Annotated in this window: 78 protein-coding genes (1 of these 78 cut by a window edge); 50 read left to right on the forward strand and 28 right to left on the reverse strand. The window is 72.1% G+C overall.

Going from position 1 to position 89,335, the window contains the following annotated elements; translation table 11 throughout:
- The 7 genes from AB0J10_RS11780 to AB0J10_RS11810 form a co-directional block, all read left to right on the forward strand.
- A protein-coding gene (locus AB0J10_RS11780; RefSeq protein ID WP_363060353.1) for a S8 family peptidase crosses the window boundary here: on the forward strand, nucleotides 1-1,043 show its 3' portion. It extends 532 nt beyond the left edge of the window; the window shows 1,043 of its 1,575 coding nt (coding positions 533-1,575); its start codon lies off the left edge, out of view; it ends in the stop codon at nucleotides 1,041-1,043.
- Between the two features lie 145 nt (nucleotides 1,044-1,188).
- Nucleotides 1,189-2,433: a DUF4190 domain-containing protein gene (locus AB0J10_RS11785; protein ID WP_363060355.1), complete on the forward strand. Its 1,245-nt coding sequence runs from the start codon at nucleotides 1,189-1,191 to the stop codon at nucleotides 2,431-2,433.
- A 330-nt stretch (nucleotides 2,434-2,763) separates the two neighbouring features.
- Nucleotides 2,764-3,516 (forward strand): GntR family transcriptional regulator, encoded by a 753-nt coding sequence (locus tag AB0J10_RS11790; protein ID WP_363060357.1) that lies wholly within the window; start codon nucleotides 2,764-2,766, stop codon nucleotides 3,514-3,516.
- A 687-nt stretch (nucleotides 3,517-4,203) separates the two neighbouring features.
- Nucleotides 4,204-4,386: an SPOR domain-containing protein gene (locus tag AB0J10_RS11795; RefSeq protein WP_363060359.1), complete on the forward strand. Its 183-nt coding sequence runs from the start codon at nucleotides 4,204-4,206 to the stop codon at nucleotides 4,384-4,386.
- A 72-nt stretch (nucleotides 4,387-4,458) separates the two neighbouring features.
- On the forward strand, nucleotides 4,459-4,887 hold the full coding sequence (locus AB0J10_RS11800) for a (deoxy)nucleoside triphosphate pyrophosphohydrolase (RefSeq protein WP_363060361.1): 429 nt from the start codon (nucleotides 4,459-4,461) through the stop codon (nucleotides 4,885-4,887).
- Nucleotides 4,888-5,002: 115 nt separating this feature from the next.
- Nucleotides 5,003-5,434 (forward strand): ATP-binding protein, encoded by a 432-nt coding sequence (locus AB0J10_RS11805; RefSeq protein WP_363060363.1) that lies wholly within the window; start codon nucleotides 5,003-5,005, stop codon nucleotides 5,432-5,434.
- A gap of 147 nt (nucleotides 5,435-5,581) precedes the next feature.
- A complete protein-coding gene (locus AB0J10_RS11810; protein WP_363060365.1) occupies nucleotides 5,582-8,224 on the forward strand; it encodes a SpoIIE family protein phosphatase in 2,643 nt (880 codons plus the stop codon).
- Between the two features lie 155 nt (nucleotides 8,225-8,379).
- Here AB0J10_RS11810 and AB0J10_RS11815 read toward each other — a convergent pair whose 3' ends face one another.
- The 4 genes from AB0J10_RS11815 to AB0J10_RS11830 are packed head-to-tail and all read right to left on the reverse strand — an operon-like array spanning nucleotide 8,380 to nucleotide 12,186.
- Nucleotides 8,380-9,159, reverse strand: coding sequence for a succinate dehydrogenase/fumarate reductase iron-sulfur subunit (locus AB0J10_RS11815; RefSeq protein ID WP_363060367.1), 780 nt, complete (start codon nucleotides 9,157-9,159; stop codon nucleotides 8,380-8,382).
- Entirely contained in the window at nucleotides 9,156-11,111 is a 1,956-nt protein-coding gene (locus tag AB0J10_RS11820; protein WP_363060369.1) for a fumarate reductase/succinate dehydrogenase flavoprotein subunit, read from the reverse strand. The genes AB0J10_RS11815 and AB0J10_RS11820 overlap by 4 nt, the downstream gene beginning before the upstream one ends.
- Before the next feature lie 17 nt (nucleotides 11,112-11,128).
- On the reverse strand, nucleotides 11,129-11,947 hold the full coding sequence (locus AB0J10_RS11825; protein ID WP_363060371.1) for a hypothetical protein: 819 nt from the start codon (nucleotides 11,945-11,947) through the stop codon (nucleotides 11,129-11,131).
- A gap of 8 nt (nucleotides 11,948-11,955) precedes the next feature.
- A complete protein-coding gene (locus AB0J10_RS11830) occupies nucleotides 11,956-12,186 on the reverse strand; it encodes a hypothetical protein (RefSeq protein ID WP_363060373.1) in 231 nt (76 codons plus the stop codon).
- Between the two features lie 303 nt (nucleotides 12,187-12,489).
- Here AB0J10_RS11830 and AB0J10_RS11835 point away from each other — a divergent pair, with 303 nt between their 5' ends.
- The 12 genes from AB0J10_RS11835 (at nucleotide 12,490) to AB0J10_RS11890 (ending at nucleotide 30,462) form a co-directional block, all read left to right on the forward strand.
- Nucleotides 12,490-14,928: an ABC transporter family substrate-binding protein gene (locus tag AB0J10_RS11835; RefSeq protein ID WP_363060375.1), complete on the forward strand. Its 2,439-nt coding sequence runs from the start codon at nucleotides 12,490-12,492 to the stop codon at nucleotides 14,926-14,928.
- A 661-nt stretch (nucleotides 14,929-15,589) separates the two neighbouring features.
- Nucleotides 15,590-17,497 carry a translational GTPase TypA gene (typA, locus tag AB0J10_RS11840; RefSeq protein WP_363060377.1) on the forward strand — a complete coding sequence of 636 codons (1,908 nt, stop codon included), beginning with the start codon at nucleotides 15,590-15,592 and terminating at the stop codon, nucleotides 17,495-17,497.
- A gap of 820 nt (nucleotides 17,498-18,317) precedes the next feature.
- Nucleotides 18,318-19,367: an ABC transporter permease gene (locus tag AB0J10_RS11845; protein WP_363060379.1), complete on the forward strand. Its 1,050-nt coding sequence runs from the start codon at nucleotides 18,318-18,320 to the stop codon at nucleotides 19,365-19,367.
- Between the two features lie 98 nt (nucleotides 19,368-19,465).
- A complete protein-coding gene (locus tag AB0J10_RS11850; RefSeq protein WP_363060381.1) occupies nucleotides 19,466-21,262 on the forward strand; it encodes an ABC transporter substrate-binding protein in 1,797 nt (598 codons plus the stop codon).
- 107 nt (nucleotides 21,263-21,369) lie between these two features.
- On the forward strand, nucleotides 21,370-22,347 hold the full coding sequence (locus tag AB0J10_RS11855) for an ABC transporter permease (RefSeq protein ID WP_363060383.1): 978 nt from the start codon (nucleotides 21,370-21,372) through the stop codon (nucleotides 22,345-22,347).
- Between the two features lie 10 nt (nucleotides 22,348-22,357).
- The gene (locus tag AB0J10_RS11860) at nucleotides 22,358-23,419 is read left to right on the forward strand and encodes an ABC transporter ATP-binding protein (protein WP_363060385.1); all 1,062 of its coding nucleotides are present in this window, start codon (nucleotides 22,358-22,360) and stop codon (nucleotides 23,417-23,419) included.
- 14 nt (nucleotides 23,420-23,433) lie between these two features.
- Nucleotides 23,434-24,552, forward strand: a complete 1,119-nt coding sequence (locus AB0J10_RS11865) for a dipeptide ABC transporter ATP-binding protein (RefSeq protein WP_363060387.1) — start codon at nucleotides 23,434-23,436, stop codon at nucleotides 24,550-24,552.
- A gap of 215 nt (nucleotides 24,553-24,767) precedes the next feature.
- Nucleotides 24,768-26,393: an ABC transporter substrate-binding protein gene (locus tag AB0J10_RS11870; RefSeq protein WP_363060389.1), complete on the forward strand. Its 1,626-nt coding sequence runs from the start codon at nucleotides 24,768-24,770 to the stop codon at nucleotides 26,391-26,393.
- 30 nt (nucleotides 26,394-26,423) lie between these two features.
- Nucleotides 26,424-27,347, forward strand: a complete 924-nt coding sequence (locus AB0J10_RS11875; RefSeq protein ID WP_363060391.1) for an ABC transporter permease — start codon at nucleotides 26,424-26,426, stop codon at nucleotides 27,345-27,347.
- Nucleotides 27,340-28,320 carry an ABC transporter permease gene (locus AB0J10_RS11880; protein WP_363060393.1) on the forward strand — a complete coding sequence of 327 codons (981 nt, stop codon included), beginning with the start codon at nucleotides 27,340-27,342 and terminating at the stop codon, nucleotides 28,318-28,320. The genes AB0J10_RS11875 and AB0J10_RS11880 overlap by 8 nt, the downstream gene beginning before the upstream one ends.
- An 11-nt stretch (nucleotides 28,321-28,331) precedes the next feature.
- Nucleotides 28,332-29,381, forward strand: coding sequence for an ABC transporter ATP-binding protein (locus AB0J10_RS11885; protein WP_363060395.1), 1,050 nt, complete (start codon nucleotides 28,332-28,334; stop codon nucleotides 29,379-29,381).
- Nucleotides 29,374-30,462, forward strand: coding sequence for an oligopeptide/dipeptide ABC transporter ATP-binding protein (locus AB0J10_RS11890; protein WP_363060397.1), 1,089 nt, complete (start codon nucleotides 29,374-29,376; stop codon nucleotides 30,460-30,462). Before AB0J10_RS11885 ends, AB0J10_RS11890 begins: the two co-directional genes overlap by 8 nt.
- A gap of 73 nt (nucleotides 30,463-30,535) precedes the next feature.
- On the opposite strand, the gene AB0J10_RS11895 is transcribed toward AB0J10_RS11890, so the two are convergent.
- On the reverse strand, nucleotides 30,536-31,156 hold the full coding sequence (locus AB0J10_RS11895; protein WP_363060399.1) for a GNAT family N-acetyltransferase: 621 nt from the start codon (nucleotides 31,154-31,156) through the stop codon (nucleotides 30,536-30,538).
- Nucleotides 31,146-33,239, reverse strand: coding sequence for a penicillin acylase family protein (locus tag AB0J10_RS11900; protein WP_363060401.1), 2,094 nt, complete (start codon nucleotides 33,237-33,239; stop codon nucleotides 31,146-31,148). Before AB0J10_RS11900 ends, AB0J10_RS11895 begins: the two co-directional genes overlap by 11 nt.
- A 79-nt stretch (nucleotides 33,240-33,318) precedes the next feature.
- Here AB0J10_RS11900 and AB0J10_RS11905 point away from each other — a divergent pair, with 79 nt between their 5' ends.
- Entirely contained in the window at nucleotides 33,319-34,062 is a 744-nt protein-coding gene (locus tag AB0J10_RS11905; RefSeq protein WP_363060403.1) for a siderophore-interacting protein, read from the forward strand.
- A 387-nt stretch (nucleotides 34,063-34,449) separates the two neighbouring features.
- On the opposite strand, the gene AB0J10_RS11910 is transcribed toward AB0J10_RS11905, so the two are convergent.
- The gene (locus AB0J10_RS11910; RefSeq protein ID WP_363060405.1) at nucleotides 34,450-36,579 is read right to left on the reverse strand and encodes a prolyl oligopeptidase family serine peptidase; all 2,130 of its coding nucleotides are present in this window, start codon (nucleotides 36,577-36,579) and stop codon (nucleotides 34,450-34,452) included.
- A gap of 230 nt (nucleotides 36,580-36,809) precedes the next feature.
- Between AB0J10_RS11910 and AB0J10_RS11915 the strand changes: the two genes are divergently transcribed.
- From AB0J10_RS11915 to AB0J10_RS11930, 4 genes are all read left to right on the forward strand, one after another.
- Nucleotides 36,810-37,004 carry a hypothetical protein gene (locus AB0J10_RS11915; protein ID WP_269728533.1) on the forward strand — a complete coding sequence of 65 codons (195 nt, stop codon included), beginning with the start codon at nucleotides 36,810-36,812 and terminating at the stop codon, nucleotides 37,002-37,004.
- 63 nt (nucleotides 37,005-37,067) lie between these two features.
- Complete coding sequence (gene mshB / locus AB0J10_RS11920) at nucleotides 37,068-38,009, forward strand: N-acetyl-1-D-myo-inositol-2-amino-2-deoxy-alpha-D-glucopyranoside deacetylase (protein ID WP_363060408.1); 942 nt, start codon at nucleotides 37,068-37,070, stop codon at nucleotides 38,007-38,009.
- Entirely contained in the window at nucleotides 38,006-38,407 is a 402-nt protein-coding gene (locus AB0J10_RS11925; RefSeq protein ID WP_363060410.1) for a DUF6113 family protein, read from the forward strand. Before mshB ends, AB0J10_RS11925 begins: the two co-directional genes overlap by 4 nt.
- Before the next feature lie 173 nt (nucleotides 38,408-38,580).
- Complete coding sequence (locus AB0J10_RS11930; RefSeq protein ID WP_363060412.1) at nucleotides 38,581-40,698, forward strand: hypothetical protein; 2,118 nt, start codon at nucleotides 38,581-38,583, stop codon at nucleotides 40,696-40,698.
- A 203-nt stretch (nucleotides 40,699-40,901) separates the two neighbouring features.
- Here AB0J10_RS11930 and AB0J10_RS11935 read toward each other — a convergent pair whose 3' ends face one another.
- Both AB0J10_RS11935 and AB0J10_RS11940 read right to left on the reverse strand, forming a co-directional pair.
- Nucleotides 40,902-41,741: a transglutaminase-like domain-containing protein gene (locus AB0J10_RS11935; protein WP_363060414.1), complete on the reverse strand. Its 840-nt coding sequence runs from the start codon at nucleotides 41,739-41,741 to the stop codon at nucleotides 40,902-40,904.
- A 17-nt stretch (nucleotides 41,742-41,758) separates the two neighbouring features.
- Nucleotides 41,759-42,766 carry a GNAT family N-acetyltransferase gene (locus AB0J10_RS11940; protein WP_363060416.1) on the reverse strand — a complete coding sequence of 336 codons (1,008 nt, stop codon included), beginning with the start codon at nucleotides 42,764-42,766 and terminating at the stop codon, nucleotides 41,759-41,761.
- A gap of 139 nt (nucleotides 42,767-42,905) precedes the next feature.
- On the opposite strand from AB0J10_RS11940, the gene fdxA reads away from it, so the two are divergent.
- Together fdxA and dapC are read left to right on the forward strand one after the other, a co-directional pair.
- Nucleotides 42,906-43,226, forward strand: coding sequence for a ferredoxin (gene fdxA / locus AB0J10_RS11945; protein ID WP_168440532.1), 321 nt, complete (start codon nucleotides 42,906-42,908; stop codon nucleotides 43,224-43,226).
- 162 nt (nucleotides 43,227-43,388) lie between these two features.
- Nucleotides 43,389-44,486, forward strand: coding sequence for a succinyldiaminopimelate transaminase (gene dapC, locus AB0J10_RS11950; RefSeq protein WP_363060418.1), 1,098 nt, complete (start codon nucleotides 43,389-43,391; stop codon nucleotides 44,484-44,486).
- 269 nt (nucleotides 44,487-44,755) lie between these two features.
- On the opposite strand, the gene AB0J10_RS11955 is transcribed toward dapC, so the two are convergent.
- A complete protein-coding gene (locus AB0J10_RS11955; RefSeq protein ID WP_363060420.1) occupies nucleotides 44,756-45,223 on the reverse strand; it encodes an ATP-binding protein in 468 nt (155 codons plus the stop codon).
- Between the two features lie 515 nt (nucleotides 45,224-45,738).
- Nucleotides 45,739-46,680, reverse strand: coding sequence for a hypothetical protein (locus tag AB0J10_RS11960; protein ID WP_363060422.1), 942 nt, complete (start codon nucleotides 46,678-46,680; stop codon nucleotides 45,739-45,741).
- 190 nt (nucleotides 46,681-46,870) lie between these two features.
- On the opposite strand from AB0J10_RS11960, the gene dapE reads away from it, so the two are divergent.
- Both dapE and AB0J10_RS11970 read left to right on the forward strand, forming a co-directional pair.
- Complete coding sequence (dapE, locus tag AB0J10_RS11965) at nucleotides 46,871-47,950, forward strand: succinyl-diaminopimelate desuccinylase (RefSeq protein ID WP_363060424.1); 1,080 nt, start codon at nucleotides 46,871-46,873, stop codon at nucleotides 47,948-47,950.
- 211 nt (nucleotides 47,951-48,161) lie between these two features.
- Complete coding sequence (locus AB0J10_RS11970; RefSeq protein WP_269728522.1) at nucleotides 48,162-48,941, forward strand: TIGR00730 family Rossman fold protein; 780 nt, start codon at nucleotides 48,162-48,164, stop codon at nucleotides 48,939-48,941.
- A gap of 169 nt (nucleotides 48,942-49,110) precedes the next feature.
- Here the strand turns inward: AB0J10_RS11970 and folP are convergent, their stop codons facing one another.
- Nucleotides 49,111-49,983, reverse strand: a complete 873-nt coding sequence (gene folP, locus AB0J10_RS11975; RefSeq protein WP_363060426.1) for a dihydropteroate synthase — start codon at nucleotides 49,981-49,983, stop codon at nucleotides 49,111-49,113.
- A 111-nt stretch (nucleotides 49,984-50,094) separates the two neighbouring features.
- On the opposite strand from folP, the gene AB0J10_RS11980 reads away from it, so the two are divergent.
- Nucleotides 50,095-50,586 carry a hypothetical protein gene (locus AB0J10_RS11980; RefSeq protein WP_363060428.1) on the forward strand — a complete coding sequence of 164 codons (492 nt, stop codon included), beginning with the start codon at nucleotides 50,095-50,097 and terminating at the stop codon, nucleotides 50,584-50,586.
- Entirely contained in the window at nucleotides 50,583-51,176 is a 594-nt protein-coding gene (locus tag AB0J10_RS11985; protein ID WP_363060430.1) for a DNA-3-methyladenine glycosylase I, read from the forward strand. Before AB0J10_RS11980 ends, AB0J10_RS11985 begins: the two co-directional genes overlap by 4 nt.
- A 70-nt stretch (nucleotides 51,177-51,246) precedes the next feature.
- On the opposite strand, the gene AB0J10_RS11990 is transcribed toward AB0J10_RS11985, so the two are convergent.
- Nucleotides 51,247-52,047, reverse strand: coding sequence for an enoyl-CoA hydratase-related protein (locus tag AB0J10_RS11990; protein WP_363060432.1), 801 nt, complete (start codon nucleotides 52,045-52,047; stop codon nucleotides 51,247-51,249).
- Nucleotides 52,048-52,383: 336 nt separating this feature from the next.
- On the opposite strand from AB0J10_RS11990, the gene AB0J10_RS11995 reads away from it, so the two are divergent.
- Nucleotides 52,384-52,551 carry a DUF3117 domain-containing protein gene (locus tag AB0J10_RS11995; protein ID WP_003966491.1) on the forward strand — a complete coding sequence of 56 codons (168 nt, stop codon included), beginning with the start codon at nucleotides 52,384-52,386 and terminating at the stop codon, nucleotides 52,549-52,551.
- A 185-nt stretch (nucleotides 52,552-52,736) separates the two neighbouring features.
- On the opposite strand, the gene AB0J10_RS12000 is transcribed toward AB0J10_RS11995, so the two are convergent.
- Nucleotides 52,737-53,402: an O-methyltransferase gene (locus tag AB0J10_RS12000; RefSeq protein WP_269728518.1), complete on the reverse strand. Its 666-nt coding sequence runs from the start codon at nucleotides 53,400-53,402 to the stop codon at nucleotides 52,737-52,739.
- A 140-nt stretch (nucleotides 53,403-53,542) separates the two neighbouring features.
- On the opposite strand from AB0J10_RS12000, the gene sigE reads away from it, so the two are divergent.
- From sigE to AB0J10_RS12025, 5 genes are all read left to right on the forward strand, one after another.
- Nucleotides 53,543-54,304: an RNA polymerase sigma factor SigE gene (gene sigE / locus AB0J10_RS12005; protein WP_363060435.1), complete on the forward strand. Its 762-nt coding sequence runs from the start codon at nucleotides 53,543-53,545 to the stop codon at nucleotides 54,302-54,304.
- Entirely contained in the window at nucleotides 54,301-55,152 is an 852-nt protein-coding gene (locus AB0J10_RS12010) for a zf-HC2 domain-containing protein (protein ID WP_363060437.1), read from the forward strand. Before sigE ends, AB0J10_RS12010 begins: the two co-directional genes overlap by 4 nt.
- 114 nt (nucleotides 55,153-55,266) lie before the next feature.
- Nucleotides 55,267-57,255 (forward strand): trypsin-like peptidase domain-containing protein, encoded by a 1,989-nt coding sequence (locus AB0J10_RS12015; RefSeq protein ID WP_363060439.1) that lies wholly within the window; start codon nucleotides 55,267-55,269, stop codon nucleotides 57,253-57,255.
- 108 nt (nucleotides 57,256-57,363) lie between these two features.
- Nucleotides 57,364-57,810 carry a sec-independent translocase gene (locus tag AB0J10_RS12020; RefSeq protein WP_363060441.1) on the forward strand — a complete coding sequence of 149 codons (447 nt, stop codon included), beginning with the start codon at nucleotides 57,364-57,366 and terminating at the stop codon, nucleotides 57,808-57,810.
- Between the two features lie 128 nt (nucleotides 57,811-57,938).
- On the forward strand, nucleotides 57,939-58,601 hold the full coding sequence (locus AB0J10_RS12025; protein WP_363060443.1) for a hypothetical protein: 663 nt from the start codon (nucleotides 57,939-57,941) through the stop codon (nucleotides 58,599-58,601).
- Between the two features lie 112 nt (nucleotides 58,602-58,713).
- Here AB0J10_RS12025 and AB0J10_RS12030 read toward each other — a convergent pair whose 3' ends face one another.
- Both AB0J10_RS12030 and AB0J10_RS12035 read right to left on the reverse strand, forming a co-directional pair.
- On the reverse strand, nucleotides 58,714-59,847 hold the full coding sequence (locus tag AB0J10_RS12030) for an Mrp/NBP35 family ATP-binding protein (RefSeq protein WP_363060445.1): 1,134 nt from the start codon (nucleotides 59,845-59,847) through the stop codon (nucleotides 58,714-58,716).
- A gap of 43 nt (nucleotides 59,848-59,890) precedes the next feature.
- Nucleotides 59,891-60,988, reverse strand: a complete 1,098-nt coding sequence (locus AB0J10_RS12035) for a CBS domain-containing protein (protein ID WP_363060447.1) — start codon at nucleotides 60,986-60,988, stop codon at nucleotides 59,891-59,893.
- 229 nt (nucleotides 60,989-61,217) lie between these two features.
- On the opposite strand from AB0J10_RS12035, the gene AB0J10_RS12040 reads away from it, so the two are divergent.
- Entirely contained in the window at nucleotides 61,218-61,997 is a 780-nt protein-coding gene (locus AB0J10_RS12040; protein ID WP_363060449.1) for a hypothetical protein, read from the forward strand.
- Between the two features lie 414 nt (nucleotides 61,998-62,411).
- Here AB0J10_RS12040 and AB0J10_RS12045 read toward each other — a convergent pair whose 3' ends face one another.
- Together AB0J10_RS12045 and AB0J10_RS12050 are read right to left on the reverse strand one after the other, a co-directional pair.
- The gene (locus AB0J10_RS12045) at nucleotides 62,412-62,945 is read right to left on the reverse strand and encodes a hypothetical protein (RefSeq protein WP_363060451.1); all 534 of its coding nucleotides are present in this window, start codon (nucleotides 62,943-62,945) and stop codon (nucleotides 62,412-62,414) included.
- A gap of 13 nt (nucleotides 62,946-62,958) precedes the next feature.
- Complete coding sequence (locus AB0J10_RS12050; protein WP_363060453.1) at nucleotides 62,959-64,074, reverse strand: magnesium and cobalt transport protein CorA; 1,116 nt, start codon at nucleotides 64,072-64,074, stop codon at nucleotides 62,959-62,961.
- A gap of 421 nt (nucleotides 64,075-64,495) precedes the next feature.
- Here AB0J10_RS12050 and AB0J10_RS12055 point away from each other — a divergent pair, with 421 nt between their 5' ends.
- Nucleotides 64,496-65,080 (forward strand): suppressor of fused domain protein, encoded by a 585-nt coding sequence (locus AB0J10_RS12055; protein ID WP_363060455.1) that lies wholly within the window; start codon nucleotides 64,496-64,498, stop codon nucleotides 65,078-65,080.
- A gap of 125 nt (nucleotides 65,081-65,205) precedes the next feature.
- On the opposite strand, the gene AB0J10_RS12060 is transcribed toward AB0J10_RS12055, so the two are convergent.
- Nucleotides 65,206-66,492 carry an MFS transporter gene (locus AB0J10_RS12060; RefSeq protein ID WP_363060457.1) on the reverse strand — a complete coding sequence of 429 codons (1,287 nt, stop codon included), beginning with the start codon at nucleotides 66,490-66,492 and terminating at the stop codon, nucleotides 65,206-65,208.
- Between the two features lie 173 nt (nucleotides 66,493-66,665).
- Here AB0J10_RS12060 and AB0J10_RS12065 point away from each other — a divergent pair, with 173 nt between their 5' ends.
- The 3 genes from AB0J10_RS12065 (at nucleotide 66,666) to AB0J10_RS12075 (ending at nucleotide 69,262) form a co-directional block, all read left to right on the forward strand.
- Entirely contained in the window at nucleotides 66,666-67,304 is a 639-nt protein-coding gene (locus tag AB0J10_RS12065; RefSeq protein WP_363060459.1) for a DUF6758 family protein, read from the forward strand.
- 316 nt (nucleotides 67,305-67,620) lie between these two features.
- The gene (locus AB0J10_RS12070; RefSeq protein ID WP_363060461.1) at nucleotides 67,621-68,493 is read left to right on the forward strand and encodes a PHP domain-containing protein; all 873 of its coding nucleotides are present in this window, start codon (nucleotides 67,621-67,623) and stop codon (nucleotides 68,491-68,493) included.
- A gap of 163 nt (nucleotides 68,494-68,656) precedes the next feature.
- Nucleotides 68,657-69,262: a MarC family protein gene (locus tag AB0J10_RS12075; RefSeq protein WP_363060463.1), complete on the forward strand. Its 606-nt coding sequence runs from the start codon at nucleotides 68,657-68,659 to the stop codon at nucleotides 69,260-69,262.
- Between the two features lie 87 nt (nucleotides 69,263-69,349).
- Here AB0J10_RS12075 and AB0J10_RS12080 read toward each other — a convergent pair whose 3' ends face one another.
- Entirely contained in the window at nucleotides 69,350-69,502 is a 153-nt protein-coding gene (locus AB0J10_RS12080) for a hypothetical protein (protein WP_363060465.1), read from the reverse strand.
- 136 nt (nucleotides 69,503-69,638) lie between these two features.
- On the opposite strand from AB0J10_RS12080, the gene AB0J10_RS12085 reads away from it, so the two are divergent.
- Nucleotides 69,639-70,535 (forward strand): NYN domain-containing protein, encoded by an 897-nt coding sequence (locus AB0J10_RS12085; protein ID WP_362884966.1) that lies wholly within the window; start codon nucleotides 69,639-69,641, stop codon nucleotides 70,533-70,535.
- 147 nt (nucleotides 70,536-70,682) lie between these two features.
- On the opposite strand, the gene AB0J10_RS12090 is transcribed toward AB0J10_RS12085, so the two are convergent.
- On the reverse strand, nucleotides 70,683-71,534 hold the full coding sequence (locus AB0J10_RS12090; protein WP_363060468.1) for an alpha/beta fold hydrolase: 852 nt from the start codon (nucleotides 71,532-71,534) through the stop codon (nucleotides 70,683-70,685).
- A 116-nt stretch (nucleotides 71,535-71,650) separates the two neighbouring features.
- A complete protein-coding gene (locus AB0J10_RS12095; RefSeq protein ID WP_363060470.1) occupies nucleotides 71,651-73,273 on the reverse strand; it encodes a DEAD/DEAH box helicase in 1,623 nt (540 codons plus the stop codon).
- Between the two features lie 459 nt (nucleotides 73,274-73,732).
- Here AB0J10_RS12095 and AB0J10_RS12100 point away from each other — a divergent pair, with 459 nt between their 5' ends.
- A complete protein-coding gene (locus tag AB0J10_RS12100) occupies nucleotides 73,733-74,482 on the forward strand; it encodes a ferritin-like fold-containing protein (RefSeq protein WP_363060472.1) in 750 nt (249 codons plus the stop codon).
- 77 nt (nucleotides 74,483-74,559) lie between these two features.
- Here the strand turns inward: AB0J10_RS12100 and AB0J10_RS12105 are convergent, their stop codons facing one another.
- The 4 genes from AB0J10_RS12105 to AB0J10_RS12120 all read right to left on the reverse strand — a co-directional run bounded on the left by AB0J10_RS12105 (nucleotide 74,560) and on the right by AB0J10_RS12120 (nucleotide 76,434).
- A complete protein-coding gene (locus tag AB0J10_RS12105; RefSeq protein ID WP_363060535.1) occupies nucleotides 74,560-74,829 on the reverse strand; it encodes a hypothetical protein in 270 nt (89 codons plus the stop codon).
- A gap of 187 nt (nucleotides 74,830-75,016) precedes the next feature.
- Entirely contained in the window at nucleotides 75,017-75,244 is a 228-nt protein-coding gene (locus AB0J10_RS12110; protein WP_363060474.1) for a DUF3107 domain-containing protein, read from the reverse strand.
- Nucleotides 75,245-75,371: 127 nt separating this feature from the next.
- Nucleotides 75,372-76,028, reverse strand: coding sequence for a TetR/AcrR family transcriptional regulator (locus tag AB0J10_RS12115; RefSeq protein WP_269728496.1), 657 nt, complete (start codon nucleotides 76,026-76,028; stop codon nucleotides 75,372-75,374).
- A gap of 163 nt (nucleotides 76,029-76,191) precedes the next feature.
- Nucleotides 76,192-76,434, reverse strand: coding sequence for a hypothetical protein (locus AB0J10_RS12120; protein ID WP_269728495.1), 243 nt, complete (start codon nucleotides 76,432-76,434; stop codon nucleotides 76,192-76,194).
- A gap of 139 nt (nucleotides 76,435-76,573) precedes the next feature.
- Between AB0J10_RS12120 and AB0J10_RS12125 the strand changes: the two genes are divergently transcribed.
- From AB0J10_RS12125 to moeZ, 7 genes are all read left to right on the forward strand, one after another.
- The gene (locus tag AB0J10_RS12125) at nucleotides 76,574-77,533 is read left to right on the forward strand and encodes an alpha/beta hydrolase (protein WP_363060477.1); all 960 of its coding nucleotides are present in this window, start codon (nucleotides 76,574-76,576) and stop codon (nucleotides 77,531-77,533) included.
- A gap of 8 nt (nucleotides 77,534-77,541) precedes the next feature.
- On the forward strand, nucleotides 77,542-78,873 hold the full coding sequence (locus tag AB0J10_RS12130) for a DUF3152 domain-containing protein (RefSeq protein WP_363060479.1): 1,332 nt from the start codon (nucleotides 77,542-77,544) through the stop codon (nucleotides 78,871-78,873).
- Between the two features lie 514 nt (nucleotides 78,874-79,387).
- Nucleotides 79,388-81,049 carry a GT4 family glycosyltransferase PelF gene (gene pelF / locus AB0J10_RS12135; RefSeq protein ID WP_363060481.1) on the forward strand — a complete coding sequence of 554 codons (1,662 nt, stop codon included), beginning with the start codon at nucleotides 79,388-79,390 and terminating at the stop codon, nucleotides 81,047-81,049.
- Nucleotides 81,042-82,277, forward strand: coding sequence for a hypothetical protein (locus AB0J10_RS12140; RefSeq protein ID WP_363060483.1), 1,236 nt, complete (start codon nucleotides 81,042-81,044; stop codon nucleotides 82,275-82,277). The genes pelF and AB0J10_RS12140 overlap by 8 nt, the downstream gene beginning before the upstream one ends.
- A 149-nt stretch (nucleotides 82,278-82,426) precedes the next feature.
- Entirely contained in the window at nucleotides 82,427-83,398 is a 972-nt protein-coding gene (locus AB0J10_RS12145; RefSeq protein ID WP_363060485.1) for an NAD-dependent epimerase/dehydratase family protein, read from the forward strand.
- On the forward strand, nucleotides 83,386-84,141 hold the full coding sequence (locus AB0J10_RS12150; RefSeq protein WP_363060487.1) for a spherulation-specific family 4 protein: 756 nt from the start codon (nucleotides 83,386-83,388) through the stop codon (nucleotides 84,139-84,141). Before AB0J10_RS12145 ends, AB0J10_RS12150 begins: the two co-directional genes overlap by 13 nt.
- Before the next feature lie 66 nt (nucleotides 84,142-84,207).
- Nucleotides 84,208-85,386: an adenylyltransferase/sulfurtransferase MoeZ gene (moeZ, locus tag AB0J10_RS12155; protein WP_363060489.1), complete on the forward strand. Its 1,179-nt coding sequence runs from the start codon at nucleotides 84,208-84,210 to the stop codon at nucleotides 85,384-85,386.
- Nucleotides 85,387-85,832: 446 nt separating this feature from the next.
- On the opposite strand, the gene AB0J10_RS12160 is transcribed toward moeZ, so the two are convergent.
- Together AB0J10_RS12160 and AB0J10_RS12165 are read right to left on the reverse strand one after the other, a co-directional pair.
- Nucleotides 85,833-87,245 (reverse strand): alpha/beta hydrolase, encoded by a 1,413-nt coding sequence (locus tag AB0J10_RS12160; RefSeq protein WP_363060538.1) that lies wholly within the window; start codon nucleotides 87,243-87,245, stop codon nucleotides 85,833-85,835.
- Nucleotides 87,246-87,502: 257 nt separating this feature from the next.
- Nucleotides 87,503-89,257: an alpha/beta hydrolase gene (locus tag AB0J10_RS12165; RefSeq protein WP_363060491.1), complete on the reverse strand. Its 1,755-nt coding sequence runs from the start codon at nucleotides 89,255-89,257 to the stop codon at nucleotides 87,503-87,505.
- Nucleotides 89,258-89,335: the final 78 nt, after the last annotated feature.

An 89,335-nucleotide genomic window follows, 5' to 3' on the forward strand; every position in this document is an offset into this window, starting at 1 on the left:
GTGCCTCGTACGGCTACGACGCCATCGACAACGACAACACGGCCCAGGACGGCAACGGCCACGGCACGCACGTCGCCGCCACGGTCGCCGGCGGCTCCTACGGCGTCGCGAAGAAGGCGAAGGTCGTCGGCGTCCGGGTGCTCAACAACTCCGGTTCCGGCACCACCGCCCAGGTCGTCGCGGGCATCGACTGGGTGACGCAGAACGCCGTCAAGCCGGCCGTCGCCAACATGAGCCTCGGTGGGGGCGTCGACACGGCGCTGGACACCGCCGTCCGCAACTCCATAGCGTCCGGCGTCACATACGCCGTCGCGGCGGGCAACAGCGGCGCCAACGCGTCCAACTACTCCCCGGCCCGGGTGGGCGAGGCCATCACCGTCGGCTCGACCACCAGCACCGACGCGCGTTCCAGTTTCTCCAACTACGGGAGCGTGCTGGACGTCTTCGCGCCGGGCTCGTCCATCACCTCGGCGTGGAACACCAGCGACAGCGCGACCAACACCATCTCCGGCACGTCGATGGCCACCCCGCACGTCGCCGGTGCCGCCGCGCTCTACCTGGCGGACAACCGGACCGCCACCCCGGCACAGGTGTCCTCGGCGCTGACCACCGCGGCGACCCCGAACGTGGTCGGCAACCCGGGCTCCGGCTCGCCGAACCGGCTGCTGTACGTCGGCGGCGGCACGACCCCGCCGCCCGGGTCGAAGTTCGAGAACACCGCGGACTACGCGATCAACGACAACGCCACCGTGGAGTCGCCCGTCACCGTCAGCGGCATCCCGGGCAACGCACCCGCCGCGCTCCAGGTGCCGGTCAACATCGTGCACACCTACATCGGTGACCTCCAGGTCCAGCTCATCGCCCCGGACGGTACCGCGTACACGCTGAAGTCGTACGGTACCGGCGGCAGCAGCGACAACATCAACACCACCTACACCGTGGACGCTTCCTCGGAGGTCGCGAACGGGACCTGGAAGCTGCGGGTGAGCGACAACGCCTGGTGGGACACCGGCAAGATCGACTCCTGGGGTCTTCAGTTCTGACGCCCGGACCACCGGACGGTGCCGGTTGCGGCACCTGATCGACCAGTGAGGGGCGGCCGCGCCGAGCGGCCGCCCCTTCCGCGTATTGCTGCTGCCCTCGCCCGGCGCCCCGCCGTATGATCCGCTGACCCGCGCAGATGTTCGCATGATCTTCACAAGGAGCGCCGTACCCGTGGAACCGTCGTCGCAGGGATGGGCGCCTCCGGGCGTGTCCGACCCGGCGCAGCCGCCCGCCCCGCCCTCGCCGCAGCCCGACCCGGCGGCGTACCCGTACCCGATGCCGGCGGGCGTACAGCCGGGAATGCCCTACCCGCCCTACGGGGCGGTGCCGCGGCGGCCGGGTACCAACGGCTTCGCCGTCGGCTCCCTGGTGACGGGCATCGTGTGCTGCCTGCCCCCGCTCGGCCTCGTTCTCGGGCTGGTCGCGCTGGTGCAGATCAGGAAGAGGGGCGACGAGGGCCGGGGCCTGGCGATCGCCGGTACCGCGCTCTCCGTCGTCAGCACGATCCTCATGATCGTCGCGTTCGCCACCGGCACCGCCGGTGCGGCGTGGGACGGCTTCCGCGAGGCGGCCCGCGACGGCGCCGCTGCGGAATCCACGTTCGACATGCGCACCGGGCAGTGCTTCGACACCCCGGGCCGCGGCCTGGAGGACGAGGAGGAGGCGGCGTCCGTCCGGATCGTGGACTGCGACAGACCGCACGAGGGCGAGGTGACCGGCACCTTCCCGCTCGACGGGTTCGACGAGTGGCCCGGGGAGAAGACGGTCGAGACGGAGGCGGAGGGCAGGTGCGAGGACATCAACAGCGCCTACGCACTGGACCGGTGGGCCGTTCCCGGGACGGCGGAGCCCTACTACTACATGCCGACCAGGGACAGCTGGCGCTTCGGCGACCGGAGCGTCACCTGTGCGCTGGCGAGCGGCGGGCCGAAGCTCGTGTCCTCCGTCCGCAGCGACCGGACGACGCTCGACCCGGCGCAACTCGCCTATCTGGAGGGCGAGCTGGCCGTCGACACGGTCTGGTGGGAGGAACCGGAGGACCTCTTCGAGGACGACCCGGAGGCCAACCGTGCCTGGACGGAGCGGATGGAGCGGACGCTCGGAACCGAGGCCCGTGAACTGCGCGCCGGACCCTGGCCCGCGGCGGCCCGCCCGCACGCGCTGGCCCGCGCGAAGGAGTACGACACGGCCCGCCGCCACTTCGGCCGGGCAGCGGTCGCCCAGGACGAGGAGAGCTTCTGGGACGCCATGTCGGAGGCGGGCGACGCCTTCCGCCAGGAGACCGAAATCGCCGTCCGGTCCGCCCTCGGCCTCGCCACCGACCCGCCGGAGGAGGCGGACGACGCGGAGGAGGGGGAACCGCTGCCGAGCGGCGACACGACGGTCTGAGCCGGGCGGCTCGGCGGTCGTGTGAGCCCGGCCGCCGCACCGGCGGCTTCCGGGCGGGTGCCCCTGGCCGCAGCCGGTCGCGCACGGTCCGGTCGAGAGCGAGGTCGTCCCCGGCGTGGAGATCGGACTGCCGGGCGGGGCTCTTCCCGCAGCAGACGCGGGAAGTCGTCGAGGGCGTCGGTCCGCGTCCGCGCGTGGCCGCTAGCCCACCGGGGGCGAGCGCTCGCCCCCGGGCGATTGTTACCGCACGTGGTGCCTTGGCCCATACTTGCGGTGATCAACCGTCGGTTGCCACGCTGTTGCTGTCTGTCAACCTGTTGGGAGTGGCCAGTGACATTCGGTGAGCAGCCCGCCTATCTGCGCGTTGCGAGCGATCTCCGCCAGAAAATCGTCAGTGGCTCGCTGCCGCCGCACACCCGACTCCCCTCGCAGGCCCGGATCCGGGAGGAGTACGGGGTCTCGGACACCGTCGCGCTGGAGGCGCGGAAGGTGCTGATGGCCGAAGGGCTCGTCGAGGGGCGATCCGGCTCGGGGACGTATGTGCGGGAGCGGCCGGTGCCGCGGCGCATCGCCCGGTCGAGCTACCGGCCGTCGTCCGGCGCCAACCCCTTCCGCCAGGAGCAGGCGGCGGAGGGCGCCCGCGGCACCTGGGAGTCGAGTAGCGAGCAGGAGCCGGCGGGGGCCGCGGTCGCGGGCAGGCTGGGCGTCGCGCTCGGAGACCGCGTGATGCGCACGCGGTACGTCTTCCGGGACGCCGGCGAGCCGACGATGCTGTCCACCTCCTGGGAGCCGCTCTCGATCACGGGCCGCACGCCGGTGATGCTGCCCGAGGAGGGGCCGCTCGGCGGCTGCGGCGTCGTCGAGCGGATGGGTGCCATCGACGTCGTGGTGGACAACGTGGTCGAGGAGGTCGGCGCCCGGCCGGGGCTGGCGGAGGAACTGCTGACCCTCGGCGGGGTCCCCGGTCATGTGGTCATGGTCATCCAGCGCACTTACTACGCGTCGGGCCGCGCCGTCGAGACGGCGGACGTGGTGGTCCCGGCGGACCGCTTCCGCATCGCGTACCACCTCCCGGTGCGCTGACCCGCGTACTCCGACCCACACGGGCGCGCGCGTCGTCTGCGTGCCGGTCCGTGCGGCTCGGAGTCGGCGGCGCCCTTCCTCGCCATCGGAGTCCGTGACGCCCCGCCGGTTCGGGCGGCGGTCGTCCTCCAAACGCCCGGTGCACAGGGCGCGTTCACGGGTTGTGTGGCGCCGCGAGAGCCGGCCCGGCGCTCTCCAGGACCGGCTGCACGGTCGTGCGCGGGCCTCGGGGGGCATCCCCGGCCGCGATACCCTCGGGCGGCGTGCGCGGCTACGGCCGGGCCGGATCCGGAGCTGCCGCAAGGGAGTTGCGCCAGGCGTCCCCCGCTGCCGGGTTCACAACGGCGCGCGGCCCGTCGAATCGCCGACGCGCGGCTCGGCGTCCGCTGAACGCGCCGGCGCGCGCTGGGGGCGAAGCCGCCCGGCCGCACCCGCTCCTGTTCCGGGCCGCCGCCGGGCCGCCTCGGCGCCCGTTCCCGGCGCGGCCGTGGCCCGGCGCAGACGGGAGACGGGGGGCGCACTCGGCCAGGTGCGCCCCTTGGGAAGAAGCGGATGCTGGCCGGATCCGTCTCTCTTCGTGAAAACACGGATCCGCTGAGTGAAGGTCAGGCGTAGGCTCGGGCATATGCAGACTGCGGTTTCCTGGGGATCGTTGGAGAAGTGCAGGCCGGCGGCGGGAGAGGCGCGATGACCGACGGCGGCGCGATGCTGCCCTGGCTGGTGATCCGCCAGGACGACAACGGCAATCGCTATCGCGTGGGAAGGTACGCCACACAGGACGAGGCGCAGCAGATCGCGGACAGTCTCGGTGATCGCGGCCACAAGCAGCTCTACTGGGTGGAGCACATGGGGCAGACGACCCCTTCCTGAGCGGGTCCGGGCGCCGCCGTGCCGGCGCCCCGCGGGCCGGAGCGTCCCGCCGCGCGGGTTACGCTCCCGCGCATGACGGATCCCGTGAACGCCCGCGTCGTGGTGGCCGGCGCCCTCTACGACCGGGGGCGTCTGCTCGCCGCGCGCCGCAGCGCACCGCCCGAGTTCGCCGGACGGTGGGAGCTGCCCGGCGGCAAGCTCGAACCCGGGGAGTCCCCCGAGGAGGCTCTCGTGCGCGAGCTGCGCGAGGAGCTGGGGGTGGAGGCCGAGCCGGTCGAGCGGGTGCCCGGCGAGTGGCCGCTGGGTCCCGGCTATGTGCTCCAGGTCTGGACGGCGCGGCTGATCTCGGGTCAGCCGCGCCCGCTGGAGGACCACGACGAGCTGCGCTGGCTCGCCGTCGATGAATTGGACGCCGTGGACTGGTTGCCCCAGGACCGTCCCGCCGTCGAGGAGGCCGTGCGCCGTTTGCCCCGTGACCACCCGGGGAGAGGGCGCGGCTGATTTCCTGCGCCGTTCGCGTCACCGCACGCCCCTCTCGGGGATATGTTGCACCGAATATCGGGTATGTCCTGATTGCCGCCCCAAAGAGGACGGGATTCCGTGGCAGGTCCGGGAAGTGGTCGGCGTGATCGACACCGAAGGCGCATGCGCCGAGTGGACCTTCCCTGCCGCGCCGGACGCCGTCCGTTCCGCCCGCCACGCCGTCCGCGACGCCCTGCGGACCTGGGGTCTCGAGCCCGCCGTGGTCGATGTGACGGTGCTCCTGGTCAGTGAGCTCGTGACCAATTCCCTTCGGTACACCTCCGGGCCCATCGGGGTCCGTCTGGTCCGGCCGGCAGCCGTCGACGGGACGCCGCCACCGCGACCTCCCTCGCTGCTCGTGGAAGTCTCCGACCCCCTTCCGGATCCGCCCCTGGAGCGTCCCGCCGGGCCCGATGACGAGGGTGGACGCGGGCTGCAGCTGGTGGCCTGTGCGGCCTGCCGCTGGGGGACGCGACGAGGCAGAACGGGCAAGACCGTGTGGTTCGAGCTGCCCCTGCCTGGTTAGGAGTGTGGGGGGACGACGATCACTGCGTGCTCGGCTCAAAACGAACGAGACCGTGCTGTGATCGTGAACGCCGTGCCGCCAGGTGCCGTAGTGCTGAATACTGCGGGCATGGCCGGTCCGGTGCGGTGAGCTGGAGGGGACGGTCGCGTGAGCGAGATACCTGAGACGGCGAGCGGCGTGGTGTGGCAGAGCAGTCCGCCCGGCTCCATCTACGACTACATCAAGGTCGCGTCGTTCTCCATCGGGCCGGACGGGCTGGTCGACCAGTGGAGTCGGCGTGCCGCCGAGCAGTTCGGCATCTCCGCCGAGGACGTCAGGGGCAAGGATCCGATCGACGTCTTCATCCCCTCCGAGCTCCGCCCGCGGGGCCACCGCAGGATCGCCGAGATCCTGGACGGCAAGGAGTGGACGGGACTCGTCCCGTTCCGCCTGCCGGGCGAGGGCGGTGCGCACGGGCTGGCCGAGGTCTACGTGATGCCGAGCGAGACGGAGAACGGCGAGCGTGCCGCGCTCTGTATCGTCGTCGACGTACGCGCCCTGCGGCGGATCGAGACGGACCTCGCGGCTTCGCAGGCGATTTTCGGTCAATCTCCTTTTGGCTTCCTTCTGTTCGGTACCGACCTCACCGTGCTGCGGGCCAACGAGCGCTTCGCGACGGTCTTCGGCGGCGCCGCCGAGGACCACCGCGGCCGGACCGTGCACGACTACCTCTCCCGTCCCGAGGCGGAGCGGATGACCGCCGCCCTCCGGCGGGTGTTGGAGACCGGGGAGTCCGTCACCGACCTCCAGATCGTCGGCAGCGCCCCCGGCAGCTCCGACCGGCGGCACTGGGCAGTCAACCTGTACCGCGTGCACAGCGGTTCCGGACGGCCCGTCGGAGTCGCGGGGCTCGGCATCGACGTGACACGCCGTCACATCGCGGCCCGGGAGGCCGCCAGCGCCCGCCGCAACCTCGCCCTGCTCAACGAGGCCAGCGCACGGATCGGCAACTCCCTCGACCTGGAGACCACCGCGCGTGAGCTGCTCGACGTCGCCGTCCCCGGCTTCTGCGACCTCGCCTCCGTGGACCTCTGCCAGGGACTGCTCACGGGTGACGAGGCCCCGCCCGGACGCTGGGGCCCCGCCCGGCCCGAGAGCTACGGCGGCAGCGCCGAACTGCGTCGCGTCGCGTTCGCCAGCACCGTCTCGGAGACCCTGCTCGGGGGCGTCTCGGTGGCGGGCACACCGGCCAGCCCCCAGGTCGGCGCCGTCCACCACTACCCCTTCAGCTCGGCCTGCGCCGACGCCCTGCGCACGGCCAGGGTCCGCGCCATTCCCGGTGAGGACGGCAGCCTCGTCCAGTCCACGCTGGCCGTGCCGATGGTCGCCCACGACACGGTCGTCGGCCTCGTCCAGTTCTCCCGGGCCAAGGGCAGCGAGCCGTTCGGTGAACGAGACCGGGCCCTCGCCGTCGAGCTCGCCGCCCGAGCCGCGGTCTGCATCGACAACGCCCGCCTGTACCGGCGCGAGCACGAGCGCGCCCTGATCCTCCAGCGCAGCCTCCTGCCGCCGGGCGACCCGGAGGCCGCGGGGCTCGACATCGCCTGCCGCTACCTCCCCGGCAACACCGCCACGGAGGTCGGCGGGGACTGGTTCGACGTCATCGAGCTCCCCGGCCACCGGACCGCCCTCGTCGTCGGCGACGTCATGGGACGCGGCCTGCGCGCCGCCGTCGCCATGGGTGAACTCCGCACCGCGGTGCGGACGTTGGCGCTGCTGGACCTGGAACCCGCGGAGGTGCTCTCCGCGCTCGACGAGATCGCCCGCGGACTCGGCACGCCGAGCGGCGCCCAGCAGGCCTCCCGGGTCGCCCACAAGTCCCGCGGGCCCGAGCTCTCCGAGGTCTACCTGGCGACGTGCGTCTACGCCGTCTACGACCCCGTGACGCGGCGCTGCACCTTCGCCAACGCGGGCCATCTGCCACCCGTCCTCGTCGAGCCGGGCGAGGAGGCGCTGATGCTCGACGTACCGCCCGGGATGCCGCTCGGCGTGGGCGGCGAACCCTTCGAGGAGGTCCAGGTCGAGCTTCCGGAGGGCGCGCTGCTCGCGCTGTACACGGACGGGCTCGTCGAGTCGCGGGACCACCCGCTGGACGAGGGGCTCAGTGCCTTCCGCCGCGCACTGACCGAGCCGGCCCGCTCCGTGCCGGAGCCCCGCTCCCCCGACGGTGCGGCGGGTGGGGCGAACGGCGGGACGCCCGCCGACCCCGACCGCGGGTCCCGCTCCCGTTCGCTGGAGGACGTCTGCGACCACGTGCTCGCCACGCTCGACACGAGGCACGGCGAGGACGACATCGCGCTGCTGATGGCCCGTATCCAGGGCCTGGCGACCGAGGCCGTGGGGGACTGGCGGCTGCCGCGCGAACCGCGGTCGGTGGGCCGCGCCCGCGAGCTGGCCCGGGCCCAGCTCAGCGCCTGGGACCTCGATCCGCTCGTCGACACGGTCGAACTGCTCGTCAGCGAACTCGTCACCAACGCCCTGCGCTACGGCGAGGGCGAGATCCGGCTGCGGCTGCTGCGTGATCGCACCCTCGTCTGCGAGGTGTGGGACGCCGGCCTCGTACAGCCGCGGCGGCGGCGGGCCCGGGACACCGACGAGGGCGGCCGGGGGCTGCAGTTGGTCGGTCTGCTGAGCGCGGCCTGGGGCTCCCGCCGTACTCCCCGGGGCAAGACCGTGTGGTTCGAACTGGCCCTGCCCGACGGGGGCTCGGCGGCCGAGCCGAGCGTGGAGCAACTGCTGAGCATGTTCTGACGCCGGGGGCGGACGGCCCGGCGGTACGGACCGTCCGCCCCCGGACACGTCCCCCCCGGACACGTCCCCCCGGGGCACGTCCCCGCCGGGCACGTCCGCCCCTCGGACACGTCCGTGCCCGGACGTGGACGCCCGGGCACGGAGGGGGGACGGCGCTACGTGGTGTGCTCGTCCCGGCGGCGGATCCTGCTGCCCAGCCACACCAGCGGGTCGTACTTCCGGTCGACCGCGCGCTCCTTGAGCGGGATCAGTGCGTTGTCCGTGATGTGGATGCCCTCGGGGCACACCTCGGTGCAGCACTTGGTGATGTTGCAGTATCCCAGGCCGTGGTCCTCCTGCGCCGTGCGCTTGCGGTCGAGGCCCGACTCGGCGGCCGCGTCCAGCGGGTGCATGTCGAGCTCGGCCACGCGCATCAGGAAACGCGGCCCGGCGAAGGCCGCCTTGTTCTCCTCGTGGTCACGCACCACATGACAGGTGTCCTGGCACAGGAAGCACTCGATGCACTTGCGGAACTCCTGCGAGCGGTCCACATCGATCTGCTGCATCCGGTACTCGCCCGCCGCGACGCCCTGCGGCGGCACGAAGGAGGGAACCTCACGGGCCTTGGCGTAGTTGAACGACACGTCCGTGACCAGGTCGCGCACCACCGGGAAGGCTCGCAGCGGAGTCACCGTGATGGTCTCGGCACGGTTGAAGACCGACATGCGGGTCATGCACAGCAGCCGGGGACGGCCGTTGATCTCCGCGCTGCACGAACCGCACTTGCCCGCCTTGCAGTTCCATCGCACCGCGAGATCCGGTGCCTGGGTGGCCTGCAGTCGGTGGACGATGTCGAGGACGACCTCTCCGTCGTGGACCTCGACCGTGAAGTCCTCGAGCCCCCCGCCGTCCTGGTCGCCCCGCCAGACCCTGAACCGAGCGTCGTACGTGCTCATTCGTACAGCTCCTCTTCGGCGAGGTACTTGACCAGCTCTTCCTTCTCGAAGAGGGCGAGCAGGTCGTGGCGGATGGGCTCGGTGGTCTGCCGTGCGAGGTCGATCTGACCGCGCACGGCGGGGTCGGCGGCCGGAGCGCCGGGCTCCAACGGCCCGAAGGACAGCGAGCGGTCGGCGAGCCGGCACAGCAGATTGATCCGGCGCCACTCCCGCTCCATCGCCGGGTAGTCCTCGCGGGTGTGGCCGCCGCGGCTCTCGGTGCGCTCCAGGGCGGACCGGGCGATGCACTCGCTGACCAGCAGCATGTTGCGCAGGTCCAGGGCGAGGTGCCAGCCCGGATTGAACTGGCGGTGGCCCTCCACGCCCGCCCGCCTGGCACGGACCCGCAGATCGGCGAGCCGCTTCAGCGCCTGCCCCATCTCGGACTCCCGCCGGATGATGCCGACCAGGTCGTTCATCGTCTGCTGGAGCTCCTGGTGGAGCGTGTACGGGTTCTCCGGAGGGGCGTCCGGCTCGGGGCCCTCGGCACTGAAGGGCCGCAGCGCCTCCGTCGCGGCCGCGTCGATCTGCTCCTCGTCGACCGGGGGCCGCTGCCCGGCGAGGCCGGCCGCGTACTCCGCGGCGTGCAGTCCGGCGCGCCGTCCGAAGACCAGCAGGTCCGAGAGGGAGTTGCCGCCGAGCCGGTTGGAGCCGTGCATGCCGCCGGCGACCTCGCCCGCCGCGTACAGGCCGGGCACGCCGACCGCCGAAGCGGTGTCCGAGTCGACCGCGATCCCGCCCATCACGTAGTGGCAGGTCGGTCCGACCTCCATCGCCTCCGCGGTGATGTCCACGTCCGCCAGCTCCTTGAACTGGTGGTACATGGACGGCAGCCGGCGTTTGATCACCTCGGCCGGCATCCGGGTGGAGACGTCCAGGAACACCCCGCCGTGCGGTGAGCCGCGGCCCGCCTTCACCTCGGCGTTGATCGCCCGGGCGACTTCGTCGCGGGGGAGCAGTTCGGGCGGGCGCCGGTTGTTGTCCGGGTCCTCGTACCAGCGGTCGCCCTCCTCCTCCGTCTCCGCGTACTTCTCCTTGAAGACGTCCGGGACGTAGTCGAACATGAACCGCTCGCCCTCGGAGTTGCGCAGCACCCCTCCGTCGCCGCGCACCGACTCGGTGACGAGGATGCCCTTCACCGAGGGCGGCCAGACCATTCCGGTCGGATGGAACTGCACGAACTCCATGTTCAGCAGCGGCGCGCCGGCGAGCAGCGCCAGCGCGTGGCCGTCGCCGGTGTACTCCCAGGAGTTGGAGGTCACCTTGAAGGACTTGCCGATGCCGCCGGTGGCCAGCACGACCGCCGGGGCCTCCAGCACGAAGAAGCGTCCGGATTCGCGCTCGTAGCAGAACGCGCCCGAGACCCTGTCGCCGTCCTTGAGCACCCGGGTCACCGTGCACTCCTGGAAGACCTTGAGGCGGGCCTCGTAGTCGCCGAACTCCTTCTCGTCCTCCTGCTGGAGCGCGACGATCTTCTGCTGGAGGGTCCGGATCAGCTCCAGCCCGGTCCGGTCGCCGACGTGCGCCAGCCGCGGGTACTCGTGACCGCCGAAGTTGCGCTGGGAGATCTTCCCGTCCTTGGTGCGGTCGAAGAGCGCGCCCCAGGTCTCCAGCTCCCAGACCCGGTCGGGAGCCTCCTGGGCGTGCAGCTCCGCCATCCGCCACTGGTTGAGGAACTTGCCGCCGCGCATGGTGTCGCGGAAGTGGACCTGCCAGTTGTCATGGGAGTTCACATTGCCCATGGAGGCGGCGATCCCGCCCTCCGCCATCACGGTGTGGGCCTTGCCGAACAGGGACTTGCAGATGACGGCCGTACGAGCGCCCGCCTCGCGCGCCTCGATGGCGGCCCGCAGTCCCGCACCACCCGCGCCCACGACGACAACATCCCACTGCTGCCGTTCGAGCTCAGTCATCGGTGAGCACCTTTCCCCTAGAAGAAGCGCGGATCGGCGAAGGCGCCGGTGGCGAGCAGGTAGACGTAGAAGTCGGCGAGGGCGACACTGATCAACGACGCCCAGGCGAGCAGCATGTGACGCTCAGTCAGCCTGCCGACGTACCCCCACAACCGGTAGCGCACCGGGTGCTTGGAGAAGTGACGCAGCCGGCCGCCGATGATGTGCCGGCAGGAGTGGCAGGACAGGGTGTACGCCCAGATCAGCACGATGTTGACGAGGAACACCAGGGTGCCGAGGCCCATGTGGCCCCAGGCGTAGGTCTCGTCGCGGAAGGCGAGCACCGTGTCGTAGGTGAGGATGCCCGCCACCGGAAGCGCCGCGTAGAAGAAGTAGCGGTGCATGTTCTGCAGGATCAGCGGGAATCGGGTCTCGCCGGTGTACTTCGCGTGCGGCTCGGCGACCGCGCAGGCCGGGGGCGAGGCCCAGAAGCCCCGGTAGTAGGCCTTGCGGTAGTAGTAGCAGGTCAGCCGGAAGCCCAGCGGGAAGATCAGGATCAGCAGGGCGGGGGACAGGCCCCACCAGCTGCCGAAGATCTCCCAGTTGGGGCCGCCCTTCATGGGCACGCAGTTCTCGGCGAGACAGGGCGAGTAGAACGGCGAGACGTACGGCGCGGCGTAGTAGTCGCTGTTCGAGAAGGCCCGCCAGGTCGAGTAGACGATGAAGGCGAGCAGGCCGCCGGCGGTCGCGGCGGGCGCGAGCCACCAGCGGTCGGTCCTGAGGTGGCGGGTGGCGATGGCGGCGCGCGAGGCTCCGCGTACGCCTGTGTCGGTATGAGGTTCGGTGCCAGTGGCCAACGAAGCTCCTAGGGCGCGTGCCGGTCGCGCACGCCCAGGCCTTCGTCGTCCGAGTCCGTCCACAGCGAACTGTCGTACGGGGTGTCGGGAATGGTGACCAGGTCTTTCGGGCGGTCGGCCGGCTGGGTCCGGGATGCGTCCCCGCGCTTGGGCGCGAGGCTCCGCTCCAGCCGTTCGACCGTGCGGGTCAGGTCGTCGAGACGGCGTTTGACGTCCGTCAACTCGTCCTGCAGGGACATGAACTGCCCTCACTTCCGCGGTCGCGGGTGGCATGCGGTGTCTGGGGCTCTCCCCCAGAGGGCTGTGTGTGCGCCTGCGAGTGTCGCGCGTCACATCCCTGCTTGTGAAGGCGTGTGCACCGATTCGCGGCGCGCGCCACCCGTTAGGGGCTCCCCGTACGGCCGCATGGGTGGGGTTTTCGGGCCGCTTCGCCGTGTCGGCGGCACGCTCCGTCCTCCGCCCCCTTCAGTGTAGGTGCAATAGGTGTGATCATCTCCAAAATCCACTAAAAGCCCTGCAAACCGGACGAAGAGGTACATGTCATGTCCAAGGTCGACGCCCCGCGCGGGAGGACATGCTCCCGTACACCCTGCTTCCGAGCCTCCGGCTCCCGCTCCGGCCGCACCCGCACGCATCGCACGGTGGCGTTGCTCACCAGCGGGGTCCTGGTCCTGCCGGTGCTGGCCGGCTGCACGTCCGGGGAGGGCGGTCCGGAGGCCGCGGTGGTCCCCGCGGACATCGGCCACGCGGGGCGCAACCAGGTCGAGCAGGGCGGCACACTGCGGTGGGCCGTCGACTCCGTACCCACCACGCTCAACGCGTTCCAGGCCGACGCGGACGGCGCCACCGCCCGGGTCGCCGGTGCCGTGCTCCCCTCCCTCTTCACGCCGGACCAGCGGGGGCGTCCGCAGCTCAACCCCGACTACCTGGAGTCGGCAGAACTCGTGGACCGCGAGCCCAAACAGGTCGTCCTCTACAAGCTCAACCAGGAAGCCGTCTGGACCGACGGGCGGGAGATCGGCGCCCCGGACTTCGTCGCCCAGTGGCGGGCGCTGAACGGCAAGGACTCGGCGTACTGGACGGCACGCAACGCCGGTTACGAGCGGATCGAGAAGATCGAGCGCGGCAAGAGCGACCTGGAGGTCAGGGTCACCTTCGCCCGGCCGTACGCCGACTGGCGATCACTGTTCTCCCCGCTCTACCCGAAGGAGACGATGGGCAGCCCCGCGTCCTTCAACGACGGGGCCCGCGCGGAGCTGCCGGTGACCGCGGGGCCCTTCGCCCTGCAGAAGGTCGACAGCGACGACGGCACCGTCACGCTCGTCCGCAACCCGCGCTGGTGGGGGGACCCGGCCAAGCTCGACTCGCTGGTGCTGCGGGCGGTGCCGCGCGACCGGCGTGCCGCGGCGCTCGCCACCGGTGCCGTCGATCTGGCCGAGATCGACCGGGGCGTCGCGGACCGTATCGCCGTGGCACGCAAGGACCAGGGGGGCGGCAGCGGCGGCAGCGGGCCGGGCGCGGCAGCGGAGGTCGGGGAGTCCGCCGACTCCGAGCAGGAACGTTCCGCCGGGCGGGGCGGCGAGCACGGGAGCGCACTGCTCGCAGGTGAGCGCGGGGACGCCGGACCGATGAGGTTCACCAGCGAGCAGACGGCGCTGCGCGGATTCGTGGTCCGCAAGTCCCTGGAGCCCGCGTACACCCAGCTCGCGCTCAACGGCGAGTCGGGGCCGCTGGCGGACGAGCGGGTACGGCGCGCCGTGGCCCGGGCCTTGGACCGCCGGGAGCTCGCCGAGACGGTGCTGAAGCCCCTCGGTCTGCCCGCGAAGCCCGTCGGCAGCCACCTCGCGCTCGCGGGGCAGCCGGGGTACGCCGACAGCAGCGGCGCCCTCGGTGGCCAGGACACCGCGGAGGCCCAGGCGCTGCTCGCCGACGCGGGCTGGACCCGGGAGGGCGCCCGGGCGGCGGAGTCCGGTACGAAGGCGGGACCCGAGAAGAGCCCGGAGGCCGGGAGCCCGGTCGTGGAGAGTCCGGCGGCCGGGAGCAGCCCGGCGGCGCAGAGCCCGTCCGCACAGAGCCCGTCCGCACAGAGCCCGACGGCGCAGGGGGCGTCTGCTGGTGGTCCCGCCGCGGGCGGCTCGCCCTCCGCCGGCGGCCCGGCGTCGCCCGGGGCCGCGCCGAGCCCGGTGGCCGGAGGCGGTGCCCGCGCCGGGACCGTCGATGGGAGCGCCGCCGTCGCGGTCGCCCCCGCGGCCGGCGGGGACGACAAGCCGGCCGGCCGTCCCCTGGCGGCACCCGCCGGCAGTGACGGCGACAAGGCCATGCCCGAGGCGCACAAGCGGGAGGGCGGGGTTGCGGGCGCCTACGCGCCGGTCGGCACCAGGGCTCCGGGCCGGAACCCGGTCGCGGGACCGCTCGGGAAGGACGGCAAGCCACTCAGCCTCCGCTTCGTGCTGCCCTCGGGCCCGGGCTCGGAGCCGCTGCGCGCGGTCGGGGACCGCATCCGCAGGATGCTCGACGGGGTCGGGATCCGGACCGAGGTGAAGAAGGTCGCCGAGGACAGCTTCTTCAAGGACCACATCGCCTCCGGGCACTACGACCTCGCCCTCTGGTCCTGGCCGGCCACGGCCTACCCGGCGACGGACGCCCGCCCGATCTACGCCAAGCCCGAGCCCGCGACGGACGGGTCGCTGCTGGTGGAGCAGAACTACACCCGGGTCGGGACGGACCGTATCGACCAGCTCTTCGACGAGGCCGTCTCCGAGCTGGACGAGAGGAAGTCCCGGGACCTGATGAAGCAGGTCGACGCCCGCATCTGGGCCGCGGCGGCGTCCATCCCCCTCTACCAGCGCCCGGAGCTGGTGGCCGCCAAGCACGACCTCGCCAACGCCGGCGCCTTCGGCTTCTCGGCACCGCGCTACCAGGACATCGGCTTCGTGAAGGCGAAGCCGGCGCACGGGGCGGGGGCGGACACGGCGGAGTAGCGCCTTCCGGCGCCGTCCGCCGGAGCCCGTCCGCGGCCGCCCCGGCGGAGGGCGCCGATCATGGGGCGGGTGCCAGGGGCCGGGCGGGTCGGTCGGACCCCAGGGGCTTCGGGCGCCTCGCTCCGGACCGCTCGGGGGCGGGGCCCTGGCGGGCTCCCGGGCCCGCTCGCCCGTGCCCGGAGGCCGGAGCTCCTCGCGCCGCCGGCCGTCGCACAGGCTCGCCCGTCCGGTACGTGCGTCCCGGGACCCCCGGGCCCGTACCGAGGACCCAGGACCCCGGTCGCGGCAGGGCGCCCGACCGCATTGCCCGTGCCGTGCCTTCGTCCGCCGCCTCTGAGCCGTGCCGCGCCCGGTGGCCCCGGGACCCCTGTGCCGTGCCGGCCCCGACTCGGTCGATCGCCCCGTTCCTGCCGCTACGGAGCCGCCTCACAGCGCGTTCCGGAGCGGAATCTTCCACTCCGGTGATCCGGACCTCAGAAGCAGCTCAATTCCCTTGCCCGTCGGAGCTCCCGGCGGGCAAGGTCGTACCGGGTCGGGTCGGGCCGGGAAGCCCCTCGCGCGGCGGCCCCGTACCATGGACACAGCCGTGGCGCGTCCGCCCGGCGGGCGTAAGAGGAAACAGACGCCGCATCCCACGATCCGAGAGAAGCGCAAGCCACCCATGCCCACGCGCCACGACATCCGCAACGTCGCCATCGTCGCCCACGTCGACCACGGCAAGACGACCATCGTCGACGCCATGCTGAAGCAGGCCGGAGCCTTCGCCGCGCACCAGCTCGACTCCGTCGACGACCGGGTCATGGACTCGAACGACCTGGAGCGTGAGAAGGGCATCACGATCCTCGCCAAGAACACGGCGGTGAAGTACCACCCCAAGGACGGCGGGGCCCCGATCACCATCAACATCATCGACACCCCCGGCCACGCCGACTTCGGCGGCGAGGTCGAGCGCGGTCTGTCGATGGTCGACGGCGTGGTGCTGCTGGTGGACGCCTCCGAGGGCCCGCTCCCGCAGACGCGCTTCGTGCTCCGCAAGGCGCTCCAGCGCCGGATGCCCGTCATCCTGTGCATCAACAAGACCGACCGTCCGGACTCCCGGATCGACGAGGTCGTCAACGAGACCTACGACCTCTTCCTCGACCTGGACGCCGACGAGGACCAGATCGAGTTCCCGATCGTCTACGCCTGCGGCCGTGACGGCATCGCGTCGCTGACCAAGCCGGAGGACGGCACCGTCCCGGCCGACAGCGAGAACCTGGAGCCGTTCTTCTCCACCATCCTGGAGCACATCCCCGCCCCCACCTACGACGAGGACGCCCCGCTCCAGGCCCACGTCACCAACCTCGACGCCGACAACTTCCTCGGCCGCATCGCGCTGCTCCGCGTCGAGCAGGGCGAGCTCCGCAAGGGCCAGACCGTGGCGTGGATCAAGCGCGACGGCTCGATCTCCAACGTGCGGATCTCCGAGCTGATGATGACCGAGGCGCTCACCCGCAAGCCCGCCGAGGTCGCGGGCCCCGGTGACATCTGCGCCGTCGCCGGCATCCCCGACATCATGATCGGCGAGACCCTGGCCGACCCGGAGAACCCGGTGGCGCTGCCGCTGATCACGGTCGACGAGCCGGCGATCTCCATGACCATCGGCACCAACACCTCCCCCCTCGTGGGCCGCGGTGCCACCGGCAAGGGCGCGGACAACAAGGGCGGCGTCAAGGACCGCAAGGTCACCGCCCGCCAGGTGAAGGACCGCCTCGACCGCGAGCTCATCGGCAACGTCTCGCTCCGCGTCCTCGACACCGAGCGCCCCGACGCCTGGGAGGTCCAGGGCCGTGGCGAGCTGGCCCTGGCGATCCTCGTCGAGACCATGCGTCGGGAGGGCTTCGAGCTGACGATCGGCAAGCCCCAGGTGGTCACCAAGGAGGTCGACGGCAAGCTGCACGAGCCGGTCGAGCGCATGACCATCGACGTGCCCGAGGAGCACATGGGCGCCGTCACCCAGCTCATGGGCGTCCGCAAGGGGCGTATGGACAACATGTCGAACCACGGCTCCGGCTGGGTCCGCATGGAGTTCGTGGTGCCGTCCCGCGGTCTGATCGGCTTCCGTACCGAGTTCCTGACGAACACTCGCGGTACGGGCATCGCCCACTCGATCCACGAGGGCCACGAGCCGTGGTTCGGCAACCTGCAGACCCGCAACAACGGCTCGCTGGTCGCCGACCGGTCGGGTGCCGTCACCGCGTTCGCGATGACGAACCTCCAGGAGCGCGGCGTGCTGTTCGTCGAGCCGGGCACGGAGGTCTACGAAGGCATGATCGTCGGTGAGAACTCCCGCTCGGACGACATGGACGTGAACATCACCAAGGAGAAGAAGCTCACGAACATGCGCTCCTCCACGGCCGATGTGGCGGAGTCCATCGTCCCGCCGCGCAAGCTCTCGCTGGAGCAGTCGCTGGAGTTCTGCCGTGACGACGAGTGCGTCGAGGTGACCCCGGAGGCCGTGCGCATCCGCAAGGTGAACCTGGACGCCCGCGAGCGCGCCCGCGCCGCCTCCAGGGCCAAGCACGGCTGAACCGTTCGGTTCCGGACATCGGGACCAGACTGACCGCGACGGCCCGGGAGACCCCGATCGAGGGGACTCCCGGGCCGTTTCCGTGCGCGCCCTCGTCTGGGAGACTGCGTGCGGCCGGCCCGTCCGCCGGGACCGTCAACAGATTTTCCTGCGCCACTTGTCCGACTATCGGACGTAGCTCACCGGAAACCTGTATTAACAGTCCGTTTCGCGCGTGTCTGTCTGCGATCCCTTTGTCCGAATTTTGGGCCTCCGGGTCGGGGTGATGTTGCCAAAACGAGATGCTTTAAGTGTGGTTTACAGCCCGAACTTACCTAATAGTTGGCTTCACTGAGCTCGGGTCAACGGGTCACGCGCTGTGGGGAGCGCCGACTCACGAGCACACGGGGCACGGATCTCGCCGTCAGGGGTGTCGGCGTTGTCATGTGCCCACCCTTGCAGTGAATACGTGGACTCATGAGGAGGAACCCATGCGCGGTGCCACGAGCACCAGTGGGCTCGGGTCGTCGAAGATGGCTCGGACGACCGGTTTGCAGCGCACGTCATCCGGTCCGGTCGCCGGCAGCGGCCGGCGAATCTGAGATCCGGTCAACCGCTCGGCTCGCGTTCCTTGGGGTTCCGCCCCCAACTGACGCTCTTTCCAGTCGCCCCGCGCCCACGGGAGAACCCGTTCGCCGGCGTGGTGTCACTGCCGTGCCCGTCTTCAGGTGACGGGCAGGCTCGGCAAGACCGTCACGCAGCACGCCGGAACGGGCCTCAGGCCCGGTCGTCTACGCGCGCAGGACCGCGGGTCACCCGACACCCGTGAATGGACACCATCATGACCAGTCCAATTGAGATCGAGGGCGAGACCGCCTCTGTCACCTTGGACAAGGAGACCGCTGCTGGGAACGACAGCGCGGACAAGGGCGAGGACAAGAAGGAACTCACCGGCCGGTCGCCCGGCCGGCTGATGTGGGCGCGTTTCAAGCGCGACCGCACGGGCGTGATCTCCGCCTGTGTGGTGCTCTTCTTCTTCGTCGTCGCCGCGCTGGCCCCGGTGATCTCTGCCGTGTACGGCAAGAACCCTTACACGCTGTACGCGCAGGAGCCGGACTACCCGTTCCTGCTCGACGACTTCGCCATGCCCAACGGTCCGTTCGGCGGCATGTCGGGCGAGTTCTGGTTCGGTGTCGAGCCCAACCTGGGCCGTGACGTGTTCACCATGCTGCTCTACGGCATGCGCACGTCGCTGTTCATGGCGCTGATCCTGACGTTCCTCAGTGTGGTGACCGGCGTGGTCATCGGACTGGTCGGCGGCTACTTCGGCGGCAAGGTGGACTACTGGCTGGGCCGGGTGACGGACTTCTTCCTGTCCTTCCCCAACCAGTTGTTCTTCATCGCCTTCATGCCCGTGGTGACGGCGCTGTTCGTCTCCCCGACGGACGAGACGCCGACCTATCTGCGGGCGGTCGCGATCATCCTGGTGATGTGGTTCCTCGGCTGGATGGGTATGGCCCGTCTGGTGCGCAGCTCTGTACTCTCCCTGCGAGAGCGGGAGTTCGTCGAGGCGGCGAAGGTCTCCGGAGCCCCTCGGTCGCGGATCGTCTTCAAGGAGATCCTGCCGAACATCGTCACTCCCATCCTGGTGCAGGGCACGTACATGCTGCCCAGCTCAATCCTCTCCATCGCCTTCCTCTCGTACGTGGGTGTCGGCTTCGTCGAGCCCACTCCCGACTGGGGCCGCATGTTCGCCATCGGCGCCAGGCTCTACGAGCAGGACCCGGCCTTCATGTTCTTCCCCGGTGTCGCGATGGTGATCTTCGTCCTGGCCTTCAACCTCCTTGGTGACTCGGTCCGGGACGCGTTCGACCCCAAGACCGGACGGTGACGTCCACGTGCGAGGGCAGCTGCCGCCCTCGCGCCGGGCAACCGGACGGCCAGGCAGCTCTTCTGGATAACAACCGACAGGTAGGTGCAACGAGCATCATGAATGCCATTCGATCGCGCTCCGCACGCGCCATAGTCGTCGCGATGGCGGCCGGCTCGCTGGCGCTGACCGCATGCTCCGGCAACAGCGGCAAGAACGCCAAGGACGAGTCGAAGTCCCAGGCTGACGCCTCGGCCCAGTCGAAGCCGGTTGCCTACGGTGACGCTGCCGCCTCCAACGGCCCGGCTGCCGAGGTCCCGGGTGCCAAGCCCGGCGGCATCATCAACGTCTACGCCCAGTCGGACATGACCCACATGGACCCGGGTCAGATCTACGTCAGCGACGCCGGCCAGTTCTCCAACCTGATCCACCGTGGTCTGACGAACTACCAGGAGGACGACCAGGGCAACCTGACCGTCGTCGGTGACATCGCCACCGACTCCGGCAAGTCCTCCAACGGCGGCAAGACCTGGACCTTCACCCTGAAGGACGGCATCAAGGACGAGGACGGCAACGCCATCACGTCCGCCGACGTCCGCCACTCGATCGAGCGCCTGTACGCGAAGCACATCTTCGACGGCCCGTCGTTCGTCCAGTCGTGGCTCTCCGGCAACGACTACCGCAAGGCGCTGCCGGACGGCCCGTACAAGGGCAAGCACCTGCCCGACACGGTCCTCGCGACCCCGGACGCCAAGACGGTCGTCTTCAACTTCGGCCAGCCGCGCCCGGACCTGCCGCAGGCCCTGGCCATGGCCGGTTACTCCATCGTTCCGCAGAAGGCGGACACGAAGGAGAAGTACGACAAGGCCCCCAAGGCCCTCGGCCCGTACAAGATCGCCGAGTACAAGGCCGGCAAGTCCCTCAAGCTGGTGAAGAACACCAACTGGGACCCGAAGACGGACGCCGTGCGCCACCAGTACGTGGACGGCTACAACTTCACCACCACCATCGACCCGGTCAACCAGACCAAGCGTCTGATCGCCGACCAGGGCGACGCCAAGAACGCCATCCAGTTCTCGGACCAGGTCGACACGGACCAGATGCAGGCCGTGATCACCAACGCGAAGGTGAACGCCCGCACGATCAAGGGCTACCAGCCCTACGTCTGGCAGCTGACCTTCAACCTCGACCGCATGAAGGACAAGAAGGTCCGTGACGCCATCGCGCACGCGATGCCGAGTGCGGCCATGGTCCAGGCCGACGGCGGCAAGTACGGCGGTGAGGTCGCCGGTGGCCTGTTCGCCCCGACCCTGCCGGGCTTCGACAAGAGCTACGACCCGTTCGGCAAGCTGAAGAAGCCCAACGGTGACGTCGAGAAGGCCAAGGAGCTGCTGAAGGAGGCGGGTGTCAAGGAGGGCACGAAGCTCACCTACGCCTACTCCAACACCCCGCGTGGCCAGAAGCAGCAGGTCATCGTCAAGGACGCGCTGGCCAAGATCGGCTTCGACGTGCAGGCCAAGGAGATCGACCGGGCCGCGTACTACGAGACCATCGGCAAGATCAAGAACCCGTACGACCTGTACATGACCGGCTGGGGTCAGGACTGGTCCTCCCCGTCCACGGTCGTCACCCCGGTCTACGACGGCGGTCTGATCTCCGACGGTGCCTCGAACTACTCCCACATCAACGACCCCAAGGTCAACGCCCTCATCCAGGAGGCGCTGAAGCTTGAGCCGCAGGCTGCGGCCAAGAAGTGGGAAGAGGCCCACCACCGCATCGTGGAGGAGATCAACCCGGCCGTCCCGGTCTACTACTCCAAGATGGTCCAGCTGTTCGGTTCGAACATCGGCGGCGCCAAGTACAGCACCGAGTCGAGCTACATCGACATCAACGACCTGTACCTGAAGCAGCCGTAACACCGGCTCACGGCTGACCCGTGGGGGTGCGCGCCAGGCGGAGCGCACCCCCACGGGACATCAACCCCTCACCGCCCCGCCGCTTCCGAAGAGAGCAGCTTCCCGCCATGCTTCAGTTCCTCATCCGCAGGCTGACCGGCGCCGTCGTGATCATGTTCCTGATCGGCGCGTTCACGTTCTTCCTGTTCTACACGATCCCCCAGGACTTCGCCGCGCTCTCCTGCGGCAAGAACTGCTCCCCGGAGAACCTCGCGGTCATCCGCGAGAACCTCGGCCTCGACAAGCCGATCTGGACGCAGTTCTGGGACTTCATGGTCGGAATCGTTGCCGGCCGGGACTTCCCCGTCGGCCGCTGCGACGCTCCCTGCCTCGGAGTCTCCTTCCACACCGGTGACTTCGTGTGGGACTCCATCCTCGACCGCTTCCCGCTGACGCTCTCCCTGACCGTCGGTGGCCTGGTCATCTTCCTGGTCCTGGGCCTCGGCTCGGGTCTGCTCGCCGCCTGGAAGCGCGGCACCTCGCTCGACAAGGCCGTCAGCGGTGCCTCCATGGTGCTCAGCTCGTTCCAGATCTACTTCCTGGGGCCGATCGTTCTTGGCATCTTCGTCTACAGCACCGGCTGGCTGGAGAGCCCCAAGTACGTTCCGTTCACGGACAGTCCCGCTGCCTGGGCCCTGGGCCTGCTGATCCCCTGGGCCGTCATGGCCACGATCTTCACCGCGCAGTACACGCGTATGGCGCGCTCCACCATGATCGAGCAGCTCCAGGAGGAGCACGTCCGCACCGCCCGGGCCAAGGGCATGCGCCAGCGGTACGTCTTCTTCCGCTACGCCTGGCGCGGTTCGCTCACCCCCATCGTCACCATCCTCGGCATGGACCTCAGCGGCCTCCTCGCGGGCGCCGTGGTCACCGAGTTCACCTTCGACCTGGCGGGCATCGGCCGTCTCGCGGTGGACTCGTCGCTGACCAAGGACCTGCCGCTGACGATGGGCGTGATGCTGTTCGGAGCCTTCTTCATCCTGCTCCTGAACATCCTCGTGGACCTCGCCTACGCCTACATCGACCCGCGCGTGCGCCTCGCCTAGGAGAACGACCGTGACCACAATGACCAAGACCGAAGACACACCGGCCCCGACCGGGCCGGAGGCCTTCCTCTCGGTCCGCGACCTGCGGGTGCGGTTCTCCACCGAGGACGGCGTCGTCAAGGCGGTGGACGGGCTCTCGTTCGACGTCGAGCGGGGCAAGACCCTCGGCATCGTGGGCGAGTCGGGCTCCGGCAAGTCCGTGACGAACCTGACCGTCCTCGGACTGCACAACCGCAAGACCACCGCCATCGACGGCGAGATCGTCCTGGACGGCCAGGAGCTGACCGGAGCGTCCGAGAAGGAGCTGGAGAAGCTCCGCGGCAACAAGGTCGCGATGATCTTCCAGGACCCGCTCACCGCGCTGTCGCCGTACTACACCGTGGGGCGGCAGCTCTCCGAGCCGTTCATGAAGCACCGAGGCGCCTCCAAGAAGGAGGCGAAGGCCAGGGCCATCGAGATGCTCGACAAGGTCGGCATCCCCCAGCCCGCGCTGCGCTTCAACGACTACCCGCACCAGTTCTCCGGCGGTATGCGCCAGCGCGCCATGATCGCCATGGCGCTGATGTGCGACCCGGACCTGCTGATCGCGGACGAGCCCACCACGGCACTCGACGTGACCGTGCAGGCCCAGATCCTCGACCTGCTCAAGGACCTCCAGCAGGAGTTCGGGTCGGCGATCATCTTCATCACCCACGACCTGGGCGTCATCGCCAACATGGCCGACGATCTGCTCGTGATGTACGCGGGACGGGCGGTGGAGCGCGGCAGCGTCCGCGAGGTGCTCCGGGCGCCCCAGCACCCGTACACCTGGGGTCTGCTCAGCTCGATGCCGCGTCTGGGCGGGGACACCGGCGAGTCGCTGGTGCCGATCCCGGGTTCGCCTCCGTCGCTGCTCAACCCGCCGTCCGGCTGCCCCTTCCACCCGCGCTGCGCCTTCACCGACAAGGTCAGTGGCGCGTCGTGCTCGGGCGAGCGGCCGTTGCTGGGTGCGGGGCGCGCGGCCGCGTGCCACCTCACGGGGGAGCAGAAGCAGACCATCTTCATCGATCAGATCAAGCCCCGGCTGGGCTAGGGAGACGCAGAGACATGAGCGAGAACGTCACTCTGCCGAAGCAGCAGGGACCTACCGACAAGCCCGCGGGCGAGCCGCTGCTCACCGTCGAGGGCCTGACGAAGCACTTCCCCATCTACGGCGGCTTCCCCTTCAGGCGCCAGGTGGGTGCGGTCAAGGCGGTGGACGGGGTCGACCTGACCGTGCACGCCGGTGAGTCCCTCGGTCTCGTCGGCGAGTCCGGCTGTGGCAAGTCCACGACCGGCCGGCTGATCACCCGGCTGATGGAGCCGACCGGCGGAAAGATCACTTACGCCGGCCGGGACATCACCCGCGCGAACCGCAAGCAGCTCGCGCCGGTCCGGTCCGAGATCCAGATGATCTTCCAGGACCCGTACTCGTCGCTGAATCCGCGGCAGACCGTCGGCACCATCATCAAGAGCCCGATGGAGGTCAACGGCATCAACCCGCCCGGCGGCCGTGAGAACCGGGTGCGGGAGCTGCTGGAGACCGTGGGTCTCAACCCCGAGCACTACAACCGCTTCCCGCACGAGTTCTCCGGCGGTCAGCGGCAGCGCATCGGTGTGGCCAGGGCCCTGGCCCTGGAGCCGAAGCTGATCGTCGCCGACGAGCCGGTCTCCGCGCTGGACGTGTCGATCCAGGCGCAGGTCGTCAACCTGCTGCAGAAGGTCCAGGACGAGCTGGGTATCGCCTTCCTCTTCATCGCCCACGACCTGGCGGTCGTGCGGCACTTCTCGCAGCGCGTGGCCGTGATGTACCTGGGCAAGGTGATGGAGGTCGCGGACCGCGACTCGCTGTACAACCGGCCCCGTCACCCGTACACGCACGCCCTGCTCTCGGCGGTGCCCGAGGCGGACGTGGACACGACCGACAAGGAGCGGATCCGTCTCGCCGGCGACGTGCCCTCTCCGGTGAACCCGCCGTCCGGCTGCCGCTTCCGCACCCGCTGCTGGAAGGCGCAGGACAAGTGCGCGACCGAGGAGCCGCCGCTGGTGCAGATCTCCGGGAACCGCGAGGGCCACCTGACGGCCTGCCATTTCCCGGAGGACCCCTCGACCGGGACCCGCACCGAGGACGTCGTCATGGACCCGGCGCTCGCGGCGCTGGAGTCGGAGCACGGCTCCGACGACTGACGGCCCGGCGCCGCGTACGGCCGGATCGGTAAACGCCCCGGTCGCCCTCAGGGCGACCGGGGCGTTCGTTCTCAGCGGCCACCGGACGACCCGCGCCCGCGCCTCGCTCGCCCATTCGGCCCAACCGGATTCCTCCCGGGTGTCGTACAAGTGCACCGGTCCCGCCTCGGGCGATAGTGGCCCCACAGAGGTCCCGGTCGCCGAGGAGGCACTCCATGCGCGGAGCCGCTCACGTCACCCGGGCCGCCTGCGCGGTCGCCGTCGCCCTCGCGGCCGGTGCCTGCGGGGGCGGCGGAGCCCCCGCGGGCGGCCCGGACGGGATCGTGACGTCGTCCTGGGGAGACCCCCAGAACCCCCTGGAACCGGCGAACACCAACGAGGTCCAGGGCGGCAAGGTCCTCGACATGATCTTCCGGGGACTGAAGCGCTACGACCCGAAGACGGGCGAGGCCGAGGACATGCTCGCCGAGCGGATCGACACGACCGACTCCGTCCACTTCACCGTCACGGTCAGGAGCGGCTGGACCTTCTCCAACGGCGAGCCCGTGACCGCGAAGTCCTTCGTCGACGCCTGGAACTACGGCGCGCATCTGGGGAACAACCAGCGCAACGCCTACTTCTTCGGTTACATCGAGGGCTACGACCAGGTCCATCCCACCTCCGGACAGCCCACCGCGCAGACCATGTCCGGGCTGAAGGTCACGGGCGAGCGGACCTTCACCGTCAAGCTCACCCAGAAGTTCTCCACCTGGCCCGAGACCCTCGGCTACGCCGCCTTCGCGCCACTGCCGAGCAGCTTCTTCTCCGACCATGACGCCTGGCTGGCCCGACCCGTCGGCAACGGTCCGTACGCCGTCGACAGCTACACCAGGGGTTCCCAGATGTCCCTGCGCCGCTGGGACGGCTACCCGGGTGACGACAAGGCGCGCAACGGCGGCGTCGACCTGAAGGTCTACACCGACAGCAACACCGCCTACACCGACCTGACGGCGGGACACCTCGACCTGGTCGACGACGTGCCGGCGTCCCAGCTCAGGAACGTCGAAGCCGACCTCGGCGACCGCTACATCAACACCCCCGCCGGCATCATCCAGACCATCGCCTTCCCGTACTACGACCCGGACTGGAACAAGCCCGGGCAGGAGAAGGTCCGCAGGGGCCTGTCCATGGCGATCAACCGGCAGCAGATCACCGACACGATCTTCCAGCGGACCCGCACCCCCGCCAAGGACTGGACCTCCCCGGTCCTCGGCCCCGACGGCGGCTACGACGCGTCGTTGTGCGGCGGCTCGTGCACCTACGACCCCGCCCGGGCGCGGACGCTGATCGCCGAGGGCGGCGGCATCCCCGGCGGCCAGGTGAAGATCACGTACAACGCCGACAGCGGCTCCCACAAGGAGTGGGTCGACGCCGTCTGCAACTCCATCAACAACGCGCTCCGCAACGACCGGGCCTGCGTCGGCAACCCCGTCGGTACCTTCGCCGACTACCGCGACCAGATCACGCGGTCGAAGATGAGCGGCCCCTTCCGGGCGGGCTGGCAGATGGACTACCCGCTGATCCAGAACTTCCTCCAGCCGCTCTACTACACCAACGCCTCCTCCAACGACGGCAAATGGAGCAACGAGGAGTTCGACCGGCTGGTCGACCAGGCCAACGCGGAGACCGACCCCGCCAGGGCGATCGAGACCTTCAAGCAGGCGGAGGGCGTGGTACGGGACCAGATGGCGGCCATCCCGCTCTGGTACCAGAACGGCAGCGCCGGCTACTCCGAGCGGATCTCCAACGTCTCCCTGAACCAGTTCAGCGTTCCCGTCTACGAAGAGATCACCGTCGGCTGACGCACCCGCCCCGGACCCGAGGAGCGCCTCATGGGACGTTATGTGATCCGGCGTCTGCTCCAGATGATCCCGGTGTTCGTCGGAGCCACGCTGCTGATCTTCCTGATGGTCAATGTGATGGGCGACCCGATCGCCGGCCTCTGCGGCGAGCGGGAGTGCGACCCGGCCACCGCGGCCCAGCTGCGCAGGGAGTTCGGTCTCGACAAGCCCGTCTGGCAGCAATACCTGACCTACATGGGCAACGTCTTCACCGGGGACTTCGGCACCGCCTTCAACGGGCAGCCGGTCACCGAGCTGATGGCCGACGCCTTCCCGGTCACCATCCGGCTCACCCTGGTGGCGATCGTCTTCGAGATCGTCATCGGCATCGGTCTCGGCGTGCTCACCGGACTGCGCCGCGGCCGCCCCGTCGACACCGGCATCCTGCTGGTCACCCTGGTCGTGATCGCCGTTCCGACCTTCGTCACGGGACTGCTGCTGCAGCTCCTGCTCGGTGTGAAGTGGGGCTGGATCCGGCCTTCCGTGTCCTCCGAGGCCCCGCTCGACGAGCTGATCGTGCCCGGACTCGTCCTCGCCGCCGTCTCGCTCGCCTACGTCACCCGGCTGACCCGGACCTCCATCGCCGAGAACCGCCGCGCCGACTACGTCCGCACGGCCGTCGCCAAGGGCCTGCCCCGCCGCCGCGTCATGACCCACCATCTGCTGCGCAACTCGCTGATCCCGGTGGTCACCTTCATCGGTGCCGACATCGGCGCCCTGATGGGAGGAGCCATCGTCACCGAACGGATCTTCAACATCCACGGTGTCGGCTACCAGCTCTACCAGGGCATCCTCCGCCAGAACACCCAGACCGTCGTCGGTTTCGTCACGGTGCTGGTGCTGGTGTTCCTGCTGGTGAACCTGCTCGTCGACCTGCTGTACGCCGTACTCGACCCGAGGATCCGCTATGCCTGAGGCCCAGTACGACGGCGGACGGGCCATCGCGCCGACCGGTGGCGGCGGAGCCATGGACCTGGCCACCGCCGAGGGCGAGACCCTGGAGAACGCGCCCGCCGGCCCTCCCGGACCCGGCCCCGCCGGCAGACCGCGCAGCCTCCGGTCCGACGCCTGGCACGATCTGCGCCGCAACCCCGTGTTCGTCGTCGCGGCGCTCGTCATCCTCTTCCTGGTCGTCATCTCGATCTGGCCGCAGCTGATCGCCCCCGGCAACCCCCTCGACTGCGACCTCGCCAAGGCCCAGCAGGGCTCCCAGCCCGGCCATCCCTTCGGCTTCGACGGCCAGGGCTGCGACGTCTACACCCGCACCGTCCACGGCGCCCGCACCTCGGTGACCGTCGGCGTCTGCGCCACGCTGGGTGTGGCGCTCCTCGGGTCCGTCCTCGGCGGGCTGGCCGGCTTCTTCGGCCGGGCCCCGGACGCGCTGCTGTCCCGGCTGACCGACGTCTTCTTCGCCATCCCCGTCGTCCTCGGCGGACTGGTGCTGCTGTCCGTGGTCACCAGCAACACCGTCTGGCCGGTGATCGGGTTCATGGTGCTGCTGGGCTGGCCGCAGATCTCCCGCATCGCCCGTGGTTCGGTGATCACCGTCAAGCAGAACGACTACGTGCAGGCAGCCCGGGCCCTCGGCGCCTCGTCCGCACGGCTGCTGCTGAAGCACGTCCTGCCCAACGCCGTGGCGCCGGTGATCGTCGTCGCCACCATCGCGCTCGGGACGTACATCTCGCTGGAGGCGACCCTGTCCTACCTCGGGGTCGGGCTGCGGCCGCCCACGGTCTCCTGGGGCATCGACATCTCCGCCGCGTCGCCCTACATCCGCAACGCCCCGCACATGCTGCTCTGGCCGGCCGGCGCGCTCGCCGTGACCGTGCTCGCGTTCATCATGCTCGGCGACGCGGTGCGCGACGCCCTCGACCCCAAGCTGCGCTGAGGAGCACCGCCATGAGCCCCGACCCTCCGCCCGACGGCCCCGGCACGCGGGAGCGGGCGCCCGCCATCCCGCCGGCAGGACCCGGCACGCTGCTCGAAGTGCGGGACCTGCACGTGGAGTTCCGCACCCGGGACGGGATCGCCAAGGCCGTCGACGGCGTCTCCTGGTCCGTCGCCGCGGGCGAGACCCTCGCCGTGCTCGGCGAGTCCGGGTCCGGGAAGTCCGTCACCGCACAGGCCGTCATGGGCATCCTCGACACCCCTCCCGGCCGGATCACCGGCGGGGAGGTCCTCTTCCGGGGAAGGGACCTGCTGAGGCTGAAGGAGGACGAGCGACGGAAGATCCGCGGCGCGGGAATGGCCATGGTCTTCCAGGACGCGCTGTCCTCGCTGAACCCGGTGCTGACCGTCGGCGACCAGCTCGGCGAGATGTTCACCGTGCACCGGGGCATGTCGCGGAAGGACGCCCGGGCGAAGGCAGTGGAGCTGATGGACCGGGTCCGCATCCCTGCCGCGGGGGAGCGGGTCGGCCAGTACCCGCACCAGTTCAGCGGCGGAATGCGCCAGCGGATCATGATCGCGATGGCGCTGGCCCTGGAACCGGATCTGATCATCGCCGACGAGCCCACGACCGCCCTGGACGTGACGGTCCAGGCGCAGGTGATGGACCTCCTCGCCGAACTCCGCCGCGAACTGGGCATGGGGCTCGTGCTCATCACCCACGACCTCGGGGTCGTCGCGGACGTCGCGGACCGGATCGCCGTGATGTACGCGGGCCGGATCGTCGAGACCGCCCCCGTCCACGACCTCTACAAGGCACCGGCCCATCCGTACACCCGCGGACTGCTCGACTCGATCCCCCGCCTGGACCGCAAGGGCGAGGAGCTCCACGCCATCAAGGGTCTGCCGCCGAACCTGACGGCAGTCCCGCCCGGCTGCGCCTTCCACCCGCGCTGTCCGATGGCGCGGTACGTGTGCCGGACCGACGAGCCGGAACTGTCCGAGGTGAGCCGCGACCGCGGGAGCGCCTGCTTCTTCTGGAGGGAGTGCCTCCGTGACTGAGCCGACGGGGCCGGCCGAGCCGATCATCGAGGTGCGCGGTCTGCACAAGCACTATCCGCTCACCCGGGGCATCGTGTTCAGGAAACAGGTGGGGGAGGTCCGTGCGGTCGACGGTGTCGACCTCGACCTGTTCGCCGGCGAGACGCTGGGCGTCGTGGGCGAGTCCGGCTGCGGGAAGTCCACCCTCGCGAAGCTGCTGGTCAACCTGGAGCGGCCGACCCGCGGCAGCATCCGTTACAAGGGCGAGGACATCACCCGGCTGTCGGCGCGGGCGCTCAAGGCCGTGCGCCGCAACATCCAGATGGTCTTCCAGGACCCGTACACGTCGCTCAACCCCCGGATGACCGTCGGCGACATCGTCGGGGAGCCGTACGAGATCCATCCCGAGGCGGCGCCGAAGGGCGACCGGCTCCGCCGGGTCCGGGAGCTGCTGGACGTCGTCGGGCTCGACCCGGGGTTCGTCAACCGCTACCCGCACCAGTTCTCCGGGGGCCAGCGCCAGCGCATCGGCATCGCGCGGGGCCTGGCGCTGCGGCCGGAGGTCATCGTCGCGGACGAGCCCGTGTCCGCCCTCGACGTGTCCGTCCAGGCGCAGGTCGTCAATCTGCTGGAGCGGCTGCAGGGCGAGTTCGGCCTCAGCTACGTGTTCATCGCCCACGACCTGTCGATCGTCCGGCACATCTCGGACCGGGTCGCGGTGATGTACCTCGGGCGGATCGTGGAGGCGGGCGGGGACGCCGACATCTACGACCACCCCACGCATCCGTACACCCAGGCCCTGCTGTCCGCGGTGCCGGTCCCCGACCCGTCCCTCCGCGAACGGCGCGCGGCCGCCGGCGGGGACGGCGGGCGGATCATCCTCTCCGGCGACGTGCCCTCGCCGACGAACGTCCCGTCGGGCTGCCGCTTCCGCACGCGCTGCTGGAAGGCGCGGGAGCGGTGCGCGCGGGAGGAGCCGGAGCTGGCGGTGCCGGAGCGGTTCAGGGACGTGCCGGGGCCCGCGCGGCACGACTCGGCGTGCCACTTCGCCGAGGAGAGGCGTGTGGTGCCGACCGGCGACGGGCCGCCGGCGGAGGACTGACGGCGGAGGACTGACGGCCCGCCCCGGAAGGTCCGGACGCAGCGTCCCCCTCGGGGCGGGCCGCCGACGGGACCTACCTCAGGGTCTCGGCCGTCTCCCGGCGCAGGACGGCCAGCCGCGCCTTCTTCTCGGGGAGGAACACCTCGGGCAGGTCGACCTCCGGAAGCACGATCTCCGGGCCCAGTTCGAAGCCGCTGCGGCGGAGCCGGTCGATCGCCCTGGCGTTGCGGACGTCAGGCTCGGCGACGATCCGCCGCACCCCCTCGTCGGCCAGGACATGGCCGACGAGCACGCCGAGCATGGCGGCGGTGAAGCCCGACCGCGGGCTCCCCTTGGCGGGTCCGATCATCAGATGGACACCGATGTCGCCCGGCTCGACCTCGTAGCACTCGCCGAGCCGGTCGGCCTCCGGCTCGTAGGTCTGGAACAGCATCACGGGCTCGTCGCCGAGGACGATCAGGAAGGCGTGGTGGGTGGTGAGCGAGTCCAGGTGCTCGTAGATCTCGCGGACCTCGTCGCGGCTCGTCTCGCGCATGCCCCAGAAGCGGGCCCGCTCCTCGCCGACCCAGGAGTGGACGACGTCCGCGTCCCGTGCCGGGTCGAGCCGCCGCACGTGCACGGTGCCCAGCCCCTCGACGGCCTCCCGGTACAGCGGCTCGGCGCCGTCCGGTCCTGCGGATGCCTCAGTGGTCATGTCTCTCCTCGGTGCGGTGCTCGGGGGTGAGCAGGTCGAAGTCGGTGATGACGGGGACGAACCCGCCGCGCAGCCACAGCGGCAGCTGGTCGCGGTGGTGGGCCTCGCCCGGGATGCCGTGGGCGCCCAGCGGGACCACCCACAGGCTGTCGTCACGCCGGGCGAGGTCCCACACGTAGCGGGCGGAGGGTCCGCGCGCGCTCAGATCGGTGACGCCGGGGACGCTGGAGGTGGCCAGCACGCAGTCGTGGTCGCCGCCCAGCCCGGGCCACTCCCCGCCCTCGGGGGCGGGCAGCGCCTGCCAGGGCGCCAGCCGGTGACGCTCGCCCCAGGGGGTCTCCGCCCCGCCGGCCGCGGCGACCTCGCCGACGGCGTCGTGGACGAGTGCCGCGCGGTCGATTCCGGGCAGCCGGTCGGTCGTGAGCAGGGTCTCCAGCGCGTACCCGATCCTGGCCGGCAGGTGGAGCCAGGGCAGGAACACCTCGGGATACCCGAACGGACCGTTGAGCGGCTCCAGTTCGGGGTGGGTCGCGAGCCGCCGTACGACGGCCGAGCGGACGGCGGCGAACAGCGCGGCGTCGGTGCTGCCGGCCTCCATCCGCCGGTCCCATTCCAGCAGCCGGGCCCGCAGCGCCCGGGCGCCGGGGGAGAGCCGGTCGTCGTCCAGCGCGGCCACCAGGTCCAGCAGGGGCGCGGCGGACGCCAGCCAGGTGTCGGTGTGGACCGCCGCCATCCCGGGTGCAGTCCAGTCCTTCGACTCGCGCAGCAGCGCGGCGATCCGGTCGGCCCGGTGCGGGGGCGCGAACTCCACTCCCAGGGGCGTGGCGATGCCGCGGGCGTTCGCCATCACGGCGAAGTCCTCCACCTCGGCACGGGGCGTCTCGTGCCACCCCCGCCAGTCGTGGCCGTGCTCCCACGCGGGCACCACTCGAAGCCGGTTGTCCTCGTGCCGCACCGGTACGCGCCCGGCGACCCGGTGCAGCAACCCGCCCTCGGTGTCCGCGGCGTGCACCACGTTGACCGGCTCGGCCCAGTCGTCGAAGGCCCGGTCCACGTCGCCGACGGTACGGGCCCGCAGGAGCGCCGGGATCGCCTCGAAGCCGAGGGCCGCGGTGACCCGGGGCGGGTAGCGGAGGCTGACGGCCTCCGACGCCGTGCCGCTTCCGTCCGCCGCCGGGACGTCCCCGGCGATCACCGGGCCGCGGCCGGTCTCGATCACGTCGACGGTGACCGGGGCGCCGCCCGCCACCTCGATCGTCTCCCGGTGGTGGGAGGCGGGGCCCCAGCCTTCGGGGCCCTCCGCCTCGATCCCGTCGCCGGTGCGCCGCAGGCGCTCGCGGTACAGGTCCTGGTAGTCGGCCATGGCGTTGGTGATGGCCCAGGCCACGGAGCCGGTGTGGCCGAAGTGGGCGAGCCCGGGGACACCCGGCACGGCGAGGCCGACGACGTCGACGTCCGGGCACACCAGATGGATCTGCTGGTAGACACCGGGGTCCTCGATGAAACGGTGCGGATCGCCGGCGATCAGCGGTGCTCCGGTCCCCGTCCGGCCGCCGGTGACCAGCCATCCGTTGCTGCCCGAGGTGCCGGGACCGTCCGTGGCGAACAGCGTGGTCAGGTCGTCGCCGAGCCGTCGCGCCACCTCCTCCCGCCACAGCTTGGTCGGGAAGCCGGCGAACAGGATGTGGGTGGCGATCCAGATGCCGAGGGGCACCCAGGGTTCCCAGCTGCCGGGTTCGAGGCCGGTGGCGGCGAACTCGGGCGCGTTCCCGGCGCCTTCCGCCAGCCCGTCGTTGACTCCCTCGACATAGGCGCCCACCCAGGCCGCGGTGTCGGCGTCCAGGGCCGCGAAGCAGCGCCGGGCGGTGTCCTCGAGCCTGGCCTGCCGGGCGAACCGGTCCCAGACCACGGCCTCCGCGCCGAGGAACGCCGCCGTCGTGCCCCGCACCCGGTGTCGTTCGACCTCGATCTGCCAGGCCCGGTCGGCGGCGGCGTTCCGACCCTGGGCCCGGGCCAGTTCCAGGGTGCTCGAGGCGCGCAGATGCGGGATGCCCCAGGCGTCCCGGTAGACCTCGGTCGTCACACTGTCCCCACTCTCCTACTGGACAAGCCTTTAGGTTAGGCTGGCCTAACCTTACTGGTCGGGCGGGGAGGAGACAGCGGTGGGGCATGGCTGGGAGGGCGTGGTCCTCAAGCTGTTCCGGGGCAAGGACTTCGAGTTCACGGTGACGGGGGCGGAGCAGGTCACCGACCACTACCGCCGGGTGCATCTGACCGACGGCGGAATGCTCGCCGCCACCGGAGTGCACCCCACCATGTGGGTGCGCCTCTGGTTCGACGACGCGGGCAAGCCGCACCAGCGTGCCTTCACCCTCGTCGACCCCGATCCGGCCAAGGGCACGTTCAGCATGGAGTTCGCGCTGCACGAGGGTCGCGCCAGCGAGTGGGCGCGCAACGCCGAGCCCGGCGACACGATCGAGGCCACCCTCCAGGGCACCGGGTTCGCCGTGCCCGACCCGCTGCCCCCGCGGCTCTTCGTGATCGGCGACTCGGCCTCGCTGCCCGCCGTCAACTCGCTGCTCGACGCCATGCCGGGGGTGCCCGCCACCGTATGGTTCGAGACCCAGCACGAGTCGGACGCCGATCTGCCGCTCCGGGCCGGCGCTGCCCATCACGAGCTGCGGCGGGTACCCCGGCAGGACGGCGGCGCGGCGCTCGTGGCGGAGGTGAAGGCCGCACTGCCCGGACTGCTGGGCGACGACCGGGCGGACGCCTTCGTCTGGATCGCCTGCGACACGGCGACGACCCGGACCCTCACGGCATACGCCCGCAAGGAGCTGGGCCTGCCCAAGGACCGGGTGAGCGCGCTCGGGTACTGGCGGCCGGAGAGTCCCAGACCGCGATGAATGACCATCAATTTCGTTAACAGTCAGGCAACTCGACCGAAGCCGTACCGATATACGGACGCCTCACCCTGAACTGCGTACGGCCGTGCGGGTGCCGTGGACCGGCCGGGGCGCTCATGCCGCCTCGGCCGGTCGTGCGCGCCGGATCGGTCGTGGGTCCCGGTCACGGCCGGTCGTGCTTCCCGCACCGGATCCGACCCGGGTGCCGGAACTGGGTCCCGGGCCGCCGTCGGGCCGGGGACCGTCCCCGACGCCGGGCGGGCCCGCTTCCTTCCCCGCTGCCGCTCCTCCTCGCCCGCCGCTCCTGGTCCGTGAAGCGGCGGGTGTCGCCGCCCCGTGCTCGCGGGGCTCGTCCGGCGGCCAGGGGATCGACCGCGGGGCTGCCCGTCAGGCGACCCCCAAGGCGCGCTTCAGGAAGTCCACCTGGAGCAGCAGCAGGTTCTCCGCGACCTGCTCCTGGGGCGTCATATGTGTGACACCCGTCAGCGGCAGCAGTTCATGGGGGCGCCCTGCGGAGAGCAGCGCCGATGACAGCCGCAAGCTGTGTGCCACCACTACATTGTCGTCCACCATCCCATGGATGATCATCAATGGTCGGGCGGGCTCGGCCGGATCGGTCAGTCCGTCGTCCGTGACGAGGGAGTTGGCCGCGTACGCCGCGGGCTGCTCCTCCGGGAGGCCGAGGTAGCGCTCGGTGTAGTGGGTGTCGTACAGCCGCCAGTCGGTGACCGGCGCGCCCGCGACCGCGGCGTGGAAGACGTCCGGCCGGCGCAGCACGGCGAGCGCGGCGAGGTAGCCGCCGAAGGACCAGCCCCGGACGGCCACCCGGCCGAGGTCCAGCGGGAACCGGCCGGCCAGCGCGTGCAGTGCCTCGATCTGGTCCTCCAGCGTCACCAGCAGATCGCCCTTGATCGCCTTCTCCCAGCCGGGTGAGCGGCCGGGGGAGCCGCGCCCGTCCGCGACGACCACGGCAAAGCCCTGGTCCGCGAACCACTGGGAGGTGAGGTGCGGATGGTGTGCGGCCACGACCCGCTGTCCGTGCGGACCCGCATAGGGGTCCAGCAGCACCGGGAGCGGGCCGTCCGTCTCCTGGTGGTCCCGCGGAAGCAGCACGGCGCACGGAATTCGCCGTGCGCCCCCTTCGAGAAACCGTGCGCGGGAGGAAATGACCGGCGTCTCCGCGAACGAGGTGATGGTGGCGACCGGTTCGCCTTCCCTCAGTACCCGGACCTCCGGGCCGGTCGGCACACCGGGCCGCGCGGACGCGAGCACCGTCACCGTCCCCGAGCGCACAGCCCCGTGCACCCCCGCGCCCGCCGAGACCCGCTCGGCCCCTCGTTCGTCGACGCGGTACACGTGGATCTCGCCGATCTCCGGGTCCGCCGCCTCCGCGCCCGCCGACGCCGAGACCAGCACGTCCGGACCGCTCGCGTCCAGTACCGCCCTGACGTGCAACTGCGGTCCCGTCAGGAGCCGGTCTCCCACCGCCAGCACCCGGGCCCCGCCCTCGTCCGCGATCCGCACCAGCCGGCCGTCCGGCGCCCACGCGGGCACCCCGGCCGACAGCTCGACCCATGCCGGGTCCTCGTCGGCGTGCACCGTGCGGGTGGCCCCGGTCTCCGTGTCCACGGCGAGGTGCAGCGCCGTGCGCTGGTCGCGGGTCTGGACGAGCAGCAGCGGGGCGCCGGCCGGTGACCAGTGGACCCGCGCCAGGTACGGGTACCGCTCCCGGTCCCACACCACCTCGGTGCGCCCACCGCCGAGGTCCATGAGCAGCAGCCGCACCTCGGCGTTCGGCGTCCCCGCCGAGGGGTAAGCGGTCCCGGTCGGCTCCCGGTCCGGATGCGCGGGGTCCGCGATCCACCACCGCCGCACCAGGGAGCCGTCCACCCGCGCCACCAGCAGCCGGTCCGACCCGGGCGACCACCAGAAGCCGCGCGAACGGCCCATCTCCTCCGCCGCGATGAACTCCGCCACCCCGTACGAGGTGTGCTCGTCGTCAGGTTCGGCGAGCGCCCGGTCCCCTTCGCCCTCCGCGCCGACGACGCGCAGCCCGCCGCCCGCCGCGTAGGCGACCAGACGCCCGTCCGGCGACGGCCTCGGGTCGATCACCGGTCCGTCGACGGGCAGTTCACGCGCCGTGCCGGCCCGCAGCTCCGCCGTGAACAGCCGCCCGGACAGGGCGAAGGCCGCCAACTCCGCCCCGTGGTCCACCGCGTAGGCGACGATGCCCCCGGAGCCCTCGCGGCTGCGCTCCCGCCGTGCGAGCTCCTCGGCGGGCAACTCCTCGTCCGCGCCGCCGAGCAGCACCTCGGGATCGGCGGCCACCCGCTCGCGCACCTCCCCGTCGAGGTCCAGCACCCAGAGCCGATGGGATCGGTCCGTCCCCGAGGAGGACCTCAGGAACACCACCCGCGAACCGTCCGGGGCGACCGTGAACGCGCGGGGTGCGCCGAGGGTGAAGCGCTGCGTCCTGGCGTACTGGCGGGGGAAGGAGAGCTGCTGCTTCGACGTCATGCGACCGAACCTAGTGCCGCGTCGGGCAACGTTCGCGACCGGCCGAGCAGGTCCGCCGGTTTCCCGTGGTGCGCCCACGGCCGGCCGCGGCCGTGCGCCCCCGTGTGCTGCCGTGCACCGATCGATGCGGCCGCACGGATAGTTATGATCCGTAGCGCTAGGTGGGTAGGAACCTTCCGGCACATGCATGCTGCCCGTTCCCGACCGAATATCTGTGGAGGTGAGCCGCCGTGGCACTCTCGATTTCGGCGGTGGTGCTGCTGGCGATCGTCGTCTTCCTGCTGGTCCGGAAATCCGGACTGAAGGCCGGACATGCGGCGGTTTGCATGCTCCTCGGGTTCTACCTCGCCAGCTCCTCGATCGCGCCCACCATCAGCGAACTGACGACGAACGTGGCGGGCATGATCGGCGGGCTCAAGTTCTAGTGCCGCGTCCGGCAGGGGTCGCCCCGACGCGACGCCGGCCGGCGGCCTCGTAGGCTGGGAGCCATGACGGATCTCCCAGCCCGTCGTCTGCTCCTGGTGCACGCGCACCCCGACGACGAGTCGATCAACAACGGCGCCACCATGGCCCGGTATGCCGCGGAAGGCGCTCTGGTCACCCTGGTGACCTGCACCCTCGGCGAGGAGGGCGAGGTGATCCCGGCCGGGCTCGCGCATCTCGCCGCGGACCGGGACGACGCCCTCGGCGCGCACCGGAGCGGCGAACTGGCCGCCGCGATGAAGGAGCTGGGCGTCCACGACCACCGCTTCCTCGGCGGCGCCGGACGCTTCCGCGACTCCGGGATGATGGGCGTTGCGCAGAACGGCCGCCCCGGCGCGTTCTGGAACACACCCGTGGAGGAGGCCGCGCCGTACCTGGTCGAGGTGATCCGCGAGGTGCGGCCGCAGGTGCTGATCACGTACGACCCGCGGGGCGGTTACGGGCACCCCGACCACATCCAGGCGCACCGCGTCGCCATGCGCGCGGCGGAGCTCGCCGCCGACCCGGCCTTCCGGAGCGACCTCGGGGCGCCGCACCGCATCGACAAGATCTACTGGAACCGGGTGCCGCGCTCGGCCGCCGAGGAGGGCTTCGCCCGGCTGCGCGCGGCGGACGTGGAATTCCCGGGCATCGCCGGCATCGACGACGTCCCGGGCGTGGTCGACGACGCGGACGTGACCGCGGAGATCGACGGCACCGGACACGCCGCGCGGAAGGCCGCCGCGATGCGCGCCCACGCCACGCAGATCGCCGTCGACGGGCCCTTCTTCGCGCTCTCCAACGACCTCGGCCAGCCGCTGTTCACCACGGAGTACTACCAATTGGTGAGGGGAACCCCGGGGGTGCCCGCGGGTGAGCGCGAACGCGACCTCTTCGCCGGCACGGACACCGCCGCCGCGACGGGTGGCCCGGCCGTCACGACGACGACACAGGAGACAGAGCGATGAGCGGGTCCGGAGCCTGGCCGGCCAGGTCCTCCAAGGCGGCGCGCGTCGCCGCGTACATCGGCCTGGCCGTGCTCGGCGTCGCCGTCGGCACCGCCGGTTCGCTGGTCCAAGCCGCCTGGTTCCCGCTGGGATTGCTCCTGGCGCTGCTCGGTGCCGCGGCGCTCTTCCACGGCGGACTCCGCGCCACCGGCACCCAACTCGGTGTCCTCGCGCCCGCCGCGGGTTGGGTCGCCGCCGTCCTGCTGCTCAGCGCGGGGCGGCCGGAGGGCGACAGCGTCTTCGCGGGCGGTCTCGGTGAGATCGTTTTCCTGTTCGGGGGGTCCGTGCTGGCTGTGATGTGTGCCACCATGACGCGGTTGCCGCAACCGGGCGGGCCATCCGGCCGACTTGGCAAGTGACGTGTCCCATCTGAGGCCGAATTGCCCGCACTCGCTCGGACGGCCCGGGAACGCTTCCCGCAGTCGCCGGATACGTGTCGGCGGTGGCCAGTATGGTGGTGCGCGCCGCCGAGCCGCCCGCAGCAACGAGAGCCAGTAAGAACGGGCGGCGGAGCCAACCGGGAGAACCTGCTTTGAGCCGTGAAACTGACAGTTCGTCCTCCGGCCCCCAGGGGCGCGGTGGAGCCGCGTACCCCTCGGGGACACCGCCGTACGGATCCCGCCAGTATCCGTCGCTGCACCCGACGCAGGACGCTCCGGAGGAGAGAGCCGAACCCGCGTCCGCGCGACAGCCGGACGAGCCCCGGACCGAGACGACGCTGACGACCCGCATCCGGATCAACATCCCCGGGTCGCGTCCCATCCCGCCCGTGGTCATGCGCACGCCCATGAGCGACCTGGACAAGAAGGGCGCCCCCGCGCCACGCGAGGGGGCGGCGGAGCGCACGGGCAGTACACCCCGCCCGGCCGCGCCCGCCCAGTCGGCACCGGCGGCCCCCGGTGCCGGACGGGACGTCGGGAGGCCAGAGGCGCCCGAGAAGCCGGCCGAGGAGAAGACCAGCGACTGGTTCGCCCCGCGCAAGGCGCCGAGCCCCACGCCCCCGCCGGCCCCCGTCCCGGCCCAGGCGACGGGCCCGGGCCAGGCGCCGAACGTGCCGGGAGCGCGTCCCGAGGACACCGGTGCCCTCCGGATGCCCGGTCCGCCCGCTCCGCGGAACGGCCAGGTGCCCGGCGCCCCCCGGTTTCCCGACGCACCGGGCGGCGCCGGGAACCGGCCCCGCAGTGGTCTGGACTCCCTGTCCGCGGACCTCGACGCCTCCGGCCGTGCCGCACCGGGGCAGCGGCCCCCGGGCGCCGGTCCGGCGGGCCCCACGACCGGTCCCGCCTCCGGTGTCTCGCCGTTCGCTCCGGGAGCCCCGGCCGGCGGCGCCCCGGGCACCGGTGTGCCCGCGGCCGGCCCCGCGGGGCCGCCGCGGATGAGCGACGACACCGCCGTACTCACCCCCCAGAAGCCGGCGCCCGAGACCGGTTCCGAGGGTTCGGGCATGCCCGGCGGCCCGGGAGGCAACGTCTCGGGCGACACGCTGACCAGCGGGATCCCCGTGGTGCCGCCGGAGCACCGTTCGCCGTTCCCGCCCGGGGGCTCCGACGGCACCGGGTCCCCGTGGCCCTCCGGGCCCGGCGGCCCGGGAGCCGGCTTCTCGGAGCCCGACTTCCCGGGCCCGGCCACCGCGCCGCGGACGACGACCGGCCCCTCGCCGGCGCCGAGGTCCTCCTCGCCGGCGCCGTCAGGTCCGGCGAGGAAGGGCCGCTCCAAACTGGTGCTCGCCGGCGCCGGCGTGTTCGGCGCCTTGGTCGTCGCCTACGGTGCCGGGCTGCTGCTGAACCACTCCGAGGTGCCCAAGGGCACCACCGTCCTCGGTGTCGACATCGGCGGCGGGACCAAGGAGGACGCCCAGGCGAGGCTGGAGGCCGCGCTCGGCAAGCGCGCCACGTCCCCGCTGCAGCTCAGCGTCGGCGGCCGGAAGGTCCAGCTCGCGCCGGACAAGGCCGGCCTCACCCTGGACAGCCAGGCCACCGTCCGCGAGGCAGCGGGCAGCGACTACAACCCCGTCTCGGTCATCGGTTCTCTGTTCGGCGGCGAGCGGGTCGCGCAGCCGGTCATCCCGGTCGACGAGGAGAAGCTCGTCGTCGCCCTGACCGACCTCGCGGGCACGTCCGGATCGGCCTCCGAGGGCACGATCCGGTTCGAGCCGGGCAAGGCCGTCCCGGTCCCGGGCAAGGCGGGCAAGACGCTGGACGTCCAGCAGTCGATGATCTCGGTGCGGGACGCGTACCGCGCCCAGGTCGAGACGGGGCGCGCGAACGACGTCGAGCTGCCCGTCGCCAACCGCGAGCCGACGATCACCCGGACCGAGCTGAACCGGGCCATGGAGGAGTTCGCCGAGCCGGCCATGTCCGACCTGGTCACGATCAGGGCGGGCGACAAGGAGATCCAGTTCGGACCGGCGAAGTCCCTGCCGAGGATCCTGTCGATGAAGGCCGTCGACGGACGGCTCGTCGAGGTCTACGACAAGCAGGCCATCACGGAACTGCTGGACGGGGTCTTCGACGGGATCATGGTCACCAAGGGCGACGGCAAGCAGTACCCGCTGTCAGCGGACGACGTCGCCTCCGCGATGCAGAAGGCGCTGCTCGGCAGGACGCCCGAGGAGCGCACGCAGACGATCGAGCTCGACGGCCAGGGCTGAGCCCACGTCGACGCGCCTCCCGAGCCCCCGCCCCGGTCTTCCGGGGGCCGGGGGCTCGCGCGTGCTCCGGCGCCGTCATGCGGAGGTGCGCGGCGGCACCGGCCGTCCGGGGGCTCGGGCGTACTCGCCCCCCCGACGGGACCCGTGGGCCCGTGGAGCCGAGCAGGGGCCGCGAGGGCCGCACGACCCCCGCGCGGCGCGTCTCAGTTCAGCATCGACCTTGCCGAGTGCGCCTTCCGCCGGATCGCCGCCGCCGTCGCGGGTTCGGCGGCCGAGACGATGTCCGCGTAGGCGTCCATCTCCGCCGCCCCCGCCAGGAAGTCGCCGCGCTGGACGAGGAGTTGCGCGCGGTCGTAACGGAGGCGGGCCGGGTGGGAGGGCAGGAGGAGGGAGAGGTCGACGGCCCAGAGGGCGACGTCGGTGTGCTCGGGGCGGGCGGCGGCCCAGGCGCGGATGTTGTTGAGGATGCGGAGGACGATCTCCAGCGGGCCGGCGGGGGTCATCATCGACGGGTCGAGCGGGGCGCCCGTCGTGCCCACCACGAGGAGTTCCGCGTCCGGTCCCGTCAGCAGACGTCCGCCCGCGAAGGGGTCCGCCATCACCGGGTGCTCGGGGTCGCCGAAGCCGACGACGAAGTGGCCCGGGAGGGCCAGCCCGTACACCGGCGCTCCGGCGCGGCGGGCCACCTCCATCCAGACGACGGACAGCAGGATCGGCAGGCCGCGGCGGCGGCGCAGCACCTCGTGCAGCAGGGACGACTCCAGCCGCTGGTAGCAGCCCGGGGTGCCGCGGAAGCCGCAGCGCTCGCCGAGCAGAGACGACAGCGCGGCCACCCAGTTGTGCGGGCCGGTGATCCCGTACGGCAGCAGGCCCGCGAGGCGGTCCAGTTCGATCTCGGCGGCGTCCAGCCCCGCCTCGTCCAGCCGCGGATCCGCTTCCGCACCCACGAGCAGGCACAGCGTCGCGAGGTCGGGCCGCTCGGAGCGGGCCTCCTCGGCGAAGCGGCGACGCCGACCCGCGGCCTCGGGGAGTGGCGGTTGCATATGCGTCTCGTACCCGTTCAGGAAGATCGGGAGTATCGGAAGTGGTGGTAGAGGTGGTGGACGGTGAATCCCATCCCCTCGTACAGGGTCCGCGCCCGTTCGTTGTCCGACTCGACCTGGAGCCAGGCCGCCGAGGCCCCCTCGTCCAGCGCCCGCCGCGCCAGCGCCGCCATCACCGTCGTCGCGAGCCCCTGCCTGCGGCGCGCGGGGTCGACCTCCACTGCCATGAATCCGGCCCACCGTCCGTCGACCACACAGCGGCCGATCGCCGCAGGAACGTCGGATGTGCCGGGGACGGTGGCGAACCACACCGACGGGCCGCCACCCAGCACTTTCAGTACATGTGGACCCGGCACACCGAACCGCTGGTAGCGGTGTAGCCAGGGCTCGTCCACGGACCGGCTCAGCCGCACCCGCTCCACGTCCGCGTCCAGGTCACCGACCGGGGCCAGCCCGCCGACGCGCAGTTCGGCGCTCACCTCCCGTTCCCAGCCCCGCTCCGCCAGCCCGGCGCACAGCCCCTCCTGGGTCCCCTCGGCGCCGGTCGCGGTCTGGACGTAGGCCGGAAGACCACGTTCGGCGTACCAGTCCCGTACGTGCGCCAGGGCGGCGTCCAGGGGTATGCCCGGGTCGCCCAGCGGCAGCACCGAGTTCGCCCGGCGGGTGAAGCCGGACGCCGCGCGCAGCACCCAGTCGCCCAGCGGTTCGCTCTCCACCGGCGGCCAGGCGCGGGCCGAGACACGCGCGAGCTCCGCGAAGGACGCTGCGGGCGCGCCCCGTCGACGGGCCGGCGCGGCAGGGACGACCTTGCCCGCGACCAGCGATGATTCCGGGATACGGACGGTCTCCCCGGTCCTTCGTGTGATCAGCAGCACACCCCCGGTCCACGATGTGAGAACCCCGACGGCGTCGGTGAACTCCGCCGACCCGTCCGCCGGCTCGGCGCGCCGCCGCACCGACACACGTTTTCCCACGTCAGAGGGGGTGATGCGAACCTCCAGTCGTCCGCCTGCGGTGAATTCCACAGCTCAGTCCTCCCCTCCTGTTCGGATCATCCCCAGGAACGGAGATACTAGGTGCGGGCATCGACGACGCCGCGCTCCCGCGCAGCCCCGCGGCGAGCCGCAGACCGGACGCCGCGCCCTACCGAGGAGGAACGACAGCGTGACCTACGTCATCGCGCAGCCTTGTGTCGACGTCAAGGACAAGGCGTGCATCGAGGAGTGCCCCGTCGACTGCATCTACGAGGGCCGGCGGTCCTTGTACATCCACCCGGACGAATGCGTCGACTGTGGTGCCTGTGAGCCGGTCTGCCCGGTCGAGGCGATCTTCTACGAGGACGACACTCCCGAGGAGTGGAAGGACTACTACAAGGCGAACGTCGAGTTCTTCGACGAGCTCGGCTCGCCCGGTGGCGCCTCCAAGCTGGGCCTGATCGAGCGCGACCACCCCTTCATCGCCGCGCTGCCGCCGCAGAACGGCTGATCGCGAGTCCCCGGTCCCGTACGGTGCGTCAGCCGTACGGGGCCGCGGCGTCTGCGCCGCTACCCGAGGGCCCGGCGCGGGACGGCGCACAGCCATGAGCCGGCGGCCCGACCGGTCGCCGCCCGGTCGGCGGTCCGCCGCACGAACGAGAGAGTGAGCACCGTGACCGCCGTATCGTCCCGACTCCCCGTCTTCCCGTGGGACAAGCTGGAGCCGTACAAAGCGACCGCCGCGGCCCACCCGGACGGCATCGTCGACCTCTCCGTCGGCACACCCGTCGATCCGGTACCGGATCTGGTGCGGCGGGCCCTCGTCGAGGCCGCGGACTCGCCCGGCTATCCGACCGTGTGGGGAACGCCCGCGCTGAGGGACGCGCTGGTGTCGTGGTGCGAGCGGCGACTCGGGGCGGTGTCCTTCGCCCACACGAATGTGCTGCCGGTTGTGGGGTCCAAGGAACTCGTGGCCTGGCTCCCGACCCAGCTCGGCCTGGGCGCCGGGGACGAGGTGGCGTACCCCCGTCTGGCCTACCCGACCTACGAGGTCGGTGCGCGGCTCTGCGGGGCGGCCCCGGTCGTCTACGACGACCCGGTCGCCGATCTCGACCCGGCCGGGCTGAAGCTCCTGTGGCTGAACTCGCCGTCCAACCCGACCGGCCGGGTCCTCGCCAAGGACGAGCTGACCAGGATCGTGGCCTGGGCGCGCGAGCACGGGGTGCTCGTCTTCAGCGACGAGTGCTACCTGGAGCTGGGCTGGGAGGCGGAGCCCTTCTCGGTGCTGCACCCGGACGTCTGCGGCGGCACGTACGAGGGCATCGTCTCGGTCCACTCGCTGTCGAAGCGCTCCAACCTCGCGGGCTACCGGGCGGCCTTCGTCGCGGGCGACCCGACCGTCCTCGGCGAGCTGCTGAAGGTCCGCAAGCACGGCGGGATGATGACGCCCGCCCCGGTACAGGCGGCCACCGTCGCGGCACTCGGCGACGACACGCACGTCGCCGAGCAGCGGGCCCGTTACGCGACCCGGCGTCTCGCCCTGCGCGACGCCCTGCTGAAGCACGGCTTCCGTATCGAGCACAGCGAGGCGAGCCTCTATCTGTGGGCGACGCGGGACGAGCCGTGCTGGGACACGGTGGCGCACCTGGCCGAGCTGGGCGTCCTCGTCGCCCCCGGCGACTTCTACGGCGAGGCGGGGGAGCGCTTCGTACGGGTCGCCTTCACGGCGACCGACGAGCGGGTCCGGGCGGCGGTCAAGCGCCTCGGGTGAGGGTGGTGGACGGCCGCGGCGGACGCCTCCTCGGCGTAGGCGCGGCTCCGGGCCCGGCCCGCCGCGGCGGCGCGGGAAGGACGCAGTGGACCTCGTCGCCGGTTCCACCGGTGCCACCGGTCCCGCCGGACGACGTGACGGACGGGCTCCCCGTGACGCGACACGACGCGGCGCACGACCGGCGGCTTACCGGAGCGGCGTACGGAAAGGGCCCTCGGGTGACGACCTCCCGAGGGCCCTTCCAGGTGTGTCCGCAGGCTCCGGCCGGGTCAGAGGGGCAGACCCTGCACCGGCAGCTCGCCTGCCGGCAGCGCGGTGCCCGCGTCCGGGAGGCCGCCGCCGGCCGGCCCCTGGGCGGCGGTCAGACCCTGCGTGGCCGCGGAGCCTGCCGTCTCACCGAGGGCGCCGGCGGTGCTGCCCGCGGCCTGTCCGGCGGTCTCCTGCGCCGCCGGGAGGCCCGTCTCGGCCGCGCCGCCGACGGTGCCCGCGGCGGCCGGGAGCGTCGTGCCGACCACCCTGCCGCCTGCCTTGTTGGCCGTGTCGGCTGCCTCGCGGGCGGTGCCGTCGACGGTGGATCCGGCCGCGGCGCCGTCGAGCTGGGTCAGGCCGCCGTTGCCCAGGTCCTGGGTGGGGAGGTCCACGGCGCTCGCGGAGCCGGCCGCACCGACCACGGGAGCTGCCCCGGCTGCGACGAGCAGCGCGGCACGGGCGATCCGACGGGTCAGGGGGAGGGACATGATGCTCCTTCGACGAGAGAACGTTGGGGTGGTGACTGTGGTCCGTGTCCGGCGATCGGACGCACTGACAACTCCTCGGAGGGCGGGGAAGGTTGCGGTGGCGCAAGGTAAAGAGTTTGCAATGCATCGCATAATCGGCTGTGGACAAAAACGGGCGAACAATATGCCTGCGGACAGGCTGCCGAACCGTCACTTCCCTTGTTCCACAAGGAAATTGACGATCCGACCGGGATTCGTTCGGACGCTGCGCGAAAACTCCACGGCGATATGTGCCGCATAACTCGGGAGAGTGTCCGGTCGGACGGGTGCGCGACCGGAAAGGCCGCATCCGCCGGCGCCCGGCGTACCGGCGTTCCGCCGGGCCCGCCTCCTCACGGACGAGGGCCGGTCCCGCCGCGGCGGAACCGCGGTCCCCGAAGGGCCGGTCCCGCGGGGCCGGCGCCGCACCGGCGTAGTCGCCCGTTGCGCCGGTACGGGCCCGCACCGGCGCCCTCCCGGGGCGCGGTGGGCAGGGCTCAGCGGGCGAGCCGGATCCGCACCCCGGAGCCGTCCGGCCCGGCGGTGCGCCAGCCCTCGTCGGCCTCCTCCGCGCTCCAGACCTTCCCGGCGAACGAGACCTCGGAGATCCGCAGTTCCGCCGCCTTCGCCACCGCCCAGTGGGCCAGTTCCCAGCCGCGGCGTTCGGCGTCCCCGGTGTCCCGGGACGTCGAGACCACCGGAACCGTCAGTTCCGAGGACTGCGGGGCACCCGCCCTGCCCTGGCCGCCGGCCGCGGGCAGGATGCCCGCCCCGAAGGAACGCGCCAGCTCCGACCGGACCTTCGCCGGGTCGCCGGGCTTGGTGGAGGGTGCCGCCGTGCAGGTCAGGGAGGCCGAGGAGCGGCCGGTGAGCGCCGCGGAGAGCAGCGAGGCGTCCGGCTCGTGCTTGGCGTACGCCTGGGGGAAACCGCTGCGCTGGACGCGCTGGGCGGCGACCGTCAACGGCAGCCGCGAGTAGCCCGGCACCTCGGCGAGGTGGTCGTAGAACGCCCCGGCGGAGAACACCGGGTCGAGGATCTGCCGCGGGGTGCCCCAGCCCTGCGACGGCCGCTGCTGGAACAGACCGAGCGAGTCGCGGTCGCCGTGGCGGATGTTCCGCAGCGCGGATTCCTGGAGGGCCGTCGCCAGCGCGATGGTGACCGCTCGCTCCGGCATCCCCCGGGTCGTGCCGACGGCCGAGATCGTGGCCGCGTTGGCCGCCATCTCCGGGCTGAGCTCGTAGGACGCGCCGCCGCCCGCCCCGTCGCCCGGCCCGGGGCGGTCCGAGCCCTCGCCGCCGGAGCGGACGACACAGCGCGGCGCGCCGTCGCCGCTCACGTACTGCACGACGACGTACGCGACCAGGGCCAGCAGTACGGCGAACGCGGCCGCGAGGCGAAGGGGGCGGCCGCGCCGGGTGGGGGAGGCGGTCTTGGGCACGGCGCCCACCGTACTGGAGCCCCGTGAACGTCCGGGCCGGCACCTCGCACGGACTCCGGCACCGCGCACCCGGCTGGCCGCCCCACGCGGGCTCCGGCCACCGGGCCGGATCCGGGTGCCAGTGCGCCCCGGCCCCGGCGGCGCACCCGCGGGTCGGCAGGCGGACGAGGCGGGGCGCTAGGGTCGGGCCATGTCCGAAAGCGCGCTTGATCTCACCCTGGACGGCCCGGCACTCACCGCACAGCTTGTCGACTTCCCGTCGGTCAGCGGCGACGAGAAGCCCCTCGCCGACGCGATCGAGCGGGCGCTGCGCGCCCTGCCCCACCTCACCGTCGACCGGCACGGCAACAACGTGGTCGCCCGGACGGACCTGGGGCGGTCCGAACGCGTGGTCCTGGCCGGGCACATCGACACCGTGCCGATCGCGGACAACGTCCCCTCCCGGCTCGACGAGAACGGCGTCCTGTGGGGCTGCGGCACCTCGGACATGAAGTCGGGGGTCGCCGTCCAGCTGCGGATCGCCGCGACCGTGCCCGAGCCCAACCGCGACCTGACGTTCGTCTTCTACGACAACGAGGAGGTCGCCGCACATTTGAACGGTCTCGGACATATTGCTGACGCCCACCCCGACTGGCTGGAGGGCGATTTCGCCGTCCTTCTCGAGCCCTCCGACGCCCAGGTGGAGGGTGGCTGCCAGGGAACTCTGCGTGTCCATCTCCGTACGGCCGGGGAGCGCGCACACTCCGCCCGCAGCTGGATGGGGTCCAACGCCATCCACGCCGCCGGTCCGATCCTGGCCCGGCTCGCCGCCTACGAGCCGCGCCGCCCGGTGATCGACGGCCTGAGGTACCACGAGGGGCTCAACGCCGTCGGGATCGAGGGCGGTGTGGCGACGAACGTCATTCCCGACTCGTGCACCGTCGTGATCAACTACCGCTACGCCCCGGACCGGACCATGGCGGAGGCCGAGGCCCACGTCCGTGAGGTGTTCGCGGACTGCGACGTCGCCGAGTTCGTCGTCGACGACCACACCGGCGGGGCGCTGCCCGGCCTCTCGCACCCGGCCGCCGCCGCGTTCATGGAGGCCGTCGGCGGTACGGCACAGCCCAAGTTCGGCTGGACCGACGTGTCGCGCTTCAGCGCGCTGGGCGTCCCCGCGGTCAACTACGGCCCGGGTGACGCGCTCTTCGCCCACAAGCGGGACGAGCACGTGGCCGTCGACAGGATCACGCACTGTGAGGAGCGGCTGCGGCGGTGGCTCACCGCGTGACGGCCGTCGTGTGCCGTCACCGTCCGGACCGAGGGCGGGCCGCCCCGCGACGTCACCGTGCGGATCGTGCGACGACGACCGCTCCGTGACGATCACCGGATGAACCGCCACAGCCTGACTTCCTCGTATCCGACCTCCGGAATTTCGCTCTTGTCCATCTCCGGCGACCTACCCTGACCTGGAACGTGCACCACGGTGGAGGGAGCAGGTCATGGGCAGTCCCGAGGAAGCACGGCCGGAGGAGCAGCGGCTGGGTCCGGTGGTGCGCCGCAGGGATCAGATCCAGCCCGGCACCACGGACCAGCGCCTGCTGGACACCGAGGGCGATTCGCAGTGGGTGCACACCGATCCGTGGCGGGTCATGCGCATCCAGTCGGAGTTCGTCGAGGGCTTCGGCGCCCTGGCCGAACTGCCCAGCGCCATCAGCGTCTTCGGTTCCGCCAGGACCGCTCCCGGCACCCCCGAGTACGACGCCGCCGTACGGATCGGCAGGGCCCTGGTCGACGCCGGATTCGCCGTGATCACCGGAGGCGGGCCGGGGGCGATGGAGGCCGCCAACCGCGGTGCGCGGGAGGCGGGCGGCATCTCGGTCGGGCTGGGTATCGAGCTGCCCTTCGAGCAGGGCCTCAATCCGCACGTCGACATCGGCGTGAACTTCCGCTACTTCTTCGTCCGCAAGACGATGTTCGTCAAGTACGCGCAGGGCTTCGTGGTCATGCCGGGCGGTTTCGGGACGCTCGACGAACTGTTCGAGGCGCTCACGCTCGTCCAGACCGGGAAGGTGACCCGCTTTCCCGTCGTGCTCTTCGGGTCGCGGTACTGGTCCGGTCTGGTCGACTGGCTGCGCGGCACGGTCGTCGCCGAGGGCAAGGCGTCCGCACGCGACCTGCTGCTCTTCCACGTCACGGACGACGTGGACGAGGCGGTCGCCCTGGTGACCAAGGAGACCGGTCCGCCGCCGCCGATCCCGTACGAGGGCTACGAGGCCTGAGCCGGCGTGGGGCGCGGTCCGCTGCGGAGCCCCGGCGGCGCGGGCGCCACCGGGTCCCGGCGGACGGCCGTCCCGGTCCGGTCCGGGGCGGCGGACCGCCACGGCGGTCCGCCGCCGGGTCCCGGGCGGCCGGGGTTCCGGTCAGGCGGCGGTCCCGGCCGGCCCGGTCCTACGCGAGTCCCCGGCGGGCGACCGCCGGGGGGCGGTGCCCGGCGATCGACGACACCATGTCCAGCACCTGACGGGTCTCCGCCACCTCGTGCACCCGGTACACCCGCGCACCGAGCCAGGCCGACACCGCGGTCGTCGCCAGCGTGCCGATCACCCGCTCCTTGACCGGGCGGTCCAGGGTCTCGCCGACGAAGTCCTTGTTCGACAGGGAGACCAGCACCGGCCAGCCCGTCTCCACCATCTCGCCGAGCCTGCGGGTGGCCTCCAGCGAGTGACGGGTGTTCTTCCCGAAGTCGTGGCCCGGGTCGATGAGGATCCCGTCCCGGCGCACACCGAGCTGGAGCGCCCGCTCCGCCAGCCCGTTCGTCACCCGCAGGATGTCTTCCATCACGTCGTCGTACGCGATCCGGTGCGGCCGCGTCCGCGGCTCGGACCCGCCCGCGTGCGTGCAGACCAGGCCCGCCCCGTACCTGGCGGCCACCTCCGCCAGTGCGGGATCCACCCCGCCCCAGGCGTCGTTCAGCAGGTCGGCACCCGCCTCGCAGACCGCGGCCGCCACGTCGTGCCGCCAGGTGTCGACGCTGATCACCACGTCCGGGAAGCGCCTGCGCACCTCGGCGACGAAGCCGACCGTGCGGCGCGCCTCCTCCTCGGCGGTCACCTCCTCACCGGGCCCGGCCTTCACACCGCCGATGTCGATGATGGCGGCACCCTCGGACACCGCCTGCTCGACACGGGTCAGGGCCGGCTCGTCGCGGAACGTGGCGCCCTGGTCGTAGAAGGAGTCGGGAGTCCGGTTCACGATCGCCATGATTACCGGCTCGTGCGCGCCGAACACGCGCCGCCCCAGCCGCAGAGTCCCGTCGTGCATCCCCTGCATCCGCTGTTTCCTCCTCGCGATCGGTCGCCTGCGACCTTAACCGTCGGTGGCGCATGGCACGATCGGCAGCGGACGGTTTCCTGCTCCGGGGAGAGGCGCGCTGTGTTCTGGTTCTTGCTGATCGCGATGGTCGTGGTCGTCGCCGCGGTCACCCTGGCGGTGGTCGGCGGCGGTGACAAGGCGGTGCTTCCGGAGGTGGCGCCCGAGCGGCTGGTGGACCCGCTGCCGCTGACGCGTCCCGTGGGCCGTGCCGACCTCGAGGCGCTGCGCCTGCCCGTGACGGCGCGGGGCTACCGGATGCTCGACGTCGACGAGGTCCTCGGACGGCTCGGCGCGGAGCTCGCCGAGCGGGACGCGCGGATCGCCGAGCTGGAGTCCGCGCTGGCCGGCCGGCAGGCGACGGCGGTCAGCCCGGCCGGACTCTTCGACGATCGGCCCGGGGACGTGCCGGGGGAGCGGACGGGGTCCTTCGAGAAGGCCGGCGAGGACCGCCCGGCCGCGGAGGACGGCGACGGAGAGCCGGACGTCCGGGAGGCCCCGCCGGGGGTTCCCGGTGAGGACACCGGCCGGGGCGACGGGGAGCAGCCGCGATGAGCGGCGGCGCCGTGGCCGGCCCGGACGGGCGCCTGCGCTGCCCCTGGGGGCTGTCCACCGAGGACTACGTCAGGTACCACGACGAGGAGTGGGGCCGTCCCGTCCGCGGGGACGACGCGCTGTTCGAGCGGCTCGCGCTGGAGGCGTTCCAGTCGGGGCTCTCCTGGATCACCGTCCTGCGCCGCCGCGAGGGCTTCCGGGAGGCGTTCGCCGGCTTCCGGATCGCCTCGGTCGCGGCGTTCACCGACGCCGACGCGGAGCGCCTGCTCGCCGACGCGGGCATCATCCGCAACCGCGCCAAGATCGAGGCGACCATCGCCAACGCCCGGGTGCTGGCCGACTGGGCTGAGGGCGAGCTCGACGCCCTGATCTGGTCGTACGCGCCGGACCGGGCCGTCCGTCCGGTGCCGCGCACGCTCGCGGACGTCCCGGCGGTCACGGACGAGTCCACCGCTCTCTCCAAGGACCTGAAGAAGCGCGGTCTGCGCTTCATCGGCCCCACGACGGCATACGCGCTCATGCAGGCCTGCGGTCTGGTCGACGACCATCTCGCGGACTGCGTGGCGCGCGGGGGCCGGGGCGCCGGCTGACCGCGCCCCGGGCCACGGCCGGCGGCCCACCGGCCGGTGCCGAGGCGGCACCGGCCGGTGGTGTGCGGGCTCAGCGGCCCACGTACTTCGGCTTCTCCTTGGCGATGAAGGCCTGAACCGCGATCGCGTGGTCCTCCGAGGCACCGGCCCCGGTCTGGAGTTCGTCCTCCTTCTCCAGCGTCTCGCCCAGCGTGTGGCCCGCCCCGTACGCGAGGGACTCCTTGATCGCGGCGTAGGCGAGCGTGGGGCCGTCGGCCAGGGCGCGGGCGACCGCCGCGGCCTCGGCCGCCAGGTCGTCGGCCGGTACGAGCCTGTTCACGATGCCCAGGTCGAAGGCCTCCTGCGCGGAGATCGACCGGGGGAAGAGCAGCAGGTCGGCGGCCCTGCTGGGGCCGATCAGCCGGGGCAGCGTCCAGGAGACGCCGGAGTCCGCCGTCAGCGCGACACCGGCGAAGGACGTCGTGAACTTGGCGGTGTCCGCGACGACGCGGTAGTCCGCGGCCAGGGCGAAGCCCATGCCGGCACCCGCGGCGACGCCGTTCACGCCCGCCACCACCGGCTTCGGCATACCGGTGATCGCCCGGACGATCGGGTTGTAGTGGTCGCGCACGGTGCTCATCGTGTGGCCGTTGCCCGACTCCCGGTCGGAGGCCAGCAGCGAGATGTGCTCCTTGAGGTCCTGGCCGACACAGAACGCGCGGCCCGTCGCCGTCAGCAGGACCGCGCGTACGCCGGCGTCCGCTCCGGCCGCCTGCAGGGCGTCCCGGAGGGCGACCTTGGCCTCGACGTTCATCGCGTTCATGGCCTCGGGCCGGTTGATCGTGATCGTCGCGAGTCCGTCGCTCACCTCGTACAGCACCGTGTCGGCCATGTCGGGGTCCCCTTCGCACCTCGGGCAGTGATGTCGAGCCCAGCATGGCGGAGATCGCCGGGGCCGACCTACGCCCCGGTATGTGACCTGCGTCAAAGAATTCCCCGGCCCCGGCTCGGTGCGCTGGTCTCGGACGGGGGCGAAGTATCGCAGGCGGATCCCCGAATTGGGTGGTTTTGCGAAAGCGCGTTGCGCAAGCGATGCCGACCGATGTTGGTCATCGGGTCCTGCGATGCGGGATAATGGCTGGGAAGCAATGTGTTCGATGCCGGTGACGTGTGCCCACCCAGGGGGCCGTCGGCTGACGATGAGCTGGTTTCAGGAAGGGGAACGAGCATGGCGGCCATGAAGCCGCGGACGGGCGACGGCCCGCTCGAGGTGACCAAGGAGGGGCGGGGCATCGTCATGCGCGTTCCGCTCGAAGGCGGCGGTCGGCTCGTCGTCGAGCTGACTCCGGACGAGGCCGACGCCCTTGGCGATGCCCTCAAGAAGGTCGTCGGCTGACGCGGAAGCGCCCACACCTTTCTGTACTGCCCCGGCACGGCACCTCGCCGCGCCGGGGCAGTGCCGTTCCAGGTGGTCCGCCTGCCCGTCTCCGCGCGTCTCACGGGTGGGTGCCCGTCCTGCCGGCGGTCGCCCGGCGTCCCGTGCCCGGAGTGTTCGACGGACCCGTGCCGGTGGCGGGGCCGTCAGCCGCGGCGCACCGCGCAGAGCAGTCCGTCGCCCACCGGGAGCAGCGAGGGCAGCAGCTCCTGGCTCTCCCGCACCGTGCGCAGCAGCTCGCGCACGCGCAGCACCTCGCCGGGCTGGGCCGCCGAATCGACCGTTCGGCCGTCCGCGAAGACGCCCTCGAAGCACACCAGCCCTCCAGGCCGCAGCAGGCGCAACGATTCAGCTAGACAGTCCAGGGACTCCAGCCGGTCGCCGTCACAGAAGACGAGGTCGTACCCGCCGTCCGCGAGCCGGGGCAGTACGTCGAGGGCGCGGCCGGGGATGAAGCGGGCCCGGTTTCCGGCGAAGCCGGCGGCACGAAAGGCCTCGCGCGCGAACTGCTGGCGCTCCGGCTCGGGGTCGACCGTGGTCAGCACGCCGTCCGGTCGCATGCCCTGGAGCAGGTAGATACCGGAGACGCCGGTGCCGGTGCCGATCTCCGCCACCGCCTTGGCGTCCGCCGTCGCGGCCAGCAGACGCAGGGCCGAGCCCGTGCCGGGCGACACCGAGGGCAGCCCCGCCTCCCGGGCCCGGTCACGGGCCCAGCGCAGTGCATCGTCCTCGGCGACAAAGGCGTCGGCGAACGCCCAGCTCGTCTGCCGGTTGGCGGTAATGACCCTCTCCTGTCCCCGTAGTTGGCGCAACCGAGACTGTATCCGCTGCGCACGGGAACCCGCAGATGGGACCGGGCGTTATGGAAAGAGCGGGAAAGGCGCGGGATGAATCGCACCCGTTCCCAAATTCGCGTAAAGATTCTTATCCGGAGCTAACGGGCGAGGTGGCTATGGTAGGGGCTCCACTGGACACCACCAGAGCCGACAGGGGAGGTGCGGCTGCGCCTGTGGACCGGAGAGGGGTGCTGAGGCGCCTTCTCGGGTCGGCGGGTGAGCCGAAATCCGTGACCGACACTGCTGACGCCCGTTCCGGCCAGGCCGACTCCGTACCCACCGCGACGTTCGCACCGGATGCGGAATCGCAGGTGTGGACCCCTCCCTCGTGGGAGGACATCGTCAGCACGCACAGCGGCCGCGTCTACCGCCTCGCCTACCGTCTGACCGGGAACCAGCACGACGCCGAGGACCTCACCCAGGAGGTCTTCGTCCGTGTCTTCCGTTCCCTGTCGACCTACACGCCGGGCACGTTCGAGGGCTGGCTGCACCGCATCACGACGAACCTGTTCCTGGACATGGTCCGCCGCAAGCAGCGCATCCGCTTCGACGCACTGGGTGACGACGCGGCCGAGCGGCTGCCCAGCCGGGAGCCGTCCCCGCAGCAGGTCTTCAACGACACCCACTTCGACGCCGACGTCCAGCAGGCGCTGGACACCCTGGCCCCCGAGTTCCGCGCCGCCGTGGTGCTCTGCGACATCGAGGGACTGTCGTACGAGGAGATCGCCGCCACGCTCGGCGTCAAGCTCGGCACCGTCCGCAGCCGGATCCACCGCGGCCGCTCCCACCTGCGCAAGGCCCTGCGGCACCGCTCTCCCGAGGCGCGTGCCGAGCAGCGCTCCCTCGCGGGAGTGGCCGGGGAGGGCGGGACGGCGTGAGCGGCACAAGTCCGACCCCTGCGGAGCAGCACCTGGGGGACCGGCTCGCTGCCCTGGTCGACGGCGAGCTCAAACACGACGCGCGCGAGCGCGTCCTGGCCCATCTCGCGACCTGCCCCAAGTGCAAGGCCGAGGCCGACGCACAGCGCCGGTTGAAGAGCGTCTTCGCCGCGGCCGCACCACCGCCGCCGTCCGAGGGCCTTCTCGCACGGCTCCAGGGGCTGCCCGCGGGGCCGCCCGGAGGTGATGACGACGGGCGGGGAGGTCCTCATCGCCGGGGACGTCCCGGCGATGGCGTCTTCGGAGTGACCTCGGAAGGCTTCGGGTACGTCCCGGGCGGCCTCGGTCTGCCCGACGGCGGACCGGGCTCCGGGTTCCGCATCCACGACGTGGCGCGCCAGGAGGCCGAGCGCTCGCCGTGGCGCGGCCGGAGGTTCGCCTTCGCCGCGGCCAGCGCGGTGTCGTTCGCCGCGATCGCGCTGGGCGGGTCGCTGCCGCTCACCGCCACGGGCGACGCCTCCGCCCGCGGGGACAACCGCGGCAACAACGTGACTCCCCTGCGCACGGCCACGACCGGCGCGGGCACGGAGGTCAACCGGAGACGGGGCGGCGGCGGGACGGGCGTGACCGGGATCAGCAGCACCCCCGTGGTGGCGGTGGCTCCGCAGACCCTGGTCCGGACGCGGCCGCCGTCCCCTTCCTTCGTGGCGTCGTCGCTGCTCGCCGGTGGTGCCGCGCCGCCGGCGGTGCGGCCGACCGACTCGGCGTTCCAGCTGGCCACGGCTCCCGGGCCCAGCGCCTCCGCGTCCCCGCAGCCCAGCCGGTTCGCCGCCCCGCCCAGGCGCTGATACGGAGGCCCGCTCCGGGAGGCCGGGCGCACTGTAGGACGCCATCCGTAAACCTGGTTGAATCCAGGGGACGGTGCCCGGCGGGGCACACGGAGCGGCAGTTGCGGGGAGAGCATGGAGAACGGGAAGCCGACGGGTCCCAAGCCGAAGTGGTGGAGCCGTCCGGCCCACCCCGAGCCCTCGTCGCCCGTCGACACGGTCCCCTCGGCGGCGGAGCCCGCGGCCGGGGCGGTCGCGGCGGGCGCCCCGGGCAGTGACGACCGGCTGTCCGCCGGGTCGGGAGCTCTCGTGGACGACCGGCCGGAGTACCCGCTTCCCGCGCCCGCCCCCCTCGCGCCCGCGGCGCAGCAGGCGCCGGTACCCGGCCGCCCCGGCAGCGTGCCGGCCGAGCCCGGGGCCGACGAGGCTCCGGCCGCCGCGCAGCCCCTCGGCCGGACGCGCGGCCAGGACGGCCTGCCCCCGGAGCCCGCGCCTGAGGGCATCCGCGCGAGCGTGCCCGCCGTCGCGCACGACGCGGACTCCTCTGCCGAGATGCCCGCCGTCGACAAGGGTGCCGACACCTGGGGAAGCGTGCCGGCCGTCGCGCACGACGCGGACCCCCGCCGGGACGGCGACAGGACCGCCCCGTACTCCCAGCCGCTCCAGGACTCCGCACCCGGCCCGGCCGCTGGGGCCCCGCACCCGGCCGAGTTCCCCGCGGCCGGGCGTCCGGACGCGGACGCCGGGCCCCTGCACGAGCCGGACGAGTACCGCACACCGCCGTACGGCGGCCCCGGACCGTGGGCTCCGGCGCCGCCGGTGCAGCACCCCAACGGAGCCGGCGGCGCGCCGTCGCGGTACCCGGCCGGCAGTGGCCACCCGGGTTCCGCGGCGGCTCCCGTCGCGCCCGCACCGCACGCCGCCCCCGTGCCGGAGCAGTGGCGGCAGTACGACCCCTGGGGTGCCCCCGGCGGGGCCCTGATCCGGACCGGTGAGCCGCCGAGGCGGAAGTCCCGGCGTGGCATGGCCTTCGCCGGGGCGCTGATCTTCGCGCTGCTCGCCGGAGTCCTCGGCGGCGGCGTGGGAGCGTACCTGGAACGCAACGGCGGTATCACCACCGTCGAACTGCCGCAGGCGGGACCGGAGGGCACCGACCGCGCGCCCGACAGCATCGCCGGGATCGCCGCCAGCGCCCTTCCCGGTGTGGTGACGCTGCACGTCAGCGGAGGCGGTGAGCAGGGCACCGGCACCGGCTTCGTGCTGGACGCGCAGGGGCACATCCTCACGAACAACCACGTGGTCTCCCCGGCGGGCAGCTCCGGCGACATCTCCGTCACGTTCAGCGGCGGCGAGACGGCCCGGGCCACCCTCGTCGGCAAGGACAGCGGCTACGACCTCGCCGTCGTCAAGGTCAGGGGGGTCTCCGGCCTCAAACCGCTGCCGCTGGGCAACTCCGACAACGTCCGGGTCGGTGACCCGGTCGTGGCCATCGGTGCCCCGTTCGACCTCCAGAACACCGTGACCGCCGGAATCATCAGCGCCAAGGAGCGCCCGATCACCGCCGGCGGGGAGAAGGGCGACGGCAGCGACATCAGCTACGTCGACGCCCTGCAGACCGACGCACCGATAAACCCCGGGAACTCCGGCGGACCGCTCGTCGACTCCAGGGCCCGGGTCATCGGTATCAACAGCGCCATCCGCGCCGCGGACAACGGCTCCGGCCCCGACGTCGGCTCCGGGCAGGCCGGCTCGATCGGTCTCGGCTTCGCCATCCCCATCAACCAGGGCAAGCGGGTCGCCGAGGAGCTGATCAACACCGGAAAGGCCACCCACCCGGTGATCGGCGTCAGCCTCGACATGGAGTACTCGGGGGACGGCGCGCGCGTCGCCGAGAAGGGCAAGGACGGTGCCCCGTCCGTCACCGCGGGCGGCCCCGCGGCCAAGGCCGGTATCCGCCCGGGCGACGTCATCACCAAGGTCGACGGCCAGCGGGTGCACAGCGGCGAGGAGCTCATCGTCAAGATCCGTGCGCACCGGCCCGGCGACCGGCTGGAACTGACGGTGCTCCGTGACGGCAAGGAGCGGTCGAGGGCGGTGACGCTCGGTTCGTCGACCGGCACGTGACGGACATCCCGAAGGTACCGTCGGGACAGATTTGCCGGGTAACGTGGAGCCGGCCCCGCTCGTCCCAGCGCTGCGGGCACGGAGAACGAGAACACGAGGAGCAGCAAGGTGTTCAACGACATAGGCGCACTCGAGCTCGTGACGCTCGTCGTCCTCGCCGTGCTGGTCTTCGGCCCGGACAAGCTGCCCAAGGTCATCCAGGACGTCTCGCGCTTCATCCGCAAGATCCGCGAATTCTCCGACAACGCGAAGCACGACATCCGCAGCGAACTGGGCCCGGAATTCAAGGACTTCGAGTTCGAGGACCTGAATCCCAAGGCCTTCATCCGGAAGCAGCTCTCCGACAACGAGGACCTCAGGGAGATCCGCAGCAGCTTCGACCTCAAGAAGGAGATCAACGAGGTCGCGGACGCCGTGAACGGCAAGGAGCCCGACAGCCCGGTGCGTGCCGCCGTCGGCGGCACGCCGGACGCGGGGGCGACGCCGGATCTCCTCAAGAAGCGCGAAAGGCCCGATCAGGGCGAGCGGCCGCCCTTCGACGCAGACGCCACCTGAGGCCCCCTACCGCCGTCAATCCCAACGAGTCGGTGACGGGTGGCTATCCTCCATCTGTCCGGGATCGAGGACGCCCGCGGGGGGCGGGCCGTTCCGGACCTCGCTGACCTAAGGAGGCGGCCGGGTAGATGGAGACGACGAGTCGGGTAGGGGCGCAGGATCCGCCCAGCAGTTCCACCGCTGAGGGGGTGCCCGCAGCCCGGCGTACCGTCGACGGTTATCTGCGCGCGCCCTTCCCCTGGTACGGCCTGGACGAGGCCTTCACCGGTCCGCGCTGGCTGATGCAGGTCGGTACGGCCGCCGACGGCTCGGTGCAGCACGGCTCCATGGGGCACGGCGACGAGCCGTCGATAAAATCCGACGCCACCGGCGCGGAGAAGGAACGCTTCGCCGTGGTCGTCACCGTCGCGTCGAGCCCGATGCGGCACACCGGTGACGGTACGGGCGTCCTGGACGCCACGACCGTGTCCTCGGCCGCCTGGCTGGCCGGCTCGGGCCTGCTGGCCTGCACCTGGCCGGCACAGCTCGACCACACCCTGCGGGACGACTGGCTGGACCAGCAGACGGAGACCGCCTTCGAGCTCGCGGACGACCTCACCGGGCCCGCCTGGTCGGAGCTGTCCCTGCCGGTGGACGGGGTGCCCGTGCCGTTCCACTACCGCGAGTCCGAGTTCGGCTGGGTGCTCGCCGGTTCGACCGGGAACGGGGTGCACATCGGGGCCTACGGGCGGGGCATGAGCGCGTATGGGCTCGGCTTCTGCGTGGTGCAGGACCTCGCGGCGTACGCGTAGACCGCGCGGGCCGTGCCGGGCCGCCGCCCGGGACGACGACTGCCCACAACCCCGCGGGGTCGTGGGCAGTCCCGTGCCGCCGCCGGAGGACGGCCTCAAGACCTGTCGCGGCTCAGAACTTGTTGCGCGGGGTGATACCGAGGGACATGCCCGACAGACCGCGCTGACGGCCGCCGAGCTTGCCCGCGATGGACCGCAGGGCGGAACCGGCGGGGGAGTCGGGGTCGGTGAGGACGACGGGCTTGCCCTCGTCGCCGCCCTCCCGGAGCCGTACGTCGATGGGGATCTGGCCGAGCACCGGCACCTGGGCGCCCGTGGTCTTCGTCAGTCCGTCGGCGACCACCTGGCCGCCGCCCGTGCCGAAGACATCGACCATCTCGTCGCAGTGCGGGCAGGGCAGCCCCGACATGTTCTCGACGACACCCACGATCTTCTGGTGGGTCTGCACGGCGATGGAGCCGGCCCGCTCCGCGACCTCCGCCGCGGCCTGCTGCGGCGTGGTGACGACCAGGATCTCGGCGTTGGGCACCAGCTGGGCCACGGAGATCGCGATGTCGCCAGTGCCCGGCGGCAGGTCGAGCAGCAGCACGTCCAGGTCGCCCCAGTAGACGTCCGCCAGGAACTGCTGCAGCGCGCGGTGCAGCATCGGGCCGCGCCAGACGACCGGTGCGTTGCCAGGGGTGAACATGCCGATGGAGATGACCTTCACGCCGTTCGCGGACGGCGGCATGATCATGTTCTCGACCTGGGTGGGACGGCCGTCCGCACCGAGCATGCGGGGCACGCTGTGGCCGTAGATGTCGGCGTCGACGACACCGACCTTCAGCCCGTCGGCGGCCATGGCCGCGGCCAGGTTCACGGTCACGGACGACTTGCCCACTCCGCCCTTCCCGGAGGCGACCGCGTAGACGCGCGTCAGCGAGCCCGGCTTGGCGAACGGCACCTCGCGCTCGGCGGTCGTGCCGCGCAGCGAGGCCGCGAGTTCGCGGCGCTGCTCGTCGCTCATCACGTCCAGGGAGACGTCGACGCCGGTGACTCCCTCGACTCCCGCGACGGCGTCCGTGACGCGCCGGGTGATGGTCTCGCGCATCGGGCAGCCGGAGACGGTGAGGTAGACCGTGACGGCGACCGCGCCGTCGGATCCGATCTCCACCGACTTGACCATGCCGAGATCCGTGATCGGCTTGTTGATCTCGGGGTCGTTCACCGTCGCCAGCGCGTCGCGCACCGCGTCTTCCGTAACCATACGCACGATGGTACGGCGCGGGATCCGGCCCCGGGGGCCCCCGTCAGCGGTCGCCTTCGTCACGTCCGCCGGGATGCCCCGACGGGAACAGCGCGGCCGTCGCGGGCGGTCGCGCCGGATCCCGGCCGGCGCCGCTCCCGGCCGCTCCCGGCTCCCCGGCGGGGTCCGGCATTCCGTACTCGGCCTCCCGCCAGTGGTCGGGCAGCAGATGGTCCAGTACGGCGTCGACGGTGACCGCGCCCAGCAAGGCCCCGTCGTCGTCCACCACAGGGGCCGCGACCAGGTCGTAGGCGGTCAGACAGCAGCTGACCGCCGGCAGCGGGGTGTCCGGGTGGAGCGGGGGCAGCCCGGCGTCGACGAGGGGCGCGACCGGCGTGCCCGGTGCGCTGCGCAGCAGCCGCTGGACGGGCACCGTGCCCAGGTACGGGCCCGTGGGCGGCTCGCCGGGCGGCCCGCAGACGTACACCTGGGCCGCCAGCGCCTGGATCAAATCCCGCTCCCCGAGCCGGGCCAGGGCGTCCGCGACGGTGGCCTCCGGCGGCACCACGACCGGCTCGGTCCTCATCAGGGCCCCTGCCGTGCGCTCCCGCTCGTCCTCGTCCTCCGCGTCCTCCCCGGAGCTCGGGCGAGCCACCACCGGGGACGCCGCCGGGGGCTCCTCGGGCGGAAGGCCGCTCAGCGCCGACCAGTCGACCGTCAGCGCCTCACCGCGGTGCCGTGCGGTCCCGCCCCGGTCGCGGTGCGCGCAGATCCGGTCGGCCTCCCAGTGCCCGCGGGCCGGGTGCCGGTGCACCTCGACGTCCAGGACCGTGACCTGCTCGCCCGAGTCCGCGAGCCGCACCCGCCGGTCGAGAAGCTGGCCGAGGACGAGCCGCTCGTCCGGCCGCAGGCCGAAACGGCGCATGCTCACGGGGCCGGACAGCGTGACCTGGCCGGACTCGAGGCCGGTGGCCCGGGAGACGGGCACGAAGACGGGGCCGTGCCCGAGCACGTCGACGACCAGACCCACCAGCCGTGGCGGACGGTCGGCCCGGAGGGTGGCCACGAGGTCGCGCACACGCCCGACCGGGCCGCCGTCGGGACCGAAGACCGGGACCCCGGCGAGATGCGAGAGGAAGATCCGAGGGCCGTCCACCGTCATGCTCAGCGCCTCCTCCGCTGCCGCGGCGGGGCACCTGGGCAGACCGCCGGGTTCGTACGGGGAGCGAAACGGATTGCTCCGAAATGGCATCGTTCAACGGCTTCAGGCTAGCCCGTACCGATCCGCGGCGCTGTCGCCGGAGGCCCGGACGACTGCCCTCCGGAAAGCCCTCCGACCCCGGGTACGCTGCGGTCTGCCACCCCCCACGCGTATGAGAGGCAGTGTGCTCGTGACCGCTCTCCCCCCGGGTCCGGCAGCCCCTGTGCGCCGGGCCGCGCTCCCCGTCGCACTGTGCGCGGCGCTGGCCACGGCCCTCACCGGGTGCGGCGAGGACCCGGACGCGGGGACGAACGGCGTCGGGAAGCTGGAGGCGACCGCCATCGAGAAGAAGGCCAAGGCGGCGGCCGACGCGGCGGACGCCGTGCGGGTGGCGGGCACCCTGGTGTCCAAGGGCGGCACCTACAAGCTGAACATGCGGCTGAAGAAGTCCGGCGGGGTGGGCTCGGTGACCTCGAAGAACTCCACCTTCGAGCTGCTGCGGGTCGAGGACGCCCTCTTCCTGAAGGCCGACGCGGGCTTCTGGGTGCATGCGGACTCCGACGGCAAGGGCGACGACGCGGAGCCGAGCAAGGAGGACGAGGCCGCTGCCGAGAAGCTGGACGACAAGTACGTCAAGGTGCCCGAGGACGACCCGGCCTACAAGCAGCTGCGCGGCTTCACCGACATGAACGTCCTGCTCGACGGGCTGCTGGGCCTCCACGGCAAGCTCAGCAAGGGCGACCGCGGCACCATCGGCGGGGTCCGCACGATCGAGATCATGGGCGGCGAGGGCAACGGAGGGACGCTCGCGGTCTCACTCGAGGGCAAGCCCTATCCCCTCCAACTGGACCGGGCGGGCGACGCGGGCGTCCTCACACTGGGGGAGTGGGGCCAGGACTTCCCGCTGGAGGCCCCCGCCAGGGAAGAGACGGTGGACTACGGCCGCCAGCTCCCGCGCGCGAACGACTAGGGCGTGTTGCGAGAGTAGTTCGTCCGTCCGCAGGGCGGGGCGTGCGGCGTCCGGTGCGCGCGATCGCAAGGCGGAGGATCATCCTCGTACCGGACGCGCTCGGATGACTCCGGCAACGCGGCGTGGGGGTACCTCCCGTGCCGAAGGGCTACGGGGGAGTGCGCGCCGGGCGTCGCGTGCCAGGAGGGACCTTCGCAACGCGCCCTTGCCCGGGGCGCCTGATCCGCACCGGTGCCGGAGGCGGACGTCGCCGACCGCGGTGCGCGGTGGTCCCCGGGGCCGGTAAGTCAACGGCGACCATGGTCCGGGGCTCGCGGCGGTGCCCAGCCGCGCCGCACGGCGGTGGCCGCGGTTCCCGGATCGGCGGGTCCCGGTGGTGGGCAACCGCCGCCGGGGCCCGCGGCCGGTACGACCTCAGTGGCGCTTGCGGCCGCGGCGGAGGAGCCGGGGCAGGGCGGCCGGGGCGGGCCGACGGGTCGTGGCCGGGGTGGGCAGCGGCACGGCGGCCAGCGAGTCCTCGGGGTGGTCCGTGCTGGACCGGCGCGGCTCCAGCCGCAGCACCCGGCACTCGCGGCCCCAGCGCTCGGTCATCCGCTCGCCGTCCGGGGCGTTGAGCCGCTTGCCCTTCAGCTCGCCGACGGCCGCGGCCCAGGCCTCGGAACCCGGCGCCAGCTCGGTCACCGCGGCGGTCCACGAGACCAGCCGGCCGCCCTTGTCCTTGCTGCGCACGGTGACCTCGGCGGTGGACCCGTCGGCCAGTCCGGGCAACGGCTGCTCGCCCGGCCCGTCGCCGACGACATGGGCCGCGCCGTCGTGCCACACATGCCACAGCGCCCGGTCCGGGCCGCTGCCACGCACCCAGATCAGACCGGACTTCTTGGTGGCCTCCTCCACGAGGGCCTGCCCGAGCAGGGGGTCCTCGGCGGGGCGGGCGGAAGCTTCGCTCATGCCCCGCAGCCTATTAGAGCCAGCCGTTGCGCTTCAGCGTGCGGTGGATGGCGAGACAGACCCCGACGATGCCGAGGAGCACCATGGGGTAGCCGTACCGCCAGTGGAGTTCGGGCATGTGGTCGAAGTTCATGCCGTAGATCCCGCAGACCGCGGTCGGGACGGCGATGATCGCGGCCCAGGACGTGATCTTGCGCATGTCCTCGTTCTGGGCGACGGTCGCCTGAGCCAGATTGGCCTGCAGGATCGAGTTCAGCAGCTCGTCGAAGCCGATGACCTGTTCCTGCACCCGGGCCAGGTGGTCGGCGACGTCGCGGAAGTACTTCTGGATGTCCGGGTCGACCAGCCGCATCGGGCGCTCGCTCAGCAACTGCATGGGCCGCAGCAACGGGGTCACGGCCCGCTTGAACTCCAGCACCTCACGCTTGAGCTGGTAGATCCGCCCGGTGTCGGTGCCCCGGGTGCTGCCCTTCGAAGGCGCCGAGAACACGTCGATCTCGATCTCGTCGATGTCGACCTGTACGGCGTCCGCGACCGCGATGTAGCCGTCCACGACATGGTCGGCGATGGCGTGGAGCACCGCGGAGGGGCCCTTGGCGAGCAGCTCGGGTTCGTCCTGCAGCCGATGGCGGAGGTTGCGCAGGGAGCCCTGGCCGCCGTGCCGGACCGTGATCACGAAGTCGGGGCCGGTGAAGCACATCACCTCGCCGGTCTCGACGACCTCGCTGGTCGGCGTCAGCTCGGTGTGGTCCACGTAGTGGACGGTCTTGAAGACCGTGAACAGGGTGTCGTCGTACCGCTCCAACTTGGGCCGCTGGTGCGCGTGCACGGCGTCCTCGACGGCCAGCGGGTGGAGGCCGAACTCGGCGGCGATGCCGGAGAACTCCTCCTCCGTCGGCTCGTGCAGGCCGATCCAGGCGAAGCCGCCGCCCTCACGCACCCGCAGCATCGCCTCGCGCGGGGTGAGGCAGCCGGTGTTCTCGAGGCGCTTGCCGTCGCGGTAGACGGCGCAGTCCACGACGGCGGTGGACGCTGAGGGGTCACGGGTGGCGTCGTACGCGCTGTACGGGCCGATGCTCTTGCGCAGGGCGGGGCGGACGGCTTGACGCAGGTCACGGATCATCGACATGGCAGGCTCCTTCACGGAGAGGCCGCCGGTGCGGGGCGTGGCACAGCCCGGAATGAGGACGTGTCTCGATACGTCCGCAAAGCGGGCGGCACCGCGGGACGCGGTGACGGCGTTCGCTACAGACAGTCAGGCAGGGGAGTCGTGCTCTTCCGTCATGCGCGGTGCCATGGAACTGACGGTGCGGGAAGCCCTCAGCGGAAAGAGAGGGGGAGTCGCGCGGAAGAGCGGTTGGTACTGCACGGTCGACTTCGATCCATCGCAGCCCCACCTCCTCCGGCCGGTCCCCCGTGGGGGAAGACGTGTCGTCGGGATCCGAGAGCCATGCTTCCGCATGTTGTCCCGAGCAGGCGGCCAAGCCTATCAGCCGACTGAGGGCCAATCCCTTCCTTTGCCCGTTCCTGATGCGATCTATGCTCGCGGGATGGGAGAAGTTCTTGCTCTGGTCGAGGCGCGGCTGCGCAGCGCGCTGGGTGAACCTGACGCCCGCGCCGCGGTGACCTTTCTCGGTACGGACCGGATCGAGGTGCTCCGGTTCGTCGACGGGGACGTCGTCCGCTACGCCACGCTCGGCATGTCGGCCCAGCCGATGACCGACCCCCGGGACACCCTGGCCGATCCGCTGAAGGGGCCGCGCGCGGAGCTCGTCCTCTCGGTGCGCGCCGGGTCGGCCGACACCGACAAGGTGCTGCGGCCGCTCGCCGTTCTGGCCTCCACTCCGCAGGTGGAAGGGGTGATCGTGGCCCCCGGCAACTCCATGGACGTGGGCCAGCCGCTGTGGCCGGGCGCCCCGTTCACCTCGGTGCTGGTCGCCGAGTCCGGCGGCCTGGTGGAGGATCTCGAACTCGGCGACCCCATGGAGCCGGTCCGGTTTCTGCCGCTGCTGCCGATGACCCCGAACGAGGCCGCGTGGAAGCGGGTGCACGGTGCGGGGAAGCTCCAGGAGCGGTGGCTGACGCACGGCACGGACCTCCGCGATCCACTGCGGAAGCCCGTGCCCCTGACGTGACGTCGGCTGTCGTGGGCGATGTGTGAAGTGACGCATCTCATGGGCGGGTCGGCCGATGCTGCGGAGTCGGCCGAGTCGCACCCACCCCGTCGTAGCGGCCGGGCCGCCGGGGAGCGGGGCCGGGCTCAGTCGGCGAGGGCCGCCGCGCCGTCCCTGGGCACGTGGACCGGTGCGGCCCCGGCGGTCTCGGGGGCGAGCGCTGTCCGCCGGACCCGGACGGTCACCGCTCCGCACACCGCCGCGGCGCCGGCGACGACGAACGGCCCATGGACGTTCGTCCACTCCGCGATCTTCGGCGCCAGGAACGGGGCGGCCGCCGCCGCGAACCAGCGGACGAAGTTGTAGCCGGCGCCGGCCACCGGACGCGGGGCGTCGGACACCCCGAGTGCCAGTTCGGTGAAGACGGTGTTGTTCACCCCGATCAGCGCGCCGGACAGGATCGTGCAGACGACGGCGGTGGTGCGGTCGCCGTATCCGAGTACCGCCACGTCCGCGCCGAGCAGCAGCAGTGAACCGGTCAGCACCCTCAGCGAGCCGTGACGGGCCTGCAGCCGCGGTGCGATCACGACCGAGAAGACCGCGAGCAGCGCTCCCCAGGCGAAGAAGACCGCCCCCGACCGGTAGGGCGACATCTCCAGGACGAACGGGGTGAAGGCCAGCACCGTGAAGAAGGCGTAGTTGTGGAAGAAGGCCGCTGCGGCGGCGGACGCGAGCCCGCCGTGACTCAGCGCGCGCAGCGGATCGAGCAGCGACGTCCTCGCGGACGGCCTCGGCTGCTCGTGGAGGAAGACGGCGATGCAGAGGAAGCCGAGCGCCATCAGGGCGGCGGTCCCGAAGAACGGGTAGCGCCAACTGACGTCGCCCAGCACGGCGCCGACCAGCGGCCCGCATGCCATGCCGAGTCCGAGCGCCGATTCGTACAGCAGGATCGCCGCGGTGCTCCCGCCCGACGCCGCGCCGACGATGACGGCGAGTGAGGTCGAGACGAAGAGGGCGTTCCCGAGGCCCCATCCGGCTCGGAAGCCGACGAGTTCGCCGACCGAGTCCGAGGCGCCGGAGAGCGCCGCGAAGACGACGACCAGCGCCAGGCCCGCGAGGAGCGTCCTGCGCCCGCCGATCCTGCTGGACACGAAGCCGGTGACGAGCATCGCGACAGCGGTGATCAGGAAGTACGAGGTGAACAGCAGTGAGACCTGACTCGCCGTGGCGTCCAGGCCCTTGGCGATGGACGGCAGGATCGGGTCCACCAGGCCGATGCCCATGAAGGCGACGACGGACGCGCCCGCGGTGGCCCAGACGGCCTTCGGCTGACGCAGGATGCCTCGCGCTCCGGCCGGCGGTCCCTGGTCGCCGCCGGCTGCGGCCCGTCCGGCCGTGCCGGTCGTTCCGGTGAACGGATGCTCTGCTCGCATGGGCGCTCCTCCGCTTCTCCCGTTCAGGTCGTTGCCGTATACAGACAATAAATTAGCGAGACTAATTAATGCAAGATGCATGCACTTCTCCCTGCTGAGGGCGGGTGAAACCGCCGTGCGGGACGGGTGATCGTCCTTGACGCGGCGCCGGACGGGTAGCACCGTTGAGCGCTATGAGGGGCGAACCCAGTTGCCCGAAGTGCGGTGGCCGGGTCAGGGCGCCCGGTCTCTTCGCCGACACGTGGCAGTGCGATGTGCACGGTTCCGTGTATCCGCTGCAGCCCGTGATCCCGCCGAGCGTCGAGGCCCTCAGTGTGGTGGTGGCCCGGGCCCAGGTGCCCGTGTGGATGCCGTGGCCGCTCCCGGTCGGCTGGCTGTTCACCGGCGTCGCGTACGCCGGCGACGACCGCAGCGGCGGGCGGGCCACGGCCGTGGCCTGCTCGGGCCCCGGACCGCTGGGTGGTGTGGGGGAGTTGCTGCTCGTCGCCGAGGAACTCGGGGTCGGCCTGGGTGCCCGCTTCGCCGGGATCGACGGGCCGGACCCGGGTCCGCACATGACCGTCGACACCTCGCCCCAGGCCAAGGTGCTCGCGGCGGGCCGACCGACGCCGCTCTGGCACGTCAACGACGCCCCGGAGGACCGCGCGGTGTTCGCGGGCGAGGCGCGGGGGCTCTGGCTGTGGGCGATCGTCTGGCCCGAGTCGACCGGGCTGCTGATGTACGACGAGCTGATACTGACGGATCTGCGGGACGCCGGCCAGGAACTCGAACTGCTGCCCTGCGGGGCGCTGTCGCCGCGCCTGCTGATGTGACGGCGGGCCGTCCGTGCCCTGGGCCCGCGCGACCGGGTGCGCCGACGGGGTCGGACCCGGCCGGGCGTGCCCCGGTCCCGGTGATCCGGGGCCGGACGGGGCCCGGAGCAGGAGCCGGTGTGTGCGGGCCCGGCATGCGTCCGCGACCGGGGTGGGTGTCCGGGGCCGCCACGGGGCCTTCCGTGAGTTCGGCCCGGTACCCGGCGTGCGCACTGCCCGTGAGGGGTTTCACGTGACGAGCCGGTCGGGGCGGTGCTCGGGGCCCCGTTACGATTGAGCGTCAGCCCGTCCGTCCCGAGCCCTGGAGTCCCGCGTCGTGCGCATCGACCTGCACACCCACTCCACGGCCTCCGACGGGACGGACACCCCGGCCGAGCTGGTTCGCGGAGCGGCGGCCGCCGGACTCGACGTCGTGGCGCTCACCGACCACGACACCGTGGGCGGTCATGCCGAGGCGATCGCCGCGCTGCCCGAGGGACTGACCCTCGTCACCGGTGCGGAGCTGTCCTGCCGGACCGGTGGTGTGGGCCTGCACATGCTGGCGTACCTCTTCGATCCCGAGGAACCCGAGCTGGCGCGCGAGCGCGAGCTGGTGCGGGACGACCGGGTGCCGCGCGCCAGGGCCATGGTCGGCAGGCTCCGGGAGCTGGGTGTGCCGGTCACCTGGGAGCATGTCTCCCGGATAGCCGGCGACGGCTCGGTCGGCAGACCGCACGTCGCCGCCGCGCTCGTCGAACTCGGCGTCGTCCCCGACGTGTCCGCGGCCTTCACGCCCGACTGGCTCGCGAACGGCGGCCGTGCCTACGTGGAGAAGCACGAACTCGACCCGTTCGAGGCCGTCCGGCTGGTGAAGGCGGCCGGCGGGGTCACGGTCCTCGCCCACCCGCTCGCAGTGAAGCGCGGCGAGGTCGTGTCCGAGGACGTCATCGCCCGGCTGGCCGCGGCCGGTCTCGACGGCATCGAGGTCGACCACATGGACCACGACGAGCCGACTCGGGCCAGGCTGCGCGGACTTGCCGCCGAACTCGGTCTGCTGCCCACCGGCTCCAGCGACTACCACGGCAGCCGCAAGACCTGCCTGCTCGGCGACTTCACCACGGACCCGGAGGTCTACGGCGAGATCACCCGCCGTGCCACCGGCGCGTTCCCGGTCCCTGGTACGGGCGGAGCGCCCCGCCGCCAGGTCTGACCGCCGCACTCGGTCCCGGTCCCGCCCCGGGGCTCGCCGCGCCTGTCCCGCGTCCGTCGCCCGAGCCGTCGTGCGACACGTATGCGCGCTCCTCGCGCACGGACCCAGCGGCCCCCCGCTCGTCCACCACTCCAGTTGTCCGATACCCCCGCAAGGCCTCACCGTGTTCGACGTCGCCGTTTTCGGCTCCCTGTTCCTCACCCTTTTCGTGATCATGGATCCTCCCGGGATCACCCCGATCTTCCTGGCCCTCACCTCCGGCCGCCCCGTCAAGGTCCAGCGCCGGATGGCCTGGCAGGCGGTCTCCGTCGCCTTCGGCGTGATCACCGTCTTCGGCATCCTCGGCCAGCAGATCCTCGACTACCTCCATGTCTCCGTGCCCGCGCTGATGATCGCGGGCGGTCTGCTCCTGCTCCTCATCGCGCTCGATCTGCTCACCGGGAAGACCGACGAACCCAAGCAGACCAAGGACGTCAACGTGGCCCTCGTGCCGCTGGGCATGCCGCTGCTGGCGGGTCCCGGTGCGATCGTCTCCGTCATCCTCGCGGTGCAGAACGCCGACAGTGCCGCCCGGCAGGTCTCGGTGTGGGCCGCGATCGTCGCGATGCACGTCGTCCTCTGGCTGACGATGCGCTACTCGCTGCTGATCATCCGCGTGATCAAGGACGGCGGTGTGGTGCTGGTGACCCGCCTGGCGGGCATGATGCTCTCGGCGATCGCCGTGCAGCAGATCATCAACGGCATCACCCAGGTGATCCAGGGCTCCTGATCGCGGACCGCCGCCGGATGTCTCCCCGCACGGCACGACGCCCCCGAACGGAACCTTTCCGTTCGGGGGCGTCGTGCCCGGAAGGCGTTACGAAGCCGCGGCCTCGGCCGGCCGGATGTAGATACGCTGGCCGATCGCCGCGGCCTGCTGCACCATCCGGCTCACGGAGGCGGCGTCCACGACGGTGCTGTCCACGGCGGTGCCGTCGATGTCGTCGAGTCGCATGATTTCGAAGCGCATGAAGAGCTCCCCTCTGGCCGTCTGTGTATGTACCTCTCAACGGAATGCCGTCTACAAACATTCCCTACGCTAAAGAAAATTTTTGGATGGCTAACTACTGGCAGGTAGGGCCGGGCCCGCTCACAATGGGGTCGTCATGAACGACTCCGAGCTGTCCGAGATGAGCGCCCGCCTGGAGCGCACCAACGAGCTGCTCCAGCGCATGCTCGCCGAGGTCGCCAAGACCCCGTCCACGCATGCCATCTTCGTCGACGCGGGTTACGTCTATGCTGCGGCCGGGTTGCTTGTGGCGGGTACCGAGGACCGGCGCTCCTTCGACCTCGACGCCGAAGGGCTCATTGAGGCGTTCATCGACAAGGCCCGCACGATCTTCGCGGACAGCCGGCTGCTGCGCGTCTACTGGTACGACGGCGCCCGGCGCCGCATCCACACGGCCGAGCAGCAGGCCATAGCGGAACTGCCCGACGTGAAGGTCCGGCTGGGCAACCTCAACGCCAACAACCAGCAGAAGGGCGTCGACTCCCTCATACGCACCGACCTGGAGTCACTCGCCCGGCACCGGGCGATCAGCGACGCGGCGCTCGTCGGCGGGGACGAGGACCTGGTCTCCGCGGTGGAGGCCGCGCAGGGATACGGCGCCCGGGTCCATCTGTGGGGCATAGAGGCGGCGGAGGGCCGCAACCAGGCGGAACCGCTGCTCTGGGAGGTCGACAGCCAGCGCACCTTCGACCTCGACTTCTGCCGCCCCTACGTCACACGCCGACCGGTGACGACGTACGAGGACGACAGCCCGCCACCGTCCCGTGACGACGTGCGCTTCGTGGGCGCGCAGATAGCCGCCACCTGGCTGGCCGAACGCGGCCGGGATCCGATGGCCGAGCTGCTTCCCGGACACCCCTACCTGCCCGGCCCGGTCGACCAGGACCTGCTCATCGAGGCGGAGAAGCTCCTGAAGCACTCGCTGCGGGGCTACGCCCATCTGCGGCGGGCGCTGCGGGACGGCTTCTGGGACCACCTGCACGGTCAGTTCTGACTCCGGGCGGACGGACCCGGGCCCGACTACGGTCCGCGCCGGTGCCGGAGGACCGGTTCCGCGCCCCACGGTCGCTGCGCGGCCCGAGGTCAGGCTCGGGGACGGGCCCGCGGTACCGGCCCCACGGAAGGGTTCCGGGACGCACGGTCAGTTCCGGGACCAGAAGTCCACCAGCGCCGCCGCGGTCGGCGCCGGGCGGTCCGTGTTCGGCGAGTGCTCGGCACCCTCGATCACCGTGCGGAGCGCCCCGAGCCGCACCGCCATCTCGTCCAGCAGCGGCACCGGCCAGGTGTCGTCCCGCTCGCCCGACAGCACGTGCTTGGGCAGCGGTCCCACGGCGGCGAGCTCGTCGATCCGGTCCCGCTCCACCGTCAGCTGGCGGCCGGTGGCCAGGAGCTGTGCGGGACGGTGGCGCAGCCACCGGCGCCGCAGGTCCTCGCCGTCGGTCGCGGCCTCCTCCGGCGGGTCGAGTGCCCGCATGGCCTCCCAGACCTCGCTCATGTCCATCACCGCGAGCGCGTCGCTCAGCAGTTTGACCTTGTGCTGCTGGGCGGGGGAGATACGGGCCGGGCCGGACGACACCAGCGTCAGGGTCCGGAACGGGCGTGCGTCGAGGAGGACGGCGGCCCGGGCGATCTGCCCGCCCAGTGAGTGCCCCACGAGGTGCACCGGCTCGTCACCGGTCGCCTCGGCCTGGGCCAGCACGTCCCGCGCCAGCTCGGACTGCGCGTAGGCCGCCTCGTCGTCGGGACCGTCGGTCTCGTACTGGCCGCGTCCGTCGACGGCGACGGCCCGGAAACCGGCCGCGGCGATCGGCTTCAGCAGCGCGATGAAGTCCTCCTTGCTGCCGGTGTACCCGGGCAGCATCAGCACGGTGCCCCGACGGGCACCGGCGCTTTCGTCCGGCTCGGCGTCCAGCACGGCGAAGTCCCCGCGGCTGGTGCGGAGTGCGCGGGCGCGGGCGCAGGAGGGCGGGCGGAAGGTGGGCGGCCGGCTCATGCGGACGAGATTACCGGGGAGTTCGGCCCTGCCGGCCGCGCACGGGTCGCCGTGGCACGGCAGAAGCCCGCCGTCCCGGTGGTCGGGACGGCGGGCCTCGGCGAACGGCTCAGACCTCAGGCCTCCGGCCGGGCGGTCTTGGCGCGGGTGCGGCGGCGCGGCTTGGCCGGCTCCTCGGCGGGGGCCTCGGTGGCCGGTGCCGCGGTCTCGGCGGTGGTGGCCTTGGCGCGGGTGCGGCGGCGGCGCGGCTTGGCCGGCTCCTCGGTGGGCGTGTCCGTGGCCGGCGCCTCCGTGGCCGGTGCCTCGACCGTCGCAGCGGCGGATCCCTCGGCGGTCGCGCCCGAGCGGGTCCGGCGGCGGCGGCGCGGGGTGCGCGGCGCCTCCTCCGCCGTCTCCCCGACGGCGGCCGGAGTCTCGGTGGTCACCGGCGCCTCCGCCTCCAGCGAGGCACCACCGCGCGTGCGGCGGCGCTGACGGGGGGTACGGGCGGGGCGCTCGGAGCGCTCGGCCGTCTTCGTGCGCGAGCCGGAGCGCGACCCCCGGCCGCCGGGCTCGCCGAGGTCCTCGAGTTCCTCCGCGTCCAGACCGGCGCGGGTGCGCTCGGCACGCGGCAGTACACCCTTGGTGCCCGCGGGGATGCCCAGCTCCTCGAAGAGGTGCGGAGACGTGGAGTACGTCTCGGCCGGGTTGTTGAAGTCCAGGTCCAGCGCCTTGTTGATCAGCTGCCAGCGCGGGATGTCGTCCCAGTCCACCAGCGTCACGGCGGTGCCGGTCGCGCCCGCCCGGCCCGTCCGGCCGATGCGGTGGAGGTACGTCTTCTCGTCCTCCGGCGTCTGGTAGTTGATCACATGGGTGACGCCCTCGACGTCGATGCCGCGTGCGGCGACGTCGGTGCACACCAGTACATCGACCTTGCCGTTGCGGAAGGCGCGCAGCGCCTGCTCCCGTGCGCCCTGGCCCAGGTCGCCGTGCACGGCGCCGGAGGCGAAGCCGCGCCGGGCGAGCTGGTCCGCGATGTCCGCGGCCGTGCGCTTGGTGCGGCAGAAGATCATCACCAGGCCGCGGCCCTCGGCCTGCAGCATGCGGGCGACCATCTCGGGCTTGTCCAGGGAGTGCGCCCGGTACACGCGCTGCGTGATGTTCGCGACGGTCGCGCCCTCGTCGTCCGGCGCGGTGGCGCGGATGTGGGTGGGCTGTGACATGTAACGGCGTGCGAGACCGATCACCGCGCCCGGCATGGTCGCCGAGAACAGCATGGTCTGGCGGCGCACCGGCAGCAGCTGGATGATCTTCTCGACGTCGGGCAGGAAGCCCAGGTCGAGCATCTCGTCGGCCTCGTCCAGGACGAGCGCCTTCACGTGCGAGAGGTTCAGCTTCCTCTGGCCCGCGAGGTCCAGCAGCCGACCGGGCGTGCCGACGACGACGTCGACGCCCTTCTTCAGCGCCTCGACCTGCGGCTCGTAGGCACGTCCGCCGTAGATCGCGGTCACGCGGACGTTGCGCACCTTGCCGGCGGTGAGCAGGTCGTTGGTGACCTGCGTGCACAGCTCGCGGGTGGGCACGACCACGAGCGCCTGCGGCGTGTCGGTCAGCTCCTCGGGCTTCGCCCGCCCCGCCTCGACGTCGGCGGGCACGGTGACGCGCTCCAGCAACGGAAGGCCGAAGCCCAGCGTCTTGCCGGTGCCGGTCTTGGCCTGGCCGATCACGTCGGTGCCGGAGAGCGCGACCGGAAGGGTCATCTCCTGGATGGGGAAGGGGGTCGTGATGCCGACGGCCTCCAGGGCCTCGGCGGTCTCGGGAAGGATCCCGAGTTCTCGGAAAGTCTTGGCCTGCGTAGTCAGGGTGTTGCCTCTTCTGTGAGACGCGGCGCGAGGCGAACGCTGGGGGTCCTACCGCACCTGGGTACGGGTGCCGGCCGTGGATTGGCCGGAAGGCGCGGGACCACTGCCGTCGCTCGAGCGCTCGTGCCGCTGAGGTCCCCTCATGTGGCGGAATGCGCACAGAGGGCTGTCGGGTCGGAGCCGATCGGGCCACCGACCGGGCATCCTCATTCAGAGGGCCCACCGAATGACCGGCAGGCTTAATACCACTGTACCCCGGATTCGCGCATCTGTGTTGGCCGAATTCCCGGGGATCCTGTCGCGACGGGGGCTGACCAGGCCCTTCCGGGGTGAGGACGGCCAGCTATTGTGCGCTTCATGGAGACGCCTGACAACGCCACCGCGCCCGCCGCGGACGCGGCCGAAGAAGTGACCGGGATCGCCGCCCAGGACTGGGCCGCGGCCTCCGCCGACCCCCAGTACCGTGCCGCGGTCGTGGATCTGCTCGGAGCGCTCGCCTACGGCGAGCTGGCGGCCTTCGAGCGGCTCGCCGAGGACGCGAAGCTGGCGCCGACGCTGGCCGACAAGGCCGAGCTGGCGAAGATGGCCTCCGCGGAGTTCCATCACTTCGAGCAGCTGCGGGACCGGCTGACCGCGATCGACGCCGAGCCCACGAAGGCCATGGAGCCCTTCGCGGCCGCCTTGGACGAGTTCCACCGCCAGACCGCCCCTTCCGACTGGCTGGAGGGCCTGGTCAAGGCGTACGTCGGCGACTCGATCGCCAGCGACTTCTATCGCGAGGTGGCCGTGCGGCTGGACTCCGACACCCGTGCCCTGGTGCTCTCGGTGCTCGACGACACCGGTCACGGGAACTTCGCCGTGGAGAAGGTCCGTGCCGCGATCGAGGCGGACCCGCGGGTCGGCGGCCGGCTCGCGCTCTGGGCGCGCCGGCTGATGGGCGAGGCGCTCTCCCAGGCCCAGCGGGTCGTGGCCGAGCGCGACGCGCTGTCCACGATGCTCGTGGGCGGGGTGGCGGACGGGTTCGACCTGGCGGCGGTCGGCGAGATGTTCACCAGGATCACCAAGGCGCACACCAAGCGGATGGCCGCGCTGGGGCTCGCCGCGTAACGACCGGGCCGGGAGCACGGGCGGCCCCGGTTCCCTGGGACCGCATCTGCCCCGACGGAGCGGCGGTGGGCGGCGCGTCAGACGGCGGCTGATCGGCGCAGCCGCCGCGTCGTCGGCCGGATCAGCAGCGACAGCGTGACGGCGGCGACGAACACCGCCCCGAGCAGGGTGCCGAGCAGATGTCCGGACCCGAGCGCCGTGTGCGTCAGATACGCGCCGAACAGGGCGCCGAGCGTGCCCGCCGGGTACACCACGCGCTGGGCGGGGAGCCGGTCCGGAAGCCGCCGCAGAGCCGCCCAGGAGAGCGCGAGTCCGAGCAGGACGGAGCCGAGAGCCTCCAGGATCACCACGGATCACCTCACGGACGGCGGGTGGGTGTGTCTGGTCGTAGCCCGTCCTACCCGGACCGACCCGAAAGCAACCATTCGCACCACCCGTTCACCGCTGGACACCGACCCCGCGGCAGGGTGGGGGCCCGGACGCGCGGAAGGGCATCGCGGGCCACGCCCGCGATGCCCTTCCGGCGGTCGGTGCCTAGAGCGCGCCGAAGCCCACGCGACGCGTGGTCGGCTCGCCGATCTCGACATAGGCGATGCGGTCGGCCGGTACCAGCACCTTGCGTCCCTTGTCGTCGGTCAGGCTGAGCAGCTGCGCCTTGCCCGCCAGAGCGTCGGCGACGGCCTGCTCGACCTCCTCGGCGGTCTGGCCGCTCTCCAGAGCGATCTCCCGGGGCGCGTGCTGCACGCCGATCTTGACCTCCACGGCTATGTCCCTCCGAACGGTCAGCGATGCGCGGTCGGCCGCGCGGTACGCAGCACACATTAGCCCGGTGAGGCGACGTCACACGGCTCAGCCGTGCACGCCCGCAGCGAACAGCGGCTGCCGGAGGTCACCGGTCGTCGCCGTGACCGCCCTCGGCGGAGTGCAGCGGGAAGCCGGCGATGCCGCGCCAGGCCAGCGACGTCAGCAGCTGCACCGCCGTGTCGCGCGGGATGCCGGAGCCGCTGGAGAGCCAGTAGCGGGCGACCACCTGCGAGACACCGCCGAGCCCCACGGCCAGCAGCATGGACTCGTCCTGCGAGAGACCGGTGTCCTCGGCGATCACCTCGGAGATGGCCTCGGCGCACTGCAGCGAGACGCGCTCGACCCGCTCACGCACGGCGGGTTCGTTCGTCAGGTCCGACTCGAAGACCAGCCGGAACGCACCGCCCTCGTCCTCGACGTACGCGAAGTACGCGTCCATCGTGGCCGCGACGCGCTGCTTGTTGTCCGTCGTCGACGCGAGGGCGCCGCGTACCGCCTGCAGCAGCGACTCGCAGTGCTGGTCCAGCAGCGCCAGGTAGAGCTCCAGCTTTCCGGGGAAGTGCTGGTACAGCACCGGCTTGCTGACGCCGGCGCGCTCCGCGATGTCGTCCATCGCCGCCGAGTGGTACCCCTGGGCGACGAAGACTTCCTGGGCCGCGCCGAGAAGCTGGTTGCGTCGGGCACGGCGCGGCAGGCGGGTGCCCCGCGGGCGCGCCGCCTCTGTCTGCTCGATGGCTGTCACGCCGCCTCCCACGTTCGATGTCACAAGCACAGTGTTCCGTGCGTGCGCTCTGCGCTCGCGCCCGCCATCGTACTTTTCGGTAACCGTGGTGTGCGCGGTGCGGGCGCAGAATTTCACGTACCGGACGTCCGCGGTAGGTGGTGGCCCCGGGAAACCGGACAGATCAGCGGTAGTCCTCCTCGTCGAGGGCCACCACCCTGGCCTGTTCCAGGGCATCCGCCTCGTTCGCCTTCGACGGGTCGATGCGGGTCAGCGGCTCGTCGCCGACCGGCCGCACCTCGGTGTGCTGCTCGGCGGCATCCGCCTCGGGCGTCTCCTCGTCGAGCTCCTCCAGCTCCCCGAGTTCGTTCGGCGTCCCCTGGTCGTCCTCCGTGAAGGTCTCCGGGTCCGTCGGGTCGGCAGCCATCTGGATCCCTTTCCTCTGCGGTACCAGCCAGGAGCGAGTACCCCGTAATCGAGCGTATGAGCATGCCCGGCCGGACGCTATGCGGTGTGTGATGCCGAACACAGGTTCCGTCGCGTGATCGTCTCGTAACATTGCCCCCATGTCTTCGACCGAGCTGCCGGGAACCCGCGCCGCCTATCCGGCTCCGCGGATCCGCTCCGTGCGGGTGGCCGAGGGGGAGGAACTGCGCTCGGTGGCACTCCCGGGGCTGACGCTCACGGTGCGTGCCCGTCCGCCCGCCCGGGCCGGGCTGCCCCCGGCGCTCTTCGTCCACGGGCTGGGCGGCTCGTCCCAGAACTGGACGCTGCTGATGGCGGCCCTGGAGGGCGCCGTGGACGGCGAGGCCGTCGACCTGCCGGGCTTCGGGGACTCGCCGCCGCCCGACGACGGCAACTACTCGATCACCGCCCACGCCCGCGCGGTGATCCGCCTGCTCGACGCGAGCGGACGCGGCCCGGTCCATCTGTTCGGCAACTCCCTGGGCGGCGCGATCGCCACCCGGGTCGCGGCCGTCCGCCCCGATCTGGTGAGCACCCTCACGCTCGTCTCGCCCGCGCTGCCGGAACTGCGCGCACAGCGCGGCGCCTGGCCCACCGCGGCGCTCGGTCTGCCCGGCGTCGCCCCGCTGTTCCAGCGGCTGACGCGCGGCTGGACGCCCGAGATGCGGGTCCGCGGCGTGCTGTCCCTCTGCTACGGGGATCCGGGCCGGGTGACCGACGAGGCCTTCCTCCACGCCGTGGAGGAGATGGAGCGCCGGCTGGAGCTGCCCTACTTCTGGGACGCCATGGCCCGTTCGGCGCGCGGCATTCTCGACGCGTACACGCTGGGAGGCCAGCACGGTCTGTGGCGTCAGGCGGAGCGCGTGCTCGCGCCCACGCTGCTGGTCTACGGCTGCAGGGACCAACTGGTCTCGTACCGCATGGCCCGCCGGGCGAACGCCGCGTTCCGCGACTCGCGGCTGCTGACCCTCCCGGACGCGGGCCACGTCGCCATGATGGAGTATCCGGAGGCGGTCGCAGAGGCCGCACGGCAACTGCTCGACGACAGCACGAGGAGCTGATCCGGGGCGTGGGACGACACAGCCGCAAGGGCCCCGCACCCAAGGCCGCCGACACCAGGGGTACTGCCGGCGGCGGCGCGGGGACGCCGGAGGGTTCCGGTACCGGGCGGCGCAGGCGGTCCGGCGGCCCGCCGGAGCACTCGGGGCCCGCGTCCGACGGCACACCGGCGCACGGCGTACCGCAGGTGCGCGGCGGTCACCCCCAGCAGTACGAGACGGGTGGCGGCTGGGGCGGCCAGCCCTCGGCCGGCGGCCGGTACGGCGACTGGCAGGGCGTCCCGCGGGACCACACCGCCACCACGGGCCGGCACCCCGGCGCCGCTTCCGCCGCCGGGACCGGACAGTCCCCGGCCTCCCCGCCCGGCGCCCGGCAGCGGCCGCCGATCGGCGCGGGGGCCCGGATCCCGGGCCCGCGCCGGGAGTTCGTCGAGGCATTCGACCCGCAGCCCGCGGAGGAACGGGCGCCGGAGGCGGGGGCGGCCGCCGAGGACGGCGGCGGTGACGACGGGAACCCCGCCAAACACGCCCGCGGCCGCACGGTCACGGGCGTCGCGGCCGCCGCAGTGACCACCGTCCTGGCGGTCGTCGTCGCCGGACAGGTCACCGACACCGGGCCGGCGTCGACGGCCACTCAGGCGGCCGAGGGCGCCGAGCGGATCTCGGAGGACGACGCCTCCCGCTCCGACCAGCGCGTGCTGCCTCCGCGGCAGGCGGCTCCGGCCGCCCCCGCCGCACCGCCCACCTACGCGCAGCTGATGACCCGGCAGTTCCCCCTCGACCCCGAGCTCGAGGGCCCGGGCAGGTTCGAGGCGGTCCCGGGGCTGGACCGGGCACCCGGCAAGGGCCGGAAGGTCCGCTACCGGGTGGACGTCGAGCAGGGGCTCGGCCTGGACGGGAAGCTGTTCGCGGAGGCCGTCCAGAAGACCCTGAACGATGAACGCAGTTGGGCGCGCGGCGGGGCAATGAGCTTCGAGCGGATCTCCTCGGGAGAGCCCGAGTTCGTCATCACGCTGGCGAGCCCGGGCACCACCGGGACCTGGTGCGCCAAGTCGGGTCTCGACACCACCGTCGACAACGTCTCCTGCGACTCCGCCTCCACCGAGCGCGTGATGATCAACGCGTACCGCTGGGCACAGGGTGCGGAGACCTACGGGGCCAAGGCGATGCTGTCCTACCGTCAGATGCTCATCAACCACGAGGTCGGCCACCGCCTCGGGCACGGCCATGTGAACTGCCGTACACCGGGGGCCCTCGCCCCCGTGATGCAGCAGCAGACGAAGTCGCTGGACATCGACGGGGTCAAGTGCCGTCCCAACCCCTGGGTGTATCCCGGCGGTTGATCCGGGGGCCGTCCGGGGCCGCCGTTCGCGAACCGCCTCCCTGGCAGGCCGCCCGGTCCGGGGCGCTGCCTCGCGGCCCTGCTGCCGCGGGTCCGGACGACCGCGGCCGCGTCTGCCGCCCGGGGGCCGGGACCCCATTCCGGAAGCCGCCCCCTTCAGGTCCCGGTGGCAGTCGATCGCCGGCTCCGCGGTGCGGCACGGAGGGGTCGTCGCGCCGAGCGCCGCCGCGAGGTGCGCGGATCCCCCCGGGGCCGGTGCGCGAAGGAGCCCTCCCGGACGCATCCGTGCTCGACGCGGGCGCGGAGGGAGTGCGCCGCGGTCTGACGGAACGTGACGGAAAACGCTTGTAGCGCGACCGAACGCTACGAGGGCGGGAAAGTTACGTGCATTCACCCCTTCCGGTGGCGCGACGGACAACCGTCCGTCGCGCCACCGGCTTGTCCGCATAACTTTTTCCCGCTGCGGGCCGCCGGACCGGAGGCGGCCGGCCACACAGGAGATCGGGGGTGCACTCGTGCGGATCGGACTGCTCACGGACGGTGGTTATCCGTATGCGACGGGTCAGTCCAGGCTCTGGTGCGACCGGCTCGTGCGCGGGCTCGCCCAGCACGACTTCGACGTCTACGCCCTCAGCCGCTCCGCCCAGCAGGAGGACCAGGGCTGGGTGGAACTGCCGCGCCACGTCCAGAGGGTGCGGACCGCGCCCCTCTGGGCGCCCGAGGACGACGGGCGCACCTACGGGCGCCGTGAACGGCGCGTGTTCGCCGCCCACTTCGCCTCCCTCGCCTCCGCCGTCTGCTCCGACGGAGCCCCGGGGGCGTTCGCCGAGGGGCTGTACGGCCTCGCCGGCCTCGCCCGGGAGCGCGGTGGACTGTACGCGGCCCTGCGTTCCGAACTCGCCGTGCGCACTCTGGAGTCCGCCTGCCGCGCCCCGGGCGCGCGCCGGGCCGTGCACACCGCCGCGGTTCCGGACTACCTGGCCTTCACCGACGAGCTCGAGCGCGCGCTGCGCCCCCTCTCACTCGACTGGTACGGGAACGACTCCCTCGGCGCGGTCGACCTCTGCCACGCCGCCTCCGGCGGCACGGCGGCGCTGCCCGGGCTTCTGGCCAAACGCTTCTTCGGGGTTCCACTGCTGGTCACCGAGTACGGCGTACAGCTGCGGGCCCACTACCTCGCGGCCTACGACGCGCCCCTCGCCGCCCCGGTCCGCGCGCTGCTGGCCGCCTTCCACGGGTGCCTCGCCTCCGAGGTCTACCGTCAGGCGTCCGTCATCACCCCCGGGAACACCCACGCCCGGCGCTGGCAGGAGAAGTGCGGTGCCGACCCGGCCCGGTTGCGCACGGTCTACCCGGGCATGGACGCCGAGCGCTTCACCGCGGTCGGGGAGGGGGACGACTCCGGCGATCCGCGCACCCTCGTCTGGGTCGGCCGGATCGAGCCGGCCAAGGACCTCATCGCACTGCTCCACGCCTTCGCGGAGGTGCGCAAGGAGGAGCCCGAGGCGCGGCTCAGGATTCTCGGCGCACCCGTGTCGGGCCCCGAGTCCGGCGCCTATCTCGCGCACTGCAGGGCCCTGGCGGCACAGCTCTTCCCCGACGAGGCCGCGGATGCGCACGCGGTCGGCGACAACCCCGTCTCGTTCGAGGAGATAGGCGGCCCGGAGGCCCCGGACCTCGCGGACGCCTATGCCGCCGGGGCCGTGATCGTCCTGTCCAGCGTGGTCGAGGGCTTCCCGATCAGCCTGGTCGAGGCGATGTTCTGCGGCCGGGCGACCGTGTCCACCGATGTCGGCGCGGTCGTCGAGGTCATCGGCGGCACGGGACTCGTCGTCCCCCCGCGCAACCCCCGGGCGCTCGCGGACGCCTGTCTGGCACTGCTGCGCGACCCCGAGCGCCGTGAACGGCTCGGCGCCGCGGCCCGGGCCCGGGCGCTCGAACTCTTCACCGTGGAGCAGAACCTCGCCGCGTTCCGCGGTATCTACCTGGAGCTCATCTCCCACAGCCCGGTCCACCGCGACTCGGACGCCGTCGACGGCGACGGTGAGCCCGTGCCCTTCGCCACCCCGGCGGAGGCCCACGTCCCCGGTCACTGGACCGGCGGCCGCACCCGCCCCCGCTGGGCGGACCCCGCATCCACCACCGCCGCGGCCGCACCAGGAGGGCCCGATGTCTGAACCCACCGCCCCCGCCCCAGCCGGCAGAACCATCACCGCACGGCAGCCCGATGCCGGGTGCCGCCCGGTCGCCGTGGCCGGGACCTCCCGGCGGCCCGCCGTCGCCGCGGCCCCGGGAGCCCGCCCGCAGCCGGTGGGGAAGGAGCGAGCCACCGGGGGGACCGGCGGAGCCGCTCGCACCAGGACCGGACGTCGCGGGCCCGCCGACCCGGTGAAGGCGCTCATGCACCGCCACCGCGAACTGTGCGAACGGGCCGTCGACCCGCTGGAGATCGCCGCCGGTCTGGAGGCGCACGGCGTCACCGACCGGACCGCCGCCCGCTTCCGGCACCGCGACGTCTTCTCCCTCGCCGAGGAGCTCTACGCCCGGGTCCCGCGCGGCGAGGAGAGCTCACCACCCGCCGAGGACGAGGACGCCGCCGCCCGCCCCGCTCACCTGGCGTCCGCGTTGGCGCCGGGCGCGGTCGCCGTCCTCACCGCGGCCTGCCTCCGCCTCACCGATGGGGGAGCCCGCCTCGGCGTGGGCGCGGCCGGGGCCGTCGGCTTGGCGGTCGCGCTCACTTGGAGCCTGCGGCGCGGAGCCCTGCGCGCCCCCGGGCGCACCGTGCCCGTCACGCGCTTCCTGGTCGGCTGGCTCGTGGCGTACTCCCTCCTCGGCGACGGGCTGCTCGCCGGACTCGTCGCCGGTGGGCCCGACGGACCGTGGCCGCTCGCGCCCGGCCCTCTCGTGGGTCTCGCGCTCGCCGTGGCCCCCGCCGCCTGGACCGCGCGTCTCTTCGCGGCCCGGGCGCGGCGCAGGCTGGGAGGCAGCAGGGCGCTCGAGGAGTTCGCGGCGGGCGCACGGCCCCTGCTGCTCGGCGGCATCGCCCTCCACACCGGCTGCCTCATCGCCCTGCTCGTGCTGACGTCCCTGGTCCTGCCCATGGCGCTCGCCCCGGCCGTCGCTCTCGGGCTGCTGCTCTTCCTCGCCCGGCTGCTGACCGTGCACGGCTATCCGCACGCGGCCGCCGCCGGCCTCGGTCTCGCATGCGCAGGCGAGGCGCTCGTCCTGACCACGGTCCTCGTAGGCCGCCTCCCCGGCTGCGACTCCCTCGCCCGCCCCGTCGAGGCCGTGGTGGACACCTGGGGCGCCGCCGCCGTGCCCGCACTCGTGTGCGGCGCCGCCGCTCTCGGACTGCTCGTCCACGCGAGCGCGGCGCTCTCGCGGGCTTCGGCCCACAGCACCTGACCCCCATTCCCCCACGCACTCCAGCCCCCACGACTCCCGCGGAGCCGACGCCGCGGGCGTAACCCACCACTGCACCATCCCCCGAGGAGACAGAAGACGATGACCCCGCACCACCCAGCACCGGCCCGTCGGCCCCGAGGAGCCGCGCGATGAGGGTGCTGCTGCTCGGAGCAAACGGATTCCTCGGCCGGTTCGTCGCCGACCGGTTGCTGGCCGACCCGGCCGTGCATCTGACCGCGCTTGGGCGCGGCGACGACGCCGACGTACGGTTCGACCTCGCGGGCGGCAGCCCGGGGGCCCTCACCCGGTTCCTGGACGCCGTCCACCCGGGAGTCGTGATCAACTGCGCCGGCGCCACCCGCGGGGGCGCCCGCGACCTCACCCGGCACAACACGGTGGCCGTCGCCACCGTCTGCGAGGCCATGCGCCGCAGCGGATGCGACGCCCGGCTCGTCCAGCTCGGCTGCGCCTCCGAGTACGGGCCCTCGCAGCCGGGTTCCTCGACCGCCGAGGACGCCGTGCCGCGACCCGGCGGGCCGTACGGGGTGTCCAAGCTCGCCGCGACCGAGCTGGTCCTCGGATCCGGGCTGGACGCCGTCGTGCTGCGTGTCTTCTCGCCCGTCGGCCCCGGCACCCCGGCCGGCTCACCACTCGGCCGGCTGGCCGAGGCCATGCGCCGTGCCATGCAGGCCGGTGACGGCGAGCTGAAGCTGAGCGGACTGGGCGTCCAGCGCGACTTCGTCGACGTGCGGGACGTGGCGCGCGCCGTGCACGCCGCCTCGCTCTCCGCCGCGCAGGGCGTCGTCAACATCGGAACCGGCCGAGCGGTGCGGCTGCGTGACGCCGCCGCCGTGCTGGCCCGGGTCGCCGGCTACGCGGGGGCACTGCACGAGCTGGACGGGCCGCCCCACCGCCCCGGTCACCCGGTCATCGGCGCCCCCCGGGGCCCCGAGTCCGTCCCGGATCAGCTCGGCGCCACGCCCTATCCCTACCCCGACGGCTGCGGCAGCTGGCAGCAGGCGGACGTACGCACCGCCCGCGACCGGCTGGGCTGGCGGCCGCGGATCAACCTGGAGGAGTCCCTCGCGGACATCTGGATGGAGGCGGCATGCCGCATCTGATCAGCACGGACCGCGCACAGTCCGCCACGGGCGCCGACCGGCTCGGTTTCGGCGTCCCCGGATATGCCCACCCCCTGGTCGCCCCGGTCGAGTGGGCCGAGCTGACCAGACCGGGTACCCCGCTGCACTGGGCCGTCCTCAGCGTCTCGGACGGCCCGGGCAGCAGACCCGACCCGCACTGCCTGGAGGCGGCGGGCAGGCTCACCAACGCCGGGGTCCGGGTGCTGGGCCGCATCGACCTGGCCCACGGCGCCCGGACCTTCGCCGAGATCGTCTCCGACGCCCACCGCTACCTCGACTGGTACAAGGTCGGCGGCTTCCTGCTGGACCGCTGTCCGGTCGAGCAGGCGGACCTGCCCCAGGTGCGCCGTGCGACGGCCACGCTGGAGGCGGTTCTCGACGGCGGGCACATCGTTCTCGGGCACGGTGAGCATCCCCATCCCGGCTATGCGGAGGCGGCCGACCAGCTCGTCACCTTCTCCGGGGCCTGGACCGACTACCGCTGGTCGCAGGTGGCGGAGTGGACCGCGGACCACCCTCCGGAGCGCTTCGTGCACTTCGTCCACGGGGTGCCCCGGACGCATCTGGACGAGGCGATGAGGATCGCCCGGTGGCAGGGCGCCGGGACGATCTTCTTCACCGATCGTTCGGGCCCGGCTCGGGGGCATAACGGGGCATTCGACTCGTTGCCCGGTTACTGGGACGAAATTGTCTCGCGGATTGGACCGGGTGTCTCGGAATGAGAAGGCGCGTGGCACTGTTGCAGCGAGAACAACCGTACTGACGCAACCACCAACGACGGAGTCCCCGTGTCGCTGCCACCCCTGGTCGAGCCGGCTGCCGAGCTCACCGTAGACGAGGTCCGCAGGTACTCCCGCCACCTGATCATCCCGGATGTCGGGATGGACGGGCAGAAGCGGCTGAAGAACGCCAAGGTGCTCTGTGTGGGCGCCGGTGGCCTGGGCTCGCCGGCGCTGATGTACCTGGCGGCGGCCGGTGTCGGCACGCTCGGCATCGTGGAGTTCGACGAGGTCGACGAGTCGAACCTGCAGCGTCAGATCATCCACAGCCAGTCGGACATCGGCCGGTCCAAGGCCGAGTCCGCGCGTGACAGCGTCAAGGGCATCAATCCGTACGTGAACGTGGTCCTTCACGAGGAGCGGCTCGAGGCCGAGAACGTGATGGACATCTTCAGCCAGTACGACCTCATCGTCGACGGCACGGACAACTTCGCCACCCGGTACCTGGTCAACGACGCGTGCGTGCTGCTGAACAAGCCGTACGTATGGGGGTCGATCTACCGCTTCGACGGCCAGGCCTCGGTGTTCTGGTCCGAGCACGGCCCCTGCTACCGCTGCCTGTACCCGGAGCCCCCGCCGCCCGGCATGGTGCCCTCCTGCGCCGAGGGCGGCGTGCTGGGCGTGCTCTGCGCGTCCATCGGGTCCATCCAGGTCAACGAGGCCATCAAGCTGCTGGCGGGCATCGGCGAGCCGCTGGTCGGTCGGCTGATGATCTACGACGCCCTGGAGATGCAGTACCGCCAGGTGAAGGTCCGCAAGGACCCGAACTGCGCGGTCTGCGGCGAGAACCCGACGGTCACCGAACTCATCGACTACGAGGCGTTCTGCGGCGTCGTGTCCGAGGAGGCCCAGGAGGCGGCGCTCGGCTCCACGATCACTCCGAAGCAGCTCAAGGAGTGGATCGACGACGGCGAGAGCATCGACATCATCGACGTTCGCGAGCCGAACGAGTACGAGATCGTCGCGATTCCCGGCGCGCGTCTGATCCCCAAGAACGAGTTCCTGATGGGCAACGCCCTCCAGGACCTGCCGCAGGACAAGAAGATCGTCCTGCATTGCAAGACGGGTGTCCGCAGTGCGGAAGTCCTGGCGGTGCTCAAGTCGGCCGGCTTCGCCGACGCCGTGCACGTCGGCGGAGGCGTGATCGGCTGGGTCAACCAGATCGAGCCGGACAAGCCCGTCTACTAGACCCGCGCTCCGGAGCGAAGGGGTCGGCCCGCATCGGGTCGGCCCCTTCGGCATGGGGCTGCCGGCGTGCGGATGGTGCCGGCCCTTCGCCGTCTGCGCCGGAGGGTGGGGGACGCCGGCTGCGACGCGCAGGGAGTGGGGGCGTGGCACCTGCCCCTTCCCGTGACGCACCGGCCGCTGGGGGCGCCCGCGGTGTCCCGTCCCGTCCGGGTCGGGACTGTCGGGGCGGGGGAAAGTCGTACCCTCCGCCCGGAGAGCGGGGCCTGGCCTCCACCGCACGCCCAAGGGCTGTCCCGTGATCCCCAGCGGGCGCACGACGACCGCAGCGGCACCGCACCGCGCTGTCGGATCGCCCGAACACGCCCAGTACGAGGACGGCCCTCCGCCTTTCCGATGCATCGCACCCGAGCCGGGCGCCGATCCACCGGTGATCACGGGGCAGCCCTTCAGCCGCAGGTCCTGCCGTCCTTCGGTACCTCGCCGTCCAGCAGATAGCCGTCCACGATCCCCGTCACGCACCCGTTCGACGGGGTGTAGCCGCCGTGGCCCTCGCCCTTGTTGGTCAGCAGGATGCCGACGCCCTCGCCCAGTTCGTCCGCCATCCGCCGGGCGCCCTCGTACGGCGTCGCCGGGTCGCCGGTCGTGCCCACGACCAGGATCGGGCCCGCGCCCTTCGCGCTTGTTTCGGGCGTCTCGTGCTCCCCGGGGACCGGCCAGTCCGCACACCATCCCGCCGTGTCCCACGCCAGGAAGGGACCGAACACCGGGGATATCCGCTCGAACTCCGGCAGCAGGGCCTTCGCCTCGGCCGGGGTGGGGCGCTGTTCGGCGTCCGCGCAGGATATCGCCCGCTGGGAGTGGGACTGCGTACCGTAACTGCCGTCCGGTTCGCGGTCGTTGTAGGAGTCGGCCAGGGCCAGCAGCTTCGCTCCGCGACCCCGCTCCTCCGCCTCCTCGAGGGCCGCCGTGAGATCGGGCCACATGGTCTGCGAGTAGAGGGGCAGCACGATCCCCGTGAGGGCCAGGCTTTGGTTCAGCTCACGGCCGTCCCCGGCCGGCAGCGGCTCCCGGTCGATCCGCTCCAGCAGCGCCGCTATCCGGGCCGTGCCCCGCTTCGGGTCCTCGCCCCTGCTCGCGAGGTAGTTGTCCAGGGCGCGCTGGAAGCCGGTGGTCTGGTTGCGGGCGTGCCCCACGGCGTCCGCCGTCGGGTCGACCGCGGCGTCCAGCACCGTCCGCCCGACGTTTCCCGGGAAGAGGTGGGCGTATGCGCCGCCGAGCTGGGTGCCGTAGGAGATGCCGAAGTAGTTGAGCTTGCGGTCGCCCAGGACATGGCGGACGAGGTCCATGTCGCGTGCGGCGTTCGCCGTGCCCACATGGGCGAGGACCTCTCCCGAGCGGCGCGCGCAGCCCTTGCCGAAGTCCCTGGCGTCCGCGAAGTAGGCCGCCTCCTCGGCGGCCGTGTCGGGGGTGAGGTCGACGCGTTGGGTGGCCTCCTCCGTGCCCGCGTCGTCGCGGCACACCACGCCCGCGCTCGCCGACACCCCGCGGGGGTCGAAACCCACCAGGTCGTAGCGCGAGTTGAGCTTCTCGTACTCCACCGACGCGCGGGGCAGGAGATCGACGCCGGAGACTCCGGGGCCACCGAAGTTGAACAGCAGCGAGCCGAGGCGTCGGTCCTCGTCCCGAGCCGGGCGGCGGATCAGCGCGATGGGGATCGTCCCGCCCTCCGGGGCGTCGTAGTCGAGCGGGACCTTCACCGACGCGCACGTCCAGCCCTCCGCGCCCGCGCAGGGCTTCCACCGCGGACGCTGTTCGGTGAGCGCGCCGGGCAGCCCGTGGGCGGCGTCGCCCCGCTTCACCGGGGCGGATGCCGCGGGACGACCCTTGCCGTCCGCCCCCGCGTCACCGCCCGTGTCACAGGCCGCCAGCGCCCCGCCGGCCAGCGCCAGCGCCGCGGCCGCCGCGGCCGGCCTCGTCAGCAAAGACATTCCCTGCCCCCCGTGCATCGCCTGTCCGTTCCACTGCTGTGCCATCCTAGGTGCCGTCACCGACAGTGACGGCGGGCCCGCGATGCCCGGCCGGTGCCGGGCCCTCCGCGGGTCGTGCCGCCCGCCCGTCACCGGCAGACGGTGCCGGACGCCGGGACCTTGCCGTTCAGCAGGTACTGGTCCACCGCTGTCGCCACGCACTTGCTGCCGCTGTTGTAGGCGCCGTGGCCCTCGCCCTCGTACGTCAGCTCGATCCCCACGCCCTTGCCGAGCGCCTGGACCATCGCCCGGGCGCCCTCGTACGGGGTGGCCGGGTCGCCGGTGTTGCCGATGACGAGGATGGGGGCCGCGCCCGGCGCGCTGACGTCGGGCGTCTCCCACTGCCCGGGCACCGGCCAGTGCCTGCAGCCCATCAGCCCCCAGCCGAGGTAGTCGCCGAAGATCGGCGAGGCCTCGCGGAACTCGGGAAGCCTGGCCTTCGTCTGCGCCATCGAGTACCGCTCCTTGAAGTCCACGCAGTTGATGGCCGCGTTGGCCGCCTGGAGATTGCTGTACTGCCCTTCCCTGTTGCGGCCGTTCATCGCGTCGGACAGTGCGAGGAGCAGCGAGCCGTCGCCTCCGTCCGCCTCGTCGAGGCCCTGCTCCAGCAGCGGCCAGTACTCCTTGGAGTAGAGGGCCTGGGCGATGCCGTTGGTCGCCTGGGTCTGGGTGAGCTCGCGGTCGCCGATGCCGGGGATCGGCTTCTTCTCCAGCCGGTTCTGCAGGTCGATGACGAACTGCTGGATCTCCTCCGGCGTGCTGCCCGGCAGCTGGCAGGCGTCGCCCCGCGCGACGCAGTCCTTCGCGAAGTTGGTGAACGCCAGCTGGAAGCCCCTGGCCTGGCCGAGCGAGCCCTCCACCGCGGTGCTGGTCGGGTCGACGACGGCGTCGAAAACCGCCCGTCCGACCTTCTCCGGGAAGAGGTGCGCGTAGACGCCGCCGAGCTCCGTCCCGTAGGAGATGCCGAAGTAGTGCAGTCTGTCGTCGCCGAGTACCTGGCGCATCAGATCCATGTCCCGTGCGGCGTTGGTGGTGCCGACGTGGGGCAGGTCCGGGCCCGAGTTCTCCTCACAGGCCGCGTCGTACCTGCTCAGGTTGTCGCTGTAGGTCTTCTCCTCGGCGCTGTCGTCCGGGGTGGCGTCCTGGGCGTAGTACTGGTCCAGCTCCGGGTCGTCGAGGCACTCGACGGGCTGGCTGCGGCCGACGCCCCTCGGGTCGAAGCTCACCAGGTCGTAGCGGGCGCGCAGCCGCTCGAAGTCCTGTGCCGCCGCCGGCAGTGTGCTGACCCCGGAGCCGCCGGGACCGCCGAAGTTGAAGATCAGCGAACCGATCCGCTCGGCCTGGTCACGGGCCTTGGCCCGGATCAGGGCCAGCTCGATGGTCTCGCCGCCGGGCTTCGTCCAGTCACGCGGGACCTCCATGAAGGAGCACTCCCACTTCGTGCCGCCGGGCAGCGGAGAGGGCGCGGTGCCTCCCCCCTCGGCCTCCGAGGGCGCCGGGCACGGTTTCCAGTCGAGGTTCTGGCTGCCGAGGTCGCGGTCGTGCTGCTCCCCGTTTCCGCCTCCGCCTCCGCTGTCGGAGCAGCCGGCGGTGACGAGGAGCATGGTGGCGGTCGCGGTGGCCAGCAGGGTCCCGGCGCGCCGTGCGGCGCCGCCGCGGCGCCGCAGACCGTCGGTGCCGACGGCGGCGGGCCCGGCGTCGTCCGGCGTGGCTCCGTCCGGACGAAGGGCCTGAACGCCCCGGTACGGGCCGCGCGCCTCCGGCGGGCCGGGGGCGTCGGTGTCCCGGCCGTCTCCGCCCGGGTCGGGGCCGGCGGCGTGGCGGCCGGTCGGGGAGGTCGGCATGACCCCATCCTGCGGCCCCGGGCGGCGCACCGCCTGTCGGCGGCCGCCGACAGGCAAATCGGAAGAGCGACGGGTATG

This window comes from Streptomyces sp. NPDC049887, assembly GCF_040656535.1.
GTDB lineage: Bacteria > Actinomycetota > Actinomycetes > Streptomycetales > Streptomycetaceae > Streptomyces.

What these genes read in the sequence shown, in the direction of transcription:
- AB0J10_RS11785 (WP_363060355.1), top strand. Translation starts at nt 1,189, where the DNA reads ATGATCTTCACAAGGAGCGCCGTACCCGTGGAACCGTCGTCGCAGGGA.
- AB0J10_RS11795 (WP_363060359.1), top strand. Translation starts at nt 4,204, where the DNA reads ATGACCGACGGCGGCGCGATGCTGCCCTGGCTGGTGATCCGCCAGGAC.
- AB0J10_RS11800 (WP_363060361.1), top strand. Translation starts at nt 4,459, where the DNA reads ATGACGGATCCCGTGAACGCCCGCGTCGTGGTGGCCGGCGCCCTCTAC.
- AB0J10_RS11815 (WP_363060367.1), bottom strand. Translation starts at nt 9,159, where the DNA reads ATGAGCACGTACGACGCTCGGTTCAGGGTCTGGCGGGGCGACCAGGAC.
- AB0J10_RS11820 (WP_363060369.1), bottom strand. Translation starts at nt 11,111, where the DNA reads ATGACTGAGCTCGAACGGCAGCAGTGGGATGTTGTCGTCGTGGGCGCG.
- AB0J10_RS11830 (WP_363060373.1), bottom strand. Translation starts at nt 12,186, where the DNA reads ATGTCCCTGCAGGACGAGTTGACGGACGTCAAACGCCGTCTCGACGAC.
- AB0J10_RS11835 (WP_363060375.1), top strand. Translation starts at nt 12,490, where the DNA reads ATGTCCAAGGTCGACGCCCCGCGCGGGAGGACATGCTCCCGTACACCC.
- typA (WP_363060377.1), top strand. Translation starts at nt 15,590, where the DNA reads ATGCCCACGCGCCACGACATCCGCAACGTCGCCATCGTCGCCCACGTC.
- AB0J10_RS11845 (WP_363060379.1), top strand. Translation starts at nt 18,318, where the DNA reads ATGACCAGTCCAATTGAGATCGAGGGCGAGACCGCCTCTGTCACCTTG.
- AB0J10_RS11850 (WP_363060381.1), top strand. Translation starts at nt 19,466, where the DNA reads ATGAATGCCATTCGATCGCGCTCCGCACGCGCCATAGTCGTCGCGATG.
- AB0J10_RS11855 (WP_363060383.1), top strand. Translation starts at nt 21,370, where the DNA reads ATGCTTCAGTTCCTCATCCGCAGGCTGACCGGCGCCGTCGTGATCATG.
- AB0J10_RS11865 (WP_363060387.1), top strand. Translation starts at nt 23,434, where the DNA reads ATGAGCGAGAACGTCACTCTGCCGAAGCAGCAGGGACCTACCGACAAG.
- AB0J10_RS11870 (WP_363060389.1), top strand. Translation starts at nt 24,768, where the DNA reads ATGCGCGGAGCCGCTCACGTCACCCGGGCCGCCTGCGCGGTCGCCGTC.
- AB0J10_RS11875 (WP_363060391.1), top strand. Translation starts at nt 26,424, where the DNA reads ATGGGACGTTATGTGATCCGGCGTCTGCTCCAGATGATCCCGGTGTTC.
- AB0J10_RS11880 (WP_363060393.1), top strand. Translation starts at nt 27,340, where the DNA reads ATGCCTGAGGCCCAGTACGACGGCGGACGGGCCATCGCGCCGACCGGT.
- AB0J10_RS11885 (WP_363060395.1), top strand. Translation starts at nt 28,332, where the DNA reads ATGAGCCCCGACCCTCCGCCCGACGGCCCCGGCACGCGGGAGCGGGCG.
- AB0J10_RS11895 (WP_363060399.1), bottom strand. Translation starts at nt 31,156, where the DNA reads ATGACCACTGAGGCATCCGCAGGACCGGACGGCGCCGAGCCGCTGTAC.
- AB0J10_RS11910 (WP_363060405.1), bottom strand. Translation starts at nt 36,579, where the DNA reads ATGACGTCGAAGCAGCAGCTCTCCTTCCCCCGCCAGTACGCCAGGACG.
- mshB (WP_363060408.1), top strand. Translation starts at nt 37,068, where the DNA reads ATGACGGATCTCCCAGCCCGTCGTCTGCTCCTGGTGCACGCGCACCCC.
- AB0J10_RS11925 (WP_363060410.1), top strand. Translation starts at nt 38,006, where the DNA reads ATGAGCGGGTCCGGAGCCTGGCCGGCCAGGTCCTCCAAGGCGGCGCGC.
- AB0J10_RS11935 (WP_363060414.1), bottom strand. Translation starts at nt 41,741, where the DNA reads ATGCAACCGCCACTCCCCGAGGCCGCGGGTCGGCGTCGCCGCTTCGCC.
- AB0J10_RS11955 (WP_363060420.1), bottom strand. Translation starts at nt 45,223, where the DNA reads ATGTCCCTCCCCCTGACCCGTCGGATCGCCCGTGCCGCGCTGCTCGTC.
- dapE (WP_363060424.1), top strand. Translation starts at nt 46,871, where the DNA reads ATGTCCGAAAGCGCGCTTGATCTCACCCTGGACGGCCCGGCACTCACC.
- AB0J10_RS11970 (WP_269728522.1), top strand. Translation starts at nt 48,162, where the DNA reads ATGGGCAGTCCCGAGGAAGCACGGCCGGAGGAGCAGCGGCTGGGTCCG.
- folP (WP_363060426.1), bottom strand. Translation starts at nt 49,983, where the DNA reads ATGCACGACGGGACTCTGCGGCTGGGGCGGCGCGTGTTCGGCGCGCAC.
- AB0J10_RS11985 (WP_363060430.1), top strand. Translation starts at nt 50,583, where the DNA reads ATGAGCGGCGGCGCCGTGGCCGGCCCGGACGGGCGCCTGCGCTGCCCC.
- AB0J10_RS11990 (WP_363060432.1), bottom strand. Translation starts at nt 52,047, where the DNA reads ATGGCCGACACGGTGCTGTACGAGGTGAGCGACGGACTCGCGACGATC.
- AB0J10_RS11995 (WP_003966491.1), top strand. Translation starts at nt 52,384, where the DNA reads ATGGCGGCCATGAAGCCGCGGACGGGCGACGGCCCGCTCGAGGTGACC.
- sigE (WP_363060435.1), top strand. Translation starts at nt 53,543, where the DNA reads ATGGTAGGGGCTCCACTGGACACCACCAGAGCCGACAGGGGAGGTGCG.
- AB0J10_RS12015 (WP_363060439.1), top strand. Translation starts at nt 55,267, where the DNA reads ATGGAGAACGGGAAGCCGACGGGTCCCAAGCCGAAGTGGTGGAGCCGT.
- AB0J10_RS12025 (WP_363060443.1), top strand. Translation starts at nt 57,939, where the DNA reads ATGGAGACGACGAGTCGGGTAGGGGCGCAGGATCCGCCCAGCAGTTCC.
- AB0J10_RS12030 (WP_363060445.1), bottom strand. Translation starts at nt 59,847, where the DNA reads ATGGTTACGGAAGACGCGGTGCGCGACGCGCTGGCGACGGTGAACGAC.
- AB0J10_RS12035 (WP_363060447.1), bottom strand. Translation starts at nt 60,988, where the DNA reads ATGACGGTGGACGGCCCTCGGATCTTCCTCTCGCATCTCGCCGGGGTC.
- AB0J10_RS12045 (WP_363060451.1), bottom strand. Translation starts at nt 62,945, where the DNA reads ATGAGCGAAGCTTCCGCCCGCCCCGCCGAGGACCCCCTGCTCGGGCAG.
- AB0J10_RS12050 (WP_363060453.1), bottom strand. Translation starts at nt 64,074, where the DNA reads ATGTCGATGATCCGTGACCTGCGTCAAGCCGTCCGCCCCGCCCTGCGC.
- AB0J10_RS12055 (WP_363060455.1), top strand. Translation starts at nt 64,496, where the DNA reads ATGGGAGAAGTTCTTGCTCTGGTCGAGGCGCGGCTGCGCAGCGCGCTG.
- AB0J10_RS12060 (WP_363060457.1), bottom strand. Translation starts at nt 66,492, where the DNA reads ATGCGAGCAGAGCATCCGTTCACCGGAACGACCGGCACGGCCGGACGG.
- AB0J10_RS12065 (WP_363060459.1), top strand. Translation starts at nt 66,666, where the DNA reads ATGAGGGGCGAACCCAGTTGCCCGAAGTGCGGTGGCCGGGTCAGGGCG.
- AB0J10_RS12080 (WP_363060465.1), bottom strand. Translation starts at nt 69,502, where the DNA reads ATGCGCTTCGAAATCATGCGACTCGACGACATCGACGGCACCGCCGTG.
- AB0J10_RS12085 (WP_362884966.1), top strand. Translation starts at nt 69,639, where the DNA reads ATGAACGACTCCGAGCTGTCCGAGATGAGCGCCCGCCTGGAGCGCACC.
- AB0J10_RS12090 (WP_363060468.1), bottom strand. Translation starts at nt 71,534, where the DNA reads ATGAGCCGGCCGCCCACCTTCCGCCCGCCCTCCTGCGCCCGCGCCCGC.
- AB0J10_RS12095 (WP_363060470.1), bottom strand. Translation starts at nt 73,273, where the DNA reads ATGACCCTTCCGGTCGCGCTCTCCGGCACCGACGTGATCGGCCAGGCC.
- AB0J10_RS12100 (WP_363060472.1), top strand. Translation starts at nt 73,733, where the DNA reads ATGGAGACGCCTGACAACGCCACCGCGCCCGCCGCGGACGCGGCCGAA.
- AB0J10_RS12120 (WP_269728495.1), bottom strand. Translation starts at nt 76,434, where the DNA reads ATGGCTGCCGACCCGACGGACCCGGAGACCTTCACGGAGGACGACCAG.
- AB0J10_RS12125 (WP_363060477.1), top strand. Translation starts at nt 76,574, where the DNA reads ATGTCTTCGACCGAGCTGCCGGGAACCCGCGCCGCCTATCCGGCTCCG.
- AB0J10_RS12140 (WP_363060483.1), top strand. Translation starts at nt 81,042, where the DNA reads ATGTCTGAACCCACCGCCCCCGCCCCAGCCGGCAGAACCATCACCGCA.
- AB0J10_RS12145 (WP_363060485.1), top strand. Translation starts at nt 82,427, where the DNA reads ATGAGGGTGCTGCTGCTCGGAGCAAACGGATTCCTCGGCCGGTTCGTC.
- AB0J10_RS12150 (WP_363060487.1), top strand. Translation starts at nt 83,386, where the DNA reads ATGCCGCATCTGATCAGCACGGACCGCGCACAGTCCGCCACGGGCGCC.
- AB0J10_RS12165 (WP_363060491.1), bottom strand. Translation starts at nt 89,257, where the DNA reads ATGCCGACCTCCCCGACCGGCCGCCACGCCGCCGGCCCCGACCCGGGC.